Annotated in this window: 78 protein-coding genes and 1 riboswitch (1 of these 79 only partly in view); of the genes, 40 read left to right on the forward strand and 38 right to left on the reverse strand. The window is 71.5% G+C overall.

Going from position 1 to position 81,628, the window contains the following annotated elements; genetic code table 11:
* Positions 1 to 451, reverse strand: the 5' end (the start) of a protein-coding gene (locus J2X59_RS07430) for an NUDIX domain-containing protein (RefSeq protein ID WP_251160138.1). 494 nt of this gene lie to the left of the window's left edge; 451 of the gene's 945 nt are visible here — the first part of the coding sequence; it begins with the start codon at positions 449 to 451; its stop codon lies off the left edge, out of view.
* Positions 452 to 519: 68 nt separating this feature from the next.
* A riboswitch (TPP riboswitch) is annotated at positions 520 to 615 on the forward strand.
* Between J2X59_RS07430 and thiM the strand changes: the two genes are divergently transcribed.
* The 3 genes from thiM (at position 604) to thiD (ending at position 3,781) form a co-directional block, all read left to right on the forward strand.
* Positions 604 to 1,512 (forward strand): hydroxyethylthiazole kinase, encoded by a 909-nt coding sequence (thiM, locus tag J2X59_RS07435; RefSeq protein ID WP_326496229.1) that lies wholly within the window; start codon positions 604 to 606, stop codon positions 1,510 to 1,512. (Overlaps the previous riboswitch by 12 nt.)
* The gene (gene thiE, locus J2X59_RS07440; protein ID WP_326496230.1) at positions 1,509 to 2,177 is read left to right on the forward strand and encodes a thiamine phosphate synthase; all 669 of its coding nucleotides are present in this window, start codon (positions 1,509 to 1,511) and stop codon (positions 2,175 to 2,177) included. The genes thiM and thiE overlap by 4 nt, the downstream gene beginning before the upstream one ends.
* Positions 2,174 to 3,781, forward strand: coding sequence for a bifunctional hydroxymethylpyrimidine kinase/phosphomethylpyrimidine kinase (gene thiD / locus J2X59_RS07445; RefSeq protein WP_326496231.1), 1,608 nt, complete (start codon positions 2,174 to 2,176; stop codon positions 3,779 to 3,781). The genes thiE and thiD overlap by 4 nt, the downstream gene beginning before the upstream one ends.
* A gap of 124 nt (positions 3,782 to 3,905) precedes the next feature.
* On the opposite strand, the gene J2X59_RS07450 is transcribed toward thiD, so the two are convergent.
* From J2X59_RS07450 to J2X59_RS07465, 4 genes are all read right to left on the reverse strand, one after another.
* The gene (locus J2X59_RS07450) at positions 3,906 to 4,415 is read right to left on the reverse strand and encodes a metallophosphoesterase family protein (RefSeq protein WP_066653676.1); all 510 of its coding nucleotides are present in this window, start codon (positions 4,413 to 4,415) and stop codon (positions 3,906 to 3,908) included.
* Positions 4,412 to 4,948, reverse strand: a complete 537-nt coding sequence (locus J2X59_RS07455; RefSeq protein WP_066653673.1) for a MarR family winged helix-turn-helix transcriptional regulator — start codon at positions 4,946 to 4,948, stop codon at positions 4,412 to 4,414. The genes J2X59_RS07450 and J2X59_RS07455 overlap by 4 nt, the downstream gene beginning before the upstream one ends.
* An 87-nt stretch (positions 4,949 to 5,035) precedes the next feature.
* A complete protein-coding gene (locus J2X59_RS07460) occupies positions 5,036 to 5,497 on the reverse strand; it encodes a VOC family protein (protein ID WP_251160143.1) in 462 nt (153 codons plus the stop codon).
* Between the two features lie 56 nt (positions 5,498 to 5,553).
* Entirely contained in the window at positions 5,554 to 5,850 is a 297-nt protein-coding gene (locus J2X59_RS07465) for a GNAT family N-acetyltransferase (RefSeq protein WP_066653669.1), read from the reverse strand.
* A 9-nt stretch (positions 5,851 to 5,859) separates the two neighbouring features.
* Between J2X59_RS07465 and J2X59_RS07470 the strand changes: the two genes are divergently transcribed.
* Together J2X59_RS07470 and J2X59_RS07475 are read left to right on the forward strand one after the other, a co-directional pair.
* Entirely contained in the window at positions 5,860 to 6,600 is a 741-nt protein-coding gene (locus J2X59_RS07470; protein WP_326496232.1) for an NADPH-dependent F420 reductase, read from the forward strand.
* A gap of 174 nt (positions 6,601 to 6,774) precedes the next feature.
* The gene (locus J2X59_RS07475; RefSeq protein WP_326496233.1) at positions 6,775 to 8,043 is read left to right on the forward strand and encodes a hypothetical protein; all 1,269 of its coding nucleotides are present in this window, start codon (positions 6,775 to 6,777) and stop codon (positions 8,041 to 8,043) included.
* Between the two features lie 3 nt (positions 8,044 to 8,046).
* Here the strand turns inward: J2X59_RS07475 and J2X59_RS07480 are convergent, their stop codons facing one another.
* Positions 8,047 to 8,904: a LysR substrate-binding domain-containing protein gene (locus tag J2X59_RS07480; protein WP_066653658.1), complete on the reverse strand. Its 858-nt coding sequence runs from the start codon at positions 8,902 to 8,904 to the stop codon at positions 8,047 to 8,049.
* Positions 8,905 to 9,045: 141 nt separating this feature from the next.
* Here J2X59_RS07480 and J2X59_RS07485 point away from each other — a divergent pair, with 141 nt between their 5' ends.
* A complete protein-coding gene (locus J2X59_RS07485; protein WP_066653656.1) occupies positions 9,046 to 10,368 on the forward strand; it encodes an MFS transporter in 1,323 nt (440 codons plus the stop codon).
* 416 nt (positions 10,369 to 10,784) lie between these two features.
* On the opposite strand, the gene J2X59_RS07490 is transcribed toward J2X59_RS07485, so the two are convergent.
* Positions 10,785 to 11,438, reverse strand: coding sequence for an NAD(P)-dependent oxidoreductase (locus tag J2X59_RS07490; RefSeq protein ID WP_066653653.1), 654 nt, complete (start codon positions 11,436 to 11,438; stop codon positions 10,785 to 10,787).
* A gap of 90 nt (positions 11,439 to 11,528) precedes the next feature.
* On the opposite strand from J2X59_RS07490, the gene J2X59_RS07495 reads away from it, so the two are divergent.
* The 3 genes from J2X59_RS07495 (at position 11,529) to J2X59_RS07505 (ending at position 14,092) form a co-directional block, all read left to right on the forward strand.
* Positions 11,529 to 11,891 carry a winged helix-turn-helix transcriptional regulator gene (locus J2X59_RS07495; RefSeq protein ID WP_251154911.1) on the forward strand — a complete coding sequence of 121 codons (363 nt, stop codon included), beginning with the start codon at positions 11,529 to 11,531 and terminating at the stop codon, positions 11,889 to 11,891.
* Between the two features lie 146 nt (positions 11,892 to 12,037).
* Positions 12,038 to 13,066: an NADPH:quinone reductase gene (locus J2X59_RS07500; RefSeq protein WP_326496234.1), complete on the forward strand. Its 1,029-nt coding sequence runs from the start codon at positions 12,038 to 12,040 to the stop codon at positions 13,064 to 13,066.
* A gap of 153 nt (positions 13,067 to 13,219) precedes the next feature.
* Positions 13,220 to 14,092: a patatin-like phospholipase family protein gene (locus J2X59_RS07505; protein ID WP_326496235.1), complete on the forward strand. Its 873-nt coding sequence runs from the start codon at positions 13,220 to 13,222 to the stop codon at positions 14,090 to 14,092.
* Between the two features lie 177 nt (positions 14,093 to 14,269).
* On the opposite strand, the gene J2X59_RS07510 is transcribed toward J2X59_RS07505, so the two are convergent.
* A complete protein-coding gene (locus tag J2X59_RS07510) occupies positions 14,270 to 15,463 on the reverse strand; it encodes an acyl-CoA dehydrogenase family protein (protein ID WP_326496236.1) in 1,194 nt (397 codons plus the stop codon).
* 63 nt (positions 15,464 to 15,526) lie between these two features.
* On the opposite strand from J2X59_RS07510, the gene J2X59_RS07515 reads away from it, so the two are divergent.
* The gene (locus tag J2X59_RS07515) at positions 15,527 to 16,147 is read left to right on the forward strand and encodes a QsdR family transcriptional regulator (protein ID WP_066653639.1); all 621 of its coding nucleotides are present in this window, start codon (positions 15,527 to 15,529) and stop codon (positions 16,145 to 16,147) included.
* Between the two features lie 24 nt (positions 16,148 to 16,171).
* Here J2X59_RS07515 and J2X59_RS07520 read toward each other — a convergent pair whose 3' ends face one another.
* From J2X59_RS07520 to J2X59_RS07530, 3 genes are all read right to left on the reverse strand, one after another.
* Positions 16,172 to 16,609: a VOC family protein gene (locus J2X59_RS07520; protein ID WP_209683155.1), complete on the reverse strand. Its 438-nt coding sequence runs from the start codon at positions 16,607 to 16,609 to the stop codon at positions 16,172 to 16,174.
* Between the two features lie 77 nt (positions 16,610 to 16,686).
* Positions 16,687 to 17,145: a VOC family protein gene (locus tag J2X59_RS07525; RefSeq protein ID WP_326496237.1), complete on the reverse strand. Its 459-nt coding sequence runs from the start codon at positions 17,143 to 17,145 to the stop codon at positions 16,687 to 16,689.
* A gap of 360 nt (positions 17,146 to 17,505) precedes the next feature.
* Positions 17,506 to 20,976 (reverse strand): bifunctional proline dehydrogenase/L-glutamate gamma-semialdehyde dehydrogenase, encoded by a 3,471-nt coding sequence (locus J2X59_RS07530; protein WP_326496238.1) that lies wholly within the window; start codon positions 20,974 to 20,976, stop codon positions 17,506 to 17,508.
* 81 nt (positions 20,977 to 21,057) lie between these two features.
* On the opposite strand from J2X59_RS07530, the gene J2X59_RS07535 reads away from it, so the two are divergent.
* Together J2X59_RS07535 and J2X59_RS07540 are read left to right on the forward strand one after the other, a co-directional pair.
* On the forward strand, positions 21,058 to 21,960 hold the full coding sequence (locus J2X59_RS07535; RefSeq protein WP_326496239.1) for a LysR family transcriptional regulator: 903 nt from the start codon (positions 21,058 to 21,060) through the stop codon (positions 21,958 to 21,960).
* 163 nt (positions 21,961 to 22,123) lie between these two features.
* Positions 22,124 to 22,756 carry an FMN-dependent NADH-azoreductase gene (locus J2X59_RS07540; protein WP_066653625.1) on the forward strand — a complete coding sequence of 211 codons (633 nt, stop codon included), beginning with the start codon at positions 22,124 to 22,126 and terminating at the stop codon, positions 22,754 to 22,756.
* Between the two features lie 42 nt (positions 22,757 to 22,798).
* Here the strand turns inward: J2X59_RS07540 and J2X59_RS07545 are convergent, their stop codons facing one another.
* Positions 22,799 to 23,842 carry an MBL fold metallo-hydrolase gene (locus tag J2X59_RS07545; RefSeq protein ID WP_326496240.1) on the reverse strand — a complete coding sequence of 348 codons (1,044 nt, stop codon included), beginning with the start codon at positions 23,840 to 23,842 and terminating at the stop codon, positions 22,799 to 22,801.
* A 136-nt stretch (positions 23,843 to 23,978) separates the two neighbouring features.
* Between J2X59_RS07545 and J2X59_RS07550 the strand changes: the two genes are divergently transcribed.
* Together J2X59_RS07550 and J2X59_RS07555 are read left to right on the forward strand one after the other, a co-directional pair.
* A complete protein-coding gene (locus J2X59_RS07550; RefSeq protein ID WP_326496241.1) occupies positions 23,979 to 25,022 on the forward strand; it encodes an ATP-dependent DNA ligase in 1,044 nt (347 codons plus the stop codon).
* A gap of 101 nt (positions 25,023 to 25,123) precedes the next feature.
* Positions 25,124 to 25,267, forward strand: coding sequence for a hypothetical protein (locus J2X59_RS07555; protein WP_153257421.1), 144 nt, complete (start codon positions 25,124 to 25,126; stop codon positions 25,265 to 25,267).
* A 47-nt stretch (positions 25,268 to 25,314) separates the two neighbouring features.
* Here the strand turns inward: J2X59_RS07555 and ligD are convergent, their stop codons facing one another.
* Together ligD and J2X59_RS07565 are read right to left on the reverse strand one after the other, a co-directional pair.
* A complete protein-coding gene (ligD, locus tag J2X59_RS07560; RefSeq protein ID WP_326496242.1) occupies positions 25,315 to 26,334 on the reverse strand; it encodes a non-homologous end-joining DNA ligase in 1,020 nt (339 codons plus the stop codon).
* Between the two features lie 173 nt (positions 26,335 to 26,507).
* A complete protein-coding gene (locus J2X59_RS07565; RefSeq protein ID WP_326496243.1) occupies positions 26,508 to 27,185 on the reverse strand; it encodes a G5 domain-containing protein in 678 nt (225 codons plus the stop codon).
* Between the two features lie 396 nt (positions 27,186 to 27,581).
* Between J2X59_RS07565 and J2X59_RS07570 the strand changes: the two genes are divergently transcribed.
* The 3 genes from J2X59_RS07570 to J2X59_RS07580 are packed head-to-tail and all read left to right on the forward strand — an operon-like array spanning position 27,582 to position 30,335.
* Positions 27,582 to 28,418, forward strand: coding sequence for a DUF429 domain-containing protein (locus J2X59_RS07570; RefSeq protein WP_326496244.1), 837 nt, complete (start codon positions 27,582 to 27,584; stop codon positions 28,416 to 28,418).
* A gap of 10 nt (positions 28,419 to 28,428) precedes the next feature.
* Positions 28,429 to 29,631 (forward strand): glycosyltransferase, encoded by a 1,203-nt coding sequence (locus tag J2X59_RS07575; protein ID WP_326496245.1) that lies wholly within the window; start codon positions 28,429 to 28,431, stop codon positions 29,629 to 29,631.
* Positions 29,628 to 30,335: a hypothetical protein gene (locus tag J2X59_RS07580; protein ID WP_326496246.1), complete on the forward strand. Its 708-nt coding sequence runs from the start codon at positions 29,628 to 29,630 to the stop codon at positions 30,333 to 30,335. Before J2X59_RS07575 ends, J2X59_RS07580 begins: the two co-directional genes overlap by 4 nt.
* A 303-nt stretch (positions 30,336 to 30,638) precedes the next feature.
* Here the strand turns inward: J2X59_RS07580 and J2X59_RS07585 are convergent, their stop codons facing one another.
* Entirely contained in the window at positions 30,639 to 31,067 is a 429-nt protein-coding gene (locus J2X59_RS07585) for a DUF6892 domain-containing protein (RefSeq protein WP_326496247.1), read from the reverse strand.
* 123 nt (positions 31,068 to 31,190) lie between these two features.
* Between J2X59_RS07585 and J2X59_RS07590 the strand changes: the two genes are divergently transcribed.
* Both J2X59_RS07590 and J2X59_RS07595 read left to right on the forward strand, forming a co-directional pair.
* Positions 31,191 to 32,696 (forward strand): APC family permease, encoded by a 1,506-nt coding sequence (locus J2X59_RS07590; RefSeq protein WP_235426538.1) that lies wholly within the window; start codon positions 31,191 to 31,193, stop codon positions 32,694 to 32,696.
* A gap of 255 nt (positions 32,697 to 32,951) precedes the next feature.
* A complete protein-coding gene (locus J2X59_RS07595) occupies positions 32,952 to 33,566 on the forward strand; it encodes a hypothetical protein (protein WP_209683177.1) in 615 nt (204 codons plus the stop codon).
* Positions 33,567 to 33,568: 2 nt separating this feature from the next.
* Here J2X59_RS07595 and J2X59_RS07600 read toward each other — a convergent pair whose 3' ends face one another.
* The 3 genes from J2X59_RS07600 to J2X59_RS07610 form a co-directional block, all read right to left on the reverse strand.
* Positions 33,569 to 34,009 (reverse strand): hypothetical protein, encoded by a 441-nt coding sequence (locus J2X59_RS07600; protein WP_144411277.1) that lies wholly within the window; start codon positions 34,007 to 34,009, stop codon positions 33,569 to 33,571.
* A gap of 139 nt (positions 34,010 to 34,148) precedes the next feature.
* Positions 34,149 to 34,676, reverse strand: coding sequence for a DUF6264 family protein (locus tag J2X59_RS07605; RefSeq protein ID WP_326496248.1), 528 nt, complete (start codon positions 34,674 to 34,676; stop codon positions 34,149 to 34,151).
* A complete protein-coding gene (locus J2X59_RS07610) occupies positions 34,676 to 35,062 on the reverse strand; it encodes a DoxX family protein (protein WP_066653598.1) in 387 nt (128 codons plus the stop codon). The genes J2X59_RS07605 and J2X59_RS07610 overlap by 1 nt, the downstream gene beginning before the upstream one ends.
* Positions 35,063 to 35,175: 113 nt before the next feature.
* On the opposite strand from J2X59_RS07610, the gene J2X59_RS07615 reads away from it, so the two are divergent.
* Positions 35,176 to 35,508: a hypothetical protein gene (locus J2X59_RS07615; RefSeq protein ID WP_326496249.1), complete on the forward strand. Its 333-nt coding sequence runs from the start codon at positions 35,176 to 35,178 to the stop codon at positions 35,506 to 35,508.
* A gap of 76 nt (positions 35,509 to 35,584) precedes the next feature.
* On the opposite strand, the gene J2X59_RS07620 is transcribed toward J2X59_RS07615, so the two are convergent.
* A complete protein-coding gene (locus tag J2X59_RS07620) occupies positions 35,585 to 36,076 on the reverse strand; it encodes a DUF427 domain-containing protein (protein WP_326496250.1) in 492 nt (163 codons plus the stop codon).
* 46 nt (positions 36,077 to 36,122) lie between these two features.
* On the opposite strand from J2X59_RS07620, the gene J2X59_RS07625 reads away from it, so the two are divergent.
* Positions 36,123 to 37,532: an amino acid permease gene (locus tag J2X59_RS07625; protein WP_326496251.1), complete on the forward strand. Its 1,410-nt coding sequence runs from the start codon at positions 36,123 to 36,125 to the stop codon at positions 37,530 to 37,532.
* A 438-nt stretch (positions 37,533 to 37,970) separates the two neighbouring features.
* Here the strand turns inward: J2X59_RS07625 and J2X59_RS07630 are convergent, their stop codons facing one another.
* From J2X59_RS07630 to J2X59_RS07640, 3 genes are all read right to left on the reverse strand, one after another.
* Entirely contained in the window at positions 37,971 to 38,258 is a 288-nt protein-coding gene (locus tag J2X59_RS07630; protein ID WP_066653582.1) for a hypothetical protein, read from the reverse strand.
* 72 nt (positions 38,259 to 38,330) lie between these two features.
* Positions 38,331 to 38,780, reverse strand: a complete 450-nt coding sequence (locus J2X59_RS07635; RefSeq protein WP_235426535.1) for a BLUF domain-containing protein — start codon at positions 38,778 to 38,780, stop codon at positions 38,331 to 38,333.
* Positions 38,781 to 38,844: 64 nt separating this feature from the next.
* Entirely contained in the window at positions 38,845 to 39,408 is a 564-nt protein-coding gene (locus tag J2X59_RS07640) for a hypothetical protein (RefSeq protein WP_326496252.1), read from the reverse strand.
* Between the two features lie 95 nt (positions 39,409 to 39,503).
* Here J2X59_RS07640 and J2X59_RS07645 point away from each other — a divergent pair, with 95 nt between their 5' ends.
* From J2X59_RS07645 to J2X59_RS07655, 3 genes are read left to right on the forward strand one after another with little or no spacing between them, the layout of a single operon-like run.
* Entirely contained in the window at positions 39,504 to 42,824 is a 3,321-nt protein-coding gene (locus J2X59_RS07645) for a DEAD/DEAH box helicase (RefSeq protein ID WP_326496253.1), read from the forward strand.
* Between the two features lie 55 nt (positions 42,825 to 42,879).
* Complete coding sequence (locus J2X59_RS07650; RefSeq protein WP_326496254.1) at positions 42,880 to 43,176, forward strand: hypothetical protein; 297 nt, start codon at positions 42,880 to 42,882, stop codon at positions 43,174 to 43,176.
* 19 nt (positions 43,177 to 43,195) lie between these two features.
* A complete protein-coding gene (locus J2X59_RS07655) occupies positions 43,196 to 43,591 on the forward strand; it encodes a type II toxin-antitoxin system VapC family toxin (protein ID WP_326496255.1) in 396 nt (131 codons plus the stop codon).
* A gap of 19 nt (positions 43,592 to 43,610) precedes the next feature.
* Here the strand turns inward: J2X59_RS07655 and J2X59_RS07660 are convergent, their stop codons facing one another.
* A complete protein-coding gene (locus J2X59_RS07660) occupies positions 43,611 to 44,390 on the reverse strand; it encodes an aldo/keto reductase (protein ID WP_326496256.1) in 780 nt (259 codons plus the stop codon).
* A gap of 95 nt (positions 44,391 to 44,485) precedes the next feature.
* Between J2X59_RS07660 and J2X59_RS07665 the strand changes: the two genes are divergently transcribed.
* From J2X59_RS07665 to J2X59_RS07680, 4 genes are all read left to right on the forward strand, one after another.
* Positions 44,486 to 45,382, forward strand: a complete 897-nt coding sequence (locus J2X59_RS07665; RefSeq protein ID WP_326496257.1) for an HNH endonuclease family protein — start codon at positions 44,486 to 44,488, stop codon at positions 45,380 to 45,382.
* A gap of 127 nt (positions 45,383 to 45,509) precedes the next feature.
* A complete protein-coding gene (locus J2X59_RS07670; protein WP_326496258.1) occupies positions 45,510 to 46,301 on the forward strand; it encodes an SDR family oxidoreductase in 792 nt (263 codons plus the stop codon).
* A 181-nt stretch (positions 46,302 to 46,482) separates the two neighbouring features.
* Positions 46,483 to 46,923 carry an SseB family protein gene (locus tag J2X59_RS07675; RefSeq protein ID WP_326496259.1) on the forward strand — a complete coding sequence of 147 codons (441 nt, stop codon included), beginning with the start codon at positions 46,483 to 46,485 and terminating at the stop codon, positions 46,921 to 46,923.
* A gap of 459 nt (positions 46,924 to 47,382) precedes the next feature.
* On the forward strand, positions 47,383 to 48,153 hold the full coding sequence (locus tag J2X59_RS07680; protein ID WP_326496260.1) for a hypothetical protein: 771 nt from the start codon (positions 47,383 to 47,385) through the stop codon (positions 48,151 to 48,153).
* Positions 48,154 to 48,173: 20 nt separating this feature from the next.
* Here the strand turns inward: J2X59_RS07680 and J2X59_RS07685 are convergent, their stop codons facing one another.
* The 5 genes from J2X59_RS07685 to J2X59_RS07705 all read right to left on the reverse strand — a co-directional run bounded on the left by J2X59_RS07685 (position 48,174) and on the right by J2X59_RS07705 (position 58,773).
* Complete coding sequence (locus J2X59_RS07685; RefSeq protein WP_326496261.1) at positions 48,174 to 51,659, reverse strand: TM0106 family RecB-like putative nuclease; 3,486 nt, start codon at positions 51,657 to 51,659, stop codon at positions 48,174 to 48,176.
* Positions 51,660 to 51,708: 49 nt separating this feature from the next.
* Positions 51,709 to 52,203: a hypothetical protein gene (locus J2X59_RS07690; RefSeq protein ID WP_326496262.1), complete on the reverse strand. Its 495-nt coding sequence runs from the start codon at positions 52,201 to 52,203 to the stop codon at positions 51,709 to 51,711.
* A 212-nt stretch (positions 52,204 to 52,415) separates the two neighbouring features.
* Positions 52,416 to 55,526 carry a type I restriction endonuclease subunit R gene (locus J2X59_RS07695; protein ID WP_326496263.1) on the reverse strand — a complete coding sequence of 1,037 codons (3,111 nt, stop codon included), beginning with the start codon at positions 55,524 to 55,526 and terminating at the stop codon, positions 52,416 to 52,418.
* A complete protein-coding gene (locus tag J2X59_RS07700) occupies positions 55,523 to 56,794 on the reverse strand; it encodes a hypothetical protein (protein WP_326496264.1) in 1,272 nt (423 codons plus the stop codon). The genes J2X59_RS07695 and J2X59_RS07700 overlap by 4 nt, the downstream gene beginning before the upstream one ends.
* Positions 56,791 to 58,773, reverse strand: a complete 1,983-nt coding sequence (locus J2X59_RS07705) for a type I restriction-modification system subunit M (RefSeq protein WP_326496265.1) — start codon at positions 58,771 to 58,773, stop codon at positions 56,791 to 56,793. The genes J2X59_RS07700 and J2X59_RS07705 overlap by 4 nt, the downstream gene beginning before the upstream one ends.
* A gap of 194 nt (positions 58,774 to 58,967) precedes the next feature.
* Between J2X59_RS07705 and J2X59_RS07710 the strand changes: the two genes are divergently transcribed.
* From J2X59_RS07710 to J2X59_RS07725, 4 genes are all read left to right on the forward strand, one after another.
* The gene (locus tag J2X59_RS07710; protein WP_326496266.1) at positions 58,968 to 61,079 is read left to right on the forward strand and encodes a nuclease-related domain-containing DEAD/DEAH box helicase; all 2,112 of its coding nucleotides are present in this window, start codon (positions 58,968 to 58,970) and stop codon (positions 61,077 to 61,079) included.
* 75 nt (positions 61,080 to 61,154) lie between these two features.
* Positions 61,155 to 63,833 (forward strand): DEAD/DEAH box helicase, encoded by a 2,679-nt coding sequence (locus tag J2X59_RS07715; protein WP_326496267.1) that lies wholly within the window; start codon positions 61,155 to 61,157, stop codon positions 63,831 to 63,833.
* A 91-nt stretch (positions 63,834 to 63,924) separates the two neighbouring features.
* Entirely contained in the window at positions 63,925 to 65,121 is a 1,197-nt protein-coding gene (locus tag J2X59_RS07720; protein WP_326496268.1) for a hypothetical protein, read from the forward strand.
* A 104-nt stretch (positions 65,122 to 65,225) separates the two neighbouring features.
* Positions 65,226 to 65,735: a GIY-YIG nuclease family protein gene (locus J2X59_RS07725; RefSeq protein WP_326496269.1), complete on the forward strand. Its 510-nt coding sequence runs from the start codon at positions 65,226 to 65,228 to the stop codon at positions 65,733 to 65,735.
* 80 nt (positions 65,736 to 65,815) lie between these two features.
* On the opposite strand, the gene J2X59_RS07730 is transcribed toward J2X59_RS07725, so the two are convergent.
* Positions 65,816 to 66,277, reverse strand: coding sequence for a DUF6998 domain-containing protein (locus tag J2X59_RS07730; RefSeq protein ID WP_326496270.1), 462 nt, complete (start codon positions 66,275 to 66,277; stop codon positions 65,816 to 65,818).
* 167 nt (positions 66,278 to 66,444) lie between these two features.
* The gene (locus J2X59_RS07735; protein WP_326496271.1) at positions 66,445 to 67,419 is read right to left on the reverse strand and encodes an AraC family transcriptional regulator; all 975 of its coding nucleotides are present in this window, start codon (positions 67,417 to 67,419) and stop codon (positions 66,445 to 66,447) included.
* A 122-nt stretch (positions 67,420 to 67,541) separates the two neighbouring features.
* Between J2X59_RS07735 and J2X59_RS07740 the strand changes: the two genes are divergently transcribed.
* The gene (locus J2X59_RS07740) at positions 67,542 to 68,315 is read left to right on the forward strand and encodes an SDR family NAD(P)-dependent oxidoreductase (RefSeq protein WP_326496272.1); all 774 of its coding nucleotides are present in this window, start codon (positions 67,542 to 67,544) and stop codon (positions 68,313 to 68,315) included.
* A gap of 87 nt (positions 68,316 to 68,402) precedes the next feature.
* Here the strand turns inward: J2X59_RS07740 and J2X59_RS07745 are convergent, their stop codons facing one another.
* Positions 68,403 to 68,918 (reverse strand): hypothetical protein, encoded by a 516-nt coding sequence (locus J2X59_RS07745; RefSeq protein ID WP_326496273.1) that lies wholly within the window; start codon positions 68,916 to 68,918, stop codon positions 68,403 to 68,405.
* A gap of 526 nt (positions 68,919 to 69,444) precedes the next feature.
* Complete coding sequence (locus J2X59_RS07750; protein WP_326496274.1) at positions 69,445 to 69,660, reverse strand: DUF1653 domain-containing protein; 216 nt, start codon at positions 69,658 to 69,660, stop codon at positions 69,445 to 69,447.
* A 52-nt stretch (positions 69,661 to 69,712) separates the two neighbouring features.
* On the opposite strand from J2X59_RS07750, the gene J2X59_RS07755 reads away from it, so the two are divergent.
* The gene (locus J2X59_RS07755; protein ID WP_326496275.1) at positions 69,713 to 70,303 is read left to right on the forward strand and encodes a hypothetical protein; all 591 of its coding nucleotides are present in this window, start codon (positions 69,713 to 69,715) and stop codon (positions 70,301 to 70,303) included.
* A 71-nt stretch (positions 70,304 to 70,374) separates the two neighbouring features.
* Positions 70,375 to 70,824, forward strand: coding sequence for a very short patch repair endonuclease (locus J2X59_RS07760; protein ID WP_326496276.1), 450 nt, complete (start codon positions 70,375 to 70,377; stop codon positions 70,822 to 70,824).
* An 87-nt stretch (positions 70,825 to 70,911) separates the two neighbouring features.
* Here J2X59_RS07760 and J2X59_RS07765 read toward each other — a convergent pair whose 3' ends face one another.
* From J2X59_RS07765 to J2X59_RS07780, 4 genes are all read right to left on the reverse strand, one after another.
* Positions 70,912 to 71,844, reverse strand: a complete 933-nt coding sequence (locus tag J2X59_RS07765; RefSeq protein WP_326496277.1) for an NADP-dependent oxidoreductase — start codon at positions 71,842 to 71,844, stop codon at positions 70,912 to 70,914.
* Positions 71,845 to 71,918: 74 nt separating this feature from the next.
* Positions 71,919 to 72,737 (reverse strand): hypothetical protein, encoded by an 819-nt coding sequence (locus J2X59_RS07770; protein WP_326496278.1) that lies wholly within the window; start codon positions 72,735 to 72,737, stop codon positions 71,919 to 71,921.
* A 32-nt stretch (positions 72,738 to 72,769) separates the two neighbouring features.
* Positions 72,770 to 73,063 carry a hypothetical protein gene (locus tag J2X59_RS07775; protein WP_326496279.1) on the reverse strand — a complete coding sequence of 98 codons (294 nt, stop codon included), beginning with the start codon at positions 73,061 to 73,063 and terminating at the stop codon, positions 72,770 to 72,772.
* A 4-nt stretch (positions 73,064 to 73,067) separates the two neighbouring features.
* Positions 73,068 to 73,910 carry a hypothetical protein gene (locus J2X59_RS07780; protein ID WP_326496280.1) on the reverse strand — a complete coding sequence of 281 codons (843 nt, stop codon included), beginning with the start codon at positions 73,908 to 73,910 and terminating at the stop codon, positions 73,068 to 73,070.
* 216 nt (positions 73,911 to 74,126) lie between these two features.
* Here J2X59_RS07780 and J2X59_RS07785 point away from each other — a divergent pair, with 216 nt between their 5' ends.
* The 5 genes from J2X59_RS07785 (at position 74,127) to J2X59_RS07805 (ending at position 80,239) form a co-directional block, all read left to right on the forward strand.
* Positions 74,127 to 76,562, forward strand: coding sequence for an excinuclease ABC subunit UvrA (locus J2X59_RS07785; protein WP_326496281.1), 2,436 nt, complete (start codon positions 74,127 to 74,129; stop codon positions 76,560 to 76,562).
* Positions 76,563 to 76,699: 137 nt separating this feature from the next.
* Positions 76,700 to 77,545: an ABC transporter ATP-binding protein gene (locus tag J2X59_RS07790; RefSeq protein WP_326496282.1), complete on the forward strand. Its 846-nt coding sequence runs from the start codon at positions 76,700 to 76,702 to the stop codon at positions 77,543 to 77,545.
* On the forward strand, positions 77,542 to 78,357 hold the full coding sequence (locus J2X59_RS07795; RefSeq protein ID WP_326496283.1) for an ABC transporter permease: 816 nt from the start codon (positions 77,542 to 77,544) through the stop codon (positions 78,355 to 78,357). The genes J2X59_RS07790 and J2X59_RS07795 overlap by 4 nt, the downstream gene beginning before the upstream one ends.
* Before the next feature lie 53 nt (positions 78,358 to 78,410).
* Positions 78,411 to 79,616 carry a sensor histidine kinase gene (locus J2X59_RS07800; protein WP_326496284.1) on the forward strand — a complete coding sequence of 402 codons (1,206 nt, stop codon included), beginning with the start codon at positions 78,411 to 78,413 and terminating at the stop codon, positions 79,614 to 79,616.
* A complete protein-coding gene (locus J2X59_RS07805; RefSeq protein ID WP_326496285.1) occupies positions 79,613 to 80,239 on the forward strand; it encodes a response regulator transcription factor in 627 nt (208 codons plus the stop codon). Before J2X59_RS07800 ends, J2X59_RS07805 begins: the two co-directional genes overlap by 4 nt.
* 20 nt (positions 80,240 to 80,259) lie before the next feature.
* On the opposite strand, the gene J2X59_RS07810 is transcribed toward J2X59_RS07805, so the two are convergent.
* Both J2X59_RS07810 and J2X59_RS07815 read right to left on the reverse strand, forming a co-directional pair.
* Entirely contained in the window at positions 80,260 to 80,625 is a 366-nt protein-coding gene (locus J2X59_RS07810; protein WP_326496286.1) for a hypothetical protein, read from the reverse strand.
* A 63-nt stretch (positions 80,626 to 80,688) separates the two neighbouring features.
* The gene (locus J2X59_RS07815; protein ID WP_326496287.1) at positions 80,689 to 81,447 is read right to left on the reverse strand and encodes a hypothetical protein; all 759 of its coding nucleotides are present in this window, start codon (positions 81,445 to 81,447) and stop codon (positions 80,689 to 80,691) included.
* Positions 81,448 to 81,628: the final 181 nt, after the last annotated feature.

Consider the following 81,628-nt stretch of genomic DNA (forward strand, 5'->3'; position numbering starts at 1 on the left):
CACCGAAGCCCGGGTGCAGCGGCAGCGCGTCGACCTCGGCGACGGGGACCCACGACAGCGCGAGGCTCTCGCGGTCCGCGATCACCGGCTCGAACGGGCGGCGGGCGCGACCGACGACGGTCGTGTAGGTCCAGAAGCCCAGGTCGAGCACGGCGGCGTGCCGCAGGTCGATGCCGTCCTCGGGCACCCCGGCCTCCTCCGCGGACTCCCGGAGCGCGGCGGTGACGGCGTCCTCGTCCTGGTGGCGTGCACCACCGGGGATCCCCCACGTGCCGCCGTGGTGGCTCCACTCCACGCGGTGCTGCAGGAGCACCCGTCCGGCACCGTCGTCGACGAGCAGGCCGGCCGCGCCGAAGCGTCCCCAGGCCTTGGTGCCGTCCGGTCCGACGGCCCACGCGTCGCCGGGGTCGCGGGGTCCGGGCGGCGGTCCGGGAGGGGTCACGTCAGGCACCCGTCAACACTGGCACACCGCACCCCCGGAGTGCCCGGAGGAGGTCGTCGGACGTCGTGTACGGTGTCGTCCGAGACACGGGGTGCCGCACCGAGCGGCTGAGATCACACCCGTCGAACCTGCTCGAGCTCGTACTCGCGAAGGGATCGTCCATGCACACTGCTGCGCCCGTACCCGGACCCGCCGGCTCCCCGTCCCCGGACTGGGCCGACCGCACCGCCACGCTGCTCGAGGAGGTGCGCGCCCGCAGCCCCCTGGTGCAGTGCATCACGAACACCGTGGTGCAGAACGTCACGGCGAACGTCCTGCTCGCCCTCGGCGCCTCCGCGGCGATGATCGACGTCACCACCGAGGCCGGTCCGTTCGCCCGCGTCGCCGACGCCCTGCTCGTCAACACCGGCACCCCGCACCCGGAGCCGCGCGCGGCGTCGGTCGAGGCGGCATCCGCGGCCGTCGACGTCGGCACACCGTGGGTCCTGGACCCCGTCGCGGTCGGCGCGCTGCCGGTCCGCACCGCCCTCGCCCGCGAGCTCCTCGCGCTCCGGCCGACCGTGCTGCGCGGGAACGCGTCGGAGATCCTCGCCCTGCTCGGCGACGCCGACGGCGGCCGCGGGGTCGACAGCACCGCCGGCACGGACGAGGCGCGGGCGGCAGCGCTCCGGGCGTCGGACGGGAGGCTCGTGGGCGCCGTGGCCGTGTCCGGTCCCGTCGACCTGCTGGTCGCGCCGGGTACCGGCGTGGTGCGGGTCGCGAACGGGTCGCCGCTGCTGACCCGCATCACCGGGGGCGGGTGCGCGCTCGGCGCGGTGGTCGCCGCCTTCGCGGCGGTGGTCCCGGACGACCCGGGCGCAGCAGCCGTCGCCGGGACGGTGGTGCACACGGTCGCCGCCGAGCTCGCCGCGCGTGACGCCGGCGGCCCGGGGACCTTCCAGCCGCTGTTCCTCGACCGGCTGGCGACGCTGACCCCCGAGGACGTCCTCCGGGTGGCGCGCATCACCACGGAGTCCGCACCACCGACGATCCCGGGGTCCGCTGCAGCGCCGACGGTGGTCCGACCGTGAGCGCCCCGACGGACCTGGGCGTCTACCTGGTCACCGACCCCGTGCTCGTCGACCGGCACGGCAGGGGCGTGCTCGGCGTCGTCCGTGCCGCGGTCGACGCCGGGGTGCGGCTCGTGCAGGTGCGCGACAAGCAGGCACCGGTCCGCGACCTCCTCGCCCTCACCGCCGCGGCGGCCGACGCCGTCGGGGACCGCGCGACCGTCGTGGTGGACGACCGGACGGACGTCGCGCTCGCCGCCCGACGTGCCGGACACCGGGTCGCGGGCGTGCACCTCGGCCAGTCGGACCTGCCCGTCGCGGCCGCCCGCGCGCTCCTCGGCCCGGACGCCCACGTGGGCCTCACCGCGAACACCCCGGCCCACCTGGCGGCCCTCGCGGAGCTGCCCCGCGGCACCGTCGACCTGCTCGGCGTCGGTGTCGTCCACCCGACCTCGACGAAGCCGGACCACCCGCCGGCGCTCGGCGTGGACGGCGTCGCCCGGATCACCGGTGCGGCGCGCCCGCTCGGGGTCCCGTGCGTCGCGATCGGCGGCGTGACCCTGGACGACGTCGCGCCGCTGCGTGCGGCCGGTGTCGCCGGTGTCGCGGTGGTGTCCGGGATCTGCGCCGCCGCCGACCCGCACGCGGCAGCGGCGGCGTACCTCCGCGCCTGGAGCGGGTCGTGACCGCCGCCGAGCCCGCCGTGGGCTCGACGTCGCCGCCGGTGCCGCCGGTGCCGGTGCCGGGGCGGCCGCACGTGCCGCGGGTCCTCAGCATCGCGGGCACCGACCCGACGGGCGGCGCCGGACTCCACGCGGACCTCAAGGCGATCACGGCGCACGACGGCTACGGCATGGGCGTCGTGACGGCCCTGGTCGCGCAGAACACCCACGGCGTGCGGTCGGTGCACGTGCCCGACGTCGGGTTCCTCCGCGAGCAGCTCGACGCCGTGTCGGACGACGTGGTGGTCGACGCCGTCAAGGTCGGGCTGCTCGGCACCGTCGACGTCGTCCGTACGGTCACGGACTGGCTCCGCGACCACCGCCCGCCCGTGGTCGTCGTGGACCCGGTGATGGTGGCCACGAGCGGCGACCGGCTGCTCGACCGGCAGGCGACCGCCGCGATGGGCGACCTGCTCGCGCTCGCCGACCTCGTGACCCCGAACCGCGCGGAGCTGACCGACCTCGTCGCGCTCGCCGGGGGCACCGCACCGACGCCCCTCGAAGCCGCACGGCTCGTGGCCCGTCGGTGGGACGTCCTGGTGCTCGCGAAGGGCGGGCACGACACGGGGCCGACCGCCGACGACGTGCTCGTCCGGCCCGACGGCTCCGCCCGCACCTTCCGGGGCCCGCGCATCGCGACGACCAACACGCACGGAACGGGGTGCTCCCTGTCGAGCGCGATCGCGACGCTCGCCGCACGGGACGGCGACTGGGAGCTCGCGGTCGGCGGGGCGAAGACGTGGCTCACCGCCGCACTCCGTGGCGCCGACGCGCTCCGGGTCGGGACGGGCAACGGACCGGTCGACCACGGTGCGCTCACCCGTGCCGCGCTCCCCCCGACGACCTGGACGGACCGGTGGTGGGCGGACGTCGCCGAGACCCTCGACCGGACGCTCTCGTGCTCCTTCCTGGAGGGCCTGCGTGACGGCACGCTCGACGGGGACGTGTTCGCCCGGTACCTCGCGCAGGACGTCCACTACCTGCGGGCCTACGAGCAGCACCTGCGACGGCTGGCCGCCACCACGGACGGCGACCCCGCGGCGTTCTGGGCCTCGGCCGCCGCGGGCTGCGCCGACGAGGCACGCGACCTGCACCACCGCCGCCTGGCGGGCACGCACGCCGACGACCCGGTCCACCCGACGTGCGCCGGGTACCTCGCCCACCTGCAGGCCGCGGCCGACAGCGGGTCGGTCGGGGTGCTCGCCGCCGCCGTGCTGCCGTGCTTCCGGGTCTACGCCTGGGTCGGCACGCAGCTCGGCCGCGCCCCGGAGGGACACCCCTTCGCGGACTGGCTCGGCGCGTACGGCGACCCGGCGTTCGCTGCGGCGAGTGCCGAGGCGACCGCGCGCGTCGAGGCGCTCGCGGCCGCCGCGGACCCGTCCGAGCGGGGGCGGATGGCGCGGGCGCACCGACGGTCGACCGAGTGGGAGCTAGCGTTCTTCCGGATGCCGACGGGACAGGTGGACCCGTCGGCTCGGGTCGACCCCGCGGACGCGGCGGACCCGCCGGAACCGGCGATCCTGGAGGACCCGTCGGCCCCGGCGGACCCGCCGGCGCAGCGCGACTGACCGGACCACGGCCGTCGCACGCGGCACGGGACGGACGGGAGGCTCGGGGCGGACCCGAGCCGTGCCTCCCGGCCGGTGCATCCTCCGTCTGCCGACTCGCCCGTCCGGTGGTCGTGCGGTCGCGTCAGCGCGCCGCCGGCGGCAGCCGGACCGTCTCGACCGTCAGCGCACGCCCGTCCACCGTGCCCCGCATCCACGTGAAGTCGGGCTGCCTGCGGCGGTCCGTCGGCGACCCGGGGTTGAGCAGGCGCATCCCCGACGGCGCGACCGAGTCCCACGGGATGTGCGAGTGTCCGAACACGAGCACGTCGGTGTCCGGGTACGCGGCGTCCGCCCGGCGCTCGCGTCCCGTCGCCGCACCGGTCTCGTGCACCAGGGCGAAGCGGAGGTCCTCCACCGTGAAGCGGGCCACCAGCGGCAGCCGGTCGTCGAACTCGGGGCCGTCGTTGTTGCCGCGGACGCCCTCGAACCGACGGGACCGACCCTGCACGGCGTCGAGGGTGGCGAGGTCGACCCAGTCCCCCGCGTGCACGACGAGGTCCGCCGCGTCGACGTCCGCCCAGAGCCCAGCCGGCAGGTCCTTCGCGCGCTTCGGCAGGTGGGTGTCGGAGAGCAGGACGAACGAGGTGGTCACGGGGCGTCGGGACCGTCCGTACCGGCGTGGCCGTCCGGCGTCGCGCGGGCGGGCATCGGCAGACCGGCCTCGTCGGCGGCGCCGAGTCGTTCGAGCAGCCCGGCGAGGAGCGCGATGTCGTCGTCCGACCAGTCGGCGAGTCGTTCCTCGAGCGCGTCGCGGTGCAGGCGCACCGAGCGGTCGAGGGCGGCACGGCCGGCGTCGGTCGCCTCGAGGGGCTTCGCGTTGCCGGAGCCGCCGTCGGTGGTCCGCACGAGCCCCGCCGCGAGCAGGCCGGACAGCTGCCGCGAGATCGTCGAGCGGTTGAGCCGCAGGTACCGGGCGATGTCGATCGCCATGCACCCGGGGTGCTGCACGACGAAGTCGACGAGGGACTGGTCGACGACGCTGAGCACGAGGTCGTCGCCGCGCGCCCGGATGCTCGCACGTCGCGTGATGCGGGCGAGTTCGGTGTAGGCGCGTCCGATGTCGCCGTTGCGGACCTCGTCGTCGGGGCGTCCGCCGTCACGGACCGCCGAGCTCGGGCTGCTCATCGCGTTCTCCAGCCTGTCACTGCGTGCGCCGGGTGCTCGGCGCTGGTGGGTGCCGCCACCCTACCGGCGGTCACGGGCTGCTCCCCCTCAGCGACCGGCGGCTGCGGCCTGCAGCGCGGGGATGTCGAGCTTGACCATGTCCTGCATCGCCTTGAACACCCGGGCGTTGGCCTCGGGGTCACCGCCGCCGGTCATCAGGTCGCCCATCATCGACGGGGTCACCTGCCACGTCAGACCCCAGCGGTCGTGCAGCCACCCGCACGCGAGCGGTCGGCCGCCGTCGGCGAGGAGCGCGTCCCACACCCGGTCGAGCTCGTCCTGCGTGTCGACGTCGACCTGGAAGGACACGGCGTCGGTGTGCGGGTGCCCCGGGCCACCGTTCATCGCCCGGTAGGGCTGTCCGAGGAGCGTGAACTCGACGACGAGGGCGGTGCCGTCCGGCGTCCGGGCGACGCTGTCGACCCGACTGTCCGGGAAGAGCGACGTGTAGGTCGTGGCGGCCTGTTCGGCCTGGTCGTCGAACCAGAGGAACGGGGTGATCGTGGGCACGGTGCCTCCGGGTGCTCGGGTGCGGCCGCGACGCTGCGGCCGGAGCGTGGGGTGGGTCAGTCCGCGGTGCCGCGGCTGAGCAGGTCGGCCTTCTCGGGGTGTTCGTCGAACCACTTGCCGACGAACCAGCACATCGGCACGATGCGCTTCGTGGTCCTCGCCTCGACGTCGGCGACGGCGTGCGCGACGAGCTCCGCCGCGTAGCCGTGCCCGCGGTGGCTCGGGACCGTGTACGTGTGCGGGAACGACACGGCGTCCTCCGCGGCCCGGTAGTCGAGCACGCTCACGAGCTCGCCGTCGACGTACATCGCGTAGCGGTCGCGGTCGGCTTCGTCGCGGAACTCGTGGGCCATGGCGCCATCATGCACCCGACGGGCAGCGGCCGCACGGCGACGACGGCCCGGGGCGACCGCCGGTGGGAATGCACTGCTCGGTGCCCCGCGTTGCACGACCGCATGACAACGATCGGCATCATCGGAGCAGGCAACATCGGATCCCAGCTCGCGCGCCTCGCCGTGCAGCACGGCCACGAGGTCGTGATCGCCAACTCGCGCGGCCCCGAGACCCTGCAGGACCTGGTCTCGGAGCTCGGCGAGCACGCCCGCGCGGCCACCCGCGACGAGGCGGCAGCAGCGGGCGACATCGTCGTCGTGACCACCCCGCTCGCGGCGATCGAGACGATCCCGGTCGAGCCCCTGGTCGGCAAGGTCGTCATCGACACCAACAACTACTACCCGCAGCGCGACGGCCACATCGCGTCCCTCGACGAGGAGACGACGACCACCGCCGAGCTCCTGCAGGACCACCTGCGCGGTGCCCGGGTCGTCAAGGCGTTCAACCACATCGCCGCCACGGCGCTGACCGACGAGGCCACCCCCGCCGGCACCCCCGACCGCCGCGCCCTGGTGGTCGCGGGCGACGACGCCGACGCCAAGCGGGTCGTCTCCGACCTGATCGACGACTTCGGGTTCGACGTGGTCGACGCGGGCCCCCTCGCCGAGGGCTGGCGCATCCAGCGCGACACCCCCGGGTACGTCACGCGGTACACCGCCGACGAGCTCCGGGGGAAGCTCGCCGAGGCGGAGCGCTACCGCGACATGTAGCCCCCACCTCCGCAACACGCCACGAAGGCGGTTCCCCGCAGCGGTACAGCTCGGCGCGGAGCCGCCTTCGTTGCGTCTCGCGAGCCCCGGCCGCGAGGTGTCCTGCGCGAAGTGGACTGCGCGACCCCGGAACTGGGGCTGCGCAGCGGTCCATGCACGCGGATAGAAATGACGATGGATCAGAAGAGCGAGGGAGCACGAGTGGCGTCGCACCGCATGCCGGACCGAGACCGGCCGCGTCGAGCGGTCCCTGCGTGGGTCGTCGCACCCCCCGAGGACACCGCCGTCGGCCGGGAGGCACCACTCGCCCCTGCCCCGCAGGCACCCGTCCTCGACGCGGTCGCGGCCGTCCCCGTGGTCGCCCCCGGGACGCCGGGTGCGGCGGGTCCGACGCTGCCGCAGGACCCGACCGACGTGCTGCCCGCCGTCGACGTCGTCGTGCCCGACTACCCGCCGCAGGAGCACCTGCTCCCGCCGGCCCCGACCTCGCCCGCGGTGCAGGTGCCGCCGTTCGACACCGCACCCCTGCCGGTGTCCCCCGTCGACGCCGCCGAGTCGGGCGGCCCCCTCACTCCGCCGGTCGACCCGACGCACAGCGCCCAGGCCCCGGCACCGGCACCGGTGCAGCCCCCCGCTCCCGCCGCCCCCGTCGTCGGACAGCCCCGCTTCTCGGTCCCCGGACTCGAGCACGTCCTGGTCGAGGGCGCGGAACCCGAGCCCTCCGGACCGATCGGGTACCGCACGCCGGCGCGCTTCGCCCGGCAGCAGGCACCGCGGCCGACCGTCGTCGACCCCGCGCCGTCCGGCTTCGACGCCGTCATCGCAGCGCCCGCCGCACCCACCGTCCAGGCACCGTCGGTCTTCCCGGGCGGCCCTGCCGCCGTGTCCACGCCGGCGGCCGCCGTGCCCACGGCAGCGGCTGCCGCACCCACCGCAGCGGCCGGGCCGTCTGCAGCCGGTTCCCCGGTCGCTGGCGGTGTGTCCGCGCCCTACCGGCGGGGTCGCCGGTCGGGACCTGCCGCGGCTCGCACCGGCACCGACGCCGAGGTGGGCGGGCACGACGACGGTGAGCAGGGCCTCCAGGCCGACCGTCGGGCGTCCCGCGACCGCAGCCGCACCGCGATCGGGGCGACCCCGGCAGCCGTGCTCGGCGCGGTGACCGGTGTCGCCGCCCTCGCCCTCGCCGCCTGGTGGTTCACGGCGCCGGCGACGGTGCACGCGACCGGACTGGTCCTCGGGGTGCTCGCACTCGCGCTGTCGGTGACGGCCCTCCGGACCCCCGCGGCGACGTGGCAGCGACCGGTGGCGCTCCTCGGGGCGGTGCTCGGCGGCGTCGGCACGCTCGTGCTCCTCTGGGCGGTCGCCGCGGCGCTGCTGGTACCCGCAGGCGTGACGCTGCCCGACCTCACCGGCACGGGGACGACGCCGAGCCTCGCGCCGTAGCGCTCAGACGGCGCGGACGACCCCGCGGGACAGGATCGCGCTCGTCAGGGCGTCGATCGGCTCGCGCTGCACGGTCGGGTTCGCGATGAGCACGTAGTCGACGGCGGGCAGGTCGGGCAGCGAGAGCCGCTGCGACACCTTCACGAGGTCGGCCGGGATCAGCGAGTGCGGGAACACCGCGACCCCGATGCCCGCCCGGACCGCCGCGAGCACGCCGTTCACGTCACGGGTGTTGCAGGTGATCCGCCAGGTGCGCCCGGCGGACTCGAGGGCGTCGATCGCCATCTGCCGGCTGATGCTCGGCGCCTGGTACGCGATCAGCGGGACGGGCTCGTCGGCTTCGAGCGCGATGCCGTCCTGCGCCATCCACACCATCTGGTCGGTCGCGACGCGGGTGCCCTCGGCGGACTCCCCCGCGGTCTGCTTGATGAACACGAGGTCGAGCTGACCCGCGTGCACCCGGCGGAGGAGCGGCGCGGACTGGTTCACCGTCAGCTCGAGGTTCACCTGCGGGTGCAGCCGGCGGAAGTCCCGCAGGATGCGCGGCAGCTGCGTGATCGCGAGGTCGTCCGCCGCACCGAAGCGGAGCCGGCCGCGGGTCGCGGCCCCGGAGAAGTACGCGTCGGCGGTCGCGTGCGCGGCGAGGATCGAGCGGGCGAACCCGGCCATCGCGTCGCCGTTGTCGGTGAGCGCCACCCCGCGGGTGTCCCGGGCCACGAGGGTCCTCGCCACCGCGGTCTCGAGCCGACGCACGTGCTGCGAGACGGTCGGCTGGCTGATGCCGAGGCGCTGACCGGCGAGCGTGAAGCTGCCGGTCTCGGCGACGGCGAGGAACGTGCGGAGCAGCACCGGGTCGAGCACGTGACCTCCTCCGGCGGACGGGCCGCCGCCATTCGACTTCGCAATGGAGTGATAGCCACCATAGGGGTGTCGAATGGGCCGGCGCCACGTAGTTTCGAACGGGTACCGACTCCACCCCCGACGATCCGGAGCCCCACCACCGTGAGTGCGTCATCGACGACCCTCCCTCCACCCACCGAACCACTCCCGATCCAGGCCGAACGTCCACCGTGGCGGCACACCCTCATCGCCCTGTCGGTCCCGAACTTCCGGCTGTTCACCGCGACCAACCTCGTCGCGATGACCGCGGGCTGGATGCAGCGGATCGCGCAGGACTGGCTCGTCCTGCAGCTCACCGGCTCCGTCGCGCAGGTCGGCATCACCGTCGCGTGCCAGTTCGCGCCGATGCTGTTCTTCGGGCTCTGGGGCGGGGTGCTCGTCGACCGGTTCTCGAAGCGCGCGCTCATGATGCTCACCCAGGGCGCCTTCGCGGTGCTCTCCGCACTGCTCGCCGTCCTGACCCTCACCGGCGTGGTCGAGGCGTGGCACATCTGGGTCATCGCGTTCCTCGTCGGGATGGTCACCGTCATCGACAACCCCGCGCGGCAGGTCTTCGTCACCGAGATCGTCGGGCACCAGCACCTGCGGAACGCGATCAGCGTCAACTCGAGCGTGTTCCAGCTCGGCGGGATGATCGGGCCCGCGCTGTCCGGAGCGCTGCTCGTCGCCGTCGGGGCGGGGTGGTCGTTCGGGGTGAACGCGATCGCCTGCGTCGCCGTGGTCGTGACGCTCGGGTTCCTCCGGACCTCGGAGCTCCACCGGACACCGCCGATGCCGCGCGCCAAGGGACAGCTCGTCGAGGGCCTGCGCTACGCCGTCCGGAAGCCGACGATCCTGGTGCCGGTCGTGCTCATGGCGTTCTTCTCGGTGTTCGCCCTGACGATGCCGGTGCTGCTCTCGGCCTTCGCGTCCGAGGTCTACGACGTGGGCGCGGGCGGCTACGGGGTGTTCAACTCCGCGGTCGCGGTCGGAGCCCTCGCCGGGGCGCTGCTCTCGACCAGGCGCGCGACCGTGCGGCTGCGGACGATCGTCGGCGGGGTGTTCTGGACGGGCGTGCTGCTCGTCGTGAGCGGCTCGATCCCGGTGATCGCGCCGTTCACCGTGGCGCTCGTCGCGGTCGGGATGTCACAACTGCTGTTCATGACGGCGTCGAACTCGCTCGTGCAGCTGTCGTCGAACGTCGCGATCCGAGGCCGGGTGATGTCGCTCTACGTGCTCGTGCTGCTCGGCGGCCAGGCCGTGGGCGGGCCGGTCATGGGGCAGGTCGTCGACCACTTCGGCGCGCACGTCGGCATGGTGGTCGCCGGGGGCGTCCCCGCGGTGGCGGCGGTCGTCGCCGGCGTCGTGCTCGCACGGCGGGGCGGGCTGCACCTGGCGGTGCGGATGCGGCACCACGTGCCGCTGCCCGCGATCGAAGCGCGGTAGCGCGCGGTAGCGCACGCGCCCCGCGGCGCGCGGGGCGCGGGGCGCGGGGCGCGCGGCTGCGGGGCGCGCGGCTGCGGGGCGCGCGGCTGCGGGGTCGCGGCGCGCGGCGCTGGAGCACAACCGAAAGCACGTCGCGCCACGGGAACACACGGCGCGACGTGCGTTCCGTTGTGCAGCAGCACGCCGCACCACGCGACGGACGGAAGGCACGGGCCGGCCCACACCGCGCCTCCCGTCCGGCGACGGAACACGCGCAGGGGCGCGGCACAACCGAAAGCACGTCGCGCCACGGGAACACGTGGCACGACGTGTGTTCCGTGGTGCGAGAGCGCACCGCACCACGCGACGGACGGGAGGCACGGTGCGAGCCCGCACCGTGCCTCCCGTCCGTCAGCGGGTCGCGCCGGCCGCTCGTGTCAGTACGCGACGCCGAACCGCGCGCGGTGGTGCGCCGGGTGCTCGATCTCGTCGACGATCGCGATCGCGTAGTCCGCACCGGAGATGTCCGAGTTGCCCTCGGCGTCGGTGAGGAGCAGGTCGTCCGTGGTGCGGTAGGTGCCCCGACGCTCGCCGGGGTTGTACCCGCCGAAGGCCGCGGCCGGGCTCACGTAGAACCAGTCGACGTCGCCGGTGTACCCACCGGAGCGCAGCCGGTCGAGGATCTCACCGTGGCTCTTCGCCTCGCCCTTGAAGGCGTCGGGGAACTCGGCGGTCTCGTAGAGCGCCGGACCGCCCTCGGCGACGAGCAGCGAACCCGCACCACCGACGATGCCGAGCCGGGCGCCGGCAGCAGCTGCTGCGTCGACGAAGTGCTGGAACTTGTCCTTGAGCTCACTGCCGTCCGCCTGGACCGCGTGCAGCGAGACCACGACGACGTCGGCGTCCTTCGTGACGTCCGCCACGAACGACGGGTCGAAGGCGTCGCCCTGCGCGAGGGTGAGCCCCTCGGCGGCGTCGAGCTTGGAGGTGTCGCGAGCGACGGCGGTGACGGCGAGACCGCGGGACAGGGCCTCGCGGACGATGGCGGAGCCGGCGTACCCGGTGCCGCCGAAGACGACGATGTTGGTCATGAGAGTCCTTCCGTGACTGGTGCGACCGACGGTACTCGCGTTACTCTCTTCTGGGAAGTAGGCACCTCACAGTGCGTAACGGAGGTCGGGATGTCAGCACTCGAGTACAGCCCCTACGCGGCGGACTGCCCCTCGCGGCAGCTGCTCGACCGCATCGGCGACCGGTGGAGCGTGCTGGTGATCGGGTCGCTCGTCGACGGACCGCAGCGCTACTCCGCCGTCGCGAACCGGGTGCAGGGGGTGTCGCAGAAGATGCTCACGCAGACGCTGCGCGCGCTCGAGCGGGACGGACTGGTGACACGCACGGTCTTCCCCGAGATCCCGCCGCGGGTCGAGTACGAGCTCACCGAGCGGGGTCGCTCGCTGCGCGCGGTGCTGGCGCCGCTCGAGGACTGGGCGACGTCGCACATGGCGGACGTGCAGGACTCGCGCGACGTGTACGACGCGCGCTGAGCGCGTCGCCGTGTGGCGCTGTACCGCGCAGCACCGGGACCCGCACGGCACCGGTGCGGCATCACGCGGCGCCGCGGACACGCGCGGCCGACCGCCGCTGACCGTCCGCAGGAAGACCCGGGAACCGGCGGTGGTTGCCTGGACACATGCGATCGATCGTCTACACGAAGCCCGGTGACAGCAGCGTCCTCGACCTGGTCGAGCGGGAGGTCCCCCAGCCCGGCCCCGGCGAGGTCCGCGTCCGCGTGGTCGTCTCCGGTGTGAACCCCACCGACTGGAAGGCCCGCGCCGGCGGTACCTACGGCGACGGCCTGCCCTTCCCCGAGATCACCCCGAACCAGGACGGCGCCGGCGTGGTCGACGCCGTCGGCGAGGGCGTCGAGACCCTGCACGAGGGCGACCGCGTGTGGCTGTACATGGCAGCCGCCAGCCGTCCCACCGGCACCGCGCAGGAGTACACCGTCGTCCCGGCAGCGCGCGCGGTCGTGCTGCCCGAGGGCACGAGCTTCGACGTCGGTGCCTCGCTCGGTGTCCCGGCGATGACCGCCCACCGCGCACTCACCACCCACGAGGACGGTCCGGGCCGCCTGAGCCCCGGTGCGCTCGAGGGCCGCACGGTCCTGGTCGCCGGTGGCGCCGGTGCCGTCGGCCACGCCGCGATCCAGCTCGCCCGGTGGGCCGGCGCGACCGTGATCAGCACGATCAGCTCCGACGAGAAGGCTGCCCTGGCGACCGCCGCCGGGGCGCACCACACCGTGAACTACCGCGACGAGGACGCCGCCGCGCGCATCCGCGAGATCGCCCCGGACGGCGTCGACATCGTCGTGGAGGTCTCGATCCCGCAGAACGCCCAGCTCGTCGCCGACGTCCTGGCGAACCACGGCGTCGTGTCGATCTACGCGAACAACGGTGGCGACGACGCGACGCTGCCGATCCGTCCGAACATGTCGGTCAACGCGCGCTACCAGTTCCTGCTGCTGTACACGATCGGCGACCGAGCCCTGGCTGCCGCCGCCGAGGACGTCACCGCCGCGCTGCGCGCCGACGTCCTGCCCGTCGGCGAGGACGCCGGCCTCCCCCTGACGCGCTTCGCGCTCGAGGACACCGCGGCCGCGCACGACGCCGCCGAGGGCGACGCGGTCGGCAAGGTCCTGATCGACGTCGCGTCCGAGTAGGACCGGTCACCGACGCGACCGGGTGACGGACGGGAGGCGCGACCCGCGTCCGGACGCCGCGTCACCGACGCGACCCGGTGACGGCCTGGAGGCGCGTGGCGGATCCGCCCCGCGCCTCCCGGCCGTCCCGCGCCCACCTGGTACACAGGACCCATGACCGACGTCTCGACGCCCGCGCCCGGAACCAGAGCTCTCGTCCTCGGGGGTGGCGGCGTCGCCGGCATCGCGTGGGAGGTCGGGGTCCTCTCCGCCCTGCAGGACGCCGGGGTCGACCTCGATGCAGCGGACCTCGTCGTCGGGACGAGCGCCGGCAGTGTCGTCGGGTCGTTCGTCCGCGCCGGCGCCGTGGCCCAGGCGTACGAGCAGCAGCACGCGCCGCTGCCGAGCACCTACGTCGAGCCGGAGCGGATCGCCGGCGAGGACTTCCAGGACCGCCTGCTGCAGGTGCTCGCGGGCGCGACCTCGGAGCAGGACGCCCGCGCGCGGCTCGGCGCCGTGGCGCAGCAGGTCGTCACCGGGCAGTCCGACGACGAGCGCACCGCGACCTTCACAGAGACCCTGCCGTCGACCGACTGGCCGGCGGAGCGGCTCGCGCTGACGACGATCGACGCCCTCGACGGGGCGTTCCGGGTGCTGACCGCGGAGTCGGGCGTGCCGCTCCCCCGCGCCGTGGCCGCGAGCTGCTCCGTGCCGTTCGTGTGGTCCCCCGTGCACATCGACGGCGTCCCGCACTACGACGGTGGCCTCCGCTCGGCCACCAACGCGGACGTCGCCGCCGGGTACGAGCGAGTGCTCGTCGTCGCGTGCGGGCCGGAGGGACCGTCGCCGCTCGGGCCGTGGCTCGACCTGGCGGTGGAGTCCCTGCGGGCCGGCGGCAGCTCGGTCGAGACGATCGTGGCGGACAGCGGGGCGCAGCACGCGTTCGGCGAGAACTCGTTGTCACTGTCGACGCAGGCGCCCTCGGCGACCGAGGGTCGTCGGCAGGGCGAGGCGGCGGCGGAGGCGATCGCGGCGTTCTGGGCGTAGCCGTCGACGGTCGCCGGCGCGGTGCCCGTCAGGTCTCGAGCGCGCGGTCCGCGACATCACACCCGTCGATCGACGGGTGCGGTGTCGCACGATGCACGCGCACCGGGTGCGGTCGCATGCTCCGACGTTGCACGCGTCGATCGACGCGTGCAACGTCGCGAGGACGGGCGGCAGCCGTCAGACGAAGGCGGCCTCGCCCGTGATCGCCCGGCCCACGATGAGCGTGTTCACCTCGCGCGTCCCCTCGTACGAGTAGATCGCCTCGGCGTCGGAGAAGAACCGCGCGACACCCTTGTCGAGGACGATGCCGTTGCCGCCCTGGACCTCGCGGCACCAGCCGACGGTCTCGCGCATCTTCGCCGTCGCGAACGCCTTCGCCATCGCGGAGTGCTCGTCGCCGCCGATCCCCTGGTCCTGCATCGCCGAGGCCTGCGTGCACAGCGCGATCGACGCGGTGATGTTCATCAGGGACCGCACGAGCAGGTCCTGCACCATCTGGTGCGCGGCGATCGGCTTGCCGAACTGCACGCGCTCGCGGGCGTAGGCGAGCGCTGCCTCGTAGGCACCGATCGCGATGCCGACGGCCTGCCAGGCGACCTCCGTACGGGTGAGCCGGAGCACCGCCGCCGTGGTGCGGAACGAGTCCGCGCGCTGGAGTCGGCGCGACTCGGGCACCCGGACGCCGTCGAGCACGATGTCGGCGTTCTGCACGGTGCGCAGCGCGATCTTGTCCTCGATCTTGGTGGCGGTGAAGCCCGGCGTGTCCGTGGTGACGAGGAAGCCCTTGACCTGCTGGTCGGCGACGTCCTTCGCCCAGATCACGACGACGTCCGCGAAGGTCGCGTTGCCGATCCACCGCTTCTCGCCGTCCAGCACCCAGGTGTCGCCCTCGCGCCGCGCCGTGGTGCGGAGCCCGCGCGCCGAGTCACTGCCCGACAGCGGCTCGGTGAGCCCGAACGCGCCGACGACCTCGCCTCGGGCCATCCGCGGCAGCCACTCCTGCTGCTGCTCGTCGCTGCCGCCGACGGCGATCGAGTTCATCGCGAGGCCGGACTGCACCCCGATGAACGTGGAGACGCCGGCGTCGATGCGACCGAGTTCGAGCGCCGCCCAACCGCGGTACACAGCCGAGTTCTCGAAGTGCCGCACGAGCGGGATGCCCGGGCCGTACATGCCGAGCTCGGCGAGCGGCGCGATGGTCTGCACCGGGAACTCCGCACGGGCCCAGTACTGGTCAGCGATCGGACGGACCTCGGCCTTGAGGTACGCACGCAGCTGCCCGAGCGACTCCCGCTCACGGGCCGTGAGCCCCTCCTGGAACCGGTAGAAGTCGGACTCGAGCAGGGGCGTGTCGGTGATCGACGTTGACATGACACCAACAATGCATCATTCTCGAAAACGTTGCAAGACCGGCATCGGCACTCAGGGGGAACGATGAGGAACGAACCACTCGGCACGCTCGGGTCGACGCTCGTCCCGAGCGCGCTGGCCGCCAGGCTGGAGGCCCACGGCGACTCCCAGCGCGCGTTCCGTTCCGCACGACGCGCGTTCATCGACGGGGCCAGAATCGACATGGGCTCGCTCGCGTCGTCGCTCGGTGTCGACCGCACGTCGCTGTTCCGGTGGGTCGGCAACCGCGACCAGTTGCTCTCGGAGATCCTGTGGTCGCTCGCCGTACCGACGTTGGACGCCGCGGGGCGGGCGGCGGCCCCGTCCGGCGCGGCGCGGATCGTCGACGTGCTCGACCACTTCACGGCGGACCTCATCCGCGCGCCGTACTTCCGCGCCTTCCTGACCCGCGAACCGAGCCGCGCCCTGCGCCTGCTCACGACGACCGACAGCGACGTGCAGCGCCGGTTCGTCGCCGTCGTGACCTCCGTCATCGCGACGGAACAGGAGGCCGGGGCGTTCGACCCGGCACCGCTGTCCGCTGAGGAGCTCGCACGGCTGCTGGTCCGCGTGTCGGAGTCGTTCACCTACGCGGACCTGATCTCCGGCGACGACCCCGATCCCGTCCGGGCGAGGACGACGTTCGCGTACATCCTCCGCCCGTGACGGCCGGGGCCCGTCGCCGTCCGGTCACTTCTGCGCGGCGAGCTCCAGGTTGATGTCGTCCGGGTCCTGCACCGAGAGGATGACCATGCCGGCGTCCCCGAGGTCGGTGACCTCGCCGTGCTCGATGCCGGCGGCGTCGAGGCGTTCGGCAGCGGCGTGCAGTTCGTCGACGGAACCCACGACGAAGCTCACGTGGTCGAGGCCGACGGTGTCCGGGTCGAAGCGCTGCCCGCTCGGCGCGACCGGACGCAGCCCGAAGAGCTGGTCGCCGACCGGGAAGATCGCGCCGCCGTAGAGCCGCTCACGGTCCTCGGTGATGCCGGGCTCGTCGGCGTGCTCGCTGAAGTCCATCGCCGGTGCCGTACCGAGCAGCTGCTCGTAGAAGGCCTTGCTGCGGTGGATGTCGGTGACGGTGACCCGCACGTGGGCGAGGCCGAGGGGCTTGACGATCTGTTCGCTCATGCACCCGAGCCAACGCCGGAGGGCTGAGCGACACCGGGCAGCGTGCGGCTACCGGCCAGCCCGGCGCACCCGGTCGGTCAGGCGTCCGACGGTCGAGGCGCCGCGAGCTCGAGGTTGATGTCGTCCGGGTCCTGCAGCGACAGGACGACGAGCCCGAACGGTTCGAGGTCCGTGACCGCACCGTGCACGATGCCCGCCGCGTCGAGCCGTTCGACGGCGCGGTGGAGGTCGTCCACGGACCGGACCCGGAGGCTGAGGTGGTCGAGGCCCACCCGGTCGGGGTCGAAGCGGTCCCCCGCGGGAGCGACCGGTCGGAGCCCGAGCGTCTGCCCGTGGAACGTGAACGAGCACCCGCCGTACGTCCGCCAGGGGTCGTCGTGGATCGCGGGGTCGTCGATCTCGTCGCTGAAGTCGCTCCCGGGGGCCGTGCCGAACAGCTGTTCGTAGAACGCCTTGCTCCGTCGGATGTCCGTCACGGTCAACCGGACGTGCGCGAACCCCTGCGGATCGACGATGCCGCCGTCGGCCGTCCTCACCGGAAGCCCGCGGTGTCGAGGACGTGCCGAGGGAGCCCGTGGCCCGTGCAGCGATCTCGACGTCGGACGCCTCGGAAGACGTCGCGCACGTGGTCGCCGCAGCCGGTCCACGAGGTCTTGCCGCACACCGGGCACTGGACGGACTCGCACATGCGATCGACGGTACGCAGCGCGACTGCCGGACGGTACGGCGCACCGTCCCCCGCACGTCTGACGGTCCGGAAGGCGCACGGATTGCCTCGCGCATCGAACCACGAACGCGACATCGAACCAGCGCCCGGTGCTGGTTCGATGTCGCTTCCGTGGTTCGACTCCGGCCGCCCGCGCGTCGGGCGGCCCGGTCGAGCCGCCCGACGCCGGTCAGATCAGCGCGTCGGTGAGGTGGTTCGGCGTGCCGAAGCGGTGCGCCGTGATCGACACCGCCTGCTCGCGGAGGAACGGGAGCAGCTCGATCCGCCCGGCCTCGGTCACGGGCTCCCCGTACACGGCGACGTCCGGACGGCCACCGATCGCGGTCGTCAGCGCCGCGGTGTCGCCGCCGACGAGCCGCACGCGGGTGGACTCGCCACGCTCGATGCGCTTCGCGAAGGCCTCGTCTGACTGCCCCTCGGCGACGGACCGGACGTTCGGGAGGGCCCGGACGGCCGATGCGACGACCGACGGCAGCGCGGCCACCGACGAGACGTCGATCGTCGTCCCGGCGCGGACCGCCGCGGCCACGACACGCACGAGGTCGGCGACCGCGGGCTCCTCCGCCGACGCCAGGCGGACATGGACTCCGGGGTACGGCAGGTACCGCGCGATGTTCCGCTCGGCCGAGAGCGCCGAGACGTCGACCGCTGCACCGAAGAGCGACGACCAGGCCTGCTCGTCGGACGCGGCGGCCCGCTCGAGCGACTCCGACGTGACCCCGGCTGCGCTGAGGAACGAGCGCACGGGGGCGGACGTCGCCCCACCGGCCGACGCCGGTGCCGGCGACCACGAACCGAGCCCGAGCAGGTAGTTCAGCCCGCCCGCCTTGGTGCCGGCTCCGACGGCGGACTTCTTCCACCCGCCGAAGGGCTGCCGCCGCACGATGGCACCGGTGATCCCGCGGTTCACGTAGAGGTTGCCCGCCTCGATCCGGTCGAGCCACGTGCCGATCTCGGACGCGTCGAGCGAGTGCAGTCCCGAGGTCAGGCCGTAGTCGACCTCGTTCACGATGTCGATCGCCTCGTCGAGGGTCTTCGCGGTCATGATGCCGAGGATCGGGCCGAAGTACTCGGTGCGGTGGAACGCCGACCCACGCCGGACGCCGTCGCGGACACCGGGGCTCCACAGCTTGCCGGTGTCGTCGAGGCGCTTCGGTGCGACCGCCCACGACTCCCCCGAGCCGAGCGTCGTCAGGCCCTCGAGCAGCTTGCCGGCGGCGGGCTCGATGATCGGCCCCATCTGCGTCGTCGGGTCGGTCGGGTACCCGACGGTGAGCGAGGACACGGCGTCGAGGAGCTGCGAGCGGAAGCGGCGCGACGACGCGACGGACCCGACGAGCACGACGAGCGAGGCGGCGGAGCACTTCTGCCCGGCGTGCCCGAAGGCGGAGGCGACGACGTCCTTGACCGCGAGGTCGAGGTCGGCGGACGGGGTGACGATGATCGCGTTCTTGCCCGACGTCTCCGCGAGCAGCGGCAGGTCGGGACGGAACGACCGGAACAGCTCGGCCGTCTCGTACGCGCCGGTGAGGATCACCCGGTCGACCTGGGGAGCGGCGACGAGCTGCTTGCCGAGGTCGTCCTCGGCCACCTGGACGAAGGCGAGCACGTCGGCCGGGACGCCGTGGGCGTCGAGCGCGGTCTCGATGACCGTCGCCAGCACGGCACCGCAGCGCTCGGCCGGCGGCGCGGGCTTCAGCACGACGGCCGAGCCGGCAGCGAGGGCCGCCAGGGTCGAGCCGGCCGGGATCGCGACGGGGAAGTTCCACGGCGGCGTGACCAGCGTCAGCGCGGCCGGCGAGAAGGACGCGCCGTCGACGTCGTCGAGCTGCGCGGCGAGCTCGCCGTAGAAGTGCGCGAAGTCGATCGCCTCGGACACCTCGACGTCGGCCTGGTCGATCGTCTTCCCTGCCTCGGCCGCCATGACCTCGACGAGGGCGGCGCGGTTCGCCTCCAGCGCGTCACCGACGGCGTGGAGCACCGCACCGCGCGCAGCACCGGACCACGAGCCCCACTCGGTCCCGGCGGCGCGGACGCGACCCAGGACGGTCTCGAGCTGCTCGGCGGAGGTGAGCCGGGCCTCCTGGACGGCGCGTTCCCCGAGCGTCGACGTGGCGACGCGCGACGTGATGGCCGCACCCCACTCGCGGACCGTCGCGACCGACGGGTCGCTGTCCGGCGTGTTCTCGAAGTGACCGAGGCGGGGCCGCTCGACCGCCGCGTACCGGTCGCCGACGCGGTGCGGCGCCGGGGCGTCCAGGCCGCCGGGCTGTGAGAGCGGGGCCAGGGAGTCGCGGAACCGGGCTTCCTCGCGGGCGAAGAGCGCGGGCGACGACGCCAGCGAGAAGACCGCCGACATGAAGTTCTCCTGCGACGCGCCTTCCTCGAGCCGTCGGATCAGGTAGGCGATCGCCACGTCGAACTCGCCCGGGTGGACGACCGGCGTGTAGAGCAGCAGCGAGCCGACCGTGCGACGGACCGCCTCGGCCTGCCCCTGCGCCATGCCGAGCAGCATCTCGAACTCGATGCCGTCACGGACGCCGCGCTCCCCGGCGAGCAGCCAGGCGTGCGCGACGTCGAACAGGTTGTGCCCGGCGACGCCGACGCGCACGTTTGCGATGCGCTCGGGCGTGAGGGCCCAGTCGAGCACGCGCTTGTAGTTGGTGTCCGAGTCCTGCTTCGTGTGCCAGGTGGCGAGCGGCCACCCGTGCACCGAGGCCTCGACCTGCTCCATCGGCAGGTTCGCGCCCTTGACGAGGCGGACCTTGATGTCGGCACCGCCGCGGGCACGACGAGCGGCCGACCACTCCTGCAGGTGCTGCATCGCGGCGAGCGCGTCCGGCAGGTACGCCTGGAGCACGATGCCGGCCTCGAGGTCGGTGAGCTCCGGCTCGTCGAGGAGCTTCGTGAAGACCGCGATCGTCAGGTCGAGGTCCTTGTACTCCTCCATGTCGAGGTTGATGAACTTGCGCGGCGAGCTCTGCACGGCGCGACGGAAGAGCGGGCGGAGCTTCGCGATGATGTCCTCGACCGCGTGGTCGAACGCCCACGGCGAGTGCGGGTGCACGGTCGACGAGACCTTGATCGAGACGTAGTCGACGTCGTCACGGGCGAGGAGCCGCTGCGTGCCCTCGAGCCGGCGCGAGGCCTCCTTCTCACCGAGCACCGCCTCGCCGAGCAGGTTCACGTTCAGCCGGACGCCGTCGCGCTTGATCTTCGCGATCGCCGGCCCCAGCTTGGCGTCGGTCGCGTCGACGATGAGGTGTCCGACCATCTCGCGGAGCACCCGCCGCGCGATCGGGACGACGACACCGGGCAGCACCGGGGCCATGCCACCGCCGAGCCGGACGAGCCCGCGGAGCGCGGCGGGCAGGAACCCCGGCGCACCGGGCGCGATCTGCCGGAGCTTCCGGGCGGCCACCCCGAGGTCCTCGGGCCGGACGACGCCGTCGACGAACCCGACCGCGAAGTCGAGCCCGGCCGGGTCGGCGAGGACGCCTGCGAGCTGCTTCGCCGAGCCGTCGACCGGGTAGGTCTCGGCCTCGGCCAACCACTGGCGGACGAGGGCGACGGACTGGCCCGCCAGGTCGTCGTGCGGGGTCGGTGCGGCTTCGGCGTCGCGTGCCTGGAGGTCGGTCATGGGTTCAGTGTGGAGTTCGAGAAGCGTAAGCGGAAGCAACTCCTGCTGATGCGTACCGTGCAGGACAGCTACTGTGTCTGCATGCTCGACGTCCGTCGTCTCGTCCTCCTCCGGGAGCTCTCGATCCGGGGCACCGTCGCAGCCGTCGCGGAGGCCCTCAACTTCACCCCGTCCGCGGTGTCGCAACAGCTCGCCGTGCTCGAGCGTGAGGCCGGCGTGCCCCTGCTCCGCAAGGTCGGCCGTCGCCTGCAGCTCACCCCGCAGGCCGAGGTGCTCGTGCAGGCCGCCGGGCACGTGCTCGACGTGCTCGACCAGGCGCAGGCGCAGGTGGAGTCGTCGCTCCCCACGGTGCAGGGACGGGTCCGCGTGGCGGTGTTCCAGTCGGCCGCCCTCGCCCTCATGCCGAACGCGCTGCACGAGATGGCCGTCGCGCACCCGGACGTGCGCATCGAGATGGTCCAGCGCGAGCCCGAGACGGCACTGCACGAGACGTGGGCCCGCGAGTTCGACATGGTGATCGCCGAGCAGTACCCGGCACACACCGCGCCGCACCTGTCCGGGCTGCACCGGTCGGACCTGACGACGGACGAGGTGCGCCTCGCGCTGCCGCCGGTCGACACGGCCCTGGCACCGGTGTCGTCCATCGAGGACGCCGAGGCGATGCCGTGGGTGATGGAGCCCCGCGGCACGGCGTCGCGGCACTTCGCCGAGCAGGTCTGCCGCCGGTGGGGCTTCGAGCCCGACGTGCGGTACGAGACCGCCGACCTGCAGACCCAGATCCGCCTGGTCGAGTCCGGGAACGCCGTCAGCCTCATGCCCGACCTGATGTGGACGGGTCGGACCACCACGTGCCGGCTCGTCGACCTGCCCGATAGTCCGCGACGGACGATCTTCACCGTGGTCCGCGCCGCAGGGTCGTCCTCCCCGGCGGTCCGTGCGCTCCGCGACGCCCTCGAACGCGCGGCGGCGTCCGTGCACCGCTGACCCGCAGCCTCCCGTCCGCCCCGTCACGCCGTGGCCGGTCGGGAGGCTCCTCCCGCGGCCCCGCCGTGTCCCTCGCGGTCACGACGGGGCCGCTCCACGTCCACGAGGACACGGGCCGTCGGCTGCCCGTCCCACCGGGGCACGCGTCGGTAGCGTGGGCCGCATGCCCACGCTGCTGCACATCGACTCCTCCGCCGACCTCGCCCACTCGCGTTCGCGCGCCCTGACCGCCGCGTTCGCGGACGCCTGGCGCGCACGCGGCCCGGAGTACACGGTGGTGCGCCGGGACCTGCACGTCGACCAGCTCCCGCACCTCGAGACCTCGGCACTGCACTGGGCAGCGTCCGACCGCACCGCCGAGGAGTCCGTCGCGCCCGAGGCCGAGGCACTCCGCCAGGAGGTCATCGACGAGCTCCTCGCCGCGGACGCCGTCGTCGTCGGGGCGCCGCTGTACAACTACACGGTGCCGTCGACCCTCAAGGCCTGGATCGACCGGGTCCACGTGCCCGGGGTCCTCGCCGGCGACGTCCAGCCGCTCGCCGGTCGGCCGGTCGTGACGGTCGTCAGCCGCGGCGCCACCTACGACGCCGGCTCCCCGACCGAGACCTGGGACCACGGCTCGCCCGTGCTGCACCTGATCCTCGGGACGGCGCTCGGCATGAAGCTGTACCCGGTGACCGTCAGCGCCACCCTCGCGGACCGGATCCCGGACCTCGCACCGCTCGCCGAGCACGCGTCGGCCGAGTTCGCCGACGCCCGGACCACGCTCGAACGACTCGCCGCGACGGTCGTCTGAGCCGGACCGGAGGCAGCCGGACCGGCGTCAGCCGGACCGATCTCAGTCTCGCCGGATCTCGTCCGCCCGGCCGAGCAGGTCCGCGTGGAAGGCCGTCTGCGTCAGCGCGCTCGCGAGCAGGAACCCCGTCATCGAGTCGATCCCCCCGCTGAACGGCACGCGCGAGGCGACCTCGAACAGGGTCGGGGACGTCAGGGTGTCGAGCGCCGCGGCGACGTGGCGCGAACGCTCCGCTCGGTGCCGGGCGAGCGTCCGAGCACGCGTGACGACGTCGCGGAAGCGGTACTCGTGTCCCGGACAGACCTCGAGGTCGCCGTACCCGTCGAGCCGTGCGAGGGAGGACAGGAGGTCGCCGAGCGGGTTCGTGGTCGTCCGGCCGCCGAGTCCGATCCCGGAGTTGATGCGTGGCAGCACGTGGTCGCCGGTGAAGAGCAGCCCGTCGCCCTCGTCGACGAGGCACAGGTGCCCGGCGGTGTGCCCCGGTGTCCACAGCGCCCGGACCTCGCGCCCGGGGATCGGCAGCACGTCGCCGTCCGCCACGAGCAGGTCCGCGAAGGGCTCGACCGCGCGACCGAGGCCGATCCGTCGTCCGCTCCCCCACGCGGCGACCACGCCGGCGACCAGCTCCGCGGGCAGCCCCCACCCGGCGATGTCGGCGTCGTTCGCGGCGGCGTCCTCGCGCTCCCGCCGCAGGGCCTCGACCTCGAGCCGGTGCATCGCGATCCGGGCCCCGCTCGCACGCCGGAGCGCAGCGGCAGCACCGAGGTGGTCGGCGTGCAGGTGCGTCACGACGACGAGTCCGACCTGTTCGACCGAGCGCCCGACCGCCGCGAGACCGGCGCGGAGCACCGCGAGCTCGTCGTCCTCCGCCCATCCGGGGTCGATCACGGCGAGGGACCCGTCGGTCCCCTCCACCACGTAGGACAGGGTCGCGTCCGGCACGCCCCCGCGGAACGGCACCGCGAGGGTCCAGACGCCGGGGCGCACCTGCTCGACGGGCGGCAGGACGCCGTCGCGGAGCGCGGCGGCCTGCACGGGGCTGATCGGTTCCGGTGCCGGCGCTGCCGGCGGGGGCACGGTCGTCACGCGACCACCATAGTGACGACGCCCGCGCGTCGGGGTGGGCCGTGCCTCCCGGTCGGGACCCGTGCGCGTCGCGACCGACGGACGGAGCCGAGCCGAGCCTCCCGTCCGCCGGAGCGACCGCGAGTAGACAGGCCGCATGGAGATCGCACCGATGCTCGCCAAGGCCGTCGCCACCGTGCCCGACCCCGACAGCGTCCGCGGCGGACTGCGGTACGAGCCGAAGTGGGACGGCTTCCGGGGGATCGTGACGGTCGACGGCGACGACGTCACCATCGGCAGCCGCGGGGCGAAGCCGCTCACCCGGTACTTCCCGGAGCTCGTGGCGGCCTTCCGCGCGCAGTTCGGCGGACGCGACCACCCCGTCGTGCTCGACGGCGAGGTGGTCCTGCGGAGCGGCGAGCGGGGCGCCGAGCACCTGGACTGGGAAGCCCTCTCCCAGCGGATCCACCCCGCGGAGTCGCGCATCCGCACGCTGAGCGTCGAGACCCCCGCACAGTTCGTCGCGTTCGACCTCCTCGCCGTCGACGGGACGGAACTGCTGGACCTGCCGTTCGACGAGCGGCGCGCACAGCTGGAGGCACTCGCCGACGGCATGACCGACCCGCTGTTCGTCACCCGCACCACGCTCGACGTCGACCTCGCCCGCGAGTGGCTGACCACGTTCGAGGGCGCCGGCCTGGACGGCGTCGTGGCCAAGCCCCGGGCGAAGGCGTACGAGCCGAACAAGCGCACCATGCTCAAGGTGAAGCACCACCGGACCGCCGACGTCGTCGCGATCGGGTACCGCGTGCACAAGAGCGGCAGCGGCGTCGGCTCCCTGCTCGTCGGGCTGTACGACGCGGACGGTGACCTCCGCCAGGTCGGCGGCGTCTCCGCCTTCACCGACCGCCGGCGGCAGCAGCTGGTGGAGGAGCTCGAGCCCGTCGTGCTCCGCGATGCGGACGGGAGGCCCGTCACCGGTGACGGGGAACGGTCGCGGTTCTCGTCGGGTCGCGACACCTCGTTCGTCCGGCTCGCGCCCGAACGCGTGCTCGAGGTGCGGTACGACCAGATGGAGGGCGACCGGTTCCGGCACACGGTGCAGTTCGAGCGCTGGCGGCCCGACCGCGACGCCCGGACGTGCGGGTTCGAGCAGCTCGATGTCCCATCTGCGTACGACCTGCGCGACGTGTTGTCCTAGCGCTTGCACCGGCCGCCGCGCGTCAATATGCTCGCAGTAGTTAGGCTAACTAGTGACTTCCGGACGGGGATCCGGGGGCACGGTGGAGACGGGAGCGGGACATGATCATCGACGGCATCAGCGACGCCAACCGAGGCACCTGGTCCCGCCTGACGCGACTGCACACGGCGAGCGTCACGCTGCCGATGCACACCAGCCGGGTCGCGAAGCCCGAGCACCGCGCCGAGGACGTCGCCGCGGCCTGAGCCGGCCCGGTCAGGGCCGGTCCGTCTCGCACGGTCCGTTCCGCGCTTCAGGCCTTCTTGGCCCGGGACGGCTGCACGCGCGGCGGCTCGCCCGGCATCTTCGGGAAGTCCGGCGGGAACGGCAGCTCGCCGAGCCCGGACGTCAGGTCCCGCTCCCACCACGCGAGCAACGGAGCGATGTCCCCCGGCTCCGCGTGCATCGACTCCCACGGATCGCCGAGGGTCCGGAGCCGTTCCGGGACGGTGATCACCGTCAGGGTCGTCGGGTCCACGCTGTCGACCTCGTCCCAGGTGATCGGCGTCGAGACGCTCGCATGTGCCAGGGCTCGCGGGCTGTAGGCGCCGGCCATCGTGCGGTCGCGGTTCGCCTGGTTGAAGTCGACGAACACGCGCTGCCCGCGCTCCTCCTTCCACCACGCCGTCGTCACACGGTCGGGCATCCGCCGCTCGAGCTCCCGCGCCGCCGCGATCACCGCGTGACGGACGTCGAGGAACTCGTGCTCGGGCCGGATCGGTGCGAACACGTGCAGGCCGCGGTTGCCGCTGGTCTTGATCCACGCCGTGAGCCCGACCTCGTCGAGCACCTTCCGGAGCTCGTGCGCGACCGGCACGGTGTCGTGGAAGTCGGTGCCCGGCTGCGGGTCGAGGTCGATGCGCAGCTGGTCGGGGTGGTCGGAGTCCTCGGCGCGGCTCGCCCACGGGTGGAACACGACGGTGTTCATCTGCGCTGCCCACACCGCGACCGCCGGCTCGTCGACCACGAGCTGCGGGTGTGACCGGCCGCTCGGGTAGGTGACGACGACGTCACGCACGTACCCGGGCGCACCCTTCGGCGGGTTCTTCGAGAAGAACGAGTCCCCGTCGATGCCCGACCCGAACCGCTGCAGCGAGATCGGTCGGTCGCCGTTGGCCCGGACGAAGGGCTCCCCGACGGCGACCAGGTACTCGGCGAGGTCGAGCTTCGTGATCCCGGCCTCGGGGAAGAGCACACGGGACGGGCTGCTGATCCGCACCTCCCGGTCGCCGTCCGGACCCGGGACCGTCAGCGTCGTCGCCTCGCTCGCCATGCAGCGGACCGTACACGGCCGGCGCTCCGGGCGTCCCCGGCCCCGCCCCGCCCTCGCCCTCCCCGGCGAGCTCTCTCCGCCGAGCTCTCTCCGCCGAGCGGGCCGTATCTGTCACGCGCACCGCCGTCGGCCGACGAGTTCCGCCCGCTCGGCGCACCACGGGCGGTGTCGGGTCACATGGTGTTCCAGTGCAGGTGGCCGCTGGCGTCGGGGCCCTTGCCTCCGCACTGGTAGGAGCGACCGTTGGCCGCCTGTGCGACGACACCGCTCTGCGCGCTGGAGCAGAACGCCCCCGGGGTGATGGTGTCCTGTGCCGGTGCCTGCTGCACGGGCGCCGGAGCGGCCGGAGCCTGCTGGACCGGGGCAGGTGCGGGTGCAGGTGCAGGTGCAGCAGGAGCGACGTACGAACCGATCGCCGTCACCTCGGCGACGGGCGTCTTCGTGACCTCCTTGCCGACCTCCACGCGGTCGGTCTCCACGCCGTCCGTCGTGGTGACCCGCCAGGTCGTGGTCTCGACCCCGTCGATGCCCGGCGTCGTGACCTTCGACTGCCCCTTCGGCAGCGCAGGGTCGTCGACCGAGGTCCGTTCGAACGGGATCGCCGTGTCCTCGGTCTCCTCCGAGACGGCGACGACCGGAGTCGGCGTCGGTGTCGGTGTCGGCGTGCGAGTGGTCTCGGGGCGCGCGGTCTCGGCGGCCGCCACGGCCGTCACGGGCCGTGCGTCGGCGGCGTTCGACGCAACCGCCCCGACGAGGGCTCCGGCCGAGCCCACTCCCCCGAGCCAGATCGTCGCTGCGACCGCGACGACGATCGTCGCCTTCGTCTTCGTCCTCAGTGCTGCCCACCGCATGTTTTCTGCCCCTTCCGGCTGGTCGGAGTCGATGGTGACGACCCCTCAGCGTCCTCGCGAGACCCCCGAACGGGGCTCCGCGCCCAGCGGATGAACCCTCGACCGGACGACGGCAGTACGCCTGCGCGCCGTCACCCGCGCCCACGCCCGCGCCCACCCCGCCCCGCCCCGCCCGGCACGCCCGGCACGCCCGGCACGCCGAGCGGGCCAGTTCCGTCACGTTCGCCGCCGTCGGCCGACGAGTTCCGCCCGCTCGGCGCACCACGCGCGGCGTGTCCTGCCCGCTCGGGGACGGCCGTGGAGGGGCGGCTGCCGAGGGACGGCTGTGGAGGGCCGGCGAGCGGCACGGCAACGGGCGTGGAGCGTCGACCGAGCGACGCCGGGCACGATGGACCGGTGACGGCGTACCTCGGGGTGGACCTGGCGTGGGGCCTCGGCAGCGACCGGAAGCCCGCGAACGAGACCGGTCTCGTCGCGATGGCCGACGACGGCACGATCACGGACGCCGGGTGGGCCCGCGGGGTCGACGCCGTGACGGACTGGATCGCGGAGCACCTCGGGCAACGGACCCTGGTCGCCGTCGACGCCTCGCTGGTGGTGACGAACCCGAGCGGCATCCGCGAGGCCGAGCGGCAGGTCGGGCAACGCTACGGCCGGTGGAGGGTCGCGGCGAACCCGACGAACCTCGCGTCGGCGGCGAGCGCCGGCGCACGGCTGCTCGACCGGCTGACGCAACTCGGGATCGGCTACGTCAGCGACACCGCGGCGATGCGGGAGCGCACCGGGCCGGCGGCCTTCGAGTGCTACCCGTACACGACCCTCGTGGGGGTCGAGGAGCTCGGCTACGACGACGAGCGTCCGCGGTACAAGCGCCTCGACCTGAAGCTCCCGGCCGCCGTGGCCCGACAGCGGCGCGCCGAGGCGTTCGACGACCTGGTGCACCGGCTGCGCACGACCCCGCTCGACCCGCCGCTGCTGCTGGACTCCCATCCCCTGACGGCCGGGCTCGCCGACCCGTCGGTGCTGCACGGGCCGACGCACAAGCACCGGGAGGACCTGCTCGACGGAGCCCTGTGCGCCTGGACCGCCGCGTTCTGGGAGCGGCACGGTGACGAACGGGTGCAGGTGTTGGGAGGTGATCCGGGCCTCCCGTCCGACCCACCGGACGAGGCGGGCCGCAAGCCCGTCGTGGTGGCACCCGCGCGTGGGTCGCAGCGGCGGCCGCGCGGCTAGGCTCGACGCCGTGAGCACCACGAGCGAACCCCTGCGCATCGGGCTGGTGTCGCTGCACACCTCCCCCGGCGACGAGCCCGGCTCCGGCGAGGTCGGCGGCATGAACGTCGTGGTCCGGCACCAGGCCGAGGCCCTGGCCGACCGCGGCCACCAGGTGGAGATCATCACGCGGCGGTCGGCGCCCACGCAGCCGGACAGCGTCTCGCTCGTGCCGGGCGTGTGCCTGCGGTTCCTGTCCGCCGGGCCCGCTGAGCCGGTGCCGAAGGGCGAGCACGACGCGTTCATCGAGCCGTTCCGGGCGGGCCTCGAGGAACTCGGCCCCTACGACGTGCTGCACTCGCACCACTGGTTCTCCGGCGTCGCCGCCCTGCCCGTCGCCCGCGAGCGGGGCATCCCGCACGTGCAGTCCTTCCACTCCATCGCGGCCGAGTCGGACACTCCCCTGTCCGAGGGCGAGCGTCCCGAGTCCGCTGGCCGTCCCGCGGGTGAGCGGATGCTGGCGCGCGACTCCGACGCCGTCGTCGTCGTGTCCTCCGCCGAGGCGTCGACCGTCCGCACGCGTCTCGGCGGCGACGAGTCGCGCACGTGGATCGTCCCGCCGGGCGTCGACGGGTCCGTCTTCCGCCCCGCCGGCGCCGGCGCGCGCCGTGCGGAGACACCGTACGTCGTCGCGGCGGCACGCGTGCAGCCGCTGAAGGGGCTCGACCTGGCGATCGAGGCGGTCGCGGGCATCGGCCAGGAGGTCCGCCCCACCCTCGTCATCGCGGGCGACGCCTCGAGCGAGGCAGGCGACTACGTGGACGAACTGCGTCGGCTCGCCGCCGCGCACGGCATCGCCGACCGCGTGACCTTCGTCGGTCCGCAGTCGCGTGCCGACCTGGCGTTCCTGTTCCGTGGCGCAGCGGCCGTGCTCGTGCCGTCGCACTCGGAGACCTACGGACTCGTGGCGCTCGAGGGCTCCGCCTCCGGGGTGCCCGTCGTCGCGGCGGCTGCCGGTGGGCTGCGGGAGGCCGTGGTCGACGGGGAGACCGGGGTCGTGCTCGAGTCCCGCGAACCGGGTGACTGGGCTGCGGAGATCGAACGGATCCTGACCGATCGGACGTACGCGGCCGGGCTCGCCGCCGCGGGTCGGGAGCACGCCGAACGCCTGAGCTGGGAGCGCTCGGCGGCCGGACTCGAGGACGTGTACCGGCGGGTGCTCGGACGCTCGTGACGGCCGGAGGCGCGGGGATCGGCCGGCCGGGGTCGGCTGGCGGGATCGACCTGTCGGGATCGGCTGGCGGGCTCGACCTGTCGGGGTTCTGGGCTGCGCTCGACGCCGTGCCGGTGGCCGAGGACGCCGAAGCGCTCTACTCGACCGACTCGGCCGAGGGGCGACTGCGACGGGCGAACCTGTCGGCCTACCTGTCCCACGTCGGGGCAGCGGCCGACACCGTGCTCGTCGCCGAGGCCCCCGGCTGGCGCGGCATGACCAACACGGGCATCCCCTTCACGAGCATGCGGGAGCTCGGCACGCTCGGCTTCGACGTCCTCGTGCCGCCGGAGCCGACCGCGCCGTGGGAGGCGTCGTCCCGGGTCGTGCACGCGGCGTTGCAGGACTGGTCGGGTCCGCTCCCCCTCGCCTGGGCGATCTTCCCGCACCACCCCTTCGTCGCGAGCGACCGGCAGACGAACCGGACCCCGCGTCCGGCCGAGGTCCGCGACGGTGCTCCGGTCGCACTCGCGCTGCTCGAGGCGCTGCGGGACGCTCGTGCCGCCGATCGTGCCGGTCGCCGCCGGGACGTGCGGGTCGTCGCGGTCGGGCGGAAGGCGCAGGGGGCGCTCGCGCTGGCGGGCATCGACGCCGTGGCGGTGCGGCACCCGGCGCAGGGCGGCGCGGCGCAGTTCACGGAGCAGGTGCGGGCGCTGCAGGGGTAGCGCGGTCCCCGCCGGGCGGCCGTTGCGCTGGGGCAGGGCGTGCACACGCGGACTTCGACACCGCACCCGTCGATCGACGGGTGCGGTGTCGCACCATGCGCACGCACCAGGTGCCTCCACATGGATCGACGTTCCGCGTGTCGATCGACGCGTGCAATGTCGCGCTGCGGTCCCGGGCGGGTGTGCGCGCACGTTCGCCGTGCGGGCGGAACGACGACGCCGCTGTCGGACGACAGCCGCGATGTCGCGCGGGCCCGCGCGCACTGTGCGGCTGCGATGCCTCGGCGCCCGAGCGTCGCGGGCTCAGGCGGAGCGGACCTCGACGCCCTTGGCTGCCAGGCGCTCGGTCACGTGCGCGGGCAGCGGCGCGGCGGCGTACACGGTCGTCAGCGCGGGGAGGTCGAGCACGTCGTCCCAGTTCTGCGGGTCGTAGCGGTCGTCGGACCCGTCCCACCCGGGGTGGACGTCCTGCAGGACTTCGAGGTCGGAGTCGACGGTGAGCTCGGTCACCAGCGCCAAGTGCGACGGCAGCAGGTCGAGGTCGTCGTAGTACTCGCGAGCGCGGTCGTCCTGTCCCTCGACGTCGAGGTCCTCACCGGCGTCCTCGTCCTCGTCGCCGTCGTAGGGCTCCAGCACGTCGAGGTCGTAGCAGAGGACGTCGAGCACGAGCAGCTTGGCGTTGAAGTCGGCGAACTCGACGGACTCTTCGGTGGTGTCGGAATCGTCGTGCATGCCCCGGAGCGTAGCCACCGGAGCCCGTGAGCGACCGCGCGATCGGATCACGGGCGTGTTGCAGCCGGCGTCGATCTTCCTGTGAGAGTAGACAGAGTGCCATCCCTCGGGAAAGGCTGACGTATGACCACCACCAAGTCGGACGCGACGCAGCAGGAGCAGCCCACGCTCAAGCGCGTCATCGGTCCCAAGCTGCTGCTGCTCTTCATCGTCGGCGACATCCTGGGGACGGGCGTCTACGCGCTCACCGGCCAGGTCGCCGCCGAGGTCGGTGGTGCCGCATGGCTCCCCTTCCTCATCGCCTTCGCGGTCGCCCTGCTCACGGCGTTCTCGTACCTCGAGCTCGTGACGAAGTACCCCCAGACGGCGGGCGCTGCGCTCTACGTGCACAAGGCGTTCGGCATCCACTTCGTCACCTTCATCGTCACGTTCATCGTGATGTGCTCGGGCATCACGTCGGCGAGCACGGCCTCGCGGGCGTTCGCGGCGAACCTCGGCGCCGGCTTCGGCCTCGAGCTGCCGAACGGCGTCGTGATGCTCATCGCGATGGGGTTCATGCTCGCGGTGATGGCGGTCAACTTCCGCGGGGTCAGTGAGAGCGTCAAGACGAACGTGGTGCTCACCCTGGTCGAGCTGTCCGGTCTGGTGATGGTGATCCTCATCGGCTTCTGGGCGATCGCCGGTGGCAACGCGGACTTCTCGCGCGTGGTGATGTTCGACACCCCCGAGGACAAGACGCTGCTGCTGTCGGTGTCGACCGCGACCTCGCTGGCCTTCTTCGCGATGGTCGGTTTCGAGGACTCGGTGAACATGGCCGAGGAGACCAAGGACCCGTCGCGGATCTTCCCGAAGGTGATGCTCACCGGCCTCGGCATCACGGCGGTCATCTACGTGCTCGTGTCGATCTGCGCCGTCGCGGTCGTGCCGATCGGCGAGCTCGCCGGCAACGAGACGCCGCTCGTCACGGTCGTGCAGACCGCGGCGCCGGACTTCCCCATCGCCGACCTGCTGCCGTTCATCTCGATGTTCGCGGTCGCCAACACCGCGCTGATCAACATGATGATGGCGTCCCGGCTGCTGTACGGCATGAGCAAGCAGGGCGTGCTGCCAGGCTTCCTCTCGCGAGTGTCGCCGGCGCGTCGCACGCCGTCGACCGCGATCGTCTTCACCACCGTCATCTCGCTGCTGCTCATCGGCTGGGTCTCGCTCGACCCGGACTCCCCTATCGTCGTGGTCCTCGGCGGCACGACCTCGTTGCTCCTGCTCTCGGTCTTCACGGTCGTGAACCTCTCGGTGCTGGTGCTCCGTCGCGACCGCGTCGGGCACAAGCACTTCCGGGCCGGTGTCGTGATCCCCGTCATCGGCGTGGTCACCTGCCTGTGGCTCGTGCTCCCGTTCTCGTCCGGTCGCGACCCGCAGCAGTACCAGATCGCCGGCGCACTGCTGGGGCTCGGCGTCCTGCTCTGGCTCCTCACGTGGTTCACGCACGGCCGGAAGCAGACCGAGAAGGCGCCCACCGGACTCGTCACCGAGCCGACCGCGGTGGTCCGACCGGGCACCGGCCACCGGCACCACGAGGACGGCGACGGCGGACACGGCGACGCGGACGGCCACCGCCGGGACGGCTGATGGAGGCGTCCGAGGTCATCTTCGCGATCTCCATCGGGACGATCGTCCTGCTCTCGCTGTCGGCTGCGTTCCGGTCCGGCCGCCGACGCGACTGACCGGAGACGGGCGCCGCCGACAAGACCGACCGGGAGCACGGTGCCGCCGACACCCCCGATCGGGCGGCTGCGGTTCCCAGCCGACGCCCGTACGCTCGTCGTGCCCTGCACCCGACCGTCCGGTACTCGCGACGGACCGCCCGCCCGGAAGGACCCCGACATGCGCCGCGCCGGCATCACCATCGCCTCGGTGTTCGGAGCAGGCGTGGTCGCGGCCGTCATCGGCGTGGTGGTCGTCGTCGTCATCGCGGTGCACTCGCTGACCGGCGCAGCGAAGTCCGTGACCGCGGCGCCCGCCTGTCCCGACGTCGCCTCGCGCACGATCGGCGGCATCGTGGTGCCCGCAGGCCCGGTCGCCGGCTTCTGCCAGGACCGCCTGGTGAACGCCGCGTACGTGATCGAGGCCGCTCAGGCACTCGGCATCGGCCCGCACACCCAGGCCGTCGGCGTGATGACCGCGATCGGCGAGTCGAGCCTGGTGAACCTCGACCACGGGGACGCCGCGGGACCGGACAGCCGCGGACTCTTCCAGCAGCGCGACAACGGCGCGTGGGGCACGTACGAGCAGCGGATGGACCCGTACACGGCGGCGACGATGTTCTACGCGAAGCTCGTGAAGACGCCGGGGTGGAAGACGATGACCCCGACCCAGATGGCGCACGCGGTACAGATCAACGCGGACCCGGACCACTACGCGAAGTTCTGGCCGGAGGCGAAGGCCGTCGTCGAGGGCCTCACGGGGCAGTCGGTGCCGGACACCGCTCCCCAGGGCTGAGGTCACCGCAGCACCGGCCCGAGCTCCTCGGCGTCGTGGAGCTCGACCATCGACGCCCCCGTGGCGTTCACGACGACCTGGCCTCGCAACCGCACCGCCCGCTCGGCGAAGGCGCACGCGCAGGCGTCGATCCACTCCCAGTCGACCGGGAACAGCTGCGTCTCACCCGGCCGTTCCCACGCGAGCACGACCTCGGACGCAGCGTTGTCGACGCAGACCTCCGCGACCAGCGTGGCGAAGTCCTCGACGTGCTCGTCCGGCTGCAGCGGCAGGTCCGACACGGGCAGCAGGAACGGGATCGGCAGCGCCCGTTCGTCGAGGAAGAGCACCCAGCACTGCCGCCGGATCGGGGGCCCGACGACCCCGGAGACGAGGGCGACGACGTCGGCGTCGGTCCGGGCGGACGTGGTGAACAGCTGGTCGAGCACTTCGGTTCCTGACATGCTCCGAGCCTGCGGCCCGAGCCCGGCGGGCAGCAGCGTCGACCGACGATCTGTGGACGACGATGCCGAGACCAAACCCTGTGCAGGAAGACCGGCAGCAGCCCGGCAGATCCCCGGCAAGAGCCCGGCAGGACGAGCGTCAGAACCCGTGCTGCACGGCGGAGTCGACGAGCAGCAGGGCAGCGAAGAACACGACGACCTGCGCGGCGATGCCGACCAGCACCAGGGGCCACGCGAGCCGTCGCCGGACGAGCCGCAGGACGCAGCCGACGACCGTCCCGACGAGCACCAGCACGACGAGCACCGGACCGACGGTCACGACCCCGCCGCCGAGCCCGGCGTCGCAGGTGTTCCCCGGCGCCGCACACGAGTGGAAGGCCATCGACAGGAAGACGATGCCGCCACCGACGGCCACCGACTCGACGGCCAGCAGGACGAGCAGCAGCACCGTGGCGACCACGTCCGCGACGCGACGGTGCGTGCCGGCGGCGAGCCGTGCCTCCCGGCCGACCGCGGCAGCCGACGCAACCGCCCCGTCCGACCCGACCCCGGCAGCCGACGCGACCGCCCCGTCCGACCCGACCCCAGCAGCCGCCCCGTCCGACCCGGCCACGCCGACGGACCCGGACGACACGTCCGGGTCCTGCGACGCCGCCGGGACAGCCATCAGCGCCCCGTACCGGACCCGCGGGTCGACCAGAGCGCCGCCCAGATGAGCAGCGGCTGCCCGAACAGACGGGCGACGCGCTTCTCGTCGGAGTCGAGGCCGAACGCGTCGCGGCGGTTCACCCACTGCGACAGGTTGCCCGGGAAGATCACCGTGAAGAACAGGGCCGCGACCGTGCCGACGGTCTTCCGGCGGCTGCGCGGCGTGAAGAGCAGCGCGCTGCCGAGCCCGATCTCCGCCACACCGGAGGCCAGCACGGTCGTGTCCGTGTCGAGCGGCACGAAGTCCGGCACCTGGGCGCGGAAGTCACGACGGGCGAAGGTGAGGTGGCTGGTGCCCGCGAAGACGAGCGCAGCACCGAGGAGGACACGGACGAAGGAACGCATGCCCTCATCGTGCTCGCTCGCGCAGGGTCCGTCCGGCGCGGCGCGCGGCGATGCGCGGACCGGCCGTCCCCGGAGGCGAGCGCAACGGGCCACGGGTCGGTACGTTCGGACCCATGGCAGCCGGCGCTCGCGACCACGAACCGCCCGCCGTCCTCGCGACCGTCGCCGTGCTGCTCGCTCCCCTCTCGCTCTGGATGGGCATCATCGTGCCCGCCGCCGACATGGCGCGGCACGTGCTCCTCGAGGCCGTGTTCGGCATCGTCTGCGTGCTCTGCGGCCTCCGCGCGGTCCGGATCGCCGGTCGGCGTCGCGCCGTGCGCGTCTGGGCGTGGATCGGGATGGTGCTCGGTGGCCTCGGCCTGGTGATGACGGCCTGGCAGCTGCTCACCTTCGCGACGGACGGAGGCTTCCCGCCGCCGTTCTGGTCGCCCTACGCGCGCCGCTGACCGCGGTCCTCCACCACCGGTCGACGGCCTGGAGGCGCGGCGGACCTCCGCCCCGTCGCCGCCGCCGGGCGGGCGGTCACCAGCCGAGCGTGCCCGGCCCGCCCTTGAAGGGTCCGACCACCCGCGAGGTGATCCACCCGCCGTAGAAGTCGCCCTCCTGCGCCTGCACGGTCTCACCACCGACCTCGCACGAGTCCATCGCCGACGGGTAGATCGCCACCCGGTCGCGGAGGTCCTCGTACCCGGGCTCCGGCGTCGGGTAGTTCCACGCCGCCCGGGGCGCGACGACGCCGTCCCCGCCGACCACGTCGAAGTAGCGCGCACGCCCCTTGAACTCGCACATGCTCGACCCCTGCGCCGGACGCAGCTCGAGCCTCGCCATCGGGACGTAGTACACCGGCGGGTGCGAGGTCTCGAGCACCCGGACGGCGTCGGTCGTGTCGACCACGACCGTCCCGCCGAGCCGCACGAGGACGCGGTCGGGGACCGCCTCGACGGCGGGAGGACGCGGGTAGTCCCAGACGGACTCCTGGCCGGGACCGGGTTCGACACGAGCAGCACGATGCATGCAGCCGGGTCTACCACCGCCGCCGCAGAAGGAGCAGAGTGGGTGCGTGACGACGACGACACAGGGGATCTTCCGGCGGAAGCCCATCGACACGATCGACGACGACCCCGAGGGCGAGGGCGGCCTGAAACGGCACCTCGGGCTCTGGCAGCTCACGGCCATCGGCATCGGCGGCATCATCGGCGCGGGCATCTTCACCCTCGCCGGCACCGTCGCGAACGGCGTCGCCGGCCCCGCCGTCCTCATCAGCTTCCTGATCGCCGGTGTCGCCAGTGCCGCCGCCGCGCTGTCGTACGCCGAGTTCGCCGGGATGATCCCGAAGGCCGGCAGCGCCTACACGTACGGGTACGCCGTGCTCGGCGAGGTCGTCGGGTGGTTCATCGGCTGGGACCTGCTGCTCGAGTACACCGCGATCGTCGCCGTCGTCGCGATCGGCATCTCGGGCTACGTCGGGTTCCTGGTCGGCCAGTTCGGCATCGAGCTGCCCGCGTGGATGCTCGGCGCGCCCGGGACCGGTGACGGCCACGTCGTGGACGTGTTCGCGATCGTCCTCTGCCTGCTCACCGCCTTCGTGCTGACCCGGGGCATCCGGAGTGCGGCGCGCTTCGAGCTCGTCGCCGTCGCGATCAAGGTCGCCCTCGTCGTGCTCATCGTCGTGCTCGGGGTGTTCCACATCAACAGCGCGAACTACTCGCCGTACTTCCCGTTCGGCTTCGGCGGCGTGATGACCGGCGCCGCCACGGTGTTCTTCGCCGTGTTCGGCTACGACGCGATGTCCACCGCTGCCGAGGAGTCCACCGACGCACGGAAGCACATGCCGAAGGCGATCCTGCTGTCGCTGGGCATCGCGATGGTGCTCTACGTCCTGGCGACGCTCGTGCTCACCGGCATGCAGAAGTACACCGACATCGACCCCGCTTCGGGCTTCTCGTCGGCGTTCGCATCGGTCGGGCTCGGCGGGGTCGCGAACGTCATCGCGATCGGGGCCATCGTCGGCATCGTGACCGTGCTGGTCACCTTCATGCTCGGTGCCTCGCGCGTCTGGTTCTCGATGAGCCGCGACGGGCTCATGCCGAAGTGGTTCGCGAAGACCGACCCGAAGCGGCACGTGCCCACGCGGGTGACGTGGATCCTCGGCATCGCATCGGCGGTGCTCGCGGGGCTGCTGCCGATCGGCGTCGTCGCGGAGCTGACGAACATCGGGATCCTGCTCGCGTTCGTCGTCGTCTGCTCGGCGGTGATCGTGCTGCGCTACCGGCAGCCCGACCTCGACCGGCAGTTCCGGCTCCCGTTCATGCCCGTCGTGCCGATCATCGGGGTCGTCGCCTCGCTGTGGCTCGTGACGTTCCTGCAGTGGGAGACCTGGGTGCGGTTCGCGATCTGGTTCGCGATCGGGCTCGGGGTGTACTTCGGGTACTCGCGGAAGCACAGCAAGCTGGCCGCAGAGCAGCGCTGAGGCTCCTCGCCCGAGGGCGACGGTGCGCGTTCTCCCGTCAGGAGGGCACGCGCACCGCCAGTCCTGGTCGAGCCAGCGGACCTCGGCCGGATCGGGCACGAGTCCGTCCGCCCAGTCGACGTCCTTCCGCTCTCCGTTCCCCGACGGGGCCGTGATGTCGGACACCCACGCCTCCGTCGCGAGCCACTGCGCCGTCGCACCGCCGAAGAGCGCCGAGTACTCCCGCAGGAGGTAGCGCCGACCGAGCACCGGTCCGCCGGGCCGGTCCCGGTAGAGGATGACCGCCGCGTCCGGCGGCTGCACGCCACCGGCGACCCACTCCGTGCCGTTACGCAGGAGTCCGCTGTCGTGAAAGCGGGCACGGACAGCCGCCACGAACTCGTTCGCGAACGGCTCGTCGATCATCTCGGATGTGCTCACGACGACTCCGTCCTGCGGCTACTCCGCCACCACCCACACGTGCTGCGCCTGCCACCCCTCCGGCACGGTGTTCCGGTACGCCGCCAGCGCCGCCACGTAGTTCGGTCCGGAGGCCTCGTGCTCCCGCGTCGCGGTCGACCGCGCGGTCGCCTTGATCGTGGTCTCCCCCGTCGCCTTGCTCTCGACCGCGTTCGTCTGCAGCAGCGCGAACCCGTCCAGGTCGAGTGCGGCGACGGCTGCTTCCTTGGCCGCCACGACGGAGTCCGCGTAGCCCTCGGCCTCGCGCGTCTCGGTCGAGCGGATCATGCCTCGCAGTGTCGTCACCGAACCAGTATGACCCGATCGATCCGGGTCTCCGAGCGCGACGGCGGCAGGGCGTCAGGCGTCGCGCCGGTGCTTGCCCTTCGCCGCCGTCGGGTCCGCCATCGGGTGGTTGCGGAACCACCGCAGCAGCTCGCGGGGGCGGCTCTGGTCGGCGCTGTCGTCTCCGCGGTCGAGGAAGGTGCTGAAGCCCTCGGGCACCTCGACGCCGTCGGTCTCGCGGTCGTACGCCATCGACCACTCCGGGAACCGCCGCGTGTGGATGGACTCCTCGACGAGCAGCCGGACGTCGTCGTGCCGCTCGTCCGCGACGATGCGCGCGTACGTCGCCATCACCGCGTCGTACGGCCCCTCGAGCAGCTGCATGAAGCGCCCGCCGCGGTGCACGAGCATGCCGGTCAGCCCGTCGGCGGTGTTCCGTGTCCGGGCGTGGTCGAGCACCGCCTCGAGGTCACCCTCGTCGAAGGGCTCGGTGGCGGAACTCATGTACACCAGTGACTGCAGCACGCATCGATCCTGCACCTGAGATGCTGTCAGCGACGCCCCCAGAACGGGACGCGGACAAGTCACGTCAGTCGAGCGGCGTCCAGTCGAGGACCTGGCCGTCATCGGTGCAGTACGTCGTGTCCGAGTCCTCGGTGGTGGTCTTCGACCACGACGGCGACCAGTACGTGGCGTCGATGTCCCGCTGCTTCGGGAAGACACCGACCACGGTGCCGGCCGACGTGTCCGGGTCACCGGGCACCGGATCGACGTCGAGGGTGTCCGGGTCGAACCATCCGTAGGTGGTCGCCCCGGTGATGCTGTCGAACTCGATGTACATCGTGATGTGGTCGTCCTGCGACGCGGTGCCGAGCTGCACCTGGTACTCCTGCCGCGCCCCGTCGTCGTCCGTCGGCACGCCGGACCACTCGACGCGGTAGGCGTCCGCGGTCTCCTCGATCGACACCGAACCGGTCCCGGAGGCCAGGTCACACGACGCCGTGCCGGGCGTCGCCGCCGTCGTCGCGCTCGCGCTCGGAGCCGGCGCCTCGGCCGTCCGTGTCCCCGCCCCGAGCACACTGCACCCCGACAGAGCGACCACCGTCGCCACCGCCCCTGCCACCACGACTGCGCCGCGCGCTGCGTTCCCCATGCGATCCCCCTCGTGTCGCGCGCCGTCCGGCGCCCGCCCACGCTAGCAGCGGAGGGCCAGCAGCGAAGGTCGGTGGCGCCTGGCACGATGGACCCGTGCCCGCCGCCCCGATGATCGACGCCGTGGACGTCATCCGGTTCGTCGGGCCGCAGACCTTCGGCCGTGCGCGCGACGTCGTCCGCGCCGGCCTGGTCGAGGACGCCACCTGGCACGACGACGACGGCACGGTCACCGCGACCGTCTCCGGCTCCGCCGACGACCCCTACGAGCTCCGCGTCGAGACCACCGTCGCCCGCGGCGAGTTCGTCCGCCCCGTCCGCAGCACGTGTTCCTGCCCCCTCGGCGGCGACTGCAAGCACGTCGCCGCCGCGCTCCTCACCATCAACGCACGTGCCCTCGCCGCCGAGCCCCGAGCAGCGGCTCCCCTCGCCCCACCGCCTGCCCCGGACTGGAGGCTCGACCTCGCCCGCCTCGCCGGTGACGACGACCGGGCGGTCGCCCCGCAGGGCACCCCCATGGGTCTGCAGTTCGAGTTGCGCGACGCGGTCCCCGCCGCACTCGCCTCCCGTGCGCGCGCCGCCGGCCGGGCGCTGCCGTCCCGTGCCCGCAGCGTGCGGCTCGGCGTCCGCCCGGTGACCCGCAGCGCCGCCGGCAACTGGGTCCGCGGGCAGCTCACCTGGGGCACGCTCCCCTACTCGATGAACCGGCTCGGCATCGCGCCCGAACAGCACGCCTGGTTCCTGCAGTTCTCCGCGCTGCACCGCGCCGGGCAGCTCGCGGGGCTCCCCGGCGAGAGCGACTGGGTGCACCTCGACGACTTCGGCAGCCCCCTGCTCTGGCCGCTGATCCGGCAGGCAGCCGGACTCGGGATCGCCTTCGTGACGGGCAAGCGCGAGGGCGGCGCGGTCCTCGGCGGCGACGGGCGCGTGCTCCTCGACGCAGCCCGGCACGACGGCGCGCTCGTCATCGGTGCGAGTGCGGTCATCGACGGGCGCCCGGTACCCGACGGCTCGGCGCGAACGATCGGCGACCACGGTGTCTACGCCTTCCGCGAGAGCCCCGAGTTCCACGTCACCCTCGCGCCGACCCCGGCTCCGGTCCCCCAGGACCAGCGCCGCATGCTCGTGGAGGGCGCGCGCATCACCGTGCCGGCCGATGCCGTCGACGAGTTCCTGGCCGACTGGTCGCCGCGGCTCCGCGGCGCGCTCGGTCTCGTCAGCTCCGACGGCTCGGTCGAACTCCCCGAGCGGACACCGCCCGAGCTCGTCCTGACCGCGACGTTCGAACCCGCCCGGGCACCCCGGACCGACGACCGCCTGCACCTGCAGTGGCGGTGGCACGTCGACGGGCGGAAGGACCCGGTCACCCTGCACGGTCCGCTCCCCGACCTCAGCGGGCTGCACGCGGCCGATGAGTCCGAGACGACCGGCCCCGGCGGCGGTCTCGCCTGGTTCGAGGACGGCACGGTCGACGGTGCGGACGTCGCCGTCTTCGCGACCGAACTCCTGCCGGCCCTGCCCGCACTCGGTGTCCGGACGGTCGTGCAGGGCGAGCCCGGCGACCACGAGCGGCTGACCGGGCGACCGCACATCCGCGTCACGACGATGCCGTCCGAGAAGCACGACTGGTTCGACCTCGGCATCTTCGTCACCGTGAACGGGCGGCAGATCCCGTTCACCCCGCTGCTCCGGGCGCTGGCGAAGCGTGACCGCCGCATGAAGCTCATCGACGGGTCGTACCTGTCGCTGGCCGACCCGACGTTCGACCGGCTCAAGGAACTCATCGAGGAAGCGCGCGAGCTCGACGAGTGGGAACCCGACCAGGCCCTGACGGTGACCCCGCTGCAGGCCGGGCTGTGGTCGGAGTTCGACCAGCTGGCCGACGAGACGGAGCACGACGAGCGCTGGCAGCGGATCGCAGCGGGTCTGCTCGACGCCGCACCGCAGGACGAGGTCCCCGTGCCGGACACCGTGCACGCCGAGCTCCGCCCCTACCAGCACGCCGGCTACGCCTGGCTCCGGTTCCTGCGGGAGCACGGCATCGGCGGGGTGCTCGCCGACGACATGGGCCTCGGCAAGACCCTGCAGGTGCTGTCCATGATCGCCGCCGCCCGCGGGTCCGAGCCGGACGCTCCGCCGTTCCTCGTCGTCGCGCCGACCTCGGTCGTCGGCAACTGGGCGGACGAGGCAGCCCGCTTCACCTCCTCCCTACGGGTGACCGCCGTCACCGCGACCTCGCTCAAGGACCACGCCCGGGTCGCCCGGGCGGCGGCGGAGTCCGACGTCGTCGTGACCTCGTACGCACTGCTCCGGCTCGACGCCGCCGAGTACACCGGAGTGTCCTGGTCGGCGCTCGTGCTCGACGAGGCGCAGTTCGTGAAGAACCCGCAGTCGCAGACGCACCGGGTCGCGGCCGAGCTGACCGCGCCGGTGAAGTTCGCCGTCACGGGGACCCCGCTCGAGAACGGGCTGACCGACCTCTGGGCGCTGTTCCACGTCGTCGCGCCCGGGCTGCTGTCGTCGTGGTCCCGGTTCGGCGACGACTACGTCAAGCCGCTCGGCTCCCCCGACCTGCGCGGGGACGCCCGCAAGGAGCTCACCGACCGGCTCCGGCGTCGGATCCGACCGCTCATGCTCCGCCGGACGAAGGAGAGCGTCGCCGCCGACCTGCCGCCGAAGCAGGAGCAGGTCGTCCGGGTGACGCTCGACCCCGCGCACCGCGCGCTGTACGAGCGGACCCTCAACCGGGAGCGCCTGAAGGTCCTCGACCTCATCGACGACCTGGCGCGCAACCGGATGATCGTCTTCCGGTCGCTGACCCTCCTCCGGATGCTCGCCCTGTCGCCGGCACTCGTGCAGCAGACGGACGCCGACGCCGACGAGGACGTCGCTGCCGGTGCGGATCCCATCCCCTCGGCGAAGCTCGACCTGCTGCTCGACGAGCTCGAGCAGCTCGCCGCCGAGGATCGCCGCGCCCTGGTCTTCAGCCAGTTCACCACGTTCCTGCGCATGGTCGCCGAGGCACTCGACGCCCGAGGCATCGGGTACGAGTACCTCGACGGCTCGACCCGGAAGCGCCCGCAGGTCATCGACCGCTTCCGGACCGGCGCGGCACCGGCGTTCCTCATCTCCCTCAAGGCCGGCGGCTTCGGGCTGACGCTGACCGAGGCGGACACCGTCTTCGTGCTCGATCCCTGGTGGAACCCGGCCGCCGAGTCCCAGGCGGTCGACCGGACGCACCGCATCGGGCAGACCCGCTCCGTGAACGTGCAGCGCTTCATCGCCGAGGACACCATCGAGGAGAAGGTCCTCGCCCTCGCCGCCAAGAAGGCCGAACTCTTCGCGACCATGATCGACGACGATGCCCTGTTCGCCGACGACCTGACCGCCGAGGACATCCGCTCGCTCCTCACCTGAGCCGCGACATACGAACTCCTTCGCGTCCGGACGCCCGCGTCGGTACCGTCGCCGCATGTTCGTCGAGACCAGCCGCTCCGCCCAGCCCCGTCCTACCCCGCAGGTCCCGGTCGTGGGCCTCCTGACACCGACTCCGGCCGATCCGGACGTCGAGCCGCACGCCGATCTCGAGTCCCACGCCGATCGTGAGCCGCCGCGAACAGGAGTGGTCCGGCGCAGCGGCACCACGGCGACGTCCACCTTCCGGCTGCGCAACGGCGCCGAGGTCACGCTCGGCGGCTGCTTCGGCGGCAGCCGAGGCGTCTGGTCGAGCGCGTTCGAGGGGCATCGGCGGAGGCGGCCGGCACGGTGATGGTCCTCGACGCAACGTCGTGATCGCGCTGCTCGACGAGGGCGACGGCCTGCACGAGCGAGCGTACGACCTGGTCGAGGACCACGCGTGGGACGAGTTCTGTACCTCGGCCCTGACCCTCGCCGAGATGCTCGTGCGACCGGCGTCCCGTGGGCACGCCGACCGTGAGTGCGGCACCATCGAACGACTCGGCGTGTCGGTCGTCCCGGTCACGGGCCGTACCGCACGCCGGGCGGCGGACATGCGCGCCAGCCGCCGGCTCGGCATGCCGGACGCGGTCGTCCTCGTCACGGCGCAGGCCGTGCGCGGCCAGCTCGCCACCTTCGACCGGAAGCTCCGCCGCATCGCCCAGGCCGAGGGACTCGACCTCGCCGAGCCTGACGACGACGGCGGGCCCTGGCCGTTCCCGACCTGAGCCCGCCGTCGCATCCGGTTCAGCCGGCGAGACCGTCGATCCGCGACACCTCGTCGGCGGTCAGCTCGAGGTGCGCCCCGAGCGCGTTCGACCGGATGCGCTCCGGGTTGGACGACTTCGGGATCACGACGAACCCGTGCGCCACGTGCCACGCGACGATGACCTGCGCGCTGTCGGCGTCGTGCGCCTCCGCGATCTCGACGAGCGTCGGGTCCTGCAGGTTGCTCGCCTTGAACGGGCTGTAGCCCTCGAGCACCACGCCACGTTCGTGCAGCCCCGCGGCGACCTCGGCGTCGTACTCGGCGGGGCTCCACCGGATCTGGTTCACGGCCGGGGTCGTCCCGGTCGCGTCGGTCAGCTCGTCGATCTGCGCGAGGGAGTAGTTGCTCACCCCGACGGCTCGGGTCAGCCCGTCGGCCTGCGCCTGGACGACCTGATCCCACACGTCGGGTCGGGCCTCGCCGTTCGGCGGCCAGTGCACGAGCCACAGGTCCAGGTGGTCGAGCCCGAGCTGCTCGAGGCTCTCCTCGATGGTCTGGCGCACCCGGTCAGCGTTGTCCGGCGGGAGCTTCGTCGTGACGAAGACGTCGTCGCGGGCGAGGCCGGCGTCGGCGAGCGCCTTCCCCACGCCGCGCTGGTTCGAGTAGCCCGTGGCGGTGTCGATGTGGCGGTAGCCGGCCTCGAGCGCAGCGCCCACGGCGGCGGGGGCGTCGGCGTCGGGGATCTGCCAGGTGCCGAAGCCGAGGAGCGGCATCGATCCACCGGTGACGGGCACGGAGGGGTTCGCGTGATCGGTCATGCACCCGTGTCTACGCCCTGGTTCGTCGGTGCCGCACGGGATGATCGTGGACGGTCCACCCGGGCCCGCTCCACCGCACCACCGAAGGCCTCCCCATGACGTCCCGTCGACGCCGTCCGCGTTCCGCCCGTTCCACCTCCTCGCGCCGCAGGGCTCGGGCATCGCTGACGTCGCTCGGCCTCGTCGCGGTCGTCGCCCTCGCCGGATGGCTGCTGCACACCACCGGCGTGACCGACGCGGACGCCGACGCCGCCGCGGACGGGACGTCCTCGTCGACGGCCGCACCGACGATCACCACCGCACCGACGGCCGACGCGGGCGGTGGGGCCGAGGCGGGCGGCGCCTCCCGGCCGACCGTCGACGCGACCGAGCCGACCAGCCCGACCGAGGCGACCGAGGCGCCCAGCCCGACCGACGCGACCAGCCCGACCGACGCGACCGCAGCCGCGACCGCCCGCCGCGAGCTCGCCGCGCTGCCCGTGAAGGGCAAGGCCGCCGCGACCGGCTACGACCGCGAGGCCCGCTTCGGCACCGCCTGGCTCGACGTCGACCACAACGGCTGCGACACCCGGAACGACGTGCTCGCCCGCGACCTGACGGACATCGAGCGGCAGGGGCCCTGCAAGGTCCTGCGCGGCACGCTGGTCTCCCCGTACACCGGCGAGCGGGTGGACTTCGTCCGCGGGAACCGGACCTCGACCCTCGTGCAGATCGACCACGTCGTCGCGCTCGAGAACGCCTGGCGCACCGGCGCACAGCAGCTGACGCAGGAGCAGCGCGAAGCCCTGGCGAACGACCCCGCGAACCTGTTCGCCGTCGACGGCCACTCGAACGCGCAGAAGCGCTCGGGCGACGCGGCGACGTGGCTGCCCGCGGACACGGCGTTCCGCTGCACCTACGTCGAGCACCAGATCACCGTGAAGACGACGTACCGGCTCTGGGTGGCGCCCGCGGAGCGCGACGCGATGGACCGGGTGCTCGCGCGCTGCTGAGCGGCTGACCCTTGGGATCAAAACGACAGGTGTAGTCTAGCGCTATCGATGCAGATGCATCGAACGGACTCGTCGACCCACCGCTGGACCCGAGCCCTTCATCGTCGAAGACCGCAGGAGGCCATCCATGACATCCACCACCCGCTTCACCGACCGCGTCGTCCTCATCACCGGCGGCGGCTCCGGCCTCGGCCGCGCGACCGCCGTCCGCCTGGCCGCCGAGGGCGCGCAGCTCTCGCTCGTCGACGTCTCCAGCGAGGGACTCGAGGCCACGAAGGCCGCCGTCCTCGAGGCGACCCCCGACGCCCAGGTGCTCACCACCGTCGCCGACGTCTCCGACGAGGCCCAGGTCGACGCCTACGTCACCGCCACCACCGAGCGATTCGACCGCATCGACGGCTTCTTCAACAACGCCGGCATCGAGGGCAAGCAGAACCCCACCGAGTCCTTCACCGCCGCCGAGTTCGACAAGGTCGTGTCGATCAACCTCCGTGGTGTGTTCCTCGGGCTCGAGAAGGTGCTGCGGGTCATGCGCGAGCAGGGCTCGGGCATGGTCGTGAACACCGCGAGCGTCGGTGGCATCCGCGGCATCGGCAACCAGTCCGGCTACGCGGCCGCCAAGCACGGTGTCGTCGGCCTCACCCGCAACTCCGCCGTGGAGTACGGCCAGTACGGCATCCGTATCAACGCCATCGCCCCCGGTGCGATCTGGACGCCGATGGTCGAGAACTCGATGAAGCAGATCGACGCGGAGAACCCGCGGAAGGCCGCCGAGGAGTTCATCCAGGTCAACCCCACGAAGCGCTACGGTGAGGCCCCCGAGATCGCCGCCGTCGTCGCCTTCCTGCTGTCCGACGACGCCTCGTACGTCAACGCGACGGTCGTCCCGATCGACGGCGGGCAGTCGGCCAAGTACTGAGCATGGTCCGTCCGGCGCCCGGCCCACCTCGTGGGTCGGGCGCCGTCGTCGGTCTGGAGGCACGCCCCACCGCCGCAACGCCGCTCGCGTCCGGTGAGGAGCTGGCCGTGGCGGTGCCGCATTCGGTTCCGCTCGCCCCTCGTGGGAGCATGGCCGGGCACACCACGGCGGAGGGAACCCCATGAGCAGCAACGACACGAACGGGTCGGCGTTCGGCCCCGGTGCCGGCAGGACCGAGTCGCCCGCCGGAGCCCTGCGGCGCCGCATGGCGTCGTCGGCGCAGGGGTTCCTCGGCAGTGCCGCGTGGGTGCCGTGGAAGCCCGCGGGCGACCCCGAGGGCGGGAGCATCGCGCACGTGATGATCCGCGACCTGCCCTTCGTCCCGGTGTTCACCGACCCCGCCGAACTCAGCGAGGGCGTCCCCGGCACCGAGGCCCGCCCGGTCCGCATGGCCGAGCTCGTGACCGCGGTGCCCGAGGAGTTCGGCATCGTCGTCGACCCGACCAGCGCCGAGGACGCCAACTTCCTGCACGCCGACGTCCTCGCGGGGATCCGGGCGCAGATGCGCGGCGAGATCCCCGGCGACGACGACACCGAGGCCGAGGACTCCACCCAGGGCTAGGCCACTGCCGACCAGGTCGGCCCGCCAGAGACTGGCCTAGCGGACCTGCTGGCTGCGATCTGCGGCTGACGATCCTGGTTCACGATCCCCGGCGATCGCGAACCGAGATCGTCACGCCACGTTCGCTGCTGACGACGCGGTCGGGCGGTCCGCTTCCGGACGGACCGTCGTGGACTCCGGAGTCCTCGACACGCCCCGTGTCGAACCCGGCACCCACCCAGTTCTGGGGATCGCTCAACTCGAGACTGACAGCCAGACTCGGACCGTCGTTGAACGAAGAACGAGGGGACGACGATGCCACTGGGCGGTCCGGGACCACGTGACTGGTCTCCTCCGGGGTACTTCGCCGACGCACCATCCGGGCCGCCGCCGCGACGGCCGAGATCCGCGTTCCTGACCGTAGAGCCGCCTCGAGGCGCCCGGCGAGCCACCCGACCGTGGGCCTGGGCGACCCTGGCGATGTTCCTCGGACTCGGCAGCCTCGTCATGGCACTCGCCGAGCCGCAGGAGGCCGGGGTCCAGAGCGGGTTCATCGCATCGACCATCGGTGTCACAGCCATCGTCATCGGACGCCGTCTCGTGACCGACCGGAGCCGTTTCGGCAGCGTCGCGCGCGCGTTCGGCCGCGGCGCGATCATGCTCGGCACCGTCGGTACGGCGCTCATGGCCTACGCGGTGCTCGCGTTCGGGCTCTCCACCGTCGGGGTGCAGTGGCCCGTGCTCTCGCTGCCGGCAACGCACGAGGGGCAGGTGTTCGACGCCGGGTTCCCGATGGCGGTGTCCTCGCCCGATGCGGTGACGGCCGCTCCTGCGACCGAGGACCAGGTGCCGGCAGAAGCAGCACCGGAGCCGGCAGCTGCAGGCGACGGCACGGAGCAGGGAGCGGCTCCGGCCCCGGCCGAGGCGGCTGCACCGCAGGCGCCCGCGGTTCCCGAGCCGACGAACTTCGACACCGAGCGGTCCGCGGTCGCCATGGGCGCCGGGACCTTGGCGTACGCCTTGGAGGGACGGTTCGGAGCCGGGAACTACCCGACCGAGCTCACGACGGCGAGCGATCCGGCGCGGATCGCCCTGGTGGACGGAACGGGCCTGGCGCCGATCCCGGCGGGCGCGCGGGTCCTGTACTCGGTCGCGCCGGATCGGAGCGCATGGTCGGTCACGATCATCGGGGCGCGGTTCGGCGCGACCGCCAGCTACAGCTCGGCGGTCGGCACGGTCCAGGCCGGCTGATCGTCGTCGCCCTGCTGGTGTCAGCGGGGCGGCTCGACCAGCTCGATGAACCGGGAGAGCAGGGACAGCCCGCTGACCGACGGGGGCAGCCCTGTGGTGAGCGCGGGCGAGTAGACGAGGTACGCCGCCCACTGTGCCCGGGACAGCGCCACGTTGAGCCGGTTCGGCATGAGCAGGAAGTCGAGTCCGCGCGGGATGTCCGCCGCGCTCGACGCCGCGAGCGACGTGATCGACACCACGGCCTCGCGCCCCTGGAACATGTCGACCGTGCCGACCTGCGTCCCGCGGAGTCCGGCGCGGTCGAGGGCCTCGCGGATCAGCGCTCCCTGCGCGTTGTAGGGCGCGACGACGATGACGTCCTCGTCCGTCAACGCCCGCGTCACGTCGCCGTCGACCCAGCGACGACCGATCAGGCTCTGGGCGAGCTCGACGACCCGTGCAGCCTCTTCCTCCGACGACGTCGTGTTGCCGCTGTGCACGACCGGCACCGGGTGGACGCCCGGGTCCAGGTCGTCCAGGTGCCGACCACTCACGAGCGACGTCAGCTGCCCGTCGTACGACAGCCCCGAGACCGATGCGGTCAGCGCGGGCTCCATCCGCCGGGTGTGCGCCAGGAAGTAGCCGAACTCCGGCGGCAGCACGTGCTCCCCGTCCGCGAGCCACCCGAGCGCCGACTGGTCGACCGGCTCGGGGTGCGACCCCTGCGACACCTGGGGCAGCTGCTGCGGGTCACCGAGCAACAGCAGGCGCTGCGCGGCGATCGACGACGCGATGGTCGGGGCGAGCGAGAACTGCCCGGCCTCGTCGACCACGAGCAGGTCGAGGGAGCGCCGCGGGATCGTGCCCTCGTTCGCGAACGTCCACGCGGTGCCGCCGACGACTCCCCCGGTGCCGGTCTCGGCGCACGACGACAGGAAGGCCGCGACGGCGGCGTTGTTCTTCACCGGGGTCCACGCGGCGGCGTCGAGCTCGTCCTCGGTCGCGCCGGACTTCGGCACCTTCACCACGCGGTCGGCGGGCACACCCGCGCGGACCACGGAGGACAGGAAGTTCTCGCTCGTCGCGTGGGACTGGCCGACGACCCCGACGCGCCAGCCGTGCTCGCGGACGAGCCGCGCGACGACGTTCGAACCGACGTACGTCTTGCCCGTGCCGGGAGGGCCCTGGATCGCCAGGTACGACCGGTCAAGCCCGAGCAGCGTCGTGACGACCGCGGAGACGGTGTCGTCCCCGGCGACCGGGGCGAGTGCACCGCGCGGCGGGACCCGGCGGAGCAGGTCGAGCGCGGGGTCGGGCAGCATCGACGGCAGGGCGTCGAGGACGTCCTGGCCCCACTCGGCGATCGCCTCGGGCTGCGGCTTCGCTCGGGGCGGGGCGGCCGGCGCGAGCGCGACCGGGAAGTCGTGGTGGGGCTCGCCGCCGCCGACCGGCAGGCTCTCCTTCACCAGGACCTCGAACGCGTCGCCGTTCTGCTCGGCGTCCAGCACGACCGCGCGAGCCGACGCGCCCTTCGAACCCGGCGCCGGAGCGGTGATCGATGGCGGGAGTGGGTCGTCGTAGACGAGGTGGGGCGTGCCTCCCGGCCGGATGCGCGAGCCGGGCGCGAGCGTCCCGGACAAGCGGATCTCCCGCGACTGCGAGCGGGCACGCGGCAGCGTGTCCCAGTCCCGCTCGACGGACGTGCGCTCGACCACCAGGACGTCACGCGTGTCCGCCCAGTCGTCGACGGGGTTGCGGAGGCGGTCGAAGTGGTCCTGCCAGAAGGTCTTTGCCTCGCGGCGGTGGTAGTCGATCGCGGCGGCCGCGAGCGCCAGGGCGGTCTGGTCGGCGTCGCGGTCGAGGGGGTCGACGTCTGCGATCTGCGCGGCGAGCGCCGTGTACACGGGGTTCGGCTCGCGCTCGACGGGGATCGGCGGCAGGAGTTCCGTGTCGTCGGTCGCGGGCTCCGTGCGCGGCGGCCGGAGCGACAGCAGCCAGTCGCGGAGCCGCAGGGTCGAGCGGCAGTCGTAGGCGTTGTAGTCGGCGACCTGGTCGAGCATCCGCTGCCCGGTCGCGGGATCGCCGTTCCGGAGTTCCGCGATGGCCTCGACGTAGGCGGTGATGCTGTCGGCGGCGTTCGTGACGTCGCTCAGACGGAGGTCCTCGCCCATGTACAGCGGCTCGAGCTTCTTGATCGAGTAGCTGCGGCTGCCGACCACCAGGGCCTTGCGGACGATCGGGTACAGGTCGACGAGGACGCCGGCGCGGAGCAGGTCGTCGACGTCGTCCTCCCCCACGCCGTGCCGGGCGGCGAGGGACAGCAGGTGCGTCCGCTCGTACGCCGCGTAGTGGTAGACGTGCATGCCCGGGTGCTGGGCGCGGCGCTCCTTGACGAAGGCGAGGAAGTCGACCAGCGCCTGGCGCTCGTCGCGGACGGTGTGCGCCCAGAAGGCGGTGAAGTCGGCGCGATCATCGACCAGGCCGAACAGGTAGTCGAGGCCCCAGTGGACGCCGTCCTCGGTGTGGAGGGGGTCGCCTTCGAAGTCGAAGAAGACGTCGCCGGGGTCGGGTGCGGGGATCGCGTCGAGGGCGCGGGGGTCGTGGAGTTCGAAGCGCGGCTTGGTCTTGTTGGCTTGGCCTGCTAGCTGCTCGGCTTCGGTCTCGGTCTGGAGGCGCGCCTGACGCACCAGCCGATCTTGCGTCGACCGCGACATGCCGGGCACAGCCGCGGTGCGGTCCGCCAGGTCGTCGATCGTCCGCACTCCCTGCCGGATCAGCTTCGTGCGCTGGTCGAGGCGCATGCCGGCGACGAGGACCAGGTCGCGGTGCTGCTGCACCTGGGTCTGGCAGATGGTGCAACGACCGCAGCTGGAGTAGCGGGGATCGCCCCACTGCAGCTCCTCGGTCTCGCGCATCCGCTCGGCGACGACCCGTTCGAGCTCGGCGCGCTGCGTGCGGTACACGGGGGCTATGTCGCCGAGGTCGTGCGTGGTGGTCGTGCGGTCGCCGAGGACGAGGTGGACCTGCTCGCCGGTGGGGATGCCGTGCGCCTGCATCTGATCGGCGTAGGCGGCGAGCTGGAGCAGGGCGCTGATCTTGGCGTGGCGGGCGAGCTTGGTGTCGTAGACCTCGTAGGCGCCCTGGTCGTTGCGGAGGATGAAGTCGGCGAAGCCGATGAAGCCCGGGCGGTCGGGGGTCGGGGGCTCGTGGAAGGTCGGTTGGTAGAGGACGTCGGCGCCGTCCAGGAACGCTGCTCGTGCTTCTTCGGCTGCTCGGGCGTACTCCGGCGGTGCGGGTCGCTCGAACTCGACGACGTCGCGCGTCTGCTTGAGGATCTCGAGGTAGTCGAGCTCGTGCTGGTCGCCTAGGCGTGCGGTGCGCTCGAGCATGTCGTCGTGCTCGTCGGGCAGGAGGCCGCCGCGGCCGAGCTTGGCGTCGAGGCGGCGGAGGAAGGCCCACTCGCAGCTCGCCCACGTGCTGAGGTCGCTCGGGCTGAGAAGGACCTGGGCGTCGGTGGTGATCTGCATGCGCTCCCCGTGTCGTCTGGTGCGGATCGAGCTTAGGGGTGGGAACCGACTAACGGCGCTCGAGGTGAGCTTCGCTGCCGGGGACCAAGAGCTTGCCGTGTTTCAGGCCTGTCTGATTCAGGAGTTCGTACAGCCGCTCTCGGAGCCTTGCGAGGTGGCTGCAGTACAGACCGGCGCTCTCCTCGCTCAACTCGAGGTAGTCATTACATGCTTGGATCATCTTCGTCAGCGTCTGCTGATCCGATCGTCGACCGACCAGCACGGATCGTGTCGCGCGGATGCTGTTCCGCGCATCAACGATGCTCTGATTTGCGCGGCGGTAGTCGCCACGCCATCTTGCTCCGAAGACACGTACCTCTCGCGCCTCTCGGAACGCTCTGCGCTCGCCGAGTTCCCTCATGAGACGACGCAGAGCCGCTAGCTCGACGCGACGCCGCTCCCAGCGATATGCCCCGTAAGCGATGACCGCGGTGAGGAGCGCACCGACCACTGCTCCGAACAAGGCGCCTAGCCAGTCGGCGTTCCCCCAGAAATCCTCAAGCACGAATCGATCCTAACGATCGGTGGCGACGCACGACCCACCGAAGGCCATGCCTGAGTTGCGACCGAGGGGATTGCTCCCGATCCCACGAACGACCTTCGGAACAAGTCGGTCCTGACCACTGAGACCTGGCCCTCACCCGGTCTATGGAGCATGACCGCTCATCAGGCTGCAGGTCGAATCGACGACGAACGCCGTCGGCGCCAGTGATCGAATCAAGCCTTCTGCTCACCCCTCCTCAGGAACTCGTACAACATCGCTGGCAGAGCCCTCCCGAGTTCACCTTGCAGACTCGGATCGCCGAACAGGTCATCGATGAAGTCCGGCGTCTCCTGCCTCAGGCGAAGCAATGCTTTGGTGAACGCCTTCGGGAGAGCAGGCGATTCCGCGAACTGTTGCGCCGTGTTCGCCAAAGCCTGACCTTCAAGATCACTATCGAGGGCGAGCTTGCCGATGATGTGGCTCATCTGGAGGTCGATGACGCCGACGCCGTACTTGTCACCGAGGCGCTCGTTGAGTTTTTCGATGATTTCCTCGAGGGCGCTGCGGTGCTTCTCGTGGATCGCGCCCGACCCAATTGCGGTGATCGGATCCAGCCCGGCCCCCTGCTCGAGGTTGAGCTTCACGGCTTCACCGGCGCTGATCTTGTAGCCCACGAGGGATACGTCCGAGATGTCGACTGGTTCGAGGATCGTCGCGGTAGAGAGTTGCGGAAGGATGCGGCGGAAGAAGTAGTGCCGGCGGGGCAGGTCGGTGTCTTCGAGGTTCCGGGCTTGGGAGATGAAGTCGTAGAACTTCACGAAGTTCCCCACGTCCGCCTTGAGGAGCCGCAGTTCGTCCTGTTCGTCCTTGTCATCGTCGAGCACCGCCGCGACCCACCGCTTCTGGAAGCGGTCCACTGCCGGCGCGGTCGCAGCGGACACCTTCGAGTTCGCGTTGAGCCCGCCAGTGAGTGCAGCGTCAAACGCCTGCTCCACCTCGGCCATGTCGTAGATCCCGGCCGAGTCCAGCTTCGCCACGAGGTCATAGATCAGGTTCGCATCGGTCGTTGCGGTGAGCGTCGCCTTCCCGTAGTACGGCAGGAACGCGTCCAGCACCTCCTGCGGATCGTTGACGAAGTCGAGGACGAACGTCCTGTCCTTGCCCGGGTGGGTGCGGTTCAGTCGAGACAGGGTCTGCACTGCCTGCACCCCGCCGAGCTTCTTGTCGACGTACATCGCGACCAGTCGAGGCTGGTCGAACCCGGTCTGGAACTTCTCTGCCACGATCATCACGTTGTAGTGAGCTGGTTTAAACGCCTCCGCGAGGTCCGGTTGCACCCCGGGGTTCTGGGTACGCTCCGTCAACCCTTCGCCGACGTCGTCCGGATCTTCAACAGTGCCGGAGAAGGCCACCAGCGACCGCACTCCCAAGACACCCGCATCGCTGATGTAGCTGTCGAGGTACTTCTTCCACCGCACAGCCTCGACCCGCGATCCTGTGACGACCATCGCCTTCGCCTTGCCTTCCAGCAGCGGCTGTACGAAGGTGCGGAAGTGGTCGACGACGATCTTTGCTTTCTGGCTGATGTTCGTCGGGTGCAGCCGCACGTACCGCACGAGCGCTTTTACCGCGGTTGACTCATCAACCTCACCGGCGCCATCATAGTCACCTTCGGGGTGCTGCAGCTTCCACGCCACCTTGTAAGGAGTGTAGTTCTGCAACACGTCAAGGATGAAGCCCTCCTCGATCGCCTGCTGCATCGAGTACAGGTCGAACGGCTCCGGCGTCGCATCCGGCCCCGCACCCTCCGGCATCCGCCCGAAGAGCTCCAGCGTCTTCGCTTTCGGGGTGGCGGTGAAAGCGAAGTAGGAGAGATTCGGCGCCGACGCAGTGACCGACATGGCCCACTGCAGGTACGCGTCCGAGTCGATCGGCGTACCTTCGGCTACTGCCGCCCGCTCGTCCGGAGACAGCACCTTCGTCAACGCCCCCGCCGTTGATCCGGTCTGCGAGGAGTGAGCCTCATCCGCGATCACCGCGAAGCGGCGCCCCTTCAGCTCAGGCAGGGTTTGAATTGCGGTGATCAGCGCCTCGAACGACTGGATCGTCACGATGACGATGTTCTTACCACCGGTGAGTGCCGTCGCGAGCTGCTTCGACTTCGACTCGCCTCCATCCTTCGTGATGGACTGAACTACCCCGGCCTGCTTCTCGAACTGTGCAATCGCGTCCTGCAGCTGCTTGTCCAGCACCGTCCGGTCTGTGACCACGACGACCGTGTCGAACACCCGCTGATTCTGGTCGTCATGGAGCTGGGAAAGTCGGTGGGCGAGCCAAGAGATCGAGTTCGTCTTCCCCGACCCCGCCGAGTGCTGTACAAGGTAACGGTTCCCTGCCCCCTCGGTCCGCGCCGCCTCAACGAGCCGGGTGACGCCGCGCCACTGGTGGTAGCGGGGGAACAGCACCTTTTGCGTTCTTGTCTTCTTGCCTGTGTCCGGGTCGACTTCTGTCTCAACCTGCAGGTGCACAAACGAACTCAGCAGTAGCAGCCAGGTGTCGCGCTGGAGAATCTCCTCCCAGAAGTACGAGGAGGCCGACCCGTGCGGGTTTACCGGGTTCCCTGCTCCCCCGTCGGCGCCCTTGTTGAAGGGCAGGAACCGAGTCGCCGGGCCGGCGAGCTTGGTCGTCATCCGCACCTCGGAGTTGGACACCACGAAGTGCACCAGCGAACGCTTCCCAAACCCGAACAGCGGCTCGCCCGTCGGTGACCGATCGAAGCGGTACTGATCGACGGCGTTCTCGAGCTGCTGCGTGAAATTCGTCTTCAACTCGACGGTCGCGACCGGGACTCCGTTTACGAACAGCACCAAGTCCAACGCCTTGTTCGGGTGCTTTGCCGAATAGTGCACCTGACGGACCACCCGGACCCGCATCTTCGCGTAGGCCTCGAGAGTGTCCGGGTTCTGCGTGGTCGCCGGCCTGAACTGGGCCATTCGGAACTTCACCGCACCGCCGTGCAGCGGCACCATCGAGAAGCCCTCATGCAGAATTCGGATCGTCCCACCGTTCTTCAACGGGTCGAGATCCAGCGACTTCGCCAGACGCGTCAAGATGGCGCGGTTCGCCGCGAGACGCTGAGCGTCCGTATCAGCCGGACGTACCACCCTCGCGAACTCGGCCGGCTGCGACTCCTCCAACCAACCGAGCACGTCCTCGGGGAACAGCGCGAGCTCCCGGTCGTACCCGGCGTCAATCGGTGAGTACAACCATCCGTTCGCAGCGAGGTGTTCGGCGATCTCGTTCTCCAGCGCCCGCTCCAAGTGCGCCCCCGCAACACCGCTCATGCAGCCAACCCCAAATCAATCTCTCCTATTACTGCAGCCGAGATCAAAGCGGCCCGTCGCTCCCGTGCGAGATCAACGCTCTGGCGAGCCGCCCGAATAACGGTGTCAATTTCAGCAACTGCGCGGTCCAGGTGCTCGGCGATAGCCCGCTGTTCCCGGTACGGCGGGACCGCAACGAATTCGTTGAAGTACGATTTCACGTCGAGATTCTGAATCCCGGTGGATTGTTTCAGCGACTTTTCAGTCAACCGCAATCGATACATTGCCCCGTGAACGTACGTCCAGAATGCTGGGTCCATCTGTTCACGCAGTTGCACCCGAGCCACAAAATTGGAGCATACCGCGGGCTCGGCGCGGTCGTAGAGTACGACAAATCCGACTGGGGACTTCTCGCCTCCCCCGGATTTCTCGAGTAGGAGGTCACCGCTTCTCAGAATGCGGCCCGCTCGTTCTGACGCGGTCAGTCGTCGAATCGTGTACACCTTGTCATGGATGCGCTGATTGGAGCGATCGAAGTCGGCAACACGAACGCAGCGGAGATCATCTTCGTCACCCTCAGGATCCGCACCCCAAACACCATTCCGTGCCCGAGCGACAGTCGATGCGAGCCGTTGAATCGACCAGTGGCTAGGGACATCTCCCAACCACTCAACTCCGCTGGCCAGCAGCTCGACGGCCGCGTCGAGGCCGCGCAGAACTGTCCGCGCTATCAGCGCGTCACGGCGCTCGATGAGGAGATTGATGAGTTCCAGGTTCTTCGCGATGAACACATCGATCTGCGCCGTTTCCCGATCTAGATACTCCACAACGGACCGTTGCCGAGGGATCGACGGTAGATCTATCTCTATCTGCTTCACGGCTTGCGGTCGCGCGCGCTGAAGGCTTCCACCCAGACCATCGACCGTCGCCATGAACTGAGCATGAAAACGCGAGTCCAATAGCGCATAGCGCAGATATCCAGGCAACGCCACATCAGAACGAAGCACGATCCACTCTGATGAGGCAATTTGCCGCCGGCCTCCCCCCGGCGGAACAATCCAAACTCGCTGAATATGAGGCACGATCTTGCTGACTAGGACATCGGAAGGAAAAACCGTCAATTTAGTGGATCCAATATCGGAACCGATGATGGTCTCGGGTGAACCTTCGTCGAACGCAGGGATGCTCAGCAAATCAAAGACCTCGTCGGGATGCTTCCTCGGGTCTATGGACTGTCGGGCGGAAAAGAATTGGCCAATCCGCACCGAGGTCTTTCGGCTGATGCTCACCGTTCGACCTCGATGAGCATTGCGCGGAGTTGATCCATGACGGATGTCAGGTCGCGGTCGATTTCCTCAAGGGGGCGGGGCGAAACGTACCCGTAGAAGTGGCGGTTGAAGGGGATTTCCGCGCCTTCCTTCGTCTTGGAGTCATCGATCCACGCACCTGGGGCATAGGGGAGAACTTCGCGGGCTACGAAGGCATCGACGTCTTCGTTCCAAGGCACGTTCTCAGTATCGCGAAGCGCCGTGTCCGGTTCCGGGTTGCCCTTGCTGTCGGTGCAGATGTCAGCAGTCTCGTCCTGCTCACCAAGCTCGATTGTCACGGTCTTCAGCGACGCTGCGGAGAGGCGGAGGTTTGCGGCCCTCGCGGCGTCATTCAGCGCCTTATGGAATGCCGTGCGGTTCTTCCACACGGTGTCGGTGCCCAGCCGGTCGAGCGCGGCACGCAGCGCTGCGGCATCCGACTCGCTCAGCTTCTGGACGGCCTTCGCTTCGAGGACTGCCTCGACGCGCTCGGTAGTGGCTTGCCAGTTGAGTTTGAGAGGGCGTTCGACGGTGATGGTGCGGTAGAGGAAGTCTTCGTTGCGGAAGATCTTCGAGTGCTCGCCATCCTGGAATCCGGCGTACAGGCGAACGATCGTGTCGATGTTCTGTTGCGAGAGCTCGTTGCGCTTGGAGCCGAGTCCCTTGCGGAGCTTGATGAACATCTCGCGCCCGTCGATGAGCTGCACCCGGCCCTTGCGGTCGCCGTCCTTCCGGTTTGTGAGGATCCAAATGTAGGTGGAGATGCCGGTGTTGTAGAACATGTCCTTCGGCAGTCCGATTATCGTTTCAACGAGGTCGTTGTCGAGCAGCCACTTGCGGATGTTCGACTCGCCGCCGCCCGCGCCGCCGGAGAACAGCGGCGACCCGTTGAGGACGATCGCCATTCGGGAGCCGCCGTCTTCGGGCTTCCGCATCTTCGACACCAGGTGCATCAGGAACAGCATGGCGCCGTCGCTGACAGCGGGGGTCCCGGGGCCGAAACGCCCGTTGAAGCCGAGCTTGGTGTGCTCGTCGTCGACGTCGGCGCGCTGGTCCTTCCAGTCGACGCCGAACGGCGGGTTGGACAGGCCGTAGTCGAACTTCTTGTCGTCGAAGGCATCCTCGGTGAGAGTGTCGCCGAGGGCGATGTTGTCGACGTCCTGGCCCTTGATGACCATGTCGGCCTTGCAGATCGCGTACGAGGCGTCGTTGTAGTCCTGCCCGTACAAGCTGAGCTGGATGCCAGGATTCATCCTGCGGAGATACTCGTCCGCGACGGACAACATCCCTCCGGTACCGGCGGTCGGGTCGTAGATGGACCGGACCACTCCGGACTTCGAGAGAGCGTCGTCGTCGAGAGCGAAGAGCAGCTGGACCATCAGTGCGATCACCTCGCGGGGCGTGTAGTGATCGCCGGCGGTCTCGTTCGACTTCTCGTTGGCGAACCGGATGAGTTCTTCGAACACCAGCCCCATCTGAATGTTGCTCACCGTGCGAGGGTGGAAGTCGGCCTTCGCGAACTTCTCAGTGACAGCGAACAGCTTGTTCTTGTCGGCCAGCTTGTTCAGGGTCTTGTCGAACTCGAACCGGTCGAAGATGTCCCGCACGTTCGGCGAAAACCCCGCCAGGTACGAGGCGAGATTCGAACGGAGGTCCTGCGGGTCATCGACGAGCTTCCCGAGGTCGAACGGGGACGTGTTGTAGAACTCATGGCCGGACGCGTCGGTGAGTGTGGCTGCTTGCAGCATCTCGGGCAGCGAGCCGATCGCCTTCGCTGTCTGGAGGACGGCCGGCTTCGTGTCGGCCAGGACCGCATCGAGTCGGCGGAGCACCGTGAACGGGAGAACGACGGATCCGTACTCGGAGGGCTTGAACGGGCCGCGAAGGGACTCGGCGATGTTCCAGATGAAGGCGACGTGATTCACCAAGGCGTGGGACTCCTGCTGTTGAGCGACGTACACGCGGTACCCAGACCGCGACCCGTCCTATCCTCACGCATCACGCGCGCTTTCAACATCTGACGGCGCGCCGACCGCAAGCGGGAACGGAGACGCCACCCCAGAACAGGTGCTCGCGCCCACCTCACCCTAACAACGAGGATGATTTAGCACCGCGCGCCCAGGGGAAGACGCTCGGTGCCACGAGCAAGATCCCCGTGGAAGCCACCAAGACGCTCGCCGGAGAATCGGCAGGCACCGAAGCCCGCCGCCAGCGAAGCCTCGCAGCCGAGCACCGCCGCCGGGCTGACGACGCCGAGCAACGCGCCGCCCGCTACGAGATCGCCGAACGCACCGAGAGCGAGACCGCCCGCGTCCTCGCCCCGCTGGCCGGCATCGGCTATAACCTCCTCGCCGACCGCCGCTGGCCCGGCAGCCGCACCGCCCAGGTCGACATGGTCGTCGTCGGACGCTCCGGCGTCTTCATCGTCGACACGAAGGCGTGGCGCGACGTCGCCGTCCACAACGACCGCATCACCCGCGGCCAGGAGGACGTCACCGACGACATCGCCCGCCTCGCCGACCTCGCCTACAGCACCGAGGCCGCCCTCGTAGACATCGGTCTCGCGCCCGGCGAGGTCCACGCTGTCGCCGCACTAGCCGGCCAGAAGAAGATGCATGCCAGGGTCGCCTCCGTCGACGTCGTCGGCGTACACGACCTGATCGGACACCTCACGAAGCGCGGCGCGCGGCCCTCCGCCAAGCGCGTCGACGAGGTCCTCGCCGCGCTCCTCGAGCACTTCCCCGTCATCGGCAAGGCACCGGTGGCACCGGTGGCACCGCAGCAGCTCGTCGTCCCCGCTCCGGTACTCCCCCGTGAGCCGGCACCGGTGCTCGACGACGAAATGGTTGACCACCTCCTCGACGGCGTCCTGGAAGCACCCATCGAGGACTGGATGGCCTTCCTCGACCCAGCCCAGGCCAAGCTCGTCCGCCGCAACTTCAACGGCCCCGCTCGCATCCGGGGTGCCGCCGGCACCGGAAAGACGGTGGTCGGCCTGCACCGCGCCGCCTACCTTGCGCGCGCCACCGGTGGTCGCGTCCTCTTCACCACGTACATCCGCACCCTCCCCGCGGTCCTCGAGTCGCTACTCGAACGGCTCGCGCCCGACATGGTCGGCCGCGTCGACTTCGTCAACGTCCACGCCTTCGCCAATCGTCTCCTGAAGGAGCGCGGGGTCACCTTCACGATCGACACTCTGGAGGCACAGCGCGCGTTCTCCGACGCGTGGAACGTGATCAGCGCCTCCAGTCCGTTGAAGGCGGCCCGCTTCACGCGCCGCTACTGGGAGGACGAGATCGCCTACGTCATCAAGGGTCGCGGTCTGACGCACTTCGACGAGTACGCCGACCTCGCCCGTGTGGGACGGAAGCACGCGCTGCCCGTCGAGATCCGCCAGGCGGTCTGGGACCTGTACGAGGCGTACTCGGCGAACCTCCGCCGTCGCGGCGTCTGTGACTTCGAGGACACGGTGCTCCTGGCACGCGATGCGCTGCGCGAGCTCCCCCTCGACCGGTACGACGCGGTCATCGTCGACGAGGCCCAAGATCTTTCCTGCGCGATGGTCTCGCTCCTACACGCCCTCGTCGGCGACCGCCCCGACGGCCTGACCCTGATCGGCGACGGCCAGCAGACGATCTACCCCGGCGGATACACCCTCGGCGAGGTCGGCATCAGCCTCGCGGGCCGCGGGGTCGTCCTCGACGTCAACCACCGGAACACCGCCGAGATCCTCGACTTCGCCAAGCAGAAGGTGACCGACGATCAGTTCATGGACATCGAGGGCATCGACGGGGCCGGAGACGCGGTGTCTGCGGTGTCGCGCTCCGGCGAGCAGCCCGGCGTGCACCACTTCGCCGATCGTGACGCGCACGACGCAGCGTTGCTCGCGCGGGTCGAGCAGGTCCTCCGGCTCGTCAGGACGGGCCACAGTGACGTCGGGATCCTGACGGCGACGAACCCGCAGGCCGACAAGGTCCGGGCGGTGCTCGACGCAGCTGGCGTCCCTTCGGTGTCGCTCAAGTACTACGCCGGCAAGAGTTCGGACCAGATCCGGGTCGGCACGATCAAGCGCGCGAAGGGCATCGAGTTCAAGCAGGTGCTGCTGCCCCACGTCCCGGCGAAGCTCCTCGCGGACGCGCCGGAAACCGAGTCGGCCGCAGATCGCGAACGGCGCGAGCTCGATCGGCGGGAGCTGTACGTGGGGATGACCCGGGCCCGTGACGGGCTGTGGGTCGGGTCGCTCGGGAAGACCCGCGCGAGCCGCTGACCGACGGCCAGGCTCCCGGTACCGTCGGAGCACGCCGCATCCCCTCGTCCCAACAACGACACCTCGGAGCACGCCATGGCCGACAAGGCAGCACGCAACCGGATCGACGCCCTGAGCCAGGCAGCCATCGGCGTCACGGAACACCGGACCGCCGTGCAGGCAGCCGCCGATGCCGTCGTCGTCGCGCTCCGCCAACGGCGAGCGTCCGTCCACGTCGACGACGTTCGAGCCGATCTCGTCCCGCTCGTTCCGTCGGATGCCGACCTCGCAGCTGACCTGGTCCGCCGGCAGATGTTGCCGCAGGTCGACGCCGAGGCGAGCTCGGTCGTGCGCGTGCTGTCTGATGACGTCCCGCAGGCTCTCGAAGACGCGCGCCGCGGAACCGGCTTCACCGCCCTGTTCTCGGGCCGTGAGCGCCGCGAAGCGGCCGCTCGGGGCAATGCGTTCCTCGACCAGACGCTCGAGTGGTTGGAGCGTACCGGAGCCGCGCAGCGCCTCCAGTCCGTCGACGACCGGCACGTCCCCAGGCCGGCCGTGCCGCTGGAAGCGCTGACCGACCCACGCGGTCCGCTGGCGATGGTCGCACCCGACCTGAGCGGTGGCGCCCCACTCGCACTCGAGGGCATGGGTGACCTCCCGGCGATCGTGAGCCGATTGGCTGGTGCGATCACGCGCGAACGCACCGCGCACGCCGACGTCGTCGAAGCCGGCCGAGCGGACCGCGAAGCAGCAGCACGGTACGAGCTCGACCGCATGGACATCGACCGGCTGCGCGACGCGACCGGCGACCGTCTGCGCCTCGGAGCGCTGCGCGACGCCGGCGTGACCACCGTCGGTGCTGTGCTGCGGAACCCGGTGTTCCCCGGGCAGTTCGCCGGGGTCGGCGAGGCGACGGCATCGCGCATCAACGGTGCCGCCCGCGCGCTGGAAGCGGCAGCGCGAGAGGACGCGGTCGTCCGCATCGACCCCGCACGGCGTGACGACCAGTCGCTCGCGCTCGTCCGTGCCCTGCTCGAGTGGGAGGTCGCGAAGGCCGTCGTCGGCCCGCGCGAACAGAACCTCGTCGACGGACTGCGACCTCTGGCCACGATGATCGAGCGCGGCGCATCGATCGCTCTCGTCATCCCGGACCAGCGCGCGGCGAACCCGACCGCCGTCCGTCAGACGATCCTCGCGGCGGCCGAGGATGCCTGGCACCGTACGCAGCGGGTGGATGAGCATATTCGGGCGACACCGGGCGACCCGTGGCAGGACTTCCTGCAGCGGCCCGCCGCGTTCTTCGCCCTGCTCGACGAGGCCGGACTGACGAAGCCAGCGGGCGCTGCTGCCCGCGGCGACCTGGGCGACGAGTTGATCGCACAGGTGGAGGGCTTCTCGCTCGACACCTCGCGGCTGTCCGCGTCGCTCCGCGGGTACCAGCGATTCGCGGCGGCCTTCGCGCTCGTGCAGCAGCGGGTCGTCATCGGCGACGAGATGGGCCTCGGCAAGACCATTGAGGCACTTGCGACCATCGCACATGTCGCCGGCACGACACCCGGTCGGACTCCGCACTTCCTCGTGGTCTGCCCGGCGGCCGTCGTCGCGAACTGGGTCCGTGAGGCCGAGCGGCACACTGACGTCCGCGCCTTCCGGCTGCATGGTCCGGCTCGACTGCTCGGTCTGCGGCTCTGGACGGACGAGGGCGGCATCGGCGTCACGACGTACGAGACGCTCGAGTGGTTCCGCACCCGTGTGCCTGAGGAGCTGCGGTTCGCCTCCGTCATCGTCGATGAGGCGCACTACGTCAAGAACCCCGAGGCGAAGCGCACGATGAACACGCGTGCGCTGCTCCGGCGAACGGATCGAGCGATCCTGATGTCGGGCACGCCGCTCGAGAACCGCGTCGACGAGTTCCGGGTGCTCATCGACCACATCCGACCGGACCTCGTGGTGGACCAGTCCGACGACAGCCCGATGCTGTTCCGGAAGCAGATCGCGCCGGTGTACCTGCGCCGTCGTCAGGAGGACGTGCTCACCGAGCTCCCGGAGCTGGTCGAGGTCGAGGAGTGGACGGACCTGACCGACGTCGAGGCAGCGCAGTACGCAGACGCAGTTGCCGCAGACGACTTCCATGCAATGCGTCAGCTCGCGATGCTCGGCGGCACGCAGTCGAGCAAGGTCGAGTCGCTCGTGGAGATCGTCGACGAAGCCCGAGCCAACGACCGGAAGGTGCTCGTGTTCTCGTACTACCGATCCGTCCTCGCCGCGGCTGTCCAGGCCGTTGCTGACGGTGGCGCGGTGTTCGGTCCCCTCACTGGGAGCACGCCCGCCGCGGCGCGCCAGGACCTCGTCGACGAGTTCGCCGCCGCGGAACCAGGAGCGGTGCTCGTCGCGCAGATCGAGGCAGGCGGCGTCGGCCTCAACATCCAGGCCGCATCGGTCGTCGTGATCTGCGAGCCCCAGCTCAAGCCGACCACTGAATGGCAGGCAATCGCCCGGTCGCGGCGGATGGGGCAGCTGCAGTCGGTGCAGGTCCATCGGTTGCTGTCCGAGGACGGCGTCGACGCCGCACTGGTGCGGATGCTTGCACGGAAGGCGCAGACGTTCGAGGACTTCGCGGCGGTCAGCGAAACGGCCTCGGCGTCGGCGCAGGCGGTGGACGTGTCGGACTCGAAGCTGATCGCGCAGGTGTTGCGAGAGGAGCGGGAGCGACTCAACGTCTCGGAGCTGGTTCCCGAGCGAGCTGACGAGGGCGCCGGCGCCGGCGCCGTATGACTCAAGGCTGGCTCCGTAACGTCTCTCGTTCGTGCAACCATGTGCTTCATCACCGCGTACCCGAGCGCGGCTCAAGACGAAGGACCCCGCGATGACCGACATCGACGCCCCTGACGAGACCCTCGAAGCAGAGGTCCCAGCCGAGGAGGCGACCCGGGAGATTGCCAAGGCCGTCACCGGCCGACGCGCGCTCGCCCGTCAGTACGTGAAGTGGCTCCGGCGACGGAACCCGTCGGCGACGCCGACTGAGATCGTGCAGATGCTCGAGCGTCACTACGTCACCTCGATCACCACCGCTGGTGCGGCGATCACGGTCGGCTCGATCGCCGCTGACATCGCGATCGCGTCGATCCCGATTGCCGGCCCTGCCGTCGCCGGAGCGAAGAGCGCCGGCGCACAGGCTGCGAAGACGGGCACGAAGGTGGCCCTGAGAACTGCCGCGAAGAACGCGGCACGCACGGGTGCCAAGGGCGCCGCGGCGCGACTGCTCCCCGCCGGTGACCAGCAGCTGCAGTTCGAGATCACCGCCGTCTTCGGTCTCGCTGTCGCTGACCTGCACGGCATGGACCTCGACAAGGACCAGGCTCAGGCGCTCGTCCTCGGCCTGACCAACGAGCGGGTCAGCCAGCAGCAGATCGCAGCCATGGCGACTGACGTCGCTGAAGTGACCTCCGAAGGCACCGTCTCGACCGGCCGGAAGATCGCCGCTGGTCGCGACGACTGGTCGCACTGGGCGACCACGTTGTCGGATGCGCTCCCGGGCGGCGCCGCGCAGAGCCTGATGCGCACGATCCAGACCGGTGAACTCGATCCGGTCCGGGAGGGGCTCACGGGCAAGCAGCGTGCCTCGATCGAGTACGGCGTCGGCGCAGTCACTGGTAGGGTCGCGCGCTTCGTCTTCGGACGCGACGTGGTCAAGTCCGCGAAGACAGCGTTCCCCGAGCCGCCGGCGGAGTTCCCGGATCACCTCGCCCTGACCGTGAAGACCGACGGTGACGACGAGGAGTCCGACAACCGCGCCCTCGCCGCTCTCGAGGACGCCGCTCGATCGACCGGCACGTGGGTCAGCGGTGCTGCGGGCGCCGTCGGCTCCGGCGTGTCGAGCGCGGCGAGTGGTGCGACGCGGGTGTTCCGCCGAGTCGACCTGGACGGCGATGGCGAACCGGACGAAGCACAGGCGCTCACCGCGGTGAAGAACGTCGGCGGCAAGGTCGCGGGGGCGGCGGACGCCGTCGGAGGCCGAGTCGCGGGGCTGTTCAAGTCCAAGAAGAAGAGCGACGGAGAATGAGCGCGCTCCCCTCGGCCGCTCGGCCCGAGGAAGTGCTCGCTCGAGCCGTCGGAGATGCGGTCCAGGCGCTGGGCGGGCAACCTCGCCGGGCAGGCGCAACGGACGTGCCGAACGCGCCGGGGCTCTACGCGATCTGGGCGGACGGGGCCGTGACCGAGCAGCTCGGCATCGGCTCGCAAGGCCGCGCAGCGCCGATCTACATCGGCAAGGCAGAACGGAGCCTGCGCGACCGTGACCTCCGCGCCCACTTCGGCGTCGACGGCACGAAGGTGCGGTCCGGCTCGTCGACGCTCCGCCGCTCGTTGTCGGCGCTCCTCGTCGATGAACTCGAGCTGTGGCCCGTCCCGAGGGGCAAGACTGCGAGTGACGCGTCGAAGGGCTTCTCGCTGCATCCGGAGGACGAGGGACGCCTGTCCGCGTGGATGCAGGACCGGCTCGAACTCACGACCTGGGCGCTCCCTGTGGGGCTGGGCATACGCCTCGGGGACGTCGAATCGCGGGTCATCCGACACTGGGATCCTCCGCTCAACATCGTGCACGCACCGACTTCTCGGACGGCGCTGCGTGCGGCGCGGGCGGCGTTGCGCTCCAGAGCACACGACACGATCCCCTGAAGGCGGTCGGGGTGTTCGGCGCCAGTCGAGGCTGATCTCCGCGACTGGTCGGGACCGAACGATCCGGACTATCGCCGCGTTCAACCCAATGGTCGATCGTCGGCGGGACCGTCGATGCGCTCGTAGGCGGCCGCGACCTGAGCGGTCACGTCGACCCCAGCCCCCTGTACCTGCCGCACGAGGATCGCGTACGAGTTCGTGTGCTCCACACGCCGTCCGAGCGCTTCCGTCTCCACCCGGCCGACCTCTCGCGCCGACGCGAGATCGTAGGTCGACGCGTCGAACACCAGGAACAGCGCCGCATCGAAGTTCCACGACCGGAACGCCGAGAACGTCTGCGATCGCTTGTCGTCCAGCCGCACGAGTCGCGCCTTCACCTGCAGCCGCCGCCCGTCGGCGGTCCGCAGGTCGAAACTCTTCTCCGAGTTCGGCGCGAGCTCCCCGCCGTATGCGCGGAGCGCGAGGCTCTCCGCGAGGTCACCGAGCGGCGAGTTCCGTGTTCGGATCAACCCGCGCCGCAACAGCTCGTCGATGACCGCCACCGAGGAGGCGAGGAGCTGCCGGACCGTCAGAGCGGCCGGGTCGAACGGTGGTCGGTGCGGGGACATGCGCCGAGCCTACGAAGAGACCGCAGTCGGACGGGAGGCGCGGGACCCGCTGGCACCGCGCCTCCCGTCCGTCCGCGGGCCACCACCCGGACGCAGCGGGATCAGACCGCCGTCGCCACCGCCAACTGTCCCCGCACCACCACCGCATCCGCCGCCGGCGGCCTCCCGTACGCCTCCCGGTAGTCCCGCGAGAAGTGCGACGCGCTCCGGAACCCCACCGCAGCAGCAGCGCGCGCCGCCGTGTCCCCGTGCACCACCATCCGTCGCCGCGCCTCCCCCAACCGCGTCCGCTTGAGGTACTGCGCCGGCGTCATTCCCGTCGCCTCCTTGAACCGGGCGAACAGCGTCGACTCGCTCACCCGCAACTCCCGCGCGAGCCGCTCCATCGACCACCCCTCCGCCATCCGCCCGGTGAGCAGCGCCGTGGCTCCGGCGACCACCGAGGGCCCGGTCCCGTCCAGAGCCGCCGTGATCCGCGGCGCCTGTTCCGTCTGGAGCAACCGCAGCACGACTTCCCGAGACACGAGCGGGAAGAGCACGGCGATGTCCTCCGGAGCGTCGAGCAGCCCGACCAGCCGGGCGAACGCGTCCGCGAGCGGCTCCGTCCAACTCCCCAGCCGAGGCAACGACGGCACCGCACCGGACGGCGACGAACCCGAAGCGACCGCAGCACCAGCGGGCACCGTCATCGAGGCAACGACCTCGCCGACCACCGCCGGGTCGAGCCGCAACACCACGGCGACGAAGCCGTCCTCCCCCGCAGCGTCCACGACTCCGGCGACGACCGGCAGGTCCACGGGCGTGATGATGAACCGTTCCCGGCCCCACACCTGGTCGTCGTCGCCCACGATCGAGCGTTTCCGCCCGCGCAGCACGACCGACATCGACGGCTCGTAGCGCCGGTCGAACAGCCCGGTCGGCTCGTACACCTTCGACACCGTCAGCCCGAGCGACTCCGCGTGGTGCGCCGACCCCACCCGAGCAACCGCGTCCTGCCGGTCCCGCCCCGGCACTGCTGCGTGCGCCGATGCCGTCGCCGCCGCACGGTCGAGGTGCTGCGCGATCCGCTCGTCCACATCGCCACGCTACCCACGCGTCGAGCACCGCGACAGCGCGCCGAGCTGCCGCTGCAGGATCCGGCAAGGTCCTCGCGGATCCGGGCAAGCCGTGGCGACCGATCGGGCCGGAGCATCGACCCATGACCACCGCACCGAACGACCAGACCACACCCCGCACCGCCCTCGTCACCGGCGCATCGAGCGGCATCGGCGAGGCCATCGCTCGCGAACTCGCCGCCGCCGGGCTCACCGTCGCCGTCCACGGCCGGAACGAGCAGCGCACCCGCGCCGTCGCCGAGGACATCGAGCGCCAGGGCGGCCGCGCCGTCGCCCTCACCGCCGACCTGTCGCAGGGCCCCGACGTCGTGCGCGCTCTCGCCGCGGAGGCCCGGGACCAGCTCGGCGGTCACGTCGACGTCCTCGTCAACAACGCCGGCGTCTACCCGGGAGGCCCCACCGAGTCCCTCGACGACGCCACCGTCGACGACCTGCTCGCCACGAACATCCGCGCACCCCACGTCCTCGTCGCGGCCCTCGCCCCCGGCATGGCGGAGCGCGGCAGCGGCCACATCGTCAACATCGGCTCGTGGATGGCCCGCGTCGGCGTCCCCTTCATGGCCCTCTACCCCGCCACGAAGGCCGCCGTCGAACAGCTCACCCGCGCCTGGGCCGCCGAGTACGGCCACCGTGGCATCCGGGTCGTCACCGTCGCCCCGGGAGCGACGGCGACCCCGGGCAACGCCGACTCGGCCGACGTCCTCGCCGCGATGACGCAGGGCACCCCGGCAGGCGTCCCGGTGCAGCCGGTCGACATCGCCCGCGCCGTCCGCTGGGTGGTCTCCGACCAGGCCGCGTTCGTCACCGGCGGCACCATCGACGTCGACGGCGGGATCGCGTCCACCCGAATGAGCTGACCGCGACTCGCCTGAGTGGTTGACGGAACCACGTGACGGACGGGAGGCGCGGTGCCAGCTGGCACCGCGCCTCCCGTCCGTCACCGCTCAGGTCGCCGCTCGATCGCCACCGTCGGGCCCGTGGGGCGCGAGCCACGGCTCGATCCGGACGAGTTGCTCCGACCCTGCGCCGAGCACTGCGTCGAGCTCCTCGACCGGCACCGGGAACAGCGTGCCGACGAACGCTTCCCACCGCTCCGCGTCGAGCTCGCCGAAGCGCACCTCGTAGGGCTGCCATCTGTCGGGCACGAGCTCGAGCAGGTCCATCGCGTCGTCAGCCCGAGCTGGCGGAAATCCCGTCGACGTCTGGGCGGCCGCAGCTGCTGGCGAGAGCCGCACGACCCGTCCGATCAACCCGCTGTCGGGAATCGGGCTCAGGAGTTCGATCTCGGCGGAGACCCTGCCGCTGCCGATCCGGGGAAGGCCCGCCGTCTCGTCGTCGATGGTCGCGAACCACGACTGCGGAGGGGCATCCGCATCCCGTCGCGCAAGGCCACCGGTCGGCTCAGCGACGAGAACGCCATCACGGCGGACGACGAATACCTCTCCCACGTACCGGATCATCACACCCATTGTTGCCGGTAGGTGTACAGCCACCAACGGCCGCACGGCTTACGGCAGGAGAACTTCTTCACGTCCCTGTAGTGCTGCAGGACGGCTCGCCCCCGAGCCGACAGGTCGCGAGCGAGGAGTAGTTCGTTCCGTCCCACCGCTGCCAAACGTACGACCATCGTCGCGGAACGACGCCGGAAGCAGCGTCGCCCGTCGAGCGGTTCTGCGCCGCTGGGGAACTCGACACCGCTGCCTGAGCTGAAGGTGCAGGACTGACCACGACCCCAGTGATCGCAACGCCGATGATCAGGGCAGCGGCTGCGAGGATCTGGAACGAACGGGAGCTCGGATGCTTGATCGACTTCATGCATCGATCTTGTCCAGCTGGTCAACTGAAGTATCACGCAAGAGTGACGATCTCGTTACGAACAGTTCATGACAGGTGCGCCGCATACAACCTGATCGTTGCCGCATCGCAGTCCATGACAACCTCGGCGCGTTGTTCGGCACAGATGCCGCGACTCAACGACCCGAATGGTCAATCAAAACGAGTGAAGCGCGGCCCCTCGTGCCCGTCTCGCGACACCGTCGAGATGAAGTCGGCGAGCGACCGTACCCAGTGCCCGCGCTCCCCGTACAGCGCCTGGTACACGACGACCGGCTCCTCGGTCTCGACGTCCTTCGCCACGAGGACCACCTCGTACTCCCCACCCTTGAAGTGCCGGTACCGCCCAGGCGTCACGTCGCTGCTCACGCGGCCGATGGTAGCCGGACGTGGTCACGGACCGGGCCCTACTGTTGGCTCTGTGGAGACGCAGTTGCACGGTGCCGTCCGCCGAGCCGCACGCCGGGCGGTCTGGTTCGCGCTCGCCGGTGCCGTCGCGGGGATGGCGATCGGGGTGTGGCTGAGCCACGGCGGGGGTCCGCTCGAGGTGTTCCTCACCGGCCTCGGCTGCGCGATGGCCGTCGGAGGCCTCGGTGCCGCACTGTCGACGATGGTGTCGCAGTTCCGGGTGAAGCGCGTGGTGAGTGCCGCGGCCGGCGGTCTCGACGCCGCCGAGCAGCGCGACGTGCAGCGAGCGGTCCTGTCGGGGGCGCCGGTGCCCCCTGCTCTCGAACCACAGGCCGTCGCCCACGCCGGCGTGCTCGAGGTGACCCTTCCGCTCGTCACGGCGCAGCAGCTCTTCCTCTTCTGCGGCATCGCGGGGTCGCAGGTCAGCGGCCTCGCATCGAGCGAAACGTCGTGGGTCCGGATCGTCCTCATCGGGGTACTGGTCGCCGCTGGCGCGGTCACGGTCGTGGAGCTGCGGCGCAGCCTCGCCCGCGTCCGACGCTTCCTCGCAGCGCACGAGGACGTCCCAGCGGAGACCACGTCCACTCCCCCTGCACAGGGCTAGCGCAGCCACAGGCCGTCCGCCGAACAGTCGGTCAGTGCGACGGGACATGACCCGTCTGCGACGCTCGACGCATGGAGCAGTGGGAAGCCGACGACGCACGCCGTCGCCACATGGCCCGCTTCGGCAGGCGTGACACGGCACCCGAGCTCGCACTGCGCCGGGAGCTGCACCGCCGCGGCCATCGGTTCTTCGTCGATCGTCAGGTCAGCCGCCGGTGCCGCGTCCGCCCCGACCTCGTCTTCCCACGCGCCCGGATCGCGGTCTTCGTCGACGGCTGCTTCTGGCACCTCTGCGAGGAGCACACGCACCTACCGAAGGCCAACGCCGAGCTGTGGCGACGGAAGCTGCTGGCGAACCGGCAACGCGACGCCCGGAACCAGGCGATCCTGACGGCCGAGGGCTGGCGGGTCCTCCGCTCGTGGGAGCACGACGATCCCCCAGCGGTCGCAGATCGCGTCGAGGACGAGCTCGACCGCTGGGCCGCCATCGTCGGCCGCCCCGCAGAGCGGAGACGACCGTGAGCGAAGGACGAATCGACGGACGGGAGGCGCGGTGCCAGCTGGCACCGCGCCTCCCGTCCGTCATCTGGCCGCGACCGCGACCCGCACTCACCAGGTGAGCACGAACCGCCCCCGCGTCCCGCCGGCCTCGAGCCGCTCGTGCGCCTCCGCAGCGCGCGACGCGGGCAGCACCTCGGCGACCCGCGGCACGAGGACCCCGTCCTCCACCGCCTGCCGCAGCTCCTCGAGCAGGTCGAACGACGTGTACTCCGAGAAGACCATGATCCGCTCGAACCGGATCCCGCGAGCACCGTTGCCCTCCCAGCCCCGCACGTCCGCGAAGAACCCGCCGTCGCGTACCGCGTCGACGACCTCGTCCCGCTGCACCGCGGCATCGGCGAGCGCGTCGACCCCGTCCGGCACGATGCCGCGCACGGCTGCGGCGAACCCGTCCCCGCGTCGCACCATGTGGTCCGGCCCGAGGGACCGCACGAGGTCCTCGTCCTTCGGCGCTGCGTCGGCGATGACCGTGATGCCCCGCTGCTCCGCGAGCTGCACGACGTAGTTCCCGAGCAGCCCCGCGGATCCGGTCACGGCGAGCGTGTCGCCCTGCGAGAGATCCGCGCGCGCGAGGATCTGCAGCGCGGTCAGGCCGTTCATCGGGACGGTCGCGGCTTCCTCGATCGACAGCCCCGCCGGGGTCCGCGTGAAGGACCCGACCGGAGCGACGAGGTACTCGACGTAGGCGCCGCCGTGCTCGGACAGCGGGAGCGCCATCGCCATCACCTGGTCACCGACCTGCCAGCCCTCGACGTCGTCGCCGACCTCGTCGATGACCCCGGCGGCGTCCATCCCCGGCACGTACGGCGGCGAGGACTCGGACGAGTCACGCTGCCCTGCGCGCACGCCGGTGTCCGTGGGGTTCACGGCGAACGCCTGCACCCTGATGCGGACGGTGCCGGAGCCGGCGTGGGGCTCCGGGACCTCGTGGACGGCGAGGGCTCCGGGCCCTCCGAACGTTTCGACTCCGACGACCTTCATGTCCTCCGGTCTACCCGCCCCCGGGTCCGTGGACTCAGCGGACGTTGCAGGAGCGAACAACCCCGTGGGTACGGTCAGCCGCCCGTGTCGACCAGGCAGGGCGATCCGAGTTCGACGCGGTCAGCGCTGTACAGGTCGACGGAGATCCCCTGGTCACGGTCGAGCATCACGACGCCCCCGCCCACGAACCGGGTGCCGACCGCGAAGCCCTCGGCCTGCAGGAACCGGACCGCCGGTGCGACGGATGCCTTCGTCTGCTCGGGCGTCCCATCCGGGTCGTCGGCGCCGGGACCACGCCAGGAGTAGTGGACCAGGACGCCGTCGTCGGAGTTGTCGAGCCGACACGGTCGGACGTCGACGCTGACCTGGTCGTCGGTCGGTGCTTCCTGTCCGAGCGCGCCGACGACCCGTCCTCCCAGCTCGACGAGTCCGGCCCCCGCCTGCTCGGGCGTCTGGCTGGTCTCGAGTGCGGTCGGCGGTGCTGCCCGTCGTGCTGCGTCAGCCTGCGCCTCGCCCACGGACAGCAGCGCGAAGGGTGCCATCGTCAGCATCGCGATCGCGCCGAGCGCCCCGCAGACGGCGATGCCGGCAGCGGCCCCGGTCCGTCCTCGCTTCGCGGCGATCACCAGGGAGACGATCGCGGTCGCCGGGACGAGCACCGCGATGAGTCCACCGGTGACGAACGCCGCGGCGAGCCCCTGCACGGTGGCCCGCTGCTCGACCGTCGGCGCCGCCGTCGTCGCGATCGCGTACACGATGACGAGGCTCCCGACCACGAACGCCAGGATGCTCCCCGCGATCCACGCACCGCTCGGCGCCCGTCGCGACGGGTGGTCCGAGCGCCCGGCCCCGGCTGGCTCTTCCGTGCCGGCCGTCTGTCCCGCGTCGGTCATCCGTCCCGCCTCACTCGTCCGATCGCCACCGCTCAGTTCCACGTCCGCATCGCCACGACCACCGCGACCGGCAACGACACCGCGAGCACGATCCCCACGACGATCGCCAGTGCCCGCGCCACCCGGACGCCCTGCTGCCCCACCCAGATCAGCAGCAGGATCGCCGCCAGGTAGAGCGGCGGCACGAACAGCAGCGGCACGAAGCCGAGCCCGGTCCACTCGACGAGGGCGCCCGCGAGCAGCTCGTACACGGTGCACCCGGCGGCCACCACGAGTGCGACCCACACGCTGACGGGTGCCCGACGTCCCGGCGCAGCGGCCGTCACGCGCTCACTCATCCTCGTCGTACCCGTCGCCGGGCCCTCCGGCCAGGCAGGTCGTCTCGATCATCACGTCACCCGAGGTCCGGGTCACGCCCGCGTTCCCCTCCGCGAGCCAGTCGTCACCGACCACCCTGATGTCCCACCCGAGCGGATCGGCGTCACGGAGCCCGGCGTCGAGGAAGACCTCGCGGACCGGAGCCAGACGCCCTTCGGCCTGGTCCTGCGGCAGGAGGTCGGCCTTGCGCTCCGCCTCGGTCTGCGGCTCGTCGTCCGCGTCCGCATCGGCGGGGAAGGACCACCGCCACGTGTACTCCGTGCCCTGCTCGAGGTTCGACAGCGAGCAGCCGCGTGGGAACTGCACGACATCGCCGGTCTCCGGGTCACCGCCCATCGCCCGCACCGCGCGCTCCCCCACGGCCGCGAGGTCCCGCTCGGCCTGCGCCGGCGTCCGACTCGTCTCGGTCGCGGTCGGCGGCTGCGCCCGCTGCTCCTCCTCCGCCGCCCAGCTCTGCGCGACCCGCGTCGTCGGGTACCCGAGCGTCACGGCCGCGAGGACCACGAACACCGCGCACCCGATCGGCCCGACCAGCGTCACCGACCGGTCGCGCTGACGCTGCACCAGCAGCAGGACCAGTCCGGTCAGCGGCACGCCGGCGCACACGACCGTGACCACGATGCTCCCCCCGGTCTGCCCCGAGAGCGTGTGGGTGGAGTTCCCCGCGCCGTTGTAACCGGCGAGCGCGACGAGCAGCCACGCGATCCACCCCGCGGGCAGCAGCAGCCCGCTCGCCACGATCCACCAGGTGCCGTTCCGCCGCCTCGGCGGCGACCATGCGACGTCGTCGACCATCGATCCCCCGTTCCCCACGACCACCGTACCGACCGGCCGGGAGGCACGTGACCAGCCCGCCCCGCGCCTCCCGTCCGCACGCACCGGCCGGGAGGCCCGCTGCCAGCCCGCCCCGTGCCTCCCGTCCGTCTCCCGGTCGCGTCCGGAGCAGCACCCGCCGGGGTGCGGACGAGCGGTCCGGAACGGCGCTCGGCCGATCCGCCTACGCTCGAACGAATGCCCGCCCCGCACCACCCTGCCGACCAGCCGTCGTCGTCCGACGGGTTCATCCGCGTCCGTGGCGCCCGTGAACACAACCTGCAGGACGTCGACGTCGACATCCCCCGCGACCGGATCGTCGCCTTCACCGGTGTCTCCGGCTCGGGCAAGTCGAGCCTGGCGTTCGGCACGGTCTTCGCCGAGGCACAGCGTCGCTTCCTCGAGTCCGTCGCGCCGTACGCCCGACGGCTCATCGCGCAGGGCTCGACACCGCACGTCGACGAGATCACGGGTCTGCCCCCGGCGGTCGCCCTGCAGCAGCGCCGCGGCGCCCCGAGCACCCGCTCGACCGTCGGCACCCTGACGACGCTGAGCAACTCGGTCCGCATGCTCTACTCGCGCGCCGGCACCTACCCCGAGGGCGCCGAGCAGCTGTACTCCGACTCGTTCTCGCCGAACACCGTCGCCGGGGCGTGCCCGCGCTGCCACGGCCTCGGTACCGCGCACGAGGTGACGGAGGCCTCGGCGGTGCACAACCCGTCGCTGTCCATCCGCGAGGGCGCGATCACCGCCTGGCCCGGTGCGTGGCAGGGCAAGAACCTCCGCGACGTGACGGCGGTGCTCGGCTACGACATCGAGCGTCCGTGGCGGGAGCTCCCGCAGGAGGACCGCGACTGGCTGCTCTTCACCGAGGAGCAGCCCGTCGTCGAGGTCCACCCGAAGCGCGACCGGGTGGCGAAGCCGTACAAGGGCCGGTTCTGGAGCGCCCGGCAGTACACGCTGCACACCCTCGCCGACTCGCAGAGCGAGACCCAGCGGAACAAGGCCCTGCGCTTCGTCGAGTCCGGCCCGTGCCAGCTCTGCCACGGCTCCGGGCTGACCCGGGCAGCCCTCGCGGTGACGTTCGGCGGCCTGTCGATCGCCGCGTTCAACGCACTGCCGCTCGCACAGGTGGCCGAGGTCCTGCGTCCCGCAGCCGAGCTGACCGACCCGTCGCCCGCGCAGAGCCGTGTGACGTCCGGGGAGCGGTCCGAGGTCGCCAAGTCGATCGCCACGGACCTGCTCGGTCGGGTCGAGGTGCTCGTCGGACTCGGCCTGGGGTACCTCGGGCTCGACCGGGCGACGCCGACGCTCTCCCCCGGCGAGACGCAGCGCCTGCGGATCGCGACGCAGCTCCGGTCGGGGCTGTTCGGTGTGGTCTACGTGCTCGACGAACCGAGCGCGGGGCTGCACCCGGCCGACGCGGAGTCCCTCGTGCAGGTCCTCGACGACCTCCGCGCCAGCGGCAACAGCGTCTTCGTGGTCGAGCACGACATGGACATCGTCCGGCGTGCGGACTGGATCGTGGACGTCGGACCCGGTGCCGGTCCGGGCGGCGGACGGGTGCTGTACAGCGGGCCGCCGGAGGGCCTGGCCGACGTCCCCGAGAGCGTCACTCGGCGCTACCTGCGGCCCCGGACCTCGCCCGTCGAGCACGAGCAGCGCGAACCCGTGGGCACGCTCGAACTCCGTGACCTCACCCTGCACAACCTGCGTGGCCAGGGCGGGAACGGGCTCGACGTCGATCTGCCCCTCGGGGTGATGACCGCCGTCACGGGCGTCTCGGGCTCCGGCAAGTCATCGCTCGTCGGCGGCGTCCTGCCGACGGTCGCCACGCAGCACCCGCTCGTGTCCCGCGTGGTCGAGGTCGACCAGAAGCCGATCGGCCGGACGCCCCGCTCGAACCTCGCGACCTACACGGGCATGTTCGACGCCGTCCGCCAGGCCTTCGCCGCGACCGAGGACGCCCGGGAACGTGGCTGGACCGCCGGGAGGTTCTCGTTCAACGTCGAGGGCGGCCGCTGCGAGGTCTGCCAGGGCGAGGGCTCGGTCTCCGTCGAGCTCCTGTTCCTGCCGGGCAGCTGGGCGCCGTGCCCGGAGTGCCACGGTGCCCGGTACAACGCCGAGACGCTCGAGGTCCACCGGGCCGGTTCGACCGTCGCGGACGTCCTCGGCATGACCGTCGACGAGGCATCGGACGCCCTCGCCGACCTGCCCGCTGCCGCCCGCGCGCTGGATGCCCTGCGGAGCGTCGGCCTCGGCTACCTCCGACTCGGGCAGCCCGCGCCGGAACTGTCCGGCGGCGAGGCCCAGCGCATCAAGCTCGCCACCGAACTCCAACGCGCACGGACCGGTCACACGCTCTACCTGCTCGACGAGCCGACCACGGGCCTCCACCCGGCGGACGTCGAGCTCCTCACCGCGCAGCTCCAGCGGCTCACCGACGCGGGCAACACCGTCGTCGTGGTCGAGCACGTGATGACGGTCGTCGCGCAGGCGGACCACGTCGTCGACATGGGTCCGGCCGGTGGTGACGAGGGCGGCCAGGTGGTCGCCGCTGGGACCCCGCACGAGGTCGCGGCGAGCGCCGCGAGCCGTACCGCTCCGTACCTGCGGGCCGCATTGGGGAGCTGACGGACGGGAGGCGCGTCACCAGCCCGCCCCGCGCCTCCCGTCCGCCACCCGCCGCCGCGCGGCATCCTCCGATCGGAGGATGCACCTCCGCCCGCCCCTCCGATCCGCCGGAGCCAGCCGCCCGCCAGGCTGGACGCATGTCCACCACACCGGCAGTCACGGTCGAGCACCTCACGAAGCAGTACCCCGGCGGCAAGACCGCCGTCGACGACGTCTCCTTCACGATCGACGCCGGCGAGACCTTCGCCCTGCTCGGCCCGAACGGTGCCGGCAAGTCCACCACGGTCGAGATCCTCGAAGGCTTCCGATCCCGCACCGGCGGCGAGGTCCGGGTCCTCGGGCACGACCCCGCGCACGCCAGTCGCAGCCACAACGCCCGCGTCGGCATCGTCCTGCAGACCAGCGGCGAGTCCCCGAACGTCACCGTCGCCGAGGAGCTGCAGCACTTCCGTCACATGTACCCGCGCAGCCGCCCTGTGGACGAACTCCTCGCCGCCACCGGACTCGAGGCCCAGCGCAACACCCGCATCAGCCGCCTCTCCGGAGGGCAGCGCCGCCGCGTCGACGTCGCCCTCGGGATCATCGGCCGACCCGAGGTCCTGTTCCTCGACGAGCCGACCACCGGCTTCGACCCCGAGGCCCGCCGGCAGTTCTGGCAGCTGATCCGGAGCGTCAGCGCCGAGGGCACCACCGTCCTGCTCACCACGCACTACCTCGACGAAGCGGCGCACCTCGCGGACCGGGCCGCCGTGCTCGCCGGCGGCCGACTGCTCGACGTCGCACCCATCGACGCGATCGGTGGACAGGACGCACGCACCCCGATCGTCCGGTGGCAGGACGACACCGGTGCGCCGCACGAGCGCCGGACGACCGACCCGACCGCACTGGTCCGGAGCACCACGACCCCGATGCACGCGCTCGAGGTCGTCCGCCCCTCGCTCGAGGACGTCTACCTCACCATGATCTCGGAGCACGCAGCATGAACCCCGCAGTCAGCATCCGCCTCGGCGCCCACCGCGTCGCGTACGAGCTCCGGTCGTACTTCCGCGCACCGGACTCGGTCTTCTTCACCTTCCTGTTCCCGATCGTCATGCTCGCGCTGTTCTCGGTGGCGTTCAGCAGCGCCTCCGACATCCAGGCGGGCCCGGGCGTCAGCGTCGACTACGCCACGTACTACCTGCCCGGACTCGTCGCCACCGGCTTCCTGCTCTCCGGCACGCAGGCACTCGGCGTGGACATCGCCGGCGAGCGCAGCGACGGCACGCTCAAGCGCCTGGGCGGTACCCCGCTGCCGGTCGTGAGCTACTTCGTCGGCAAGATCGGCATGGTCCTCGTGACCTCGATCGTGCAGACCGCACTGCTCCTCGTCGTCGCGGGCGTCGTCTTCGGCGTCGACCTGCCGACCGACGGCGGAGCGTGGGCCCGGTTCGCCGGCATCATGCTCCTCGGTGTCGCGACGGCGAGCGTCCTCGGCATCGCGATCTCGGCGCTCCCCCGCGAGGGCCGCCGCGCCACCGCCACGGTCGTCCCGATCGTCCTGGTCCTGCAGTTCATCTCCGGCGTGTACCTCCCCTTCACCCAGCTGCCCGACTGGCTGCAGACCGTCGCGAGCGTGTTCCCGCTGCGCTGGATGGCATCGGGCATGCGCTCGGTCTTCCTGCCGGAGGCGTTCGCGTCCGGCGAGCCGGGAGGCGCGTGGCACCTCGGACTCGGAGCCCTCGTCCTGGCAGCATGGCTGGTCGTCGGTACCGTCGCCTGCCTCCTGACGTTCCGGTGGAACCGGCGGGACTCCTGATCGTGCCTGCGGAGAACGCCCGCACCGGCCGCACTCGATGGGATGCTGTCGGCATGGACCGGCTCACCAGGCACCGCAACTGGGGACTGCACGTCGCGGTAGCAGTCGCCGTCGCGCTCGTGTCGGTGATCGCAGCCACCGACTGGTCGCCCTGGCCGTCACGCTGGCCGGCCTTCGTCGCCCTCGGGTTGCTCACCCTGGCGTACGTGACGTACGGCTGGCGTGGGTACGACGAGCCCCGCGCCGCAGCAGCCTTCGTGCCGTTGCTCGTGGTCGTCGCCCTCGCGCTGCCCGCGGTCGTACCGAGCACCGCGTTCATCCAGTCCGTCCTGTTCCCCGTGGCATGGTGCCAGGTCGAGCGCATCCGCACCGCCGTCTGGGTCTCGGTCGCCATCGGCATCGCGTCGGGCGTCGGCCTGCAGATCGCATCCGGCATGGACGCCCTCGCCGGCACGATCATCATCGAAGCGATCAGCGTCCTCGGCGCTTGCGCGCTCGGGCTCTGGATCTCCCGGATCGCCAGGCTGTCCGACGAGCGCCGCAGGCTCATCGAGCAGCTCGAGGCGACGCAGCAGTCCCTCGCCGAGGCGAACCGCGCTGCCGGGGTCACGAGCGAACGGGAACGCCTGGCCCGCGAGCTCCACGACACCGTGGCGCAGGACCTCGCCGGCATCGTCATGCTCACCGAACGGGCACGCGCCGACCTCGCCGCCGACCGGTCCGACCGGCTCGACGAACGCCTCGCCGTGCTCGAGGAGTCCGCCCGGACCGCGCTCGAGGAGTCGCGGACCCTGGTCGCGGCCGGCGCCGCGGGGGTCGCCAGCGACGGCCTGGGTGCTGCGCTGCACCGGCTCGGCGAACGCTTCACCCGCGAGACGGGGATCCCCGTCATGGTCGACGCCCCGGACTGCCCACTCGACCGCGACGCGCAGGTGGTCCTGCTCCGCGTCGGTCAGGAGGCACTGGCGAACGTCCGCGCACACGCTCGGGCCACCTCGGCGCGCGTCGCACTGCACGTGGACGGCCGGTGCGTCGTCCTGCGTGTCGAGGACGACGGCATCGGCTTCGACGCCGCTGCACCGACCGTCGGGCACGGCCTGCGCGGGCTGCGCGACCGACTCGCCCTGGCGGGCGGGACCTGCGTCGTGACGTCGACACCGGGGACCGGCACCGCGATCGAAGCGTCGGTCCCGGCCGGAGCCGAACCGAGCCTCCCCGCCGCACCGGAGCAGTCCTCCGTCTCCGGAGCGACGCGGTGATCCGGGTCGTGGTGGCGGACGACCACCCGATCGTCCGCGCGGGCATCGTCGCCCTGCTGCAGGACGCCGACGACGTCGAGGTCGTCGGGCAGGCCAGCGATGGTGACGGAGCCGTCGCGACCGTCCTGGCGGAGCGTCCCGACGTCGTGCTGATGGACCTCCGGATGCCCGGATGCACCGGGGACGCGGCAACGGCGCGCATCCTCGCGCGTGAGCCGGGCATCCGTGTGCTCATCCTGACCACGTACGAGTCCGACGACCAGATCCTGGCGGCGATCGAGGCCGGCGCCGCGGGCTACCTGCTCAAGGCGGCGCCCGAGTCCGAGATCCTCGCGGGCCTCCGCGCAACCGCCCGGGGCGAGACCGCACTCGCGCCCTCCGCAGCTGCAGCGCTCGTGCGCCGGACCACCGCGAGGGCCCCGGTCGGGCCGGCGCTGAGCCCACGCGAGCTCGAGGTGCTCCAGCTCGTGGCGCAGGGGAACTCGAACCCCGCCATCGGTCGCACGCTCTTCGTCAGCGAGACCACGGTGAAGACGCACCTCGGGCACGTGTTCGAGAAGCTCGGCGTGAACGACCGCACCCGAGCGGTCACCCGCGCGATGGAGCTCGGACTGCTGCCCTGAGGCGCGGCAGACGCCTGCGCTCAGGCCGGGTCCCGCCGCTCGACCGTCAGGAATCGGACGACGTCCCGCGCGAACGACGCCGGCGAGGACGGCCGCATGGTGACCGTGTCGCCGTCGATCTCCCGGTCGAAGACACCGATGCCCGGCACTACGATCGACACCACTGCGAACTGCCGGCGCTCGCCCCACCCGCGCACGGTGTGCCAGTCGCGGACGGGCCAGGCGGCCTGCATCCACCTGACCTCGCTCGGGCACGGACCGTCACGATCGTCCAGGGCGGCGAGCGGGACCGTCGCCGGCTCCTGGTCCTCGATCACCCAGCTCGGATCGACGCCGGACCACGCGAGGAGCTCCCGGCTGAGCTGCCCGTGCGGGATCACGTCCATCGCGCTGTGCCCGTCGCCGTCCTCGACGACGAGTGCCGAACCCTTCTCGAGCCACGCGCGCCATCACCTCGTCACGACGTCGCGCGTCCGGGACTCGACGACGAGCAGGTCCTCCGGGCCGTGCGCCGGACGCAGCAACGCGGCACCGGCGGACGTCAGCGCACCGAAGCGTCCTGTGAGACCGGCAGCGCGAGCAGCCGTGCCCACCTCCGACCGTCGGACCCGTCCGGGGATGACCCCGCGGTCCTCCACCTGCACGAGGTGCTCGAACAATCCGTCCGGCCCACGGACCGTGAGCAGCGCCGCCGCACGATCACGCCCCTCCGACGCAGCGCTGCCGCTCCTGGAGCCCGCGCGGACGACGCGGTCTGCCGGCGGGATCGTCGCTGATCGCTCCACCGAGGCGGTCGACCATCGCGACCGCAGCACGTCGTCGACGACCTGCACCGCCAGCGGCCACTCGTCGATCGGCCCGCGGGACGCGATGCGTACTGCTGTCGACCCGACACTGCCGTACCGGACGTCGAGGATCGTTCCCGTGCTCCGCAGGACGGTCAACCGCTCCGGAGCGCCTTCGATGAGCAGCGCCTCGTGGTCATCCGCTGTCACGGCTGCGAACCCCACAGCAGGGTCGGCACCACGCGCATGAACGTGGCGCAGGGTGATGGTCGACCCGGCACGTGCGAGCTCGACCACACCCGGCCCTGCGATCGCCGACCAGTCGTCCGGAACCTCGAGCACGAGGTTGCCGACGATCGCCAGACGGTCCCACCGCACGTCCGGCCACGGCAGTGTCGGCTCCCCGCAGATCATCGTGATCACCAGTCCCCCACACGATCATCCTGTCCGACGACTCGAAGAGCCGGCAAACACACGACAGCATCAGCCTGGATGCGGGTCGGCCCGTTAACGCAGGAAACCCCTGACCGATCACGGTCAGGGGTTTCCTGGTGTTGCTGAAGTTGAGTCCGGCGGCGTCCTACTCTCCCACAAGGTCCCCCTT

Source organism: Curtobacterium sp. 260 (genome assembly GCF_030803485.1).
Classification (GTDB): domain Bacteria; phylum Actinomycetota; class Actinomycetes; order Actinomycetales; family Microbacteriaceae; genus Curtobacterium.

Coding starts and splice junctions, on each gene's coding strand:
- thiM (WP_326496229.1), top strand. CDS start 604: ATGCACACTGCTGCGCCCGTACCCGGACCCGCCGGCTCCCCGTCCCCG.
- J2X59_RS07455 (WP_066653673.1), bottom strand. CDS start 4,948: ATGAGCAGCCCGAGCTCGGCGGTCCGTGACGGCGGACGCCCCGACGAC.
- J2X59_RS07465 (WP_066653669.1), bottom strand. CDS start 5,850: ATGGCCCACGAGTTCCGCGACGAAGCCGACCGCGACCGCTACGCGATG.
- J2X59_RS07470 (WP_326496232.1), top strand. CDS start 5,860: ATGCACCCGACGGGCAGCGGCCGCACGGCGACGACGGCCCGGGGCGAC.
- J2X59_RS07475 (WP_326496233.1), top strand. CDS start 6,775: ATGGATCAGAAGAGCGAGGGAGCACGAGTGGCGTCGCACCGCATGCCG.
- J2X59_RS07490 (WP_066653653.1), bottom strand. CDS start 11,438: ATGACCAACATCGTCGTCTTCGGCGGCACCGGGTACGCCGGCTCCGCC.
- J2X59_RS07495 (WP_251154911.1), top strand. CDS start 11,529: ATGTCAGCACTCGAGTACAGCCCCTACGCGGCGGACTGCCCCTCGCGG.
- J2X59_RS07500 (WP_326496234.1), top strand. CDS start 12,038: ATGCGATCGATCGTCTACACGAAGCCCGGTGACAGCAGCGTCCTCGAC.
- J2X59_RS07505 (WP_326496235.1), top strand. CDS start 13,220: ATGACCGACGTCTCGACGCCCGCGCCCGGAACCAGAGCTCTCGTCCTC.
- J2X59_RS07510 (WP_326496236.1), bottom strand. CDS start 15,463: ATGTCAACGTCGATCACCGACACGCCCCTGCTCGAGTCCGACTTCTAC.
- J2X59_RS07515 (WP_066653639.1), top strand. CDS start 15,527: ATGAGGAACGAACCACTCGGCACGCTCGGGTCGACGCTCGTCCCGAGC.
- J2X59_RS07520 (WP_209683155.1), bottom strand. CDS start 16,609: ATGAGCGAACAGATCGTCAAGCCCCTCGGCCTCGCCCACGTGCGGGTC.
- J2X59_RS07530 (WP_326496238.1), bottom strand. CDS start 20,976: ATGACCGACCTCCAGGCACGCGACGCCGAAGCCGCACCGACCCCGCAC.
- J2X59_RS07535 (WP_326496239.1), top strand. CDS start 21,058: ATGCTCGACGTCCGTCGTCTCGTCCTCCTCCGGGAGCTCTCGATCCGG.
- J2X59_RS07540 (WP_066653625.1), top strand. CDS start 22,124: ATGCCCACGCTGCTGCACATCGACTCCTCCGCCGACCTCGCCCACTCG.
- J2X59_RS07550 (WP_326496241.1), top strand. CDS start 23,979: ATGGAGATCGCACCGATGCTCGCCAAGGCCGTCGCCACCGTGCCCGAC.
- J2X59_RS07555 (WP_153257421.1), top strand. CDS start 25,124: ATGATCATCGACGGCATCAGCGACGCCAACCGAGGCACCTGGTCCCGC.
- ligD (WP_326496242.1), bottom strand. CDS start 26,334: ATGGCGAGCGAGGCGACGACGCTGACGGTCCCGGGTCCGGACGGCGAC.
- J2X59_RS07565 (WP_326496243.1), bottom strand. CDS start 27,185: ATGCGGTGGGCAGCACTGAGGACGAAGACGAAGGCGACGATCGTCGTC.
- J2X59_RS07585 (WP_326496247.1), bottom strand. CDS start 31,067: ATGCACGACGATTCCGACACCACCGAAGAGTCCGTCGAGTTCGCCGAC.
- J2X59_RS07590 (WP_235426538.1), top strand. CDS start 31,191: ATGACCACCACCAAGTCGGACGCGACGCAGCAGGAGCAGCCCACGCTC.
- J2X59_RS07595 (WP_209683177.1), top strand. CDS start 32,952: ATGCGCCGCGCCGGCATCACCATCGCCTCGGTGTTCGGAGCAGGCGTG.
- J2X59_RS07600 (WP_144411277.1), bottom strand. CDS start 34,009: ATGTCAGGAACCGAAGTGCTCGACCAGCTGTTCACCACGTCCGCCCGG.
- J2X59_RS07605 (WP_326496248.1), bottom strand. CDS start 34,676: ATGGCTGTCCCGGCGGCGTCGCAGGACCCGGACGTGTCGTCCGGGTCC.
- J2X59_RS07610 (WP_066653598.1), bottom strand. CDS start 35,062: ATGCGTTCCTTCGTCCGTGTCCTCCTCGGTGCTGCGCTCGTCTTCGCG.
- J2X59_RS07615 (WP_326496249.1), top strand. CDS start 35,176: ATGGCAGCCGGCGCTCGCGACCACGAACCGCCCGCCGTCCTCGCGACC.
- J2X59_RS07620 (WP_326496250.1), bottom strand. CDS start 36,076: ATGCATCGTGCTGCTCGTGTCGAACCCGGTCCCGGCCAGGAGTCCGTC.
- J2X59_RS07630 (WP_066653582.1), bottom strand. CDS start 38,258: ATGATCCGCTCGACCGAGACGCGCGAGGCCGAGGGCTACGCGGACTCC.
- J2X59_RS07640 (WP_326496252.1), bottom strand. CDS start 39,408: ATGGGGAACGCAGCGCGCGGCGCAGTCGTGGTGGCAGGGGCGGTGGCG.
- J2X59_RS07650 (WP_326496254.1), top strand. CDS start 42,880: ATGTTCGTCGAGACCAGCCGCTCCGCCCAGCCCCGTCCTACCCCGCAG.
- J2X59_RS07660 (WP_326496256.1), bottom strand. CDS start 44,390: ATGACCGATCACGCGAACCCCTCCGTGCCCGTCACCGGTGGATCGATG.
- J2X59_RS07665 (WP_326496257.1), top strand. CDS start 44,486: ATGACGTCCCGTCGACGCCGTCCGCGTTCCGCCCGTTCCACCTCCTCG.
- J2X59_RS07670 (WP_326496258.1), top strand. CDS start 45,510: ATGACATCCACCACCCGCTTCACCGACCGCGTCGTCCTCATCACCGGC.
- J2X59_RS07675 (WP_326496259.1), top strand. CDS start 46,483: ATGAGCAGCAACGACACGAACGGGTCGGCGTTCGGCCCCGGTGCCGGC.
- J2X59_RS07680 (WP_326496260.1), top strand. CDS start 47,383: ATGTTCCTCGGACTCGGCAGCCTCGTCATGGCACTCGCCGAGCCGCAG.
- J2X59_RS07685 (WP_326496261.1), bottom strand. CDS start 51,659: ATGCAGATCACCACCGACGCCCAGGTCCTTCTCAGCCCGAGCGACCTC.
- J2X59_RS07695 (WP_326496263.1), bottom strand. CDS start 55,526: ATGAGCGGTGTTGCGGGGGCGCACTTGGAGCGGGCGCTGGAGAACGAG.
- J2X59_RS07715 (WP_326496267.1), top strand. CDS start 61,155: ATGGCCGACAAGGCAGCACGCAACCGGATCGACGCCCTGAGCCAGGCA.
- J2X59_RS07720 (WP_326496268.1), top strand. CDS start 63,925: ATGACCGACATCGACGCCCCTGACGAGACCCTCGAAGCAGAGGTCCCA.
- J2X59_RS07740 (WP_326496272.1), top strand. CDS start 67,542: ATGACCACCGCACCGAACGACCAGACCACACCCCGCACCGCCCTCGTC.
- J2X59_RS07745 (WP_326496273.1), bottom strand. CDS start 68,918: ATGATCCGGTACGTGGGAGAGGTATTCGTCGTCCGCCGTGATGGCGTT.
- J2X59_RS07760 (WP_326496276.1), top strand. CDS start 70,375: ATGGAGCAGTGGGAAGCCGACGACGCACGCCGTCGCCACATGGCCCGC.
- J2X59_RS07765 (WP_326496277.1), bottom strand. CDS start 71,844: ATGAAGGTCGTCGGAGTCGAAACGTTCGGAGGGCCCGGAGCCCTCGCC.
- J2X59_RS07770 (WP_326496278.1), bottom strand. CDS start 72,737: ATGACCGACGCGGGACAGACGGCCGGCACGGAAGAGCCAGCCGGGGCC.
- J2X59_RS07780 (WP_326496280.1), bottom strand. CDS start 73,910: ATGGTCGACGACGTCGCATGGTCGCCGCCGAGGCGGCGGAACGGCACC.
- J2X59_RS07785 (WP_326496281.1), top strand. CDS start 74,127: ATGCCCGCCCCGCACCACCCTGCCGACCAGCCGTCGTCGTCCGACGGG.
- J2X59_RS07790 (WP_326496282.1), top strand. CDS start 76,700: ATGTCCACCACACCGGCAGTCACGGTCGAGCACCTCACGAAGCAGTAC.
- J2X59_RS07795 (WP_326496283.1), top strand. CDS start 77,542: ATGAACCCCGCAGTCAGCATCCGCCTCGGCGCCCACCGCGTCGCGTAC.
- J2X59_RS07800 (WP_326496284.1), top strand. CDS start 78,411: ATGGACCGGCTCACCAGGCACCGCAACTGGGGACTGCACGTCGCGGTA.
- J2X59_RS07810 (WP_326496286.1), bottom strand. CDS start 80,625: ATGGACGTGATCCCGCACGGGCAGCTCAGCCGGGAGCTCCTCGCGTGG.